81 protein-coding genes and 1 pseudogene (1 of these 82 running past the window's edge) are annotated in these 115,343 nt (G+C 72.0%); 34 read left to right on the forward strand and 48 right to left on the reverse strand.

Features of this window, described 5'->3' with window-relative positions; translation table 11 throughout:
* Positions 1-41: 41 nt before the first annotated feature.
* A complete protein-coding gene (locus tag ACFTWP_RS23605) occupies positions 42-1,247 on the reverse strand; it encodes a helix-turn-helix transcriptional regulator (protein ID WP_380266674.1) in 1,206 nt (401 codons plus the stop codon).
* Between the two features lie 284 nt (positions 1,248-1,531).
* Between ACFTWP_RS23605 and ACFTWP_RS23610 the strand changes: the two genes are divergently transcribed.
* Complete coding sequence (locus ACFTWP_RS23610) at positions 1,532-2,578, forward strand: NAD-dependent epimerase/dehydratase family protein (RefSeq protein ID WP_380266676.1); 1,047 nt, start codon at positions 1,532-1,534, stop codon at positions 2,576-2,578.
* On the opposite strand, the gene ACFTWP_RS23615 is transcribed toward ACFTWP_RS23610, so the two are convergent.
* On the reverse strand, positions 2,575-3,405 hold the full coding sequence (locus ACFTWP_RS23615) for a glycosyltransferase (protein WP_380266775.1): 831 nt from the start codon (positions 3,403-3,405) through the stop codon (positions 2,575-2,577). The genes ACFTWP_RS23610 and ACFTWP_RS23615 overlap by 4 nt on opposite strands.
* Positions 3,406-3,546: 141 nt before the next feature.
* Between ACFTWP_RS23615 and ACFTWP_RS23620 the strand changes: the two genes are divergently transcribed.
* The 5 genes from ACFTWP_RS23620 to ACFTWP_RS23640 all read left to right on the forward strand — a co-directional run bounded on the left by ACFTWP_RS23620 (position 3,547) and on the right by ACFTWP_RS23640 (position 8,199).
* Positions 3,547-4,221, forward strand: coding sequence for a hypothetical protein (locus tag ACFTWP_RS23620; protein ID WP_380266678.1), 675 nt, complete (start codon positions 3,547-3,549; stop codon positions 4,219-4,221).
* Positions 4,222-4,237: 16 nt separating this feature from the next.
* Complete coding sequence (locus ACFTWP_RS23625) at positions 4,238-5,518, forward strand: hypothetical protein (protein ID WP_380266679.1); 1,281 nt, start codon at positions 4,238-4,240, stop codon at positions 5,516-5,518.
* A gap of 446 nt (positions 5,519-5,964) precedes the next feature.
* A complete protein-coding gene (locus tag ACFTWP_RS23630; RefSeq protein WP_380266680.1) occupies positions 5,965-6,120 on the forward strand; it encodes a hypothetical protein in 156 nt (51 codons plus the stop codon).
* 67 nt (positions 6,121-6,187) lie between these two features.
* Positions 6,188-7,402, forward strand: coding sequence for a JmjC domain-containing protein (locus ACFTWP_RS23635; protein ID WP_380266776.1), 1,215 nt, complete (start codon positions 6,188-6,190; stop codon positions 7,400-7,402).
* Positions 7,336-8,199: an aldo/keto reductase gene (locus ACFTWP_RS23640; RefSeq protein WP_380266681.1), complete on the forward strand. Its 864-nt coding sequence runs from the start codon at positions 7,336-7,338 to the stop codon at positions 8,197-8,199. The genes ACFTWP_RS23635 and ACFTWP_RS23640 overlap by 67 nt, the downstream gene beginning before the upstream one ends.
* Here ACFTWP_RS23640 and ACFTWP_RS23645 read toward each other — a convergent pair.
* From ACFTWP_RS23645 to ACFTWP_RS23655, 3 genes are read right to left on the reverse strand one after another with little or no spacing between them, the layout of a single operon-like run.
* Positions 8,187-9,053, reverse strand: coding sequence for a hypothetical protein (locus ACFTWP_RS23645; RefSeq protein ID WP_380266682.1), 867 nt, complete (start codon positions 9,051-9,053; stop codon positions 8,187-8,189). The two genes, ACFTWP_RS23640 and ACFTWP_RS23645, sit on opposite strands and share 13 nt — an antisense overlap.
* A 40-nt stretch (positions 9,054-9,093) precedes the next feature.
* A complete protein-coding gene (locus ACFTWP_RS23650; RefSeq protein WP_380266683.1) occupies positions 9,094-9,840 on the reverse strand; it encodes an HAD family hydrolase in 747 nt (248 codons plus the stop codon).
* Complete coding sequence (locus tag ACFTWP_RS23655) at positions 9,837-11,357, reverse strand: helix-turn-helix domain-containing protein (protein WP_380266684.1); 1,521 nt, start codon at positions 11,355-11,357, stop codon at positions 9,837-9,839. Before ACFTWP_RS23655 ends, ACFTWP_RS23650 begins: the two co-directional genes overlap by 4 nt.
* A gap of 262 nt (positions 11,358-11,619) precedes the next feature.
* On the opposite strand from ACFTWP_RS23655, the gene ACFTWP_RS23660 reads away from it, so the two are divergent.
* The 7 genes from ACFTWP_RS23660 to ACFTWP_RS23690 all read left to right on the forward strand — a co-directional run bounded on the left by ACFTWP_RS23660 (position 11,620) and on the right by ACFTWP_RS23690 (position 19,972).
* Positions 11,620-12,582 carry a hypothetical protein gene (locus ACFTWP_RS23660; RefSeq protein ID WP_380266685.1) on the forward strand — a complete coding sequence of 321 codons (963 nt, stop codon included), beginning with the start codon at positions 11,620-11,622 and terminating at the stop codon, positions 12,580-12,582.
* Positions 12,583-12,646: 64 nt separating this feature from the next.
* Positions 12,647-14,143, forward strand: coding sequence for an amino acid permease (locus ACFTWP_RS23665; RefSeq protein ID WP_380266687.1), 1,497 nt, complete (start codon positions 12,647-12,649; stop codon positions 14,141-14,143).
* Positions 14,140-15,549: a glutamine synthetase family protein gene (locus tag ACFTWP_RS23670; protein ID WP_380266688.1), complete on the forward strand. Its 1,410-nt coding sequence runs from the start codon at positions 14,140-14,142 to the stop codon at positions 15,547-15,549. The genes ACFTWP_RS23665 and ACFTWP_RS23670 overlap by 4 nt, the downstream gene beginning before the upstream one ends.
* A gap of 85 nt (positions 15,550-15,634) precedes the next feature.
* Positions 15,635-17,143, forward strand: a complete 1,509-nt coding sequence (locus ACFTWP_RS23675) for a Mur ligase domain-containing protein (protein ID WP_380266689.1) — start codon at positions 15,635-15,637, stop codon at positions 17,141-17,143.
* 32 nt (positions 17,144-17,175) lie between these two features.
* Complete coding sequence (locus tag ACFTWP_RS23680; RefSeq protein WP_380266690.1) at positions 17,176-17,697, forward strand: hypothetical protein; 522 nt, start codon at positions 17,176-17,178, stop codon at positions 17,695-17,697.
* Between the two features lie 106 nt (positions 17,698-17,803).
* Positions 17,804-18,658: a hypothetical protein gene (locus ACFTWP_RS23685; protein WP_380266691.1), complete on the forward strand. Its 855-nt coding sequence runs from the start codon at positions 17,804-17,806 to the stop codon at positions 18,656-18,658.
* Between the two features lie 528 nt (positions 18,659-19,186).
* Positions 19,187-19,972 carry a DeoR/GlpR family DNA-binding transcription regulator gene (locus ACFTWP_RS23690; protein WP_380266692.1) on the forward strand — a complete coding sequence of 262 codons (786 nt, stop codon included), beginning with the start codon at positions 19,187-19,189 and terminating at the stop codon, positions 19,970-19,972.
* Between the two features lie 611 nt (positions 19,973-20,583).
* Here ACFTWP_RS23690 and ACFTWP_RS23695 read toward each other — a convergent pair.
* The 3 genes from ACFTWP_RS23695 to ACFTWP_RS23705 form a co-directional block, all read right to left on the reverse strand.
* Complete coding sequence (locus ACFTWP_RS23695; protein ID WP_380266777.1) at positions 20,584-20,679, reverse strand: hypothetical protein; 96 nt, start codon at positions 20,677-20,679, stop codon at positions 20,584-20,586.
* 603 nt (positions 20,680-21,282) lie between these two features.
* Positions 21,283-22,323 carry a discoidin domain-containing protein gene (locus ACFTWP_RS23700; RefSeq protein ID WP_380266693.1) on the reverse strand — a complete coding sequence of 347 codons (1,041 nt, stop codon included), beginning with the start codon at positions 22,321-22,323 and terminating at the stop codon, positions 21,283-21,285.
* A gap of 1,037 nt (positions 22,324-23,360) precedes the next feature.
* Complete coding sequence (locus ACFTWP_RS23705) at positions 23,361-23,933, reverse strand: RICIN domain-containing protein (RefSeq protein ID WP_380266694.1); 573 nt, start codon at positions 23,931-23,933, stop codon at positions 23,361-23,363.
* 985 nt (positions 23,934-24,918) lie between these two features.
* Between ACFTWP_RS23705 and ACFTWP_RS23710 the strand changes: the two genes are divergently transcribed.
* Complete coding sequence (locus ACFTWP_RS23710) at positions 24,919-26,049, forward strand: DUF3472 domain-containing protein (RefSeq protein WP_380266695.1); 1,131 nt, start codon at positions 24,919-24,921, stop codon at positions 26,047-26,049.
* A 542-nt stretch (positions 26,050-26,591) separates the two neighbouring features.
* On the opposite strand, the gene ACFTWP_RS23715 is transcribed toward ACFTWP_RS23710, so the two are convergent.
* The 3 genes from ACFTWP_RS23715 to ACFTWP_RS23725 all read right to left on the reverse strand — a co-directional run bounded on the left by ACFTWP_RS23715 (position 26,592) and on the right by ACFTWP_RS23725 (position 28,758).
* Positions 26,592-26,687 (reverse strand): iron-containing alcohol dehydrogenase, encoded by a 96-nt coding sequence (locus ACFTWP_RS23715; protein WP_380266696.1) that lies wholly within the window; start codon positions 26,685-26,687, stop codon positions 26,592-26,594.
* Between the two features lie 225 nt (positions 26,688-26,912).
* Complete coding sequence (locus ACFTWP_RS23720; RefSeq protein WP_380266697.1) at positions 26,913-27,047, reverse strand: hypothetical protein; 135 nt, start codon at positions 27,045-27,047, stop codon at positions 26,913-26,915.
* 691 nt (positions 27,048-27,738) lie between these two features.
* Entirely contained in the window at positions 27,739-28,758 is a 1,020-nt protein-coding gene (locus tag ACFTWP_RS23725; RefSeq protein ID WP_380266698.1) for an ROK family protein, read from the reverse strand.
* 349 nt (positions 28,759-29,107) lie between these two features.
* Here ACFTWP_RS23725 and ACFTWP_RS23730 point away from each other — a divergent pair, with 349 nt between their 5' ends.
* From ACFTWP_RS23730 to ACFTWP_RS23765, 8 genes and pseudogenes are all read left to right on the forward strand, one after another.
* Positions 29,108-30,406 carry an ABC transporter substrate-binding protein gene (locus tag ACFTWP_RS23730; RefSeq protein WP_380266699.1) on the forward strand — a complete coding sequence of 433 codons (1,299 nt, stop codon included), beginning with the start codon at positions 29,108-29,110 and terminating at the stop codon, positions 30,404-30,406.
* A gap of 99 nt (positions 30,407-30,505) precedes the next feature.
* Positions 30,506-31,459 carry a carbohydrate ABC transporter permease gene (locus ACFTWP_RS23735; RefSeq protein ID WP_380266700.1) on the forward strand — a complete coding sequence of 318 codons (954 nt, stop codon included), beginning with the start codon at positions 30,506-30,508 and terminating at the stop codon, positions 31,457-31,459.
* A 41-nt stretch (positions 31,460-31,500) separates the two neighbouring features.
* Positions 31,501-32,298: a carbohydrate ABC transporter permease gene (locus tag ACFTWP_RS23740; protein ID WP_380266778.1), complete on the forward strand. Its 798-nt coding sequence runs from the start codon at positions 31,501-31,503 to the stop codon at positions 32,296-32,298.
* A gap of 53 nt (positions 32,299-32,351) precedes the next feature.
* Complete coding sequence (locus ACFTWP_RS23745; protein WP_380266702.1) at positions 32,352-33,671, forward strand: Gfo/Idh/MocA family protein; 1,320 nt, start codon at positions 32,352-32,354, stop codon at positions 33,669-33,671.
* Positions 33,672-33,766: 95 nt separating this feature from the next.
* On the forward strand, positions 33,767-37,066 hold the full coding sequence (locus tag ACFTWP_RS23750) for a ricin-type beta-trefoil lectin domain protein (RefSeq protein WP_380266703.1): 3,300 nt from the start codon (positions 33,767-33,769) through the stop codon (positions 37,064-37,066).
* Positions 37,067-37,402: 336 nt separating this feature from the next.
* Positions 37,403-38,014 (forward strand): annotated as a pseudogene (locus ACFTWP_RS23755) (alkaline phosphatase family protein); the annotation flags it as partial.
* 14 nt (positions 38,015-38,028) lie between these two features.
* Entirely contained in the window at positions 38,029-38,208 is a 180-nt protein-coding gene (locus ACFTWP_RS23760) for a hypothetical protein (RefSeq protein WP_380266704.1), read from the forward strand.
* A 116-nt stretch (positions 38,209-38,324) separates the two neighbouring features.
* Entirely contained in the window at positions 38,325-38,930 is a 606-nt protein-coding gene (locus tag ACFTWP_RS23765; RefSeq protein ID WP_380266705.1) for a DUF4240 domain-containing protein, read from the forward strand.
* A gap of 251 nt (positions 38,931-39,181) precedes the next feature.
* On the opposite strand, the gene ACFTWP_RS23770 is transcribed toward ACFTWP_RS23765, so the two are convergent.
* The 8 genes from ACFTWP_RS23770 to ACFTWP_RS23805 all read right to left on the reverse strand — a co-directional run bounded on the left by ACFTWP_RS23770 (position 39,182) and on the right by ACFTWP_RS23805 (position 70,656).
* Positions 39,182-39,382, reverse strand: a complete 201-nt coding sequence (locus ACFTWP_RS23770; RefSeq protein WP_380266708.1) for a hypothetical protein — start codon at positions 39,380-39,382, stop codon at positions 39,182-39,184.
* Positions 39,383-39,402: 20 nt separating this feature from the next.
* Positions 39,403-40,152 carry an SRPBCC domain-containing protein gene (locus ACFTWP_RS23775; protein ID WP_380266709.1) on the reverse strand — a complete coding sequence of 250 codons (750 nt, stop codon included), beginning with the start codon at positions 40,150-40,152 and terminating at the stop codon, positions 39,403-39,405.
* Between the two features lie 29 nt (positions 40,153-40,181).
* Positions 40,182-41,429 carry a cytochrome P450 gene (locus ACFTWP_RS23780; protein ID WP_380266710.1) on the reverse strand — a complete coding sequence of 416 codons (1,248 nt, stop codon included), beginning with the start codon at positions 41,427-41,429 and terminating at the stop codon, positions 40,182-40,184.
* 10 nt (positions 41,430-41,439) lie between these two features.
* Complete coding sequence (locus tag ACFTWP_RS23785) at positions 41,440-41,655, reverse strand: MbtH family protein (RefSeq protein WP_380266711.1); 216 nt, start codon at positions 41,653-41,655, stop codon at positions 41,440-41,442.
* Between the two features lie 3 nt (positions 41,656-41,658).
* The gene (locus ACFTWP_RS23790; protein WP_380266712.1) at positions 41,659-65,700 is read right to left on the reverse strand and encodes a non-ribosomal peptide synthase/polyketide synthase; all 24,042 of its coding nucleotides are present in this window, start codon (positions 65,698-65,700) and stop codon (positions 41,659-41,661) included.
* A 104-nt stretch (positions 65,701-65,804) separates the two neighbouring features.
* Positions 65,805-68,090, reverse strand: coding sequence for an ABC transporter ATP-binding protein (locus ACFTWP_RS23795; RefSeq protein ID WP_380266713.1), 2,286 nt, complete (start codon positions 68,088-68,090; stop codon positions 65,805-65,807).
* Positions 68,091-68,275: 185 nt separating this feature from the next.
* Positions 68,276-68,662 carry a DUF5132 domain-containing protein gene (locus ACFTWP_RS23800; protein ID WP_380266714.1) on the reverse strand — a complete coding sequence of 129 codons (387 nt, stop codon included), beginning with the start codon at positions 68,660-68,662 and terminating at the stop codon, positions 68,276-68,278.
* 299 nt (positions 68,663-68,961) lie between these two features.
* Positions 68,962-70,656, reverse strand: a complete 1,695-nt coding sequence (locus tag ACFTWP_RS23805; protein ID WP_380266715.1) for a DUF885 domain-containing protein — start codon at positions 70,654-70,656, stop codon at positions 68,962-68,964.
* A gap of 208 nt (positions 70,657-70,864) precedes the next feature.
* On the opposite strand from ACFTWP_RS23805, the gene ACFTWP_RS23810 reads away from it, so the two are divergent.
* Genes ACFTWP_RS23810 through ACFTWP_RS23830 form a run of 5 tightly spaced genes read left to right on the forward strand, consistent with a single transcriptional unit; the run spans position 70,865 to position 77,400 of the window.
* Positions 70,865-72,445 carry an ABC transporter substrate-binding protein gene (locus tag ACFTWP_RS23810; protein ID WP_380266716.1) on the forward strand — a complete coding sequence of 527 codons (1,581 nt, stop codon included), beginning with the start codon at positions 70,865-70,867 and terminating at the stop codon, positions 72,443-72,445.
* Between the two features lie 14 nt (positions 72,446-72,459).
* Positions 72,460-73,428: an ABC transporter permease gene (locus ACFTWP_RS23815; RefSeq protein ID WP_380266717.1), complete on the forward strand. Its 969-nt coding sequence runs from the start codon at positions 72,460-72,462 to the stop codon at positions 73,426-73,428.
* Positions 73,429-73,430: 2 nt separating this feature from the next.
* Entirely contained in the window at positions 73,431-75,311 is a 1,881-nt protein-coding gene (locus ACFTWP_RS23820; RefSeq protein WP_380266719.1) for a dipeptide/oligopeptide/nickel ABC transporter permease/ATP-binding protein, read from the forward strand.
* Positions 75,308-76,099 (forward strand): ABC transporter ATP-binding protein, encoded by a 792-nt coding sequence (locus ACFTWP_RS23825; RefSeq protein WP_380266720.1) that lies wholly within the window; start codon positions 75,308-75,310, stop codon positions 76,097-76,099. Before ACFTWP_RS23820 ends, ACFTWP_RS23825 begins: the two co-directional genes overlap by 4 nt.
* Entirely contained in the window at positions 76,096-77,400 is a 1,305-nt protein-coding gene (locus ACFTWP_RS23830) for an NAD(P)/FAD-dependent oxidoreductase (protein ID WP_380266721.1), read from the forward strand. Before ACFTWP_RS23825 ends, ACFTWP_RS23830 begins: the two co-directional genes overlap by 4 nt.
* Here ACFTWP_RS23830 and ACFTWP_RS23835 read toward each other — a convergent pair.
* The gene (locus tag ACFTWP_RS23835) at positions 77,390-78,454 is read right to left on the reverse strand and encodes an alpha/beta fold hydrolase (protein ID WP_380266722.1); all 1,065 of its coding nucleotides are present in this window, start codon (positions 78,452-78,454) and stop codon (positions 77,390-77,392) included. The two genes, ACFTWP_RS23830 and ACFTWP_RS23835, sit on opposite strands and share 11 nt — an antisense overlap.
* A 331-nt stretch (positions 78,455-78,785) precedes the next feature.
* Positions 78,786-79,820 carry a 3-oxoacyl-ACP synthase III family protein gene (locus tag ACFTWP_RS23840; RefSeq protein WP_380266723.1) on the reverse strand — a complete coding sequence of 345 codons (1,035 nt, stop codon included), beginning with the start codon at positions 79,818-79,820 and terminating at the stop codon, positions 78,786-78,788.
* Positions 79,821-80,636: 816 nt separating this feature from the next.
* Between ACFTWP_RS23840 and ACFTWP_RS23845 the strand changes: the two genes are divergently transcribed.
* Entirely contained in the window at positions 80,637-81,086 is a 450-nt protein-coding gene (locus ACFTWP_RS23845) for a MarR family winged helix-turn-helix transcriptional regulator (protein ID WP_380266725.1), read from the forward strand.
* Positions 81,083-82,579, forward strand: coding sequence for an MFS transporter (locus ACFTWP_RS23850; RefSeq protein WP_380266726.1), 1,497 nt, complete (start codon positions 81,083-81,085; stop codon positions 82,577-82,579). Before ACFTWP_RS23845 ends, ACFTWP_RS23850 begins: the two co-directional genes overlap by 4 nt.
* A gap of 188 nt (positions 82,580-82,767) precedes the next feature.
* Here the strand turns inward: ACFTWP_RS23850 and ACFTWP_RS23855 are convergent, their stop codons facing one another.
* From ACFTWP_RS23855 to ACFTWP_RS23865, 3 genes are all read right to left on the reverse strand, one after another.
* Positions 82,768-83,508 carry a class I SAM-dependent methyltransferase gene (locus ACFTWP_RS23855; RefSeq protein WP_380266728.1) on the reverse strand — a complete coding sequence of 247 codons (741 nt, stop codon included), beginning with the start codon at positions 83,506-83,508 and terminating at the stop codon, positions 82,768-82,770.
* 325 nt (positions 83,509-83,833) lie between these two features.
* The gene (locus ACFTWP_RS23860; protein ID WP_380266729.1) at positions 83,834-84,568 is read right to left on the reverse strand and encodes a YqjF family protein; all 735 of its coding nucleotides are present in this window, start codon (positions 84,566-84,568) and stop codon (positions 83,834-83,836) included.
* A 276-nt stretch (positions 84,569-84,844) separates the two neighbouring features.
* A complete protein-coding gene (locus ACFTWP_RS23865) occupies positions 84,845-85,309 on the reverse strand; it encodes a hypothetical protein (protein ID WP_380266730.1) in 465 nt (154 codons plus the stop codon).
* A gap of 310 nt (positions 85,310-85,619) precedes the next feature.
* Between ACFTWP_RS23865 and ACFTWP_RS23870 the strand changes: the two genes are divergently transcribed.
* On the forward strand, positions 85,620-86,096 hold the full coding sequence (locus ACFTWP_RS23870; RefSeq protein WP_380266731.1) for a hemerythrin domain-containing protein: 477 nt from the start codon (positions 85,620-85,622) through the stop codon (positions 86,094-86,096).
* Positions 86,097-86,594: 498 nt separating this feature from the next.
* Here ACFTWP_RS23870 and ACFTWP_RS23875 read toward each other — a convergent pair whose 3' ends face one another.
* On the reverse strand, positions 86,595-86,765 hold the full coding sequence (locus ACFTWP_RS23875) for a hydrophobic protein (protein ID WP_073923957.1): 171 nt from the start codon (positions 86,763-86,765) through the stop codon (positions 86,595-86,597).
* Between the two features lie 143 nt (positions 86,766-86,908).
* On the opposite strand from ACFTWP_RS23875, the gene ACFTWP_RS23880 reads away from it, so the two are divergent.
* On the forward strand, positions 86,909-87,082 hold the full coding sequence (locus tag ACFTWP_RS23880) for a CsbD family protein (RefSeq protein WP_380266732.1): 174 nt from the start codon (positions 86,909-86,911) through the stop codon (positions 87,080-87,082).
* Between the two features lie 224 nt (positions 87,083-87,306).
* On the opposite strand, the gene ACFTWP_RS23885 is transcribed toward ACFTWP_RS23880, so the two are convergent.
* The 14 genes from ACFTWP_RS23885 to ACFTWP_RS23950 all read right to left on the reverse strand — a co-directional run bounded on the left by ACFTWP_RS23885 (position 87,307) and on the right by ACFTWP_RS23950 (position 103,917).
* Complete coding sequence (locus ACFTWP_RS23885; protein WP_380266733.1) at positions 87,307-89,574, reverse strand: catalase; 2,268 nt, start codon at positions 89,572-89,574, stop codon at positions 87,307-87,309.
* A gap of 429 nt (positions 89,575-90,003) precedes the next feature.
* Complete coding sequence (ddaH, locus tag ACFTWP_RS23890) at positions 90,004-90,825, reverse strand: dimethylargininase (RefSeq protein ID WP_380266734.1); 822 nt, start codon at positions 90,823-90,825, stop codon at positions 90,004-90,006.
* A gap of 181 nt (positions 90,826-91,006) precedes the next feature.
* Positions 91,007-91,501, reverse strand: coding sequence for a CinA family protein (locus ACFTWP_RS23895; RefSeq protein WP_380266779.1), 495 nt, complete (start codon positions 91,499-91,501; stop codon positions 91,007-91,009).
* 271 nt (positions 91,502-91,772) lie between these two features.
* Complete coding sequence (locus ACFTWP_RS23900; RefSeq protein WP_380266735.1) at positions 91,773-92,075, reverse strand: hypothetical protein; 303 nt, start codon at positions 92,073-92,075, stop codon at positions 91,773-91,775.
* A gap of 171 nt (positions 92,076-92,246) precedes the next feature.
* Positions 92,247-92,624: a MerR family transcriptional regulator gene (locus ACFTWP_RS23905; RefSeq protein WP_380266780.1), complete on the reverse strand. Its 378-nt coding sequence runs from the start codon at positions 92,622-92,624 to the stop codon at positions 92,247-92,249.
* A gap of 1,147 nt (positions 92,625-93,771) precedes the next feature.
* The gene (locus ACFTWP_RS23910; protein WP_380266736.1) at positions 93,772-94,110 is read right to left on the reverse strand and encodes a sigma-70 family RNA polymerase sigma factor; all 339 of its coding nucleotides are present in this window, start codon (positions 94,108-94,110) and stop codon (positions 93,772-93,774) included.
* 437 nt (positions 94,111-94,547) lie between these two features.
* Positions 94,548-95,384, reverse strand: a complete 837-nt coding sequence (locus ACFTWP_RS23915; protein WP_380266737.1) for a class II glutamine amidotransferase — start codon at positions 95,382-95,384, stop codon at positions 94,548-94,550.
* 351 nt (positions 95,385-95,735) lie between these two features.
* The gene (locus ACFTWP_RS23920) at positions 95,736-96,530 is read right to left on the reverse strand and encodes a phosphatase PAP2 family protein (RefSeq protein ID WP_380266738.1); all 795 of its coding nucleotides are present in this window, start codon (positions 96,528-96,530) and stop codon (positions 95,736-95,738) included.
* A 205-nt stretch (positions 96,531-96,735) separates the two neighbouring features.
* Positions 96,736-97,689 carry a YihY/virulence factor BrkB family protein gene (locus ACFTWP_RS23925; RefSeq protein WP_380266739.1) on the reverse strand — a complete coding sequence of 318 codons (954 nt, stop codon included), beginning with the start codon at positions 97,687-97,689 and terminating at the stop codon, positions 96,736-96,738.
* A 192-nt stretch (positions 97,690-97,881) separates the two neighbouring features.
* Positions 97,882-99,771: a diacylglycerol kinase family protein gene (locus ACFTWP_RS23930; RefSeq protein WP_380266740.1), complete on the reverse strand. Its 1,890-nt coding sequence runs from the start codon at positions 99,769-99,771 to the stop codon at positions 97,882-97,884.
* 194 nt (positions 99,772-99,965) lie between these two features.
* Entirely contained in the window at positions 99,966-100,331 is a 366-nt protein-coding gene (locus ACFTWP_RS23935) for an STAS domain-containing protein (protein WP_380266741.1), read from the reverse strand.
* The gene (locus ACFTWP_RS23940) at positions 100,328-101,683 is read right to left on the reverse strand and encodes a SpoIIE family protein phosphatase (RefSeq protein WP_380266781.1); all 1,356 of its coding nucleotides are present in this window, start codon (positions 101,681-101,683) and stop codon (positions 100,328-100,330) included. Before ACFTWP_RS23940 ends, ACFTWP_RS23935 begins: the two co-directional genes overlap by 4 nt.
* Positions 101,683-102,492 carry an alpha/beta fold hydrolase gene (locus ACFTWP_RS23945; RefSeq protein WP_380266742.1) on the reverse strand — a complete coding sequence of 270 codons (810 nt, stop codon included), beginning with the start codon at positions 102,490-102,492 and terminating at the stop codon, positions 101,683-101,685. Before ACFTWP_RS23945 ends, ACFTWP_RS23940 begins: the two co-directional genes overlap by 1 nt.
* A gap of 195 nt (positions 102,493-102,687) precedes the next feature.
* A complete protein-coding gene (locus ACFTWP_RS23950) occupies positions 102,688-103,917 on the reverse strand; it encodes a phosphatidylserine/phosphatidylglycerophosphate/cardiolipin synthase family protein (RefSeq protein WP_380266743.1) in 1,230 nt (409 codons plus the stop codon).
* 546 nt (positions 103,918-104,463) lie between these two features.
* Between ACFTWP_RS23950 and ACFTWP_RS23955 the strand changes: the two genes are divergently transcribed.
* Positions 104,464-105,537: a YihY/virulence factor BrkB family protein gene (locus ACFTWP_RS23955; RefSeq protein WP_380266744.1), complete on the forward strand. Its 1,074-nt coding sequence runs from the start codon at positions 104,464-104,466 to the stop codon at positions 105,535-105,537.
* A 77-nt stretch (positions 105,538-105,614) separates the two neighbouring features.
* Here ACFTWP_RS23955 and ACFTWP_RS23960 read toward each other — a convergent pair whose 3' ends face one another.
* The 4 genes from ACFTWP_RS23960 to ACFTWP_RS23975 form a co-directional block, all read right to left on the reverse strand.
* Positions 105,615-108,020 carry a SpoIIE family protein phosphatase gene (locus tag ACFTWP_RS23960; RefSeq protein WP_380266745.1) on the reverse strand — a complete coding sequence of 802 codons (2,406 nt, stop codon included), beginning with the start codon at positions 108,018-108,020 and terminating at the stop codon, positions 105,615-105,617.
* Positions 108,021-108,233: 213 nt separating this feature from the next.
* Positions 108,234-108,758, reverse strand: a complete 525-nt coding sequence (locus ACFTWP_RS23965) for a hypothetical protein (protein WP_380266747.1) — start codon at positions 108,756-108,758, stop codon at positions 108,234-108,236.
* A 123-nt stretch (positions 108,759-108,881) separates the two neighbouring features.
* Positions 108,882-109,262, reverse strand: a complete 381-nt coding sequence (locus ACFTWP_RS23970; protein ID WP_380266748.1) for a low affinity iron permease family protein — start codon at positions 109,260-109,262, stop codon at positions 108,882-108,884.
* A gap of 82 nt (positions 109,263-109,344) precedes the next feature.
* Positions 109,345-109,668, reverse strand: coding sequence for a plasmid stabilization protein (locus ACFTWP_RS23975; protein ID WP_380266749.1), 324 nt, complete (start codon positions 109,666-109,668; stop codon positions 109,345-109,347).
* A gap of 409 nt (positions 109,669-110,077) precedes the next feature.
* On the opposite strand from ACFTWP_RS23975, the gene ACFTWP_RS23980 reads away from it, so the two are divergent.
* Positions 110,078-110,563 carry a flavin reductase family protein gene (locus ACFTWP_RS23980; RefSeq protein ID WP_380266751.1) on the forward strand — a complete coding sequence of 162 codons (486 nt, stop codon included), beginning with the start codon at positions 110,078-110,080 and terminating at the stop codon, positions 110,561-110,563.
* Positions 110,564-110,744: 181 nt separating this feature from the next.
* Here the strand turns inward: ACFTWP_RS23980 and ACFTWP_RS23985 are convergent, their stop codons facing one another.
* The 5 genes from ACFTWP_RS23985 to map form a co-directional block, all read right to left on the reverse strand.
* Positions 110,745-111,707, reverse strand: coding sequence for a WGR domain-containing protein (locus ACFTWP_RS23985; protein ID WP_380266753.1), 963 nt, complete (start codon positions 111,705-111,707; stop codon positions 110,745-110,747).
* Positions 111,708-111,985: 278 nt separating this feature from the next.
* Complete coding sequence (locus ACFTWP_RS23990) at positions 111,986-112,438, reverse strand: ATP-binding protein (protein WP_380266754.1); 453 nt, start codon at positions 112,436-112,438, stop codon at positions 111,986-111,988.
* Positions 112,438-112,803 carry an STAS domain-containing protein gene (locus ACFTWP_RS23995; RefSeq protein ID WP_380266755.1) on the reverse strand — a complete coding sequence of 122 codons (366 nt, stop codon included), beginning with the start codon at positions 112,801-112,803 and terminating at the stop codon, positions 112,438-112,440. The genes ACFTWP_RS23990 and ACFTWP_RS23995 overlap by 1 nt, the downstream gene beginning before the upstream one ends.
* 53 nt (positions 112,804-112,856) lie before the next feature.
* The gene (locus ACFTWP_RS24000; RefSeq protein ID WP_380266756.1) at positions 112,857-113,642 is read right to left on the reverse strand and encodes a SigB/SigF/SigG family RNA polymerase sigma factor; all 786 of its coding nucleotides are present in this window, start codon (positions 113,640-113,642) and stop codon (positions 112,857-112,859) included.
* 698 nt (positions 113,643-114,340) lie between these two features.
* A complete protein-coding gene (gene map / locus ACFTWP_RS24005) occupies positions 114,341-115,108 on the reverse strand; it encodes a type I methionyl aminopeptidase (RefSeq protein ID WP_380266757.1) in 768 nt (255 codons plus the stop codon).
* Between the two features lie 62 nt (positions 115,109-115,170).
* Between map and ACFTWP_RS24010 the strand changes: the two genes are divergently transcribed.
* A protein-coding gene (locus ACFTWP_RS24010) for a helix-turn-helix domain-containing protein (protein WP_380266758.1) crosses the window boundary here: on the forward strand, positions 115,171-115,343 show its 5' portion. 103 nt of this gene lie beyond the right edge of the window; only the first 173 of its 276 coding nucleotides appear in the window; its start codon is at positions 115,171-115,173; the stop codon falls past the right edge of the window.

The raw sequence follows: 115,343 nt of genomic DNA on the forward strand, positions 1-115,343 counted from the left end.
CGACCACTTCCCACAATCCATCAGGAACGATCCATCCCCACTCAGCACTCCCCATGACCCATACAACGAGACCACCACCACGTAGGACACGGTCTAAGCAGGCTGCGGGCCTCGTAGGTGAGGAAGATGCCGCGCGTCTTGTCGCGAGTGGCCGGCAGGAGGGTGATGCCTTCGTCGATACGGGCGAGGGCGGCACGGGTGTGGCCGAGGTCGAGGAGGCACTGGCCGGAGTCGACGGCCAGGTCGGCGGTACTCATCCACTTGGCCCAGGTGGGTGACGGGTGGGGACTGTCGGTCATCAGGGCAGCCTCAGAGGCGGTCAGGTCCTGGTGGCAGTCGGAGGCGCGGCCGAGGGCGGCGTGGGCGCGTGCGCGGCGCAGGTGGAGCTGGGCGCGGGCGGTGGGGTGGCTGGTGTGGATGAGTGCCTGGCTGAGTGGCGCGAGGGCGGCGTCGGGGTGGGCGAGCCAGATGGACTGGTAGGCGAAGTCGGAGAGGATGCCAGCGCCGAGGTCGCGGTCACGGGCGGCGTGGGCATTGGTGAGGGCCGCGTTCCAAAGCTTGCCGGCGGCGTAGTGGTGTCCCTCGTCGAAGCGGTGCCAGCCACAGGTGCTCGCAAGGGTTGCGGCGAGCTGGTGAAGCCTTCGGCCGGTGGCTTCGCTGTAGGAGCCGTGTTCCAGCAGGTCTGTGACAGTACCGAGCTGGGCGTCCATCAGCTTGGCAGTGTGCTCGCGTTGCCGGGCTGGCAGGGCGGCGAGCTTGGTACTCGAGTCCTGTAGCCAGTCGATCAACTCGTTGTCAACCGGGCTACCGTTCAGGGCGGTTGCCAGGCGGCCGGGTTCAAGGGCGCTCCACTGGGCGGATAGGCCGGCCAGCGCGAGGGCACTGAACGTCATGAAGGTACGGCGTCGGGGGTCCATGGCGGCTCTCTGTGCGGTTCGCAGGGCGTGAATGGTGGAACCGGCTCCGAGCGGCACCGGTTGGTCCTGCCCGGGCAGCCAGTACGGCCAGTCGTACGTCGCCAGGTCCTCGGGCGATACGCCGAACGCCTCGGCAATGAGCAGCTGGGACTCGTCGTTCGGTTCCTTGCGCGAGCGTTCCCACTTGCTGACGGCGGCCTTGTCGGCTCCCGAGCGCAGGCTTTCAGGTTGGGCTTGGGCGGCCCGGTGCAGTCGGGCTGCGAGGTCGCTCTGGGACCAGCCTCGTAGAGCGCGGGCGTAGGCAAGGGGGTGCCGGATCGTGTCGTCCACGGGGTGAATCCCATCATCGACGGTTCCCGCGAGCCTACCGAACGACCGCTGGGACCACCCCGGGACTACAGACAAAGCCTTCTGATCACTTGGCAGTTGGGCTGTACTCGACATGCGCCGACCGTTTCCAGTCCGTTCGGAACAAGAGCGGCGCCCAGACAGCCCGTATCCGGTCACCACCACGGCCCCTCGAAGAGCACCGTCCGAGCGACGGCTGCCGGCGGGCCCGGGCAGCTGATCGCGCTCGGCGGGCTGTGCCGTCACCCACCGCTCAGGAGTTTCCCGTGTCCCTTGAACAGCTCTCCGGTAGGACGGTGCTGGTCACCGGTGCCGGTGGTCTCATCGGCAGCCGCATCACCGCACAGCTTCGCCTGCTCGGTGCTCGGCCGGTGTCGGTGTGCAAGCTCGACACGTACCCGCAGGAGGTCTACCGCCGGCGCTTCGGCATCGTACCCGGCGACCCGGACTTCATCGTCGGCGACATCGCAGAGCCCGGCCTGATGGAGAAGGCGGTCCGCGGGTGCGACTATGTCATCCATGCCGCCGCGCTGGCGGATGTCGCCGCCTGCACCCGGCGACCGCTGGACGCGATCAACACCAACATCACCGGCACCCAGTGCGTCATCGACGCGGTCGCCGCCTCGCCGGACGTACGCCGGATGGTGTTCGTCTCCTCCGCGAGCGTCTACGGCAACGGCCCCAAGGCCTCGCTACGGCCAGTGCGCGAACGGGCGCCCGCCGAGTTCGCGGAGAGCGCCGTGCTTCAGCCCGTCTCCGTCTACGGCAACACCAAGGCGTGGGGCGAGTACCAGAGCGCCACCGTCCTCGGCGCGGCCGGGACCTCGTACGCCGTGGTGCGGTACTTCTCGGTCTACGGCGCGCCACAGATCATCAAGGAAAACTCGCACTCCTGGGTGGTGGCCTGGTTCGCGATGCGGGCCGCCCTAGGCCTGCCGCTGCATCTCAACGGCGGGGGCCACCAGATCCGCGACATGGTCCACGTCGACGACATCGCCACTGGCACCCTGCGCACCCTGATCGCGCCCGGCGCGCACAACGAGACGGTCAACATCGGCACCGGATCGCCCACCAGCATCCGAACCATCGCCGAGCTGGTGCAGGCGCACCACCCCGGCGCCCAGCTCGTCGATTCACCCATGCCGCCCGGCGACCCGGAGGGTGGCTACGCCTCCGTCGAGCGGATGGAGCGGGTACTCGGCTGGCGCCCGGGCATCACCATCGAGGAGGGCGTCGCCCGGTACGTCGCCTGGCTGGAGAAGACACCGGACGCGATCCCGCAGTGGCTGCGCGAGGGGCTGGCCGCGGCCTAAATGATCGGGGGCCGGCCGAGCCGGGTCAACGTCCACACCGTGCGCCAGCGCATCGGCTTGCGCCGCCCGCACGGCGTCCGCCAGCCCTCGGCAAACCCGGCAAACCACGCCTTCAGCCCCGCTACGTCGCGGGTGCGGGCGAGAGTGAGCGCGATCCACACCCCGAGGTAAAGCGGTACCAGCAGCGCCGGAAGATTCCGGCGGGCCAGGTAGACACGGTTGCGGGCGTTGACCCGATAGAAGAACGAGTGCCGGGTCGGGGACGTGCGCGGGTGCTGGAGCAACAGCTCCGGGGCGTACAGGACGCGCCAGCCGGCGTCGATCGCGCGCCAGGTCATGTCACTCTCCTCGTGCGCGAAGAAGAAGGCGTCCGGCCACGGTCCGACCTGCTCCAGCATCCGGGTGGACAGGCCGTGGCCGCCGCCGAGGAAGCCGGTCGCCTCGCCACCGCGCATCGGGTCACCGGCACGCAACCGGGGCACGTGCCGGCGCTGGGTCACCCCGGTCTCGTCAGCGATCCGGAAACCCACGACGCCGAGCCGCGGGTCGGCCCCGAACAGGTCGGCGAGCCGGGCGAACACATCGGTTTCGACCAGCAGGCCGTCGTCGTCCAGGTCCACCACCACGTCCACGTCCCGCAGGTGCTCCAGCGCGACATTGCGCCCGCCGGTTACCCCGAGGTTCTCCGCCAGCACCACTGTCTGCACCCACGGCGGCAGCTGCGGTGGCTCGCAGCCCTGCACCACCACAACGGTCCTCACGGCCTTGACGGACTGCGCGTCCACCGAGGCCAACAGTGCCGCCAGCTCCTTGGGCCTGGTGCCCATCGTCAGGATCGCTACGCCCAGCTTCACGCCCACCGAACTCTTCCCTCCGAGGAACCCACCATGACCCGACGACCACCGGGGCCGCACTCGGCGCCACTGTGGGAGCTGGCCGCGCGAGGCCGCCTTCCGGCACATCAGTTCATGGACCAGGACACACTGGCCAGGATCGCCGGAAACCGACCCACTGCGGCTGCCGCGCCTACCCTGCCACACCCGCTGCCGATGCTGGTACCGGACGCCGCCTGGTTCGCCCGGCTCGAGGCACCCGATTCGATCCACGGCATCCGCCACGGCGCCCGGGTCTCCCTGCTGGTGCACCTGCTCGCCCGGGAACACCGGCTCGACGACCGCCGGACCACGGCACTGGCCGTCGGCGCGGCCGTCCACGACTGCCAGCGCCGAAACGACCGGGCCGACAACGGCCACGGCAAGCGTGCCGCCGACTGGCTCACGCGCCACCACTCCACCGTGACCGAACATCTCGAGTCCGACCTGCCCACCGACCTACTTGAGCCGGTGGCCACTGCCGTCGCCCTGCACGACGTCGCGCACAGCGCGTTCACCCCCGCGCAGACGGACGCCTACCAGCGCGCCCGCCCGCTGGTGGACCTGCTCAAGGCCGCGGACTGCCTCGACCGCTACCGCCTCCCCCTCACCCGCTGGTGGCCCGACGCCTCTCAGCTGCGCGTCGACGTGCCGCCCTGGCTGTACCCACTCGCCTTCGACCTGGCCGTCCACTCCGAGCAGGCCCGCCTCGACGGTGCCACCCAACTCGAAGCCCTCGACCACGCCCGCCAACGCCTGATCACCGGCTGACCAAGGAGACCACCCCGTGCACGCCGACTGGGACAACGCCCACACCGACTACTCCGACCACTCGGCCAGCAAAGATCGCCCCGTTCCGGCCGGGCTGGCCGAGAGCGAGAGCGCGTGGCAGCAGCGCCTCGACCGGGCCCCCAACGGGTGGCTACTGCGCGGCAACGCCATGGTCCAGGCCCTGGCCGCCGGCCACCCCGTCCACCTGATGCACACCACCGTCGCCCTGGACGCCATCCGCACCAGCGGACACCTCCTCGCCTCCTCCGGCTGCCTGGTCGCCGCCCTCTACTGCGCCCCGCTCACCCCGGAGCCCGGCGGCGGCCTGCGCCCCCACAACCTCGGCACCTACCTCCTGGACACCAAGAGGCACACCCGCACCCTGGTCCTGGAGGTCACCCCCGACCGCCCCGTCCCACCCAAGGGCATCGACTACCTCCGCCTCGGCGCCGTCCACCTGCGCACCTACCTCACCCACCGCAACTTCCTCACGCCCACCGAGGACGAACAGCTGCGCCACGCCGCGCTGGCCCGCATTCGGGCGACCGGCCCGTTCCTGGACCTGCTGCTCGCCAACGCCTGCGGCCTGCGCACCCCGGAGGCCGAGTTTGTGGACCGGCTCTCGGCCGCCGTGCCGCAGTTCCCGTTCCTGGGCTACCTGTACTTCGAGGTGCTCTCCGAGTACCTGATGCTCCACAGCTCCACCACCGAGACGAAGCGGTGCGCGGAGGCCGGCGAGCTGAACAACCGCCTCTACAAGCAGCTCGCCCACTCCGCGGTCGAGGGGATGGACCGACTCTTCGACCTCTCCCGCTTCAACCCCCGCCATGACCGGCTGGTTGAGCTCGTCGAACAGGTAGACCCGACCCTTGCACCCGGCGCGGCCCGCTACGCCCGAGCCCGCCTCGCCCACCTGTTTGCCGGCATCGCCCTCCATCCGTCCCAGGACGCGGCCACGTTCTCCTTCCAGCAGCGGAGCTTCGAAGAACTCGCCACCGCCGCACCAGGGCTGCTCGGGCAGTTGCTGTTCCGGGAGCTGCGGGTCATCGACCGGTACCCCAGCTCTACCTCTCGTTCGAACAGGCGAAAGCCCTCGAAGCCTGGACCTACTGGAACGACCAGGGCATCGCTGTCCCGTTCAACGGGACGATCCCGAAGGGCGAGATCGGCATCAACCCCGCCTACCCGCGGGCTGGTGTCTCCGTCTGGGTCGCCGAACGCTGCGAGCGCGGTCTCCTCCACCCCGTCGAAGAGCTCGACGTCACACCCCATCCCCGGCTTGCCGACCTCAACATGACCGCGATGCGACGCGACGACAACGGCAAGGCCGCCGGGCACCTCCTTTCGAGGTCCGCCTGACCGAGACCGGGGTTGGCTCTCGATGTCAGTCCGGGAACCTCCTCAGAATCGCGACAACAGCATGGCGCCGAGGATCGTAGTCCGGGCTGCTGCGACGAAGGCAGGCAGAAGGCAGCTGTGCTCCTGGTCATCAGCAAGCCAGTACCTCGACCACAACTCCGCGGGCAGCCGTATTCGTGGAGAAATATGACGTTCGGCAACTCCTTGGTGATGATGGGTTACCGGGCAATGCAGGGTGATGCTGGCCTCCTCGCGCCATTCGAATGTCATGACTGGATCAATAGCGGGTTGTGAGATGCGCCACCAGCTTCGGCACACCCCGCCGCCCGTCAGTGCTTCCCGCCGGCATCCCGGCGGGGAACGTGGAGTGAGAGGAGCACAGGAATGGCTGAACAGGAAACCAGCAGTGGCTTGTTTATCGCCGTCGAGGAACTGACCGCTGTTCAGGATCGCTATGACAGTCTTCGGTCCGACAACGCGGGCAGTTCCGGTGATGCGCCATGGCCGGGAGGCGACGGCAACCTGCACGACACGGAGTAGCACCCGTTCAGCGAGGGTCCGCCGAGATCGGGCGGGCCCTCGCCGCGCTCTGTACGCCCCAGTCGATCTGACTCAGGAGGATGCATTTCAACACCGATTGATCAGCAGCATCGAGACGGCCCTCGGATGGAACGGGGCGGAACGCCTCGGCGGTTCCTTCTCCCGCGGCCGTACCGCCGACCTGGAGGTTCTCTCGCGTCTGCTGACCCCCAATCGCCTGCTCGATCTCGTGATGCGGAGGAGCTTGAACCGCCCGCAGTTCCGGGTGTTCCAGAAGGGTGTCGAGGTGCACCCCGCGGTCTACTTCACGGACAGCGTCAGTCCTCGGGGCCAGAGCATCTCGATGGTCAACATGGACAGTCTCGGGGCGCTGCTCGCTGATGGCGCCACCGTCATCCTCGATCAGGCGAACGCCTTCGACCCGACGATGGAGGTAGCCTGCCGAGCGCTGCAGTGGTGGGCCCGGGAGCGGGTCCAGGTCAACGTCTACCTCACGACGAACGAGGCATCAGGGTTTCCTCTTCACTGGGACGATCACGAGGTTGTGATCCTTCAGCTGGCGGGTGAGAAGGAGTGGGAGGTACGCGGCACGTCCCGGACCGCGCCGATGTACCGCGATGCAGACCCCAATGCCACGCCCAGCGACGACGTGCTCTGGTCGGGTGTGATGCGGCCCGGCGACGTGATGCACATACCACGCGGCCACTGGCACCAGGCGACTCGCAACGGCAGCGGCTCCGGCAGCAGCCTGCACGTGACGTTCGGCATCACCAAACGTACCGGGGCCAGTTGGCTCGCCTGGCTGGGCGACTGGTGCCGCACCGAGGAGGTCTTCCGCCTCGACCTGGACCGTGCGGGCGGACCCGGCACCGAGCAGCTCGTAGCGGCGGCCCGGCGACTGGTCGAGGAACAGTCTCCGGCCGACTTCCTGGCCTCCTATGAACAGGCGGTCGCCCCCGCGCGGCAGGTTCCGTTCCTGGAGATCTTCGGGCCGCTCGACGCCGTCGTGTGCACAACCCACTTCCGGCCCAGGGTCCGGCAGATCGGCGCGACGGTCGAGGTGCTCGCGTCGGGCAGGAGACTCACCTTCGCGGGGAAGGCGCTGCCCTCCCTCACTCTGCTGCTGAGCGGCCGGCCGGTCGTACTGTCCTCTGCTGCGGCCGTGGTGGGCGCCGAGGTGTCCGAACTCGCCGAGATCCTCGTGAAGGAGGGCCTGTGCGCCCCGCTGACCGCCGAATTGTCCTCGGGCTACACCGGTCTCGTCACCAGCGCCGCACCCTGACTTCGGCCCTGGACCTGGGGATCACATCCCTGGACACCAGCTTCAACTACCGGGGCTTCACCTCCCACACCACGCTGACCACCGTGGGCGGCGACCTGCTGCCGCGCTTCGCGGTGTCCACCAAGGTCGGGTACTTCCCCGTGCCCGGAGGGGCCGAACACTCCCTTGACCCTGACCGTCTCCGGGCGGCCTTGGAGCAGACCAACCGGGATCTCGGCCGGCCTCCCGATTTCGCCTTTCTACACAATCCGGAAGCCTCCGCTCAGGCGGAGGGGCCCGGTCGCCCGGAGAAACGACTCGCTGCTGCCTGCACGGCCCTCGCTGAAGCCGCGGCTTCCGGCCTCTGCGGAGCCTGGGGCGTCTCGTCCTGGAACCCGCAGCCTTTGGTGGGCCTCATCGACCGCGCGGCGCCGACCCCGGACGTGCTGATGCTGCGCGCCGGGCTTCTCGTCCACCCACGCGCCCTGGACGCAGCGGAGGCGGTCGCCTCCCAGTGGGGTCTGCTGCCGCCAGCCCTGTGGGGAATGAGCCCCTTCGGCGGCAGCGCCACCGACCGGATCTGGTCGGCATTCGACCCGCGCCTCTTCCTCCGCGATGCCGGCAGCGGCCTGTCCCGGGCCCAGGCGGCGTTCCGGGTGTCCTACCTGCTGCCAGGGGTCTCCGCAGTGGCGGTGGGAGCAGACGATCCCGAGCACCAGAGCCAACTGGCCGACTGCCTGGGGCACGAGGTCGACGAAGAGAAGCTGGTGCAGTACCGGCAGCTCCTACGGTCGCGCAGCAGGCGTCACGCGGCCTGAAGTTCCTGGATGAGCTGTGCGGCTTCCTGCCGTGCGACGCTGACCCGGGGATCGCCCGGGTGGGCGTTGGGCCCGGCAAACTTCGCGAAGACGAACAGCGTCATCACCTTGCCGTCCCGGCTCTCCAGATCCCGGTGCCGCTCCCGCCGCACTCGGTCGGCGAGCGCCGGGACGGCAAGGGAAGCGCCCAGCAGGGAGGCGGAGTCCAAGCCCTGCGGCGCGTTCCCCCAGTCCTCCCAGTCGAACAGGCAGAACTGGGGGCCCGTGGTGTTCGCCCAGTTCAGATCGGCGTGCGCGGGCACCCACGTCCGGATCGCCGTATCGGCCCGCGCGGGGAACGCCGCCTGGATCGTACGGTTGACGAGAGCCTGCGTGATCAGTTCCGTGTCCGGTGTCGCGATCCGTGCCGTCCGCTGTCCGGCGAGGGCGTCCAGCGAGGCGTTCAGGTCACGCCACCATTCCTCCGGAAGCTGCGGACCTGTGGCAAGGACGGCGGTCCCCACCGGATGCCCCGGTAGCAGGGTCGTCTCATCGGCCCGCCACATCGCTCCGTCGGTGAGATCCTTCCAGGCCACCGACTTCAGCCACTGCGGCTTGGCGATATCGGTCAGAGCCTCCGCGCACTCGGTCCCGTCCCATCCGTGCTCCCGCAGCCTCGACAGTTGGCGACGCTCGATGCGTACCCAGGTTCCCCGGTCCGTTCGCGCTCCCACCGAACGACGCTTCCTTACCACCGTCGCCCTGTCGAACTCGACCTCCAGGCCCTGCTCGACGCGGCTGAGCCCCCCCCCCCCCCCCTCGACCGACTCGACACGAAGGTCAACATCCCGTTCCCTGGTTACTGAGAGCGCCATGCCGGTGACCGTAGCAGCGTTGCCGCCGGGCCGGGTGGGCTCAGGCAGGAAACCTGGGGTCGATGGGACGGCCACCGCCGGTCAGTTCCGTGACGGCCTCAAGGAGTGCGCCGAGGTCCTGCAGATCGTCGAGTACCCGGTCAGCGCCGGCTGCGGCCAACTGCTGCCCGGACGTGGTACCTGAGGCGATGGCGATCACCATGGCGCCGCCCTCGGCCCCGGTTCGCACGTCCTCCAGCGAGTCTCCGATGATCACCGTGTTCGCGGGGTCGAAGGCAGCGTCGTAGCGATCGGCGGCGCGGCGTTGGGCGATGCCGACCAGGGCCGGCCGATAGGGGTCGTCGGAGGCGTAGCCTCCGACGCTGAGATCCACATACCGCTCAAGGCCGAAGGCGCCGAGCTTGATGGCCGCGCTCTGCTGGAGGTTGCCGGTCACCACGGTCGGGATGAGGGCCGGATGGGCGTGGACCGCTCCGAGAGCTGCCACAGCCCCCGGCATGAGCTGTCCGGTGGTGTGCAGTTGCTCGGACCGTTCAGCGAGGAGCGTCGGCAGGAGCCCGACGATCCGCTCCGCCAGCGGCTCGATGTCGTGCTGGTCCACGTCGTTGGCCGTGAGCAGTTCCCGGACCGCCAGCGGCATGGTGCGGCCGGTTCCGCGTTCGGGGAGCTTCGTTGCCTCGCGGCCTACGACGTCGCGGAACGCCTCGCGGTAGACGGCGCGGTCCGTGTCACCCACGTACAGCAGGGTTCGGTCGACGTCCCACAGGACGAGCGCGGTGCTGGTCACGGTCGGAGCTCCTTGGCCGCCATCACTTGTCGTGATCGTTCTATCAGCTCGCTCGACCGCGGGCCCGGGATCGCCCGTACGTGCGCCACCACATCTTCGAGGTGGTCGGTGAGGCGGGCCGATCGGACGTTCGCTGCCAGAGTGAGTGCGGAGTCGGCTGCGGCGAGCCCACCGTCGCGGTCCCCGGCAAGCAGGTGGGCGGAGGCGGCCCGGGAGGCGAACAGGGCCCTGGTCCGCAGATCAGTGGGGTTCAGGGTGGAGGCGGCCTGTTCGAAATACTGGGCTGCGAGGTGGTGTTCGCCGAGTTCGAGGTGGCAGCTCGCGGTCTGGCCGAGGATCTCTCCTCGGTTCATCCAGTAGAGCCAGCCGGGGTCCTGTTCGGACGGGTCGTGCGAGGCGAGGTCCGCCGCTCGGCCGAGCGCGCGCAGGCATGCCTGGTTCTCACCGAGCTTGGCATGCCCGCGGGCCTGACGGGTCAGCAACATGGCTTCCAGGACAGGGGAGCCCACCGTGCGAGTCTTCTCGCGCGCGGCCTGCATAGCGGTCACGGCATCGCGGGGGCTGCCGACCGAGTAGCTCTGGATCGCCAGGTAAGACAGAGCGCCTGCACCGTAGCGGGGGTCGCCCGAGGCGTGGGCGGCACGGAGGGCCGCCAGCAGGGCACGCTGTGCCTGTGCGTGGCGGCCGGCGTCGAAGTGGAACCATCCGAGCTGGGTCGCGGTGTCGGCGGCGATCCCGGCCAGACGTCGTCCGGTCTTCTCGTCGTAGCTGGCCGACTTCAGTGTCTCGTAGAGGAGAACGAGATGGGCCCTCGCCAGGCCGGCGACCAGTCCGCTGCCCGAACTCGCGTCCATGGTGCGGAGGCTGTCGATGGTCCCCTGCAAGCTCCCGACCAGGCCCGGGGTCACCCGAGCTCCTTCGAGTGCACGTTCAAGGGGCTCCGCGTCGGCAATGCCCCACTGGTGGACGTACGCGGACAGCGCGGCCCCGGTGAGGACGAGGACTTGGCGGCGGTTCGGACGCATGGCGGGCTCCCCTCGCATCGCGTCGTGCAGTCCCGCCACCATACGACGGGCCGTCCACGGCGCAGCGACGTCCTCGTGGGCCTGGAGTGAACTGCCGTCTGCTTCCGGGGAAGTTGATTCTGTATTTGCGCGAAGCGGAAGCCTCACCAAGTCGGGGGGAGCGCCGACCGCGTTGAGGAACTCGACGATCCTGTCGATGTGGGTCAGCTGTACGCGCCCGGCCTCCATTCGAGACAGGTAGCCCTGGGTCAGCCCGGTGATCCCAGCCAGGTCGTCTTGGCGCAGGGGGACGATCTCCCGCAGTCGCCTGCTCAGATTGCCGAAGTCCAGCTCAGCGAGGGTCTCGCGCACTTTGGCGTCGCGCCATACCCAGGCGGGCACTGCACGGGAGACCGGCTCGGCAACCGCCCGCGCGCACGGGCCGCACACGGCACCGTCGTCGTTGTAGCGGCTGAGCGTGCAGCCGCACCGCTCGCACCGTCGCCCGCTCATCCTGCCCCCTCCGCAGGCGGGAGGGACCGGCCCCCCGCAGGCGACCCCGAGAACATATTTCGCTGTGAATATGACTACTCGAATGGTCGCCACTGAACACTCTCAGGCACCTTACTGCGGCGGGCAGTTGTCCGTGGCCGAAGCGATCACTTCGCTTGTCACGGTCGCGACAGTCCCCGAGCAGCCATCGACCCGGTGGCCTACGGCCGCCGCTCCTGTGTAACGGCTGCCCTCACCAACATCTCCTTGGGAAGGACCGGCGATGGACACCTCGTACAGCACCGGCGGTCAGCTCGTCCAGCATCCCGCCGGCCACGACGGCGAGCTGCGCTGGGCCGTGGAGGAGTTGCGCGCCGGCCGTTGGCTCGCGGCCCGCACGCTGCTGGCGGGTTCGTGGGGCGACCGGTCGCTGTGGACCTCGCGCACCCAGACGCTCGGCGCTGTCGCGGCCCGCACAGATGTCCTGCAGTACTGGGCGGCAGAGGAGCCGAAAGGCTTCGGCCTGGTCACACTTCAGGCGCGGGCCGCGGTCGAGGTGGCCCTCATGGCCGGCCAACGAGATGCGTCCGCCCGCGAAGGCGCGGCCCGGGCGTGGTGCTGGCGGGCGGCCTCCACGGTCGCCGACGACCCCGTTCCGTGGATGGGCCTGCTCGCGCTCGCCCAATTGGACGTTGCCCAGGCGCGTCCCGAGCACCGGGTGGAGGCGCCCGACCGGATGCTCCTTCCCGGTCCGTGGGGTCTTCTCGACCAGGCCCGGCGGGCGGATCCCTGGAACCGTGAGGCATTCCACCGCATGCTCCGTGTCCTGCTGGTCCGGGGCGAGGGCGGCTCGGCAACCGAGTTCCTGGCAGCCTACCTGCCGGCCGCCCCAACTGGCTCTCCGCTCCATGCCCTTCCGCTCTACCTGCACGTCGAGCGCTACCGCCGTGCCGGACGTACGGAGCGGGCCGCGCTCCAGTGGACGAACGACGAAGGCGTCCGCTCCACGGTGCTACGGGCCTACGAGCACTGGCAGGCGAGACACAGTGGTGTCGGCCGGTGGCCGGTGGTGGACGAGAGCCACCTCGCCCACGGGCTCTGGGCGACCCGCCAGCCGCGCCAAGCCGCCGAGGTGTTCGCGGCGCTGGACCCCTTCGTCTCGTCTCAGCCCTGGATGAGGCTGTCGGACCGGCCGGACGATCTGATCCGCCAGGCCCTCGCCCAGTCCTTCGCCGCCACCCGCTGACCACCTTCCGCCCGGCCACCGGCCCGGGCGCCCCAACGCCGTCTCTCCATACGGAGGTTCCTGCATGTCTCGGTCCCACCGCTCCGCCCCGGTCCACGGGGACGACGACCATCTGCGATCACTCGGGTACGAGCCCGAACTGACCCGCCGGATGGGCGGATTCGGTAACTTCGCCGTCTCCTTCTCGGTGATCAGCGTCTTGTCCGGCTGCATGACGCTGTTCGGCTTCGGGCTGGTGACCGGCGGCCCGGCCGTGATGATGTGGGGCTGGGTCGGCGTCGGCCTGGCCGTGCTGCTCGTCGGCCTCTCCCTGGCCGAGGTCACCAGCGCCTACCCCACCTCCGGCGGCCTCTACTTCATGTCCCAGCGCCTCGGCGGACCCCGCTGGGGCTGGGTGACCGGCTGGCTCAACCTGCTGGGCCTGCTGGGCGGGATCGCCGGCATCGACTACGGCGCGGCCTCGTTCATCGCGGCGTTCGCCGCGCTTCAGTGGGGGGTCGTGCCCACCCCTGGCCTGGTTCTGGGCATCTTCGCCGCGGTCCTGCTGCTGCACGCCCTGTTGAACGTCGTCGGTGTCCGGGTGGTGAGCCTGCTCAACAGCATCTCGGTGTGGTGGCATCTGGCGGGTGTCGCGGTGATCGTCGGTGTGCTCGCGGTCGTCCCCTCCCACCACCAGGACGCGTCCTTCGTGTTCGGGCACTTCGTGAACGAGACCGGCTGGTCGAACCCGGTCTATGTGTCGGCGGTCGGGCTGCTGCTGGCCGGGTACACCTTCTGCGGCTACGACGCGAGCGCGCACCTGTCGGAGGAGACGACGGACGCGCGGATGGCTGCGCCGCGCGGCATCGTCCGGTCGATCTGGGTCTCGCTGCTGGCAGGGTTCGTACTACTGGCCGGCCTGTTGTTCGCGGTGCAGGACTACGCCGGAACCGCCGGAGCGGCGGTGCCACCGGCGCAGATCTTCCTCGACGCGCTCGGGACGACCGGCGCGAAGGCGCTGCTGCTGATCGTGATCGGCGCCCAGCTGTTCTGCGGCTCGGCCGAGACCACTGCGGCCTCCCGCATGATCTACGCCTTCTCGCGGGACAACGCACTGCCCGGCTCCACGACGTGGCGACGGGTCTCCCCCAACGGCGTTCCGGTACCGGCGGTGTGGCTGGCCGTGTCGATGGCGTTCCTCCTGGCGGTGCCCTCCCTGTGGTCGCCAGTCGCGTACGGGGCTGTGACGGCGGTGAACGTGATCGGTATGACCCCGTCCTACATCGTCCCGGTGTTCCTGCGGCTGCGGCAGGGCGACCGCTTCGTCCCCGGCCCGTGGACCCTGGGCCGGTGGAGCCGCCCGGTCGGGACCGCCGCCGTGGTGTGGGTGGTCGTGGTGACGGTGCTGGTGTGCCTGCCGCAGCGCTACCCGGTGACCGCCCAGACGTTCAACTACGCGCCCGTCACCCTGATCGTCATCCTGGCCCTATCGGCTCTGTGGTGGCGGATGGCCGGATCGCGCTTCAGCGTCCCGATCGTCCAGGACGCGCACCTGGCCCGGATCGAGGAGCTGATCGTATGAGGGCAACCGTGCGCGCCGCCCGTACCCGCGTGGGCCGGACGACGGCAGGGGCCGCGGAGCCCGTCGGCCCGCTGGACCAATTGGTGTACGCCCACCGCGTCAACGCCGTCCTGCTCGCGGCCGTCGACGTGCAGGGAAGACTCAAGGGCAAGGCGTACGACGCCGAAGTACTGATCAAGCGGCTCCGGTCGGGCCGGATCAGCCCAGAGATGTGCGGGTACGTGATCGGGACCGATCTGGGCATGGCCGCCCCGCAGACCGGGTCGTTCTCGTGGGAGAGCAGCTTCGGTGACATTGCGCTGCTGCCCGACACGCAGCGGGCCCGGGTGCTGCCGTGGCTGCCAGGCACGACGCTGGTGCTGGCGGATCCGATTCTCGGCGGGTGGCCGCACCCTCTGGCGCCGGTGACGGTGCTGAACGAGCAGCTCACCCTGCTGGCCGGCCACGGCCTGTCCGCCGCCCTCGGCGTCGAGACGGAGTTCGTGCTCTACGAGGGCACCGCCCGGGACGCGGCGGCGGCAGGCTGGCGAAGGCTGCGGCCGGCGACGTGGGACAACCGCGACTACGCCCTCGACCAGCCGGGGCCGGTCGCCGAGTTCGGCACACGTCTGCGGCAGGTACTCGCCGGAGCCGGGCTGCCGGTCGAGGCAGTGAAGCTGGAAGGTGCCCCGGGTCAGGTCGAGGTCACCTTCCCCTACGGGGACGCCTCGGAAGCCTGTCTGCAGCACGTGTTGTTCAAGCACGCGACCAGGGTGGTGGCGGACGAACTGGGGATGGCGGCGTCGTTCATGGCGGCCCCTGCCACCGGGGTGGGCAGCGGCATGCACCTGCACGTCTCGCTGCACTCCGATGAGGGGCCGGTGCTGGCCTCCGCCCAGGGCGGCGGAACGGTCCTGTCGGAGGTGGGCGAGCAGGTGGTGGCCGGCCTGCTGGAAGTGCTGCCGGTGACGGCGCCGCTGTGGGCGCCGTACGTGAACAGCTATCACCGGTTCGTGGAGCACTCGTTCGCGCCGACCCGCTTCACCTGGGGCCGGGACAACCGGTCCTGCGCGGTGCGGGTGGTGGGCCACGACCGGAGCCTGCGGCTGGAGGTGCGCCTGCCCGGCGCGGATGCCAACCCAATGCTCGCCGTGGCGGCCGTCCTCGCCGGCATCCGGCACGGCATCACCGCCGGTCTCAAACCCCGCCCTGCGAGCGCCGGCGACACCTACCAGGACACCACTGCCGCCCCCGTGCCGCGCTCGCTCGCCGAGGCCCTCACCGCGTTCGAGACCAGCGCGCTGGCAGCCGAGCTGCTGGGCGCGCGGGTCGTCGCGCACCTGGCCGCCGTCGCCCGCCTGGACCTGGACCACCACGCCGCCCGCGTCACCGACGCCGAGTTGAAGCGCGGTTTCGCCCAGGCATGAACCCCGGGCCGGCAGCGGGTGGTCCCTCTCCACGCTGCCGGCCCGGACCAACCCCTCACGTCCCGCTTCCCCGTTGGAGACCTTCATGGACACCACTACCCTTCCCGCGACCGCGGCGGCCCCGGCCGTGCCCGAGCTGCTGGCCGCCCCGCACCTGGTCGACGTCGCCGTGCCCGGCATGGAGGGCCTGGCCCTGTGGCTTGCCGGACGCGGCGCCGACGTCACCGGCAGCGTGCCGCCCGCCGAGCACGACAGCCCGGTGGTGGCCGGCCTGCGGGCCGCCGGGGTGAGAGTCGAGGTCGGCTTCGCGGCCGAACACGTGCACGCCGACCGGACGGTAGTGGTGTGGTCAGGCGCAGTCGTCGGTGCCCACCCCGAACTCGACCGCGCCCGGGTACTGCGGCTGCCGATGCTCGGACGCGCACCCGCGCTCGCGGCCGTGACCGCGCACCCCGGGCAGCAGGTGGTCACGGTCGGTGGCAGCCACAGCACCGCGACGGCCGCAGCCGCTCTGGCTGCGGCGCTGAATGACGGCACAACGGGCTGGATCCTCATTACCCCCGCGCACGGAGGCTCCGCGGGACACGGCCGGAAGGCCCGGCTCGTCGTGGACTTCTGTCCCGACACCACCACCCACGAGGCCCAGCCACCCAGCGCCTGGCAACGCCACCCTGCCCCGCACCTGGACAACCGGATCAGCCCCGCCGTCGTACTGATCACCAGCACCGGCGCGAACGCCCCCCACCACCTGGACAACGTCGAGAGCCTCAACGCCGCCGAGCGCCTCGCCCGCACCGCAGACACCGTCGTCCTGCCGACCTGGGACAAAGGCGTGCCAGTCCTGCGCGAGCGCCTGACCGACCGACGCGGCCCCGCCCTGGTCACCGTCGGCCTCGACCAGAGCGCCGACGTGCGGATCCTCGTCCCCCGCTGGACAGGCGACGCCTACCACCTCACCCTCCGATACCGCGGCGAGCAGCAGGCGTTCGTCCTGCCGATCACCGGCCGCCACCATGCCCTGGCCGCCTGCGCCGCCATCGCCACCGCGCTCGTCCTGGGCGAGGACCCGCAGATCGTCGCCGAGCGCCTGGCCGTCTTCCGCGGCGTCGAGCGCTCGCTCACCACCGTCGGCGCCCAGAAAGGGATCACCGTGGTGACCTCGCGGGCCCGGCACCCCCACGAGGTCACCGAGGACGTCGCCGCCGCGCGCCTGCTCACCGAAGGCTCGGTGATCGCCGCCCTGGAGCCGGACGGCTTCGCCCGCACCAGCGCACACGCCGCCGAGCTGGGAGCCGCCCTCCGGGGCGCCGACCACGCGGTCCTGCTCCCTGTCAGCACGCCGCTGACCTCCGTGCGCGCCGCCGACCCCCTCGACACCGTCGAGCACCACGCAGGAGTGGCCCTCGGAGCCGATGCAGTCCACCGGGTGCGTTCCGGCCCGTGCGAGCCCGGCGTCGAGCAGCAGATCGCCGCCCTCACCGCCCCCGGCGACCTCGTCCTTCTCATCGGCACCGGCCAGGCGGCCACCCGCCTCGGGCCCCGGCTACTGTTCCATCTCGGCGCCGCCCACTCCCCGATCCCCCGCCAGCAGTGACCCGCCCGCCCGCGTCCACGAAAGAACGAACGATGACCACCACCAGGCCCCTGCCCTACCTCAGCGACCAGGACCGCCGGCTGATCGTCCTCGTCGCCTCCGGCGCCCGCCACCCCCAGATCGCCGCCGACCCCAGCACCGCTATGGCGGCGGACGATGTCCGCGCCGCCATCGAGACGCTCCTCGCCAAGACCCGCACCAGCACCGTGCTGCACCTCACCGCCTGGGCCACCGCCCAGCGGATCGTCACCGCCCCTGTCCACTCGACCGGGGCTCTCACCGTCAAGCCCCAACTCATGCCTCGTCTGTCCCAGACTCTGCGCGGCTGGTCCGCCGGCCGCAGCACATCAGAGCTGACCGCCGAATGGGGCATCGCCCCAGGCACGATGCGCACCTACACCAAGACGCTGCTCACCCAACTGGGTGTCGACAGCCAGCCCCAGGCCGCCGTCGTCCGGGTCCTCTGCGGCCTCACTCTCCTGAGCACCATCGACCCCGCCTGGGCCACCGAGCCGCTCGCTCGCGACAACAGGCAGAACAGGCTCAGTCGTTGAGCACCGGCCGAATGCCCCGCAGAGACCGATCCCGAGCACTGTGCCTCGAGACCCCGGTGAAGCCCCGCGGCGGCGCGCGCTGCCGCGCTCAGGTCAGATGGCCGACTTGCGTTCCAGCCTGGCGGTGCACCCAGCGCCGCGCTGGGAAGACACCCCGGCGACGGGTGGTTGCCGGTCAGGCCGCTATGTCCGCCCGGAGCCGGGCGAGGGTGCTCTGGGCCTGCTCGCGGACATCCGGCAGCCTGTCGCTGGCGCGCATCACCCGCTGGACCTGGTGCGGCAGGCGATGCAGTTCGGCGCCCTGCAGGGCCACGCGCATCTGCCGGCCGCGTCCCGGTCGCCTCGGCGGAGCAGGATCTGGCTCGCGGTGATCGCGGAGATGATGCGCCACTGGGGGCTGGTCCGCAGGTCCGCTGTGTGGGGCGCGTTCGAGGAGTTCGACGGCAGCCGGGACGCGGCCGGTGGCGGCGAGGCCGCGCAGCCGTACTTCGTGGAGGGTGAACTCGGAGAAGAGCGCCGCAGTTTGGGCGGTCTCCAGCAGGCGTCAGCTCTCCTCGACGGCGTCGTCGAATACCGTTGTGGCGCTGGCTGTTCCGGCGGCGCGGGCGAGCACGATCACGGCCGCCGCGCGGTCATCCGGGGTGCGGGAGAGGTCGCGGGCGCGAGCGAGGCGTTCCAAGGCGGCGTGGTGCAGGCCGGCCTTGCGCAGTTCGTCGCCGTGGTGGCGGAGGGCATGGGCGTGCAGGGTTTGGTCGTCGAGGCGGCGGGCGACGGCGACGCCCTTGCCGGTCCAGCGTGCGGCGGTGGCGAGGCGTTCCTCGGGGAGGATGTGGCCGAGGCCAACGCGGGCTCGGGCGAGCAGGCGCAGGACGTCGGTGTCGGTGATGGTGCGCCTTCCGGTCTCAACGCGGCTGCGAGCGCTTCGCATACCTCGGCGCTGGTGGAGACGCTCTGCTCGTGACGAGCGCGCGGCCCCTCCCCGCGCGGCTGCTGACCACACATCCGCGGTCACGACCCTGATCGACTCCCGCACCACGAGGAGGCCCCGCTACGCGTGCCAGCTTACCTACCGACTGCCACCCGCCCGGCCGGCCGGCCAGCGAGAGTGACCCGACCGTGGTCCCGCACGCGGCGATCACACGCCAGCGGCCAGGGCGGATCGTGGTCGATGGCGACGAGGAATACGTCCGCCAAATAGCCGCGTCCGTGCGCGAATCGCGCACGCTCATCGGAGGCGTAGCACCCGTCGCCGTGATTGCCGCCCCACTTCGCTCACGCGCCGCCTGCCTGGGCGCCGCACTCGTGGCCAGAAGCGCGCAGTCCGGCATCGGGTCCACCGGGCACGCACGGACGGTTCCTGGATGACACAGGGCCCTGGTCTAGGCCAGATCTTCCCAAACCAATAGGGTAGGAAGCGGGCAGGATCAAGCACCACGCCGGGCGGCGGATCCGAGGTCCGCACCCGGTTCGCATACAGGATGGAGGGATCATGGGCGCGCACGAGCGGTGGACTCAGCTGCTGGAGGTACTCGGCGAAGACGGCCACCTCTCCGTGGCGGAGGCGTCCGAGAGACTGGGCGTCTCCACGGCGACGGTCCGGCGTGACATGGACGAACTGGCGCGCCAGCAGATGCTGACCCGGACTCGCGGTGGGGCCGTCCTGAGCTCGGTCTCCTACGACCTCCCCCTGCGCTACAAGACCGCGCGCCGGGCCAGCGAAAAGCACCGCATCGCCGAGGCGGCCGCCGCCCTGGTACCCGTGGGAGGGATCGTCGGCCTCAACGGTGGCACCACCACCTCCGAAGTCGCCCGCGTACTGGCGACCCGGGCCGACCTCACCGACACCGGCCCCGGTAAGTCGCTCACCGTCGTCACCAACGCCATCAACATCGCCAACGAACTCGCCGTACGCCCGCAGATCAAGGTGGTCGTCACCGGCGGTGTCGCGCGCCCCAACTCCTATGAGCTCACCGGCCCGTTGGCGACCTATGTCCTTCAGTCCCTCGCCCTGGACCTGGCGATCCTCGGCGTCAACGCCGTGGACGCGCACTTCGGCGCCGCCACCCACGACGAGGGCGAGGCGAGCGTCAATCGCGCCATCGCCGAGCGTGCCGAACGAATCGTCATCGTCGCGGACTCCAGCAAGCTCGGACGACGGGCCTTCGCCCAGGTCTGCCAGATGAACAGCGGATCCGTGCTGGTGACCGACAAGGACGCCGACCCCGACGTGATCCAACAGTTCACCAGCCAGGGCATCGAGGTCATCCAGGTCTGATCAGGGCAACGCCCGGCTACCGGGCGCGGGCAGTACGGACGGACCGCCCGCAAGCGCTCGGCCCAGACCCACCGCAGAGAGCACCTCAGCACCGCTGCCCCGCCAGCGCCTGCGCCCGGCCGGACAAGTGGCTCACCACCGGTCGGCCCCCGCTCGCGGGAATTTCTCTCGATTCCACCGGCGCCGGGACCTGCGGATTCAGTCGGCCCCCGATTGACCGGGGCCGGCGGGCGCGGGGCGGCCGGCTCCTGGGTCGTGGTGCGGCGGCCGCGGATGACGCCCCCAATCTGAGCTCGCGCATTAGCCGCTCAACCGTGCATCGCGCGACCGCGTGGCCGGAGCAGATGATGCGGCAGGCACCGTAGGTCCGGCCGGAGTCCTCCCAGGCCGCTGTGAGCAGCGGAATCATCTCCTCGTCGCGCAGGCGGCGGGCCGACTTCGGCCGCGTCTTGCGCGCGACATACGTCGAGGCAGCCGGAGCAGCTCATGGTCGGACACTGAGTACGGGGCGGATCGAACTCCGCAGGGACAGGCGCCAGATGTACCTCACAGCCCCACTGCCGGCGCCCTGGGATGAACCCGCGAAAGGACGGGTCCGCTGAAAACCCGCGCTAACGACCGGTGCGGATCCTGATCGCCGCCCCGGCCGCGTCGGCTCGGGCTGACGCGGCCGAAGGGGTCCCGGCTACCGCGATCACCCATCCGATGCGGTCTCAGCAATTGCTGAAGATTCCCAGCTGGCTTCCGGCACCGACAGTGATCTCGACCTCGTGGACTCCCGCCATGGTGCGGGTGACGGCGACATGGTCCACCGAGGCCACCACGCCCGGCCGGACCAGTGGGTGGCCAGGCACACGGCATGGGCGAAGCCGGCCTGCTGCCGCCCGGTCGGGTACCTCCTGGACCAGGCGGCTCACGGCAGCGTCGACGTCGTGCTGGGTCCCGGGCTCTTCGTCTTCTCCCTCCACGACGACCAGGCCCGAGCCGTTTCCCAGCGCTTCAGGACGGCGGGCTGCGGAGTCCTGGAACTTCCCTCACCGCAGCGCGGCTGCTCACCGGGAACTCGCTGAAGCAATCGCGGTTGCCTACCATCGTCCCGCAGCCGGGCCGGGGCGATCTCGTGGCCGTGGACCAGACGACAACCGAACGAGGCTCTTCACGGTGCGACGCGAAGACCTCCGGCATGGAATCCCCACACGGGTTCGCCTCACTGGAGGTCCTCGCCTTCGAACGGGCACCACGACATGCGCGGTCGACCCGGCCGACACCAAGCCAGAACCGGACCGGTTCCAGGCGTCTGCAGGTTCCTGTTACGTCCCCGCGATGTTCAGTTCGGCGATGGCGGTCCAGGGATTGCCGTTGACCTCACTGGTGGCGACCAGACGGACGTAGCGGGCGGTGACGGCGCTGAAGCGAACGTCCTGTTCGGTGGCGCTGTTGGGGAAGGCACCGGTTGCCACCGCAGTGCCCCAGGTGGTGCCGTCCGTGGAGGTGTACACCTTGTAGTCCTTGATCCGGCCGTTGGCAGTGCCGGATCGGGGCAGGTAGTACAGGTCGGTGACGGAGTAGTTCTTGCCGAGGTCGAGCTGGATCTCGTGGGGCATCGGCGCAGCGGTGCCCGACCACTTCGTCACCCACGCGGTAGCCGCCTTCCCGTCCAGGACGTTGGTGCCGGGGGCGGTCTCCGCCGCCGTCTCCGCACTGTCCACGGACTTCACGGACATCGACGACTGGGCGATCCGGTCCGGCCCGTTGGTGATCCAGCCGCGTGTGATGTGTGTGCCGTTGCCCTCGGTGATCGCCGTGTAGTCGGCCGTGCCGATGCAGTCGTTGTACTCGTAGTTGGCCTTGGCGGTACCGGCGTGGGTACCGGCGTCGGTCGTGGTCGGGGCGCCGAAGACCACGTCGATCTTCGGCAGCTGGTCGCAGCTGGGCGATCCGCGGTAGTACTCGACAAAGCCGCCGTGACTGCCGTTCAGGTTTCCGCTTCCGGAGGGCAGCTTGAAGGTACCGATGTGGTTCGCCACACCGGTCACCGTGTCGGTCGCGGTACCGGTCCACGCGTCGGTGCCGGTGAGGGCGACCTTGATGGCGTACTCGTGACCGTAGACGCCGTCGAAGTCGGACGCACAGCTCACCCCGGCCCCGCCGTCAGCACCGTTGCTGCAGTTGGAATCCGTGGACGTGGTGTTGGCGATGAAGCTGGAGAAGGCGGCGTGCAGCCTCTGGTGCCCGTTGAGGTCGGCCCTCGGCTGCAGGCCGGCGTAGGCGCCGGACGAGGAATTGGTGAAGCTGAACTGCTGAGCGAAGTACGTGCCGGCCTGGCGCAGTGTGGCGGTCTTCACCGTCATGGGGAAGGTGATGTTCGTCAGTCCGGACGCAGGGACGTTCGAAATGGACCAGGATTCCAACACGTTTCCGCCGGCGGAACCGGCCGCCGACGCCGACCCTCCGACTTCCCCGAGGATGAGCGTCCCCACTGCGAGGGACGCTAGCCCCGCGACGTACCAGCGCCTTGATCGACGCCATCCGATTCTCGTTCTCGTCACTTGTTCCTCCTCTGTCCTGGCATGAGGACATGCCGTTGTTGTCGCGTCCGACCGAGGTCCTGGCTTTCAACACGCGCCGTTTCCCTCCGCATGCGCCGTACCCCGGCGACGCCGCCATGGGCCTGCCAGGACATCTGGCCGTATGGAGTCCGCACGGCCCGCCGCAGGCTCGTCCTGGAACGCCCCAGGACCCAACTCCTGACGCCGCGGCACGCGCGCAGGTCCGGCCGGAGCCGTCCGGGCCGGTGCGCGAAGTTGCCGCGGTGCCGACCCGTCGCATACCGCCACACGCTCATGTCCGAGCGGCGGTGCTGTGGTGCGCCTACGATGCCGCCCGATGTGCGCAGGCCCGCACCCGGAGGCCGTCACCATGCGAAGCACGCACCGCACAGGAGTGGGATCGGCTCCCTCACCGTTCCCGACGTGGTCGGCCGGTAACGGTTCAGCCGTGCGGAAATCCGCTGCACCGGCCGGGAGGAACACCGGAGGGTGACGTTCGGCCACCGACTCGGGTAACGCAGTGGTCCGACGACCTGGAGCCTTGGTGGGCTCAGAGCCGAACGAGCTCAAGAACCTCGGCGCAGAGGCGGCGGTCAGTGGGTTTTTGACCGACCGGGCCAGTGCGCGTCGGGGATGGGCGGTTCACTTGATGGTCGTGTAACCCGACATCCCTCGCAAAGGACTTCTTGTGGCGGGTTCTTGGACTATCGGTCCGTTCCGCCTCCACCCCCGCGTCCGCACCGAACGGCGGTGCGGCCCGGTCGACGGGTGACGTGTGGGGGCCGCCCGGGGAAGGACGGCCCCCACACGTCACGGGGAAGAGGATCAGGTCACCGCGCTCACTGGATCGTCCACTGCTGGGTGGCGGACCCGTTGCTCATCTGCTGGGTCACCGGCGCGTTGTCGGACGTGAGGATCCAGTGCTGGCTGGTGCCGCCGGTGCAGGTCCACTGGACGACGGGGGCGCCCGCGGTGGTGGAGCCGCCGCTGACGTCGGCGCACAGACCGGACAGACCGTTGACGACCTGGTAGGAGCCGTCCGGCTGGCGGGTGAACTGCCAGTTCTGGTTCGTTCCGCCGTTGGCGGTCCAGGTGATGAGCTGGGTGCCGGCGGCCGTGCTGTGGTTCGGGTCGTCCAGTGCCTTGCCGCCCGTCACGACGGTGTGTGTCCCGGTGAGGTCGGTGCCGGCCGGGTTGACGGGTCGGGTCGGCAGGCCGGTCGCGCTGTAGGTCAGGGCGGCGCCGACGTTGTCGCACTCCGCCTGGATCTGCAGGCTGGTGGCGGTGTTCACCGGCGTCGTCCTGCTACCAGGACCGGTGACCGTGAAGCCGCTGACGCCGACCGCCGCCCAGGTGGCGGCGACCGTCTTGTAGGTGGGCGACGCGGTGCGGTCCGACGTGGCCGGCACCATCCGCCAACTCGCCCAGGGCCACTGCACGGGCCGCTGCCGCTACAGCGAACGGGGCAAGGCGCATACTCACGTCGTCACCGTCAACATCGAACTCCTAAGCGGTAGTTCCCGGGCGAGGCTACGTACCCACGACCACCAACCGCCTTCCAGGGCCACCTCGACCAGCGAAGCACTCAGAAGTGTGCTTCTGGCGATCCGTCAGCTGGTGCCGCAGCGACCAAGACCCCCCGACAGCGTCAAGACCAGGGCGGGTGAGGTTGTCGACAGGGGTAGGGCCGTGGCTGGTCACGGCGCTCCGGCGGCAGCGGTCGATTGACAACCGCTCGTAGGGCGGACAAGATGCTCTGACATCGAGCTGCTCAAACATGCTCGAAACTCAGATATTCAGAGCATGTATCAACATCCTGTCGCATGGGTGATCGATCACAAAGGATATCTGGCTGAATAGGCCCAGCTACTCGAGGCGGCGCGGAAGGCGCTCTCATGACTAGGCCGGAGGCGATGAACATGGACGAGTACCTTGCAGCGCCCCCAGATCCTGAGGGGGGTACCGATAAGTCTGGCGTCCCACAGTCCGGCCATCGCCGAAGACCCTTGAGCACCGGCTCACTGCTCCGGTCGGCAAGGCACACCAGCGGTGCCGGGTCGACGGTCCGACGGGTTCCATCGCTGCCTCGAACACCTGGGCGTCGGTGAGACCGACGGCATTCCGAATCGACCACAAGCCCGATTGCCAGTGCGTAGTCCCACGCTACGCCTATGGGAATGAACAAAGGCTACGACAGGAGCGCTGCCATAGGGATGACAATTGTTCCATTGGCACGGCCCGCCGCGTCGATGGAAGTGCGGCGCGATCTGAAGCGCGCCAACGTACACAGCGGCGAACCCAACGCCCATTCGGCGTGGAACACCATCTAACGATTCAGCGGTGGACTACCTCTGTGGCTAAAGCGGGGGACTAATCGTCCGAGAAATGGAACACAATATGTCGATACTCACAGGCAGGTGCACGGCAGCCGCGAGCCTGTCGGGAGTAGGTCTGCTGTCCTTGATCGTGGGAGTGGTGCCCTTCGCCACGGCGACGTCCGCGTCGGCAGCCGGTTCCGCCGGCGGGAACGTAGCGATCGGTTGGTCGATCCCCAAGACCCCGGCCGCAGGACTGACGAACATCACCTTCCCCATGACGGTCAACCCGGCCACCCTTCGAGCCAACGGCACCTACTTTGCGCAGCAGTACGACTTCGCTCACGCCTTCGGCTACACCGGCCTACAGCCACGGGCCGATCTCAACGGGCACCAGAGACTGCGCGCTGTGTTCTCCACCTTCACCGGCGGTTCCACGAGCACCGACCCCAACTGCCACAACGGAGCCGACGGCGGCGCCGGCGTGAGCTGTGGCGCCGAGTTCGACACCGTCTACGGCCACACCTACAACGTAACCGTCGCCAAGACCGGTACCGACACCTGGACCGGAACCGCGACCGACACCGTCACCGGTACGGCCAACCACATCGGCAGTTGGACCCTCCCGGCCGGCAGTGGAAACCTCCAAAGCGGACAGGCCGGGTTCGTCGAGTACTACGAAGGTTCGCCAACCTGCGCTGAACTGCCAAGCACCGACGTGCTCTTCGGCGCCCCCACCTCCACCGACTCAGGCGGCCTGACCGGCAGCTCCACGATCAGCCACGAATACAGCGGCTGCATCGGCCAGGCCAATTACCACGCCACCGCGGTCGGCGGCGGCGCCCACATCACCCGCGGCTGGATCACCCAACCCGGAACCCCCACCACACCGGCACCTTCCAATTCCAACACCTCAACCAAGCCCACCACCCCGGACCCGACCCCCGTCGTCGCGGGGAGCGCCCAGGCGCAGCCGTCCCACACCGCTACACAGCCGGCCTCGCCCTCCCCCGAACAGCCGGCCGGCAACGCCGCCATCGGCTCCACCGCGACACCCGGCAACACTCCGTCCTCCACGACAACCGATGGCGGATCGCTCGCCTCCACCGGAGGCGGCAGCACCAGGGCCGGCGTCATCGGCGCCGCTCTCATCGCCGCCGGCGGCAGCGCCGTGTTCCTCCTGCGCAGGCGCCGCACGCAGCGCAAGCACTGACACCGCACCACCCGGTTCCGGGCAGCACACACGTGTGGGAGAGCGTACGCTCACGTCGGCTGCCCGGAACCCGGGCGAGTACCACCGTGCATGCCAATCGGCGCGCACGCGGCGTCTGTACAGCCAGTGGCCATGTTCCCTAGGCAGTGGTGACGCTGTGCACCTGGCTGCAATCATGAGGCATGGATCAATCCCACTCTACGGCGCTGACGAACCAAGAGGTGGCCGACAGAACCCTCATGCGGGCCGATTCGGGCGACCCTGCGTCGGGTTGAGCCGCCAACCTCATCCAAGAGCTCCCCAGTGGCGCAAAGGACAACCCGACGGCGTCACCCCTCAAGGCGCTCGCGAAGGCCCTCGGCGTGCGCGCCAGCTACTTGATCGACGACGAACCGAACCCGGAACCGTCCACGCTGGCCGCCCCCGAGGACCTCGAACGACTCGTCGAGGACGCGGCCGTCCGAAATCTCGCCCTGCGCGCCGGTAGGCTGTCGCAGGCGACTGTAGACCGGGTTGCGGCGCGGCGCCCAGAAGGCCTCGACTCAGTGGGCCATCGCGTTGAGTCCGCTGGCCACCGACAGCTCGGGCGGCAGCGTGAGGGTCAGGTCCGGGTCGTAGGCGACGGTCCGCGGGAGCACGCGCGGCGACCTCGACCGGCACGTGCGGGCGGACGTCGGTGAACTCCGCCGCGATCCGGTCGGCGAACGGGGCGCACAGCTCGCGGGCCAGATCGGCCTCCGAGGACCCCGCGATCAGCAGGATCCGCCGCGCACCGAACGCGTCGACCTCGGCCAGCAGTTGCGTACTCGCGGCGCCGGAGCCGAACACGACACGTCCGGGCAGGGCGTCGTAGGTGAACGCGTTCATCGGACCGCCTCCGGCAGGACGGTGGGCTGGTAGCCCAGCAGCAGCCAACGATCGCCCTCGCGCACCCACACGGCCATCGCCTGGTTCGCCAGCGACTTGCGGACCCCACCGGCGGTGATGTCGGCGAACATCCGGCCGATCACTCTCGGCGTCGATGATCACGGTCGCGTAGCGGCTCGGGAGCTTGAGGGCGAAGTCGTCGATGCCGAGCACGCGCGCCGGCGGCACCGCTCTACGCATGAGCAGGAGCCGAGCGGTCGAGAGGGAGATCGCGCAAGCCAGCACACGGGAGGGACGGGACCCCGCCCGGCCCGGTAACTCCTAAACCACGAAGCTGAGTTGCTCGTCCTGATGGTTGGTGCGCCGCTGATGGCGCTCCACGACGCCGGGAACCTGCTCGCGGAACGTCTGCCGCGGACAGCCGAACACCGGGTGGACCAAGCGTCGCACCCGCACCAAGACCTGCCTCGGTCCACCGGAACGTCCGCAACGGCCCACCCATGGAAGCCGTGCACCCGCCCCGTCGCCTGCTCACACGCCGGCACGGCATCGGATCCTCCCGGATCCTCCCGGATCCTCCCGGATCCTCCCGGATCCTCCCGGATCCTCCCGGATCCTCCCGGATCCGCGCGGGACACCCGGATGCCCTCGCCCGTCACGCCCTCCACGACGAAGTCCGACAGTCCCGAAAGCACCATGCCCAAAAGCCCGTTGACATCAACCATGCCATGCCGGCGACGGCGTTCACACTTCGCTACCACCGATACGGGACGGAGCTACCGACCTGTACAGACCCCAGGAGAGCACGTGACGATGCTCGGGTCAGGTGGCAAGCGCCGCAGCGAGGCGGGCGGAGTCGGTGTCGAAGAGGTCCTGCTCGACATGGTCGAGGGCGAGTCGGACGGCGCCGAGGGCGACCGCGTTGTGGTTGAGGGCGGACAACCGGATGGGGATCGGGAAGAGGGTCTTCCTGTCGAGGTGGTTCTGGAGCGGGTCGAGGAGGGTGTCTCCGGCTCGGCTGAGGCCGCCGGAGAGGATGACGCACTCGGGGTCGACGGTGAGCACGATGGCGGCGATGCCGGTGGCCAGGTGTTCGGCGAGCTCCTCGATCCGGGCCCGGGCAGCGGCGTCGCCGGCCGCGGCCGCACGGACGGTACTCTCGCGGTCGTCCGGCCAGTCAGCCATGGCCTGGAGGGCGGCCTGCCAGCGTGATTCGGCGAGCACGCCGATCTCACCAGCGGCGCCGTGGACGCCCTGCAGCACCTGGCCACCCAGGACGACGCCGGCGGTGATGTGGCGGCCGGCGACGATGTTGACGAAGTTGTCGATGTCACAGCCTGTGCCCAGCCAACGTTCGGCGAGGGTGGCCAGCCGGGCGTCGTTACCGACGAGCACTGGCACCCCCGGAAGCATGGCGAACCCCTGGGCGAGGTTGTATCCCTGCGTCTGGGGCAGTCTTGCACTTCGGGCCACACGCCCGTCACGGCCGACGATGCCTGTGGCGGCCACGCCGACGGCCAGCACCTCTGCCGTGTCGATCCCGACGCTGCGGATCGCGGCCTCGACCGCCTCCTGCGCCGCCAGCAACCGCTTGTCGGCGGGCGCGGTCGGGTCGAGCGGGCAGGTGTGCCGGGACCGCTCGGTGCCGGCCAGGTTCGCGACCAGCACGTTGACTTCGTGGACCGCCAGGTCGACGCCGACGACATAGCCATAGTCGGCGCGGAACCGGTACCACTTGGCGGGCCGGCCAACCGGGCGCTCGTCCGTCTCCGGGATGAACTCCTCGGCCAGGCCGGCGCCGACCAGGGTCAGCGCCGCGTCCTCGGCAGTGTTTCGAGACACCCCCGTCGCCTTGGTGAGATCGCGTAGCGTCAGTTGTTGCGCGCCGTGCAGTGCTCGAAGCACCGCCACGGTGTTAATGCGCTGCAGCAGCGATCCGTCGCCACCTGTTCGTCTCATCCGACCCTCTCTTGACAGTGCTGCCAACTCCGGAACAGACTCTAACAAGTTTTTTTTAGTCAATGCATCAAAAAATACACCAGCGCGACCGCCCCACACGCACAGTGACGCGCCCCCCGATCAGGGAAAGACCGCGACCTCGGCACCCCGACCGCAGTCGCCGACCACCCCTGCACTCCTCGCTCCTCGATGCGCCCAGAGCTCGTCACTCCGAGCCGGAAATGGATCCACCATGCGCAGAAGATTCCTGTTCACGACAGTCGCCGTCGTCACCGCCCTCACTCTGTCCAGCTGCGCAGCCGGCGCCTCCGGCGGCGGATCCGCCCAAGGCAGCGGCAGCGCCGTCACCCTGACCTTCCTGACCTTCGAGACGCCGAACCTGACGGCCAAGTACTGGGACGACGCGATTGCCCGTGCCTCGGCCAAGGTGCCCGGGGTCACCATCCAGAAGCTGGTCGCTCCGTCGGCAGACCGGGCGGGTTACGCCAAGCAGCTGGCCGCCTCGGGCCAACTGCCGCACATCATGATCGCGGTGTCGCCGAACGGCTTCGCCCAGGCCGGGCAGCTGGCGCCGTGGACGGACACGGAGCTGGTGGACTTCGTCTCACCGCACTCCAACCCGATCGGCGGCAAGATCTACCAGCTGCCGTACAACACCCAGCCCACTCCGCTCGTGTACTACAACAAGGCCGACTTCGCCGCGGCCGGGATCACCGCCCCGCCGAAGACCTACGCCGAACTGCTCGACGACAGTGCCAAGCTCAAGGCCAAGGGCATCAACCCGTTCGTCGTCGGCGGTGGCGGCAAAGACACCTGGGCCGACATGTACCCGCTGATCGGCGCGGTGGCCACCGACACCTACAAGCCCACCCCGGACTGGCTGGCGCAGAAGGCCGCCGGCAAGGCCAAGTTCAGCGACCCGGCGTTCACCAAGGCCGCCGGCAAGATCGCAGACCTTGCCAAGAACAACTACATCGACACCGCTGGACTGTCGCGCTCCTACGCCGACGACGAGCAGGCCTTCCGCGACAACAAGGGCGCGATGTACCCGATGGGCTCGTGGTTCGCCGCCTCAGCCGACGCCAAGAAGCCCAGCTTCGACGTCGGTGTCTTCGCCTGGCCCACCGACGACGGCTCGCTGGTGGTCCCGGCCTACACCGGCGGCGGCACCTCGGTGAGCTCCAAGGCTCCGAACGTGGATCTGGCCAAGAAGTGGGCGCTGGCGTTCATGCTCGACAAGACCTCGCTGGACACCTCGGTACGGACCGACGGCTCGATCATCGCGATCAAGGATTACACCCCGCCCGCCGATATGGGCCCGGTCTACACCGCGACCGCCGACCTGTATCAGGAAGCGGTCAAGCAGAACGCGATCGTCAACGCCTTCTCCATCGAGACCGGTGACGGCTCGATGCCCGCAGGCCTGGCCGACAGGGCCGCCGCCGGCGTCGCCGACCTGATCAACGGCAAGAAGACCTCCCAGCAGTTCGGCTCCTTCCTCGACGACGAATGGGCCAAGGCGAGCCAGTAGCCACACACCCCACCGCCCGGCGCCGGCCCCGCAGGAGGGGAGGGCCGGCGCCGACCGCACCATCGGGCCACCCGAAGAGCAGGAGCGCAGAAGATCATCATGTCCGCGACACAGACCCGCCCGGCGGGCACCGGCTCCCACGTCACGAGACGTACCACAGGCCCACCGCGCGGCCGGCGGCGGTTGGCGAAGGCCGTCCACTTCCTGACCTTCGGCGCACCCGGCCTGCTGGTCTACCTCGCCTTCGTGCTGATCCCGATCGCCATGACGGTCCGCAACAGCTTCACCAACCGCAACCCTGCCAACCCACCCACCCAGTGGGTGGGCCTGCGCAACTACACCCGGCTCCTCCAGGACTCGGACGTCACCGGCGCCCTGTCGAACACGGTGATCGTCACCGCCATCGTGACCGCGACGGCCAACGTCCTGGGACTTGCCATCGCACTCCTGCTGGACCGGCGGGGCTGGCTCTACAACATGCTGCGCTCGGTGTTCTTCACCCCCGTCGTGCTCAGCTCAGTGGTGGTCTCGGTCATCTGGCAGGCGATCCTCGCCGACGACGGGCTGCTGGACTCGGCCCTGCGCAGCCTGGGTGTGGCCCATCCGCCCGGCTGGCTGTCGGATCCGGACCTGGCCCTGTACTCGGTGGCGTTCATCATCACCTGGCAGGTGCTGGGGTTCTGCGTAGTGGTCTACCTGGCGGGTCTGGCCGGTGTCCCGGCCGAACTGCTGGAGGCCGCCGAGATCGACGGCGCCGGCCGGCAGGCCCGGTTCCGGCACGTGACCTGGCCGATGCTGGCGCCGGCGCTGACCATCAACACCGTGATGCTGCTGATCACCGGGTTCAAGGCCTACGACCAGGTCCAGGTGATCACCAACGGCGGGCCGGGCAACGGCACCACCTCGACGATCGCCTTCCAGGTCGTGCAGACCACCTTCACCGGCAACCACATCGGCTACGGCTCGGCGATGGCGACCCTGATGCTCGTGATCATCGCGGCGATCTCGGTCCTGGCCCTGCGCGTGCTGCAGCGACGGGAGGTCACAATGTGAGTGCCACCGGCGCACCGCGCACCACCTCGTGGATACGGTCCATCGCCGCGACCTTCGTGACCGCCGTGTTCTTCCTGCCGCTGTACGAAGTCCTGGTGAACGTCTTCAAGCACGGCCAGGACATCACCGCCCACCCGGTGAGCCTGCCGATCCCGCCGACCCTGTCCTCGATCCAGCAGGTCATGTCCCGCCCGGACCACATGTTCTGGTACGGCCTGATCAACAGCGTGGAGGTCACCGCGATCTCCGTCACGGTGCTGACCGTGGTCTCGGCCATGCTCGGCCACTACCTGGCCCGCGCCGGCGGGCGGTGGGCCAAGGCCGCGCTCGCGCTGCTGCTGTGCGGGCTGATGATCCCGCCCTCAGTGATCCTGGAGCCGATCACCGAAGTGCTGCGCTCGCTCGGCTTGATGACCACGATCCCCGGTCTGGTGCTGGTCAACGTCGGCTACTACGTGCCGTTCGGCGTGTTCGTCTTCATGGGCTTCGTGAAGACCATCCCGATCGAGCTGGAGGAAGCCGCGGCCCTGGACGGCGCCGGACGCTTCCGGATCTTCTGGCAGGTCGTCTTCCCGCTGTTGCGGCCCGCCTCAGCCAGCGTGCTGATCTTCCTCGGGGTGTGGATCTGGAACGACTTCCTCAACCCGCTGATCCTGCTTGGCCCCGCGAACGGCACCACTGTCACTGTTGGCATCTACCGCGCCATCGGCGAGCACCAGAGCGACTTCGGCCAGGTCTTCGCGCTGATGTTCCTGGCGACCCTGCCCATCCTCGTCTGCTACCTGGCCTTCCAGAAACACTTCGTCAAGGGCCTGACCGGCGGGGCGACCAAGGGCTGACCGTGCGCCAGTCGCCCTCGCCCGCAACTCGATCCTCTTCACAGGAGCACCTCGTGAACCCCACCACCGCCACCGCGACCGCGACCGACGCATTCATCACCGGCGACCTGAGTCGCCCCCTGGGCCGTCCGCTGACCCTGGCGATCCTCGGTGCCGGAGCCCGGGGGGCCGCCTACGCCGACCTCGCCGCCAAGCGGCCCGAGGTGGCGCGCGTGATCGCCGTGGCCGATCCGCGCGAGCGGGTGCGCAGCGCCTTCGCCACCAAGCACCACATCGCCCCCGAGTTCCAGTTCGCCCACTGGCGCGACCTGCTCGCGCAGCCGCGGCTGGCCGACGTCGCGGTGATTGCCGTGCAGGACGCCGAGCACGTCGCCGCGGCCATCGCCCTGGCGGAGCTCGGCTACCAGCTCCTGCTGGAGAAGCCCATGGCCACCACCGAGGCCGACTGCGAGGCGATCGCCGAGGCGGCCCGGCGCAACCGCACCGCCCTGGCGGTATGTCACGTCATGCGCTACACCCCCTACACAGTCAAGCTCAAGCAACTGCTGCTCGAAGGTGCGATCGGCGACATCGTCTCCATCCAGCACCTGGAACCAATCGGCCACTACCACTTCGCGCACTCCTTCGTGCGCGGGAACTGGCGCCGCGAGGACGAGTCCTCCTCCCTACTGCTCGCCAAGTCCTGCCACGACATCGACTGGATCGCCGACGTCGCCGGGCAGCGTGTGGCCAAGGTCAGCTCCTTCGGATCGCTCACCCATTTCCGTCCCGAAGCCGCCCCCGAAGGCGCCACCGACCGGTGCGTGACCTGCCCGCTCCAGGGCGTCTGCGCCTACTCGGCCACCACGCTCTACCGCGACGGCCTGCACAACGGCGGCACCAAGCAGTACTTCACCCGGATCATCACCGCCGGCGAGCTGACCGAGGAGGCGGTGACCGCCGCGCTGACCGACGGTCCGTACGGGCGGTGCGTCTACCACAGCGACAACGACGTCGCCGACCACCAGGTGGTCAACCTGGAGTTCGACGGCGGCATCACCGCCTCCTTCACCCTGACCGCCTTCACACCGCTGGAGAACCGCCATACCAAGATCTTCGGTACTCGCGGCCAACTCACCGGCGATGGCCGCCACATCGAGGTCTACGACTTCCGTGCCGAGACCCGCACCGTCCTCGACACCTCACTCGACGGATCATCAGCCGCAGAGGGCCATGCCGGAGGCGACGAGGCGATGTTCAACACCTACCTCGACGCCCTGCACCGGGGCCGTCCCGAGCTCATCGTCTCGGGCATCGATGCCAGCCTGGCCAGCCACCGCGTGGTCTTCGCCGCCGAACGTGCCCGTCACAGCGGAGCGGTGGTCGAGCTCTAACCCCCCCAGACTCCGCTGCCCCGCCCACAACGGGGCAGCGGATGCACCACCGCTCAACCTGCGCAGGTTCCCCCACCTGGAAGGACAGCACTGCCATGGCACCACGCACCAGACCCGGACGAGCAAGGCCCGCGACCCTCGCAGCAACCGTGCTGGCCGTCGCGGCCACCCTGGTTCTGCCGGGCACCGGTCGAGCGGACGCCGTCCCGATGACCGTCCCCTCCAGCAGCTCGGACTGGGCCGCACTCCAGGCTCTGCTGCCCACCCTCGCCGCGACCTGGAGCGCGCCCCCGACGAACCAGGTCACCAGCACGTTCCCCGGCGGTCCGCTACTGGGCAACGGCGACCTCGGCGTCGAGGTCGGCGGTGACAGCCACAGCCTGAAGCTCTACATGTCCAAGAACGACTTCTGGAACAACTCCACCGGCCACGGGGTGCACGCCATCGCACTCGGAGGCCTGACCCTGCGGGCCCCAGCCGGCGGTGCTACGTCCGGCACCACATACAGCCAGACCCAGGACCTGCTGAACGCCCAGGTGACCTCGGACCTGGTGATCAACGGCGCACCGATCCACGCGGTCACCTTCACCTCCGACACGGGTGACATCCTGGTCACCAAGCTCACCACCAGCGGCTCCGGCTCGGTGACGCTGAACGTGGACACCTGGACGGACGGCTCCAACGGCGCCTACCCGGCGGCCTCCGGGGTGAACGGATCCACCCTGTGGGCCTCGCGCTCCTCCCAGAGCGACGCGGGAAGCCAGTGGGTGTCCAGGGCCGCGGTCGCCACCCGCGTCCTCAACGCGACGGCGACGACGAGCACGAACTCCACCGGTACCTCCACCGCGGCGTTCGCCGTCAGCCCGGGCCAGACCGTCACCCTCGTCTCCTCCGTCAACGGCGGCATGAACTCCACCACCGCGGTCGCCGACGCGCAGAACGGGGTGGCCGGCCTCACCGACTCCGCCGTCGCCTCCCTCCTGACCGGGCACCAGTCCTGGTGGAAGGACTACTGGCTCAAGTCCAACGTCCGCGTCTACGACACGACGATGGAGAAGTACTACTACGGCGCCCAGTACCTGCTCGGCAGCGCCGCCCGCAGCGGCAGCACCGCCCCGGGCCTCTGGGGCGCCTGGACCACCACCGACTCGCCGGCCTGGGCGGGCGACTACCACCTCAACTACAACGACCAGGCCCCCTACTACGGGGCCTTCTCCAGCAACCGCGGCAGCCTGGTAGACCCGTACGTCAAGTCGATCACGGACTTCCGGAACACCGCCGTGGCCCTGCTCGCCGGATCCCAGTCGATACCCGTGAGCGGCGCGGCCTACAGCACGCAGTTCAAGGCGGCCCTCGCCAACACCACGCACGGCTACCTCTTCCCGGTGGGGATCGGCCCGGCCGGCTCGATCACCGACAAGACGTGGTGGAACCAGCCCGTCGACGCCAGCTACGCGGCCGTCCCGATGATCTCCAAGTACGAGTACAGCCCCGACAACACCTACCTGAGCCAGACCCTCTACCCCTTCATCAAGCAGAACGTCCTGTTCTGGCAGGACTACCTCGGAGCCAAGCAGGCCGACGGCAAGTACCACCTGATGGGCGCCGCCTACGAGGGCGACTGGACCCATGACGACTCGGTCGACCTCGCAGCCGTCAACCTGATGCTCAAGTCGGCGATCACCTACAGCCAGACCCTCGGCATCGACAGCTCCCTGCGCCCGGCCTGGCAGGACATCCTGAACAACCTCCCCGCGTATGCCACCACAACGTTCGACGGGCAGAGTGTGTACCCGAGCGACTACGACACGCCCTTCTCCGCAGTGCTCGGGCGCACCGTGTGCAACCTCGAGTGGATCCACCCGTTCGACGAGCTCAACCTGGACTCCCCGGCTGCCGCTCGTCAGACCGCGATCCACACGCTCTCGGTCATGAACTCCTGGACCCAGGGCAACAACTTCGCCAAGAGCTTCGGCATCGCCGCGCAGATGGGCTACCCCGCCGACGCCCTGTTCGCGCAGATGAAGAGTGTCATCTCCACCTATTCCCAGCCCAACCTGAGTATCTACCAGTCTGGCGGAGCCCTGGAGACCGTCGGGGCCACCGACGCGATCAACGCGATGCTCCTGCAGTCCGTCAACGGCACCATCCGGCTGTTCCCCGACTACCCGGCCAACCGGCCCGCGCACTTCAGCAACCTGCGTGCCAAGGGCGGATTCCTGGTCAGCGCCGACTACAACGGCACCTCCGCCTCCAACGTCTCCCTCACCGCCGACAACGCCGGTGGCCCGGTGACCGTGCTGAACCCCTGGCCCGGATCCACCGTCACCGTCAAGGACTCCAACGGCGCCACCGTGTCAACCACCGTGTCCGGCGACCGCTACACCTTCACCACCACCAGCGGCGGCACCTACACCCTGACCTCGTCCAACGGCTCCACGGGCGGCGCCCTGACCGCCTCGGTCAGCCCGCAGCCGGCCGGGAACGTCAACCTCACCGCAGAGGGCACCACCGACTTCGCGCACTGGGGCCTCAACGACACCAGCAGCTTCGACCACAAGGCGGGTGCCACCCAGGCGATCAGCAACCTGAGCGTGATCGGCAGCAACCCGCTCGTCCGGCTCGCCGACAGCCAGGTGACCTACAGCTGGACCGGCGGGACTCCCACCGCATCGACCACCGCAAGCCCCACGGCGGTCTACGTGCGGTCCATCGGCAACGGCTTCCAGATCACCGTGCCGGCCTCCACCGTCCGCCAGCGACTGCGGGTCTACCTTGGCGCATGGTCGGCCAAGGGTAAGCTGACGGCCTCCCTCAGCGACGGGAGCGCGTCCCCTTACACCGGATACCTCGACTCCCCGTCCGGTAACGCCTACGGCGTGGCGGACCTGACGTTCGCGGCCTTGTCCGCCGGCCAGGCCCTCACCGTCCAGTACGTGGTGGACACTTCCTACTCCGGAACCAACGGCAACATCACCTGGCACTCCGCCACCCTCGCACCGGCCACGCCGCCGTCCGGACCGACCGTCGGGACCGCCAGCGGCAAGTGCGTCGACATCACCGGCGGCAGCACCGCCGACAGCACCCCGCTGCAGCTCTACACCTGCAACGGCAGCGCAGCCCAGAGCTGGTCGTACCCCAGTGGCGGAACCATCCAGGCCGTCGGTAAGTGCATGGAGGTGCGAGGGGCGTCCAGCGCCGACGGCACGACCGTCCAGCTCTACAGCTGCAACGGCACCAACGCCCAGCAGTGGACCTATGTCCCCGCCACTGGCCAGCTCAAGGCCCTCGGCAAGTGCCTGGACACCACGGGAGGGGGCACCGCCAACGGCACCCTGCTGATCCTCAACACCTGCAGCAGCGCCACCAGTCAGCGGTGGCGGTTTCTGACCTGATGACACCCGGAAGGCAGGAGGTGTAGGGCTGGACCGTTCCTCGGGAGAACCACAGCGGTTCTCCCGAGGAACGTGCTGTGTCCGGGACCGGCCCTTGTCGGTCCCGGACACAGCACGTTGTGGAGACGGCAGCGACTTCGGCAGCGAGGAACAGTCAATAGTCAGGGGCGCCCCCGTGCGGCCTGAGAACAGGAAGGACGAGACGACCCGCCGGCAACGACATGCAGGTCATCAGCAGGACAGTGGCCGCACAGCACGGGGGAACCCAACGGGTGCGCCGTGTGCTTGAGGCGCACTCCGGCAACGGCGGCCTCACCCCGGCGGGCGATCGAGGACCCGGTGCTCGGCAACGAGGAGAACGGCTACGGCTGGACGACGTTACCCGAGATCCTTGAGAAGGTCGGCATCTCCTGGAAGGCCTACCAGGACATCGGCACGGGTCTGGACGCGGCGGGCGGTCGGGGCCGGACCACTGACCCGTATATCGGCAACTACGGCGACACCTCACTGCTCTACTTCAACCAGTCCCGCAAGGCGACCGCCGGACAGCCGCTCTACGACAATGCCCGCGCCGGCGGCGACGACTACCTCGACCGCCTCAAGGCCGACGTGACCAACGGCACCCTCCCGCAGGTCTCCTGGATCGCCGCCCCCGAGGCCTTCTGCGAACACCCCAACCGGCTTGCCATCTAAGGTGCCTGGTACATCTCCCAGGTCCTCGACGCGTTGACCGCCGGCCCCGCCGTGTGGGCCAGGACCGTCCTGCCGATCACCTACGACGAGAACGACGGCTTCTTCGACCACGTCGTACCGCCCTTCTCGCCCGCCTCCGCCACCCAGGGCCTGTCCACCGTCGCCGTCACCGGCGAGATCTCCGCCGGGAACAGCAGCTACGCCTCGGGCCAGTACGGACTCGGCCCCCGGGGGCCGATGCTCGCCCTCTCCCTCTGAAGCACCGGCGGATGGGTCTGCTCCCAGATCTTCTCACCGTCCAGGACCAGTGCCTGCTGGACGCCACCGACCACCTGGAGCTGGCCGACGACCCGATCGCACTGACGGACGTGCTGAACACACTCGACCCGGCCCACCCCCGGGACGTCACCTGCAAGGTGGTCCTGCCGCTGACCGGCCCGCTGCTCTAGCCGTCCCCTGTGCCGGCGGGTCCCGGAGAACCGATGAAGCTGCCATCGCCATCTGCCAAGTCGCCGCCGCGCGCTCGTTGGTGGCCTGTCAGCGCGGTCTGGCATAGTCCCCGGCCATGGAGACCGACGAGTTCTGGGCCGTCATCGAGACGGCGCGCGCGGCGACGGACAAGCCCTTCGACGAGGCGTTGACCGACGTCCTGGCCGAACTGCCGTTGGAGCGCATCCTCGACTACGACGAGCGCTTCCACGCGGTCCACGGATCCGTCTACCGCTGGGACGTGTGGGCAGCCTTCCACCTGATCGGCGGCTGGTTCTCCGACGACGGCTTCATCGACTTCCGTACGGGCCTCATCAGCCTCGGCCGGGAGTGGTTCGAGCGGGTGGCGGCCTCGCCGGACTCCCTCGCCGACCACCCGCTGGTCGGCAGTTCCGGCTCCGTCGACGACCTGGAGGAGGCCCTCCTCCAGGAGGATGCCAACTACGCGGCGCTGGGAGCCTACGACCGGGTCACCGGAGTCAAGGACAGCTACTACGACGCGCAGGAGGCCCGGGCGGCCTCCCGGCCGAAGTGCGAGGACGTCGAGCCCGACATGGGCGAGACGTGGGATTTCTCAGACGCCGGTGAGATGCGACGGCGGCTGCCCCGGCTCGCGGCGCTCTGCCTCGAAAAGGATGACGATGACGAGGAGGGCTATGACGGGGAGGGCCACGAGGACTGACGGCAGCCGCCTCGGCTTGTGGCGAGAGGTTCCCGAGGTCAGCAGGCCCCAGCCGACAGCACGAACCGCCCTGTGGCCTCGCTCTTCCCGAGCGGAGGCTGTACAGGACGTTCATCGCGCAGTGCTTCGCACCGTCCAGCCGCCGCTTCGGAGCCCTTCGTCCCGGGTGACAAGCCCGCAGGGGCGCCGATGCCGATGCCGTCCGGGCTCGCGGAAGCCCCCGGACGGCATCGGCCTCCGGCCGCAGTGGTCTACCAGCGGCTGCGCGCCGGTGCGGAGGCGAGCTTGGCGCTGAGCGCCGAGAGGAAGACTGGGAGCTTGTCCACCATGGTCCTGGGGACCGGGGTGCTCTGGACGGTGTCCCGCCTCACGTCCTGGACGAGGAGGGTGTAGTTGCCGTTCTCCTCGACGAGTTCGGCGGCGTAGAGCAGTGTTTCCACAGAGGTTTCCACAGAGGTTTCCATCGAAGGTCCTAGGCTTGGGTGTCGTTGAGCCAGGCGTTCCACGCCTTGGTGGCCCGCTCCTCGTCGGCGTCCTCGGCGAACAGGTGGTGACCCAGCCAGATCGGCACGTTCCAGGTGCTGCCGTTGAAGAACCGGTAGAGCGCGTCGGGGCCGCGCAGCCCGAGGAAGTCGGTGCTCAGCCAGTCGACGACCACCTCCTCCGGGCCGCTGTCCCGGCCCGGGACGCGGAGCGACAGCCGGTCGCCGACGGCCGCGCCCTCCGGAAGGCCGAGGCGGCGGCGCAGGGTGGCGAAGTCGGCCGGGTCGGCGGTGGGTTCGGGGCGCTGGGCCCTGACGTAGACGGCGGGGCGGCCGGCGAAGTGGCGCAGGTACTCGGCGAGGCCGTGCTGGTAGAGGTCGACGTGCTTCTCGGCCGCGTCCGACTTGGCGTCCCACCTCCAGGCGTCGTCGACGACGCCGGTGTGCACCCAGTGGATCCCCATCCGCAGACGGCTCGTGCCGCCGTCGGCCGGCTCGATCCGGTAGGTGAGCGTGTTGGAGAAGCCGCCGTCCTGCGTCGCGCGGACCGCGAAGTGCCGCGGCGGCTCCCAGGCCACGACGGTGGAGTCGCCCCGGGTGGCCTTTCCGCCGACGCGCGGCTCGACCTCCATGGGGTACAGCCAGCCGAGGTTGCCGGCGCCGGTGGCGACCGCGTCCCAGACCTGTTCGGGTGTGGCGGGCAGGTCCTGCTCCCGGCGGACCTCGAACTCTCGGGCCATGGGCGGTACTCCTTCGTCGTCGTTCGTGGTCAGTAGGTGATCGGGAGGGTGCTCAGCCGCCGCTGCAGGGGGTTGGGCCGCCAGTCCAGCACCGCCCCGTCGGCCAACCGCAGCTGTGGCAGCCGGCGGACCAGCGTGCCGACGGCCACCTCCGCCTGGAGCTTGGCCAGCGGTCCGCCCAGGCAGAAGTGCGGGCCGTTGCCGAAGCTCAGGTGCCGGTTGCCGGGGCGGGACAGGTCGAGCCGGTCGGGGTCCTCGAAGCGCTCGGGATCGCGGTTGGTCGCGCCGAGGAACAGGTACACCAGCTCGCCCTCGCGCAGCGTCCGCCCGCCGATCTCCAGATCCTCCGCGACGACCCGGACGATCGCCTGGGTCACCGTGTCGTAGCGGGCCAGCTCCTCGACGGCGCCGCGGATCAGCGCCGGGTCCGCACGCAGCCGGGCCAGTTGGTCGGGGTGCCGCAGCAGGGCCAGCACGCCGTTGCCGATCAGGTGGGTGGTGGTCTCGTCGCCGGCGGTGATCAGGACGAAGCAGGTGGACAGCAGTTCGGAGTCGGTGAGCCGGTCGTCCTGCGCCTGCGTCGCGACCAGGGCGCTGATCAGGTCGTCGCCGGGTTCGCGTCGGCGCTGCCGGATGAGCCCGGACAGGTACTCCTCGTACTGCCCGATCGCCTCCTCGGACTTGTCGATGTCCTCGCTGAGCCGGCCGAAGCGGTGGAACCAGGAGTTGACCTGCGGGAGGTCCTCGGCCGGGATGCCGAAGAGCTCGCAGACGACGGACATCGGCAGCGGGGAGGCGACCGCCTCGATCAGGTCCATGGTCGGCCCGGCCGCGACCGCCTCGTCGACGAGCCGGTCGACGATCCGCTGGATGCCGTCGCGCAACGCTTCGACCCGCCGGGCGGTGAAGGCCCGGTTGGCCAGTTTGCGCAGCCGGGCGTGGTCCGGCGGGTCGGTGTTGGACATCACCCGGCCGAGCCGGTCGGAGAGCCGGCTGAAGGCCTTCAGGTCACCGCCGAGCGCGACGTAGGCGCGGGTCATCCGGTCCCGGTCGTTGGACAGCCGCAGGTCGCCCAGGGCTGCCTCGACGTCGGCGTACCGGGTGAGGTACCAGATGCCCTGGTCACTGCGGTGGACGGGCTGCTCGCGCCTCATGCGGGCGTAGAAGGGGTACGGGTCCCGCCGCGCCTCGGGCGTCTGCAGTGCCGCGGCGAGGTCGTCGGGCCGGGCGGGGCCCGCGGCGTCGCGGGCCCCGTCCAGGGTGTCGGTGGAGGTCACGTCGGCCGTGCTACCGCTGGGCGTTCATGGCGTCGGCGAGGCTCTTGGGCCGCATGTCGGTCCAGGACTGCTCGACGTACTCCAGGCAGGCGGCCTGGGTGTCGGGGCCGTGGACGGCGGTCCAGCCGTCGGGGACGTCGGCGAACTGCGGCCACAGCGAGTGCTGGTTCTCGTCGTTGACGAGCACGAGGAAGGTGCCGTCCTGGTCGTCGAAGGGGTTGGTCATGGGTCAGTCCTCCTGGTGGGAATGGGTGGTGTCACCGGTGGCCCCGGCGATCCTGGCGGCCAGGATCGGTCCGATCTGGGCCAGTGAGCCGGCCTGGGTCATCCGGTCGTGCCGGGTGGTGATCTCGTGCGATTCGATCCGGCCGCCGATGTACGGGCGCCAGGTCTGCGGCCCGGCGTTGTCCTCGGCCCGGTCGATCGTGGAGTTGAAGAGCAAGAGGTCTCCGTCGAAGCCGCCGGGGACGAAGTCGACCGCCAGCCGCGCGTTGTTGATCATGATCTCGACGATCACCTCGACCTGTCGCTCGTTCAGGCCGGCCAGCGCGCTGCCCCGCCGGTTCAGCACCTCGGCGACGTCGGCGTAGGTGATCTCCCGGTCGCCCAGCTCGTCCGGGTCGACGTCGAGCACCCCGACCAGAACGTCCCGCACGGTGGGCACCGGAGCCACCTCGAACTGCACGTCCTTCACCGGGTAGGCGTCGAGGATCGCCAACAGCGCGGTCCGCTCGCCGCGCGACTGCAGCTCGCAGGCCAGCGCGTGGGCGATCAGGCCGCCGGCGGACCAGCCGAGCAGCAGGTACGGGCCCTCCGACTGGATCTTCTGGATCTGGTCGGCGTAGTCGGCCGCCATCTCCTCGTAGGACGTCGGCAGGGGTTCGGGCCGGCCGAGGCCCCGCGCCTGGATCGCGTAGACCGGGTGATCGGGACCGACGTGGTTCAGCAGCCCGCTGTACGACCAGCTGATGCCGCCGCCGGGGTGGACGCAGAACAGCGGTGTGCCGGTCCCGGTCGCACGCAGCGGCAGCACCACGTCCAACGCGTCGTCGGGATTGTCCATGATCAGGCGCTCGGCGAGACCGGCCACGGTCGGCGCCTCGAACAGCATGCGCAGACCCAACTCCAGGCCGAGGGTCTCGCGGACGCGGGAGGCCAGGCGGGCCGCCAGCAGCGAGTGCCCGCCGAGGTCGAAGAAGTTGTCGTCGATGCTCACCTGCTCCCGGCCGAGGACCTCGCCGAACAGGCCGCACAGCAGCTGCTCCTGCGGCGTCCGCGGGCCGCGCCCGGCGTCCGACGCCCCGTACTCGGGGGCCGGCAGGGCGGCCCGGTCGAGCTTGCCGTTGGCGGTCAGCGGCAGCGCGTCCACGGTGACGAACGCCGCCGGCACCATGTAGTCGGGCAGGTCGCGGCGCAGCCGGCCGGACAACTCGCCCGCCTCGGGCAGCACGCCCCCGGGGGCGGGCACCAGGTAGGCGACCAGCCTCTTGTCCCCCGGCCGGTCCTCGCGGGCGACCACGGCCGCCTGGGCGACGCCCGGGCAGCCCGCCAGGACGGCCTCGATCTCCCCGGGCTCGATCCGCAGGCCGCGCAGCTTGACCTGGTGGTCGGCGCGTCCGGCGAACTCCAGCGTGCCGCCATCGGCCTCCGACCGGGAGTGGTCCCCCGGCTGCCACCAGGCCAGGTCGCCGGTGCGGTACATCCGGCTCCCGGGCGGCCCGTAGGGGTCGGCGGTGAAGCGCTCCGCCGTCAGGCCGGGCCTGCCGAGGTAGCCCCGGGCCACGCCCACCCCGGCGAGGTACAGCTCGCCGACCAGGCCCGTCGGTACCGGCCGCAGGTGGTCGTCGAGCACGTAGGTGCGCATGTTCGCCATCGGGCCGCCGATCGGCACGGTCGCGGCGTGCTCGGGGAGGGCGCGCACCGGGTGGCAGGTGGCCAGGGTGGTGGCCTCGGTGGGCCCGTAGCCGTTGACCACCTGGATGCCGGGGCAGGCCGCCAGCACCCGGGCGGCGGCGGCCGGGGAGACCACGTCGCCACCGGTCCACACCTCGCGCACCCCGGCGAGCAGGCCCGGGCGTTCCTCGGCGACCAGGCGGAACAGGCCGGCCGTCAGCCACAGTCCGGTCACCCCGTGTGCGGCGATGGTGTGCTGGAGCAGGTCGAGGTCGAGCTGCTCGGGCGGTGCGACCACGATCCGGCCGCCGCTCAGCAGCGGCACCCACAGCTCGTAGGTCGAGAGGTCGAAGGCCGTCGGGGAGTGCATCAGCACCCGCTCGTGTCCGCCGCCGCGGAATTCGGGGGTCAGTGCGTGGCCCACCACGTCACGGTGGGTGACGGCCACGCCCTTGGGTCGACCGGTCGAGCCGGAGGTGTACATGATGTACGCCAACTGGTCCGGTTCGCAGGGGACTTCGAGGCCGGACGGATCGGGCTCCGTCTGCTCCAGGGCGGTCATCACCTCCCGGGTGAGCACCAGAGCGGCCCCGCTCTCCCCGAGGATCAGGTCGATCCGGGAGGAGGGGAAGCGCGAGTCCAACGGCACGTAGGCGCCGCCGGCCTTGATGATCGCCAGGATCGCCACGACCAGCTCCGCCGAGCGCTCCAGCAGCACCGCGACCGGGGTCTCCGGCCGTACGCCCTCGCGGACCAGCGCCCGCGCGAGCCGGTTGGACCGCAGGTCGAGCTCCCGGTAGGTCAGCTCGGTCGCGCCCGCCACGACGGCCACCGCGTCCGGGGTGGCCCGCACCTGGCGGGCGAACAACTCCGGTACGGCGGCGCGGGGAAGCTCGGCCGTCGTGTCGTTGAACCCGTACAGCAGCCGGTGGCGTTCCGCGTCGGACATGATGTCGATCCGGCTGATCGGCCGGTCCGGGTCGGCGACCGCCGCCCGCAGCAGCCGAGCCCAGCGGTCGAAGAGCAGTTCCACGGTGGCCGGGTCGAACAGGTCGGTGGCGAACTCCACCGCGCCGACCAGGCCGTCGGGGCTGGGGGCACCCCCCTGGCCGCCGGCCCCGGCGGGACCGTCCGGGCGGAACTGTTCGGCCAGGCTGAAGGTCAGGTCGACCCGTGAGGTTCCGGTCGGGGCCTCCAGGTGGCCGGTCGCCAGCCCCGGCAGCCCGAACTCGCCCAGGGGCGCGTTCTGCAGGGCCAGCATGATCTGGAACAGCGGGTGGTGGGCCAGCGACCGCGCCGGGTTGACCACCTCGACCAGATACTCGAACGGCACGTCCTGGTGGTCGTACGCGGTGAGCGCCTTCTGCCGGACCCGGCTGAGGAGTTCGGCGAAGCCCGGGTCGCCGCTGGTGTCGGTGCGCAGCACCAGGGTGTTCACGAAGAAGCCGACGAGCTCGTCCAACGCCTGGTCGGTGCGCCCGGCGATCGGGCTGCCGATCGGGATGTCCGTACCGGCGCCGAGCCGGGTGAGCAGGGCGGCGAGGCCGGCCTGGAGCACCATGAACATGCTGGCGCCGCGCGCGGCGGCCAAGTCCCTCAGGGCCTGGTGCAGTTCGGCGTCCAGCCGGACCACCACCCGGCCGCCCCGCTGGGAGGCCAGCGGCGGCCGAGGCCGGTCGGCGGGCAGCTGCAGCTGCTGCGGCACGCCCGTCAACTCGTCCTTCCAGTAGGCCAGTTGCCGGGCGAACAGGCTGTCCGGGTCGGCGGCGTCGCCGAGCAGGTCGCGCTGCCACCGGGAGTAGTCGGCGTACTGCACCGGCAGCGGGGACCACTGCGGCTCCTCGCCCCGGCAGCGGGCCCCGTAGGCCGCGGCCAGGTCGCCGGCGAGCGGGCCCATCGACCAGCCGTCGGCGGCGATGTGGTGCACCACGACCAGCAGCGCGTGCCGGTCGGGGGCGAGCGCGTAGAGCTCCGCCCGGACCGGTGGCTCGGCCGCCAGGTCGAAGCCGCGCTGCGCCGTCTGCGCCAGCCGCTCGGCCAGTGAGCCCTCGTCGAGCTCGAACACCGGCAGTGCGGGGTACGCCTGCGCGGCGCCCAGCACGACCTGGTACGGCACGCCGTCCGTCTCGCGGAAGACGGTCCGCAGGCTCTCGTGCCGGGCGACCACGTCCGCGAGCGCGGCGTGCAGGGCCGGGCGGTCCAGCTCGCCGGTCAGGCTCAGCGCGAGCGGCATGTTGTAGGTGGCGCTCGGCCCGTCCATCCGGTGCAGGAACCACAGGCGGCGCTGGGCGAAGGACAGCGGCACCTGGTCCGGGCGGGGCTGGGCGGTGAGCGCCGGCCGCGCCGTGCCCGAGCCGTCCAGGCGGGCCGCCAGCGCGGCCACGGTCGGGGTCTCGAACAGCGTCCGGACCTCCAGCTCCGCGCCGAGGGTCGCCCGGACCCGGGAGGCCAGCCGGGTCGCCAGCAGGGAGTGACCGCCCAGGTCGAAGAAGCTGTCCTCGACCCCGACCTGTGCCAACCCGAGCACCTCGGCGAACAGTTCGGCCAGGAGCTGCTCCTGCGGGGTGCGCGGCGCCCGCCCGACACCGGCCGAGCCGAGGTCGGGAGCGGGCAGCGCGCGGCGGTCGAGCTTGCCGCTGGCTGTCAGCGGCAGCGCCTCCAGCGCCACGAACGCCGACGGGATCAGGTAGTCGGGGAGCCGTCCGCGCAGCCAGTCGCGGAGTTCACCGATGAGGGCGCCGGTGCCCCGGCTGCCGGTCGGGCGGTTGGTCAGCGCGGACAGCGCGGGCAGCACCCGGTCGGCGGCGCCGGCGGGCCGGTACGGCTCGACCGGGGAGCCCTGCCGGGTCCGCGGGTCCGCGAGGACGACGTCCAGGGTGTCGGCCGCGGTGGCCGACCAGGTGACGCCCACCCGGCGGTCCAACTCCAGCCCGAGGGCGTGGAAGTCCTCCGGGTCGGGAAGGCCGGCCTCCTCCGGAGCGTGCAACCGCTCCAGCAGCTCGGTGAGCGAGGCGTCCCCCGCCTGCACCGCCCGGGCCAGGGCGGCCTCCCGCACCACCCGGCGGTTCGGCACCCCGGTGATCCGCAGCACCTCGACGGGCGACTGGGCGAGCAGCTCGCGCAGTTCCGCCGTCCCGCCGACCTGTCGCCCCCACACCAGCTCGACGGACCGGCCCGGGGCCGCCGGGGCCACCGGCGGCTTGTGCAGCGTCACGTCGTAGCGGTAGCGGCTCAGTTCGTTGTGGTGACGGCCGCGCTTGACCTCCACCACCACCGCGCCGACCTCCGTGCACCGCTCCCGCACGGCGGTGAAGAAGTCCGGGTCGACCAGGAGCTCCTTCTCCACCCGCACGGCCTGCTCGACCGCCCGGCGCACGGCCGCGAGGTCGCCGCCCTCACCGGTCCGGTGCAGCTGGACGGCGGTGGCCAGCGGACGCAGCAGGCGCAGGTTGCGGACGTCGCCGACGAAGAGCGCGCCGCCGGGGGCGAGCAGCCCCATCAGCTTCTCGACCACGTCCGCGAGGTAGTCGGCGGACGGGAAGTACTGCACCACCGAGTTGATCACGATGGTGTCGAACCGCCCGGCCGGCAGCCCGTCGGTGTCGTGCGCCGGGCGGGTCTGCAGCACGATCCGTCCGGCCAGGTCCTCCCGCCGGTCCACTTGGGCGGCCAGGGCGTCGATGGCGGTGGCGGAGAAGTCGGTCGCCCAATACGACTCGCAGTGCGGTGCGACCTGCGAGAGCAGCAGTCCGGTGCCGACGCCCACCTCCAGCACCCGGCGCGGGCGCAGGGCCAGGATTCGGGCCACGGTGGTGTCGCGCCACTCCCGCATCTGCTCGACGGGGATCGGGCTGGCGTCGTAACTGCTGTTCCAGCCGACGAAGTTCTGGCCGAAGGCGGCCTCCTCGGGGGTGATGGGCAGGGCGTCGTAGATGTCCTGCCACTCACCCACGTGGTCCGCCTCCAGGCCGTCGTCCCGGGCGGTGTCCTGGCGCGGGACGACGTAGCCGATCAGCCGGTCGTCCTGGGCGAGGACGGCGGCCCGGGCGACGGCGGGGTGCTCGGCCAGGGCGGCCTCGACCTCGCCGGGCTCCACCCGGAAGCCGCGCACCTTCACCTGGTCGTCGGCGCGGCCGACGTACTCCAGCTGGCTGTCGGCACGGAAGCGGACCACGTCACCGGTGCGGTACATCCTGGAGCCCGACGGGCCGAACGGGCAGGCGACGAAGCGTCCGGCGGTCAGGCCCGGCCGGTTCAGGTAGCCGCGGGCCAGACCGGCGCCGGCGACGTACAGCTCCCCCGGCACGCCCGACGGCACCGGCCGCAGGCGCTCGTCCAGCACGTACACCTGCGCGTTGGCGATCGGGCGGCCGATCGGCGGCACGCCCGATCCCGCCGACAGCGGGTCGCTCATGGTCGCGCACACCGTGGTCTCGGTCGGGCCGTACGCGTTGATCATGCGACGCCCGGGGGCCCACCGTGCCACCAGCTCCGGCGGGCAGGCCTCGCCGGCCACCACCAGCGTCGACACCGCCACCGCGTCCTCCGGCACGGCGGCCAGGACGGACGGGGGCACGGTCACGTGGGTGACCGCGAGGCGCGGGTCGGTCAGCGCGGCGACCGGGTCCGCCGCCGGGGGCAGCACCAGGGTCGCGCCGCTCAGCAGGGCGGTGCAGATCTCGGACACCGAGGCGTCGAAGCTGGGCGAGGCGAACTGGAGCACCCGGCTGTCGGCGTCGATCGCGAACCGCTCGATCTGCGCGGCGACCAGGCTGGCCACACCACTGTGGGCGACCACGACGCCCTTGGGACGGCCCGTCGAGCCCGAGGTGTAGATCACGTAGGCCGGGTTCCGGGCGTCGAGCGCGACCTGCGGATCGGTATCCGGCCAGTCCCCCTCGGCCACCGTCGCCGGGTCGTCGACCAGCAGCGCCGGGCGGGCGTCCGCCAGCATGAAGTCGATCCGTGACCGCGGGTACGACGGATCCACCGGCAGATACGCGGCCCCGGCCTTCAGCACGCCGAGGACGGCCACCACCGACTCCACCGACCGTGGCAGGGCCACCGCCACCAGCTGCTCGGGGCCCACCCCCCGGGCGATCAGCGCGTGCGCGAACCGGTTCGCCCGAGCATCGAGTTGACGGTACGTCACGTCGGCGTCGCCGCACACCAGCGCCACCGCGTCCGGCGTCGCCGCCACCTGGGTGGCGAAGGCCTGCGGCACCGGGACCGCGCCGACCTCGCGGGCGGTCGCGTTGCCCAGGTCCAGCAGGCGGTGCCGCTCGTCGGCGTCGAGCAGGTCGATCCCGCCGATCGGCTGCTCCGGGTCGGCGGTGACGGCCTCCAGCAGCAGCGTCCAGCGCCGGACGAGGGCCTCGACCGTGGAACGGTCGAACAGGTCGGAGGCGTACTCGACCGCGCCGACGATCCCGGCCGGGCTCCCGTCCGCACCGAACTGCTCGACCAGGCTCGCACCGAGGTCGAACTTGGCGGATCCGGTGGCCACCGCGTAGGTGACCACGTCCAGGCCGGGCAGCGAGAAGCGGCCCATCGGCGCGTTCTGCACGGCCAGGACGGTCTGGAACAGCGGGTGGTGCGACAGCGACCGGGACGGGTTCAGCACCTCCACCAGGTGCTCGAACGGCACGTCCTGGTGCGCGTACGCCGACAGCGCCGTCTCCCGCACCCGACCCAGCAGCTCCGCGAAACCCGGATCCCCACTCGTGTCCGTCCGCAGCACCAGCGTGTTCACGAAGAACCCGACCAGGTCGTCCAACGCCTCGTCGGTACGCCCCGCGATCGGACTCCCGATCGGGATGTCCGTCCCCGCGCCCAACCGCGTGTACAACGCCGCCAGCGCCGCCTGCAGCACCATGAACAGACTGGTACCGGTGCTCCGCGCCAACTCGGTCAGAGCGTTGTGCAGTTCGGGGCTCAGCTGCAGGCCGACGTGCCCCCCGCGCCAGCCGGTGACGGCCGGCCGGGGCCGGTCGACGGGCAGCTGGAGCAGCTCCGGCAGGTCGGACAGCTGCCGCTTCCAGTAGGCGAGCTGCTCGGCGAACCGGCTCCGCGGGTCGGCGACGTCGCCGAGCAGGTCGCGCTGCCAGAGTGTGTAGTCGACGTACTGGACCGGCAGGTTCGGCCAGGCCGGCGGGTGGCCTTGGCTCCGGGCGGCGTACGCCTCGGCGAGGTCCCGCGCCAGCGGGCCGGTGGACCAGCCGTCGCCGGCGATGTGGTGCACGACCAGCAGGAGCACGTGCTCGCCCGGTGCGACGGCGAACAGCCGGGCCCGCAGCGGGGGTTCCACCGCCAGGTCGAACGGCTGCCGGGCGAACTCGGCGAGCCGGTCGTGCAGTTCGGCCTGCGAAACCTCGGTCAGCCGGGCCCGGGGTCGGGCCTCGGCCGGGGCCAGGACGCGCTGGCACGGGACGCCGTCGACCTCCGGGAAGACCGTCCGCAGGCTCTCGTGCCGGGCCACCACGTCGGCCAGCGCCTCCTCCAGCGAGGCCCGGTCGAGCGTCCCGGTCAGTTGCAGCGCCAGCGGGATGTGGTACGTGGCGGCGCTGCCGTCCATCCGGTGCAGGAACCAGAGCCGGCGCTGGGCGAAGGAGAGCGGTACCGTCGTCGGCCGCTGGTGCGTGGTCAGCGCCGGGCGGGCGTGGCCGGCCCCGGCCAACGCCCCGGCCAACCCCGCGACGGTGGGCGCCTGGAAGAGCGCGCGCAGCCCGAGCTCCACACCGAGCACCGAGCGCACCCGCGCGGTCAGCCGGGTGGCGAGCAGGGAGTGGCCGCCCAGGTCGAAGAAGTCGTCGTCGACCCCGACCCGCGGCCGGCCCAGCACCTCGGCGAACAGCCCGCACAGGATCTGCTCCTGCGGCGTGCGCGGCGCCCGGCCGGCCTCGGCCGAGCCGAGGTCGGGAGCGGGCAGCGCCAGGCGGTCCAGCTTGCCGTTGGGGGTCAGCGGCAGTACGTCCAGCACCACGAAGAGCGCCGGCACCAGGTAGTCGGGCAGCCGGTCGCGCAGGTGCGCCGCCAGCTCCGCCGGCCGGAGCGCCGTACCGGAACGGGCCGCCAGGTAGCCGACGAGCCGGTCGTCCTGAGCCACGACGGCGGCCTGGGCCACGGCGGGATGCTCGGCCAGGGCGGCCTCGACCTCACCGAGTTCGACCCGGAAGCCGCGCACCTTCACCTGCTGGTCGGCCCGGCCGACGTACTCCAGCTCTCCGTCCGCACGCAGGCGCACCACGTCACCGGTGCGGTACATGACGGCGCCCGACGGGCCGAACGGGCAGGCGACGAACCGTCCGGCGGTCAGGCCCGGCCGGTTCAGGTAGCCGCGGGCCAGACCGGGGCCGGCGACGTACAACTCCCCCGCCACACCCGGCGGCACGATGCGCAGCCGCTCGTCGAGCACGTACACCCGGAAGCCCGCGACGGGTCGCCCGATCGGCGGCACACCGGCCCCCGGGGACAGCGGTTCGCTCATGGTCGCGCAGACCGTGGTCTCGGTCGGGCCGTACGCGTTGATCATCCGGCGCCCGGGCGCCCAGCGCTCCACCAGCTCCGGCGGGCACGCCTCCCCCGCCACCACCAGGGTGGTGGCCGTGACGTCGGCGGTGTCCAGGGCCGCCAGGGCCGAGGGCGGCAGCGTCACATGGGTGACGTCGAGCCGGCCGTCCGTCAGGGCCTCCAGCGGGGCCTCGGCGGGGGCCAGGACGAGGGCGGCACCGGTCAGCAGGGCGCTGCACAGGTCCCAGAAGGACGCGTCGAAGCTGGGCGAGGCGAACTGGAGCACCCGGCTGCCGGGCACCACGCCGAGCCGCTCGACCTGCGCCGCCACCAGACCGGACACGCCGGTGTGGCTCACCACGACGCCCTTGGGCCGGCCCGTCGAGCCCGAGGTGTAGATCACGTAGGCCGGGTTCCGGGCGTCCAGGGCGGTCTGCGGATCGGTGTCCGGCCACTCCCCCTCGCCCACCAGCGCCGGATCGTCGACCGTCAGCACCGGACGGGCGTCCGCCAGCATGAAGTCGATCCGCGACCGCGGGTACGACGGATCCACCGGCAGGTACGCCGCCCCGGCCTTCAGCACGCCCAGGACGGCCACCACCGACTCCACCGACCGCGGCAGCGCCACCGCCACCAACTGCTCCGGGCCGACACCCCGGGCGATCAGCGCATGCGCGAACCGGTTCGCCCGTTCGCTGAGCTGACGATAGGTCAGCTCCTCGTCACCGTCGACCAGTGCCACCGCGTCCGGCGTCGCCGCCACCCGCGCCGCGAACAGCTCCGGCAGGCTCACCTCGGCCGCACCGCCCTCGACGACGGGCAGCAGCTCGCGGCGCTCCTCGGCCGACAGCAGGTCGATCCCGCCGATCGGCCGGTCGGGCTCGGCGGCGACGGCGGCCAGCAGCCTGGTCCACCGGGCGGCCAGGGCCTCGACCGTCGAGCGGTCGAACAGGTCGGTGCTGTACTCGACCGCACCGCTGAGCCCGGCCGGCGCGCCGTCGGGCCCGTGCTCCTCCGCGAACCCGAAGGTCAGGTCGAGCCTCGCCGTCCCGGTGAGCACGCTCACCCCGGAGACCCGGAGACCCGGCAGCTCGAAGTCACCGCCCGGCGCGTTCTGCACGACCAACCCGGTCTGGTAGAGCGGGTGGTGGGACAGCGAACGGGACGGGTTCAGCGACTCCACCAGGTGCTCGAACGGCACGTCCTGATGCGCGTACGCCGACAGCGCCGTCTCCCGCACCCGACCCAACAACTCGGTGAAGCTCGGATCACCACTCGTGTCCGTCCGCAGCACCAGCGTGTTGATGAAGAACCCGACCAGGTCGTCCAACGCCTCGTCGGTACGCCCCGCGATCGGACTCCCGATCGCGATGTCCGTCCCCGCGCCCAACCGCGTGTACAACGCCGCCAGCGCGGCCTGCAGCACCATGAACAGGGTCGCACCCGAGCGGCGCGCCAACTCCACCAGAGCGGCGTGCAGTTCGGCGTCGATCCGGAGGTCCAGCAGGTTGCCGCCATACGACATGGTGGCCGGGCGCGGCCGGTCGGCGGGCAGCTGCAGCTGCTCGGGCAGCCCGGCCAGCGCCTGCGTCCAGTAGGCGACCTGGCGGGCGAACACGCTGTCGGCGTCGTGCTCGTCGCCCAGGAGCTCGTGCTGCCACACGGTGTAGTCGCCGTACGTCACCGGCAGCGGCGGCCAGGCCGGCGCCGCCCCTCCGCCCTGCCGGGCGGTGTAGGCGGTGGCCAGGTCACGGGCCAGCGGACCCATGGACCAGCCGTCCCCGACGATGTGGTGCATGACCAGCAGCAGCACGTGCTCGTCCGGCGCGAGCGCGAACAGCTCCGCCCGCAGCGGTACTTCCGACGTCAGGTCGAAGCCACGCACGGCCACCTCGCGCAGCAGGGCGGGCACCTCCGCCTCGCCGGCCGCGCGTACGGTCAGCGGGACGGCCACCTCGGCGGTGTCCCGGACCCGCTGGTACGGGACGCCGCCGATGTGCGGGAAGACCGTGCGCAGGGTCTCGTGCCGGGCCACCACGTCCGCGAGCGCGGCGCTCAGCGCGGCCCGGTCGAGGTCGCCGGACAGCCGCAGGGCCAACGGCATGTGGTAGGTGGCGCTCGGCGCCCCGAACTGCTGGAGGAACCAGAGCCGGCGCTGGGCGAACGACAGCGGCATCGGTTCGCGGCGGGGCCGGGGTACCAGGGCCTGCCGCGCGGCGCCGGCGTCGTGCAGGCCGGCCGCCACTCCTGCGGGTGTCGGGGTCCGGAACAGGCCGCGCAGCTCCAGTTCGACCCCCAGGGTCGCCCGGACCCGCGAGACCAGCCGGGTGGCGAGCAGGGAGTGCCCGCCCAGTGCGAAGAAGTCCTCGTCGACCCCGACCCGGGCGAGGCCCAGCACCTCGGCGAACAGCTCGCACAGGATCTGCTCCTGCGGGGTGCGCGGCGCCCGGCCACCGGCGGTCGTGCCCGGCTCCGGCGCGGGCAGCGCCGCCCGGTCCAGCTTCCCGTTCGGCGTCAGCGGCAGCGCGTCCAGCAGCACGAACGCGGACGGCACCAGGTAGTCCGGCACCCGGTCGTGCAGGTACGCCGCCAGCGCCGCCGCGGTCACGCCGTTCCCGACCAGGGGGACGACGTACGCGACGATCCGGTCCTCGCGGGCGAGCACGGCCACCCGGGCGACGCCCGGGTGCGCGGTCAGCTCGGCCTCGATCTCGCCCGGCTCGACCCGGAACCCGCGGACCTTCACCTGGTGGTCGACCCGGCCGGCGAACTCCAGCTCTCGGTCGGCGCGCCAGCGGACCAGGTCGCCGGTGCGGTACATCCTGGCGCCCGCCGGACCGAACGGGTCGGCCACGAAGCGCCCGGCGCTGAGCCCGGGCCGGTTCAGGTAGCCGCGGGCCAGGCCCGTCCCGGCCAGGTACAGCTCGCCCAGCACGCCGGGGGCGACCGGTCGCAGCGCCGAATCCAGCACGTACACCTGGCAGTTGTCGATCGGACGGCCGATCGGTACCGGCAGCGGGCAGTCGGCCGGGTCGGCCGGCAGCGGGTAGGCGGTGATCACATGGGTCTCGGCGGGCCCGTAGTGGTTGTGCAGCACCCGGCCCGGCCAACGCGCCTGGAAGCGGCGCACGGCACCGCCGAGGCGCATCGCCTCACCGGCCTGGGCGACCAGCCGCAGGCTCGGCAGCTCCAACCCGGCCTCCTCGGCGGCCTCGGCCAGCGCCTCGACCACCAGGTTGGGCGCGAACAGCTCCTCCACCCGGTGCCGGTCCAGCCAGTGCGCGAACAGCTCGGCACTGCGGCGCTGCTCCTCGGTCGGCACGACCAGGGTCTTGCCGTACAGCAGCGCGGAGAGCGTCTCCTGCACCGAGACGTCGAAGCTGATCGCGGTGAACTGCGCGGTGCGCGTGCCCACTTCGCCGCCCACGGCCTCGTGGTGCCACGCCAGCAGGTTCAGCAGCCCCGCGGCGGGCATCACCACGGCCTTGGGCCGGCCGGTGGAGCCGGAGGTGTAGATCACGTAGGCCGGGTGCCGCGCGTCCACGGCGACGGCCGGATCGGTCTCCGGCAGGTCCCCGTCCGGTGCGACGGCCGCGAGGTCGTCGAGCACCACGGCCGGGCGCGCGTCCTCCAGCATGTACGCGATGCGGGCGGCCGGGTAGTCCGGGTCGACCGGCAGGTACGCCGCGCCCGTCTTGAGCACCGCGAGGACGGCGACCACCAGCTCGGCGGAGCGCGGCAGCCGCAGCGCGACGACCTGCTCCGGCCCGACCCCGCGCGCGATCAGCGCGTGCGCCAGCCGGTTGGCCCGGCGGTTCAGCTCGCGGTAGGTCAGGGTCGTGCCCTCGAACAGCACCGCCGGCGCCTGCGGGCTCGCCCGGACCTGCGCCTCGAACAGCGCCGGCAGGCTCGTGGCCGCGGCCGGGCGGGCGGTGTCGTTGCGGGCGACCAGCAGCTCGTGCCGCTCCTCGGCGGTGAGGACGTCGATCCGGCTCAGCGGGCGGTCCGGCTCGGCGACCACCGCCGCCAGCAGCCGCAGCCACCGGGCCACCAGCGACTCCACCGTGGCGGGGTCGAACAGGTCGGTGCTGTACTCGACGCGTCCGACGATGCCCTCGGCCGGCCCGCCGGTACCGCCGCGCTCCAGCAGGTGGAAGCCGAGGTCGAACATCGCCGTCGGCGTCCGCACCAGGACGATCCCGCTGGCCAGACCGCTCAGTGCGAACTCGGTGCGCGGCACGTTCTGCAGCGCGAGCAGCACCTGGAACAGCGGCTGCCGGGTGAGCGACCGGGACGGGTTGAGGGCCTCGACGACGTGCTCGAACGGCAGGTCCTGGTGGGCGTACGCGCCGAGCGCGCCCTCCCGGACCCGGACCAGGAGCTCGGCGAAGGAGGGGTCGCCGCCGGTGTCCGTCCGGAGCACCAGGGTGTTGACGAAGAACCCGACGAGGTCGTCCAGCGCCTGGTCGGTCCGGCCGGCGATCAGGCTGCCGACCGGGATGTCGGTGCCCGCACCGAGCTTGTCCAGCAGGGACGCCAGGGCGGCCTGCAGCACCATGTACACGCTGGCGCCGTGCTCCCGGCCCAACCGGACCAGCCCGGCGTGCAGTTCGGGGTCCACGTCGATCGCGAGGTGGCCGCCGGCGTGGGAGGGGGTAGCGGGGCGGTGGCGGTCGGCGGGGAGCGGGATCTGCTCCGGCAGGTCCGCCAGCGTCCGCTGCCAGTAAGCAAGCTGACGGGTGAACAGGCTTTTCTCGTCGGCCGCGTCGCCGAGCAGCCGGTCCTGCCACAGGGTGTAGTCGGCGTACTGCACGGGCAGCGGTGCCCACTGCGGCTCCTCGCCCCGGCGGCGTGCCGCGTACGCGGTGGCCAGGTCGGCGGCCAGCGGGCCCAGCGACCAGCCGTCGCCGGCGATGTGGTGCATCACCAGGAGCAGCACGTGCTCGTCCGCCGCGAGCTCGAACAGCTCGGCGCGCAGCGGCGGTTCGGCCGCGAGGTCGAACCCGCGGGTGGCGGCCCCCGTCAGGAGTTCCGGCAGGGCCGGCTCGTCGGCCGGGACGACCGACAGCCCCGGGCGCGCCTCTCCGACGGCCAGCACCTGCTGGTGGGGAACGCCGTCCGCGGTCGGGAAGACGGTACGCAGGGTCTCGTGCCGGTCCACGAGGTCGCCCAGCGCCGCCTCCAGGGCCGCCAGGTCCAGCGGGCCCGAGAGCCGCCACGCGAGCGGCATGTTGTAGACGGAGTCGGCGCCCTCCAGCTGCCGCAGGAACCACAGCCTCCGCTGGGCGGACGACAGCGGCACCGTCGCCCCCACGGGCCGCTCCGCCCGCCCCAGCGCGAGCCGGGCCCGGTCCGCCCCACCCAGCCCGGCGGCCAGCCCGGCCACGGTGGGGCTGCGGAACAGGGTGTGCAGCGGCAGCTCCACGCCCAGCGTCGCGCGGATCCGGGCCACCAGCCGGGTGGCCAGCAGGGAGTGCCCGCCGAGGTCGAAGAAGTCGTCGTCGACGCCGACCCCGGACCGGCCCAGCACCTCGGCGAACAGCCCCGCCAGCACGTGTTCCTCAGGAGTGCGCGGTGCCCGGCCGGCCGGCGTCACGGTGGACTCGGGCTCGGGCAGTGCGCGCCGGTCCAGCTTGCAGCTGGCGTTCAGCGGCAGGGCGTCGAGGGTGACGAACGCGGCCGGCACCATGTGGTCCGGCAGCCGCTCGCGCAGGTGCGCCCGCAGGTCCTCCGGCCGGAGCTCCGCCCCGGTGACGGGCACCAGGTAGGCGACCAGGCGGGAGTCCTGCGCCCGGTCCTGCCGGACGATCACGGCGGCTCGGGTGACCTGCGGGTGTTCCGCCAGCACCGCCTCGATCTCACCGGGTTCGATCCGGAAGCCCCGGACCTTGACCTGGTCGTCGGTCCGGCCGAGGAACTCCAGGTTCCCTGTGCCGGCGTCCCACCGCACCAGGTCGCCGGTGCGGTACATCCTGGAACCGGCCGGCCCGAACGGGTCCGCCACGAACCGCCCGGCGGTCAGGCCCGGCCGGTTCAGATAGCCGCGTCCCAGCCCCGCACCGGCGATGTACAGCTCACCCGGCACACCGGCCGGCAGCGGCCGCAACGCGGCGTCGAGCACGTGCAGCCGGGCGCCCGCGACCGGCCGGCCGATCACCGCACGCCGGCTTGACCCCAGCGGCGCGACGACCGAGTTGACCGTGCACTCGGCCGGCCCGTAGAGGTTCACGCAGGACACCCCGTCGGCCGCCCGCAGCCGCTCCCAGAGCTGGTCCGGGACGGCTTCGCCGCCCGCCGCGACCACTGCGGGACGCCACTGCGGATCGTCCAGCAGGCCTCGCTCGACCAGGACTTGCAGATAGGACGGGGTGGCGCCGACATAGTCCAGCCCGTGACCCGCGGCGTATGCGACGAAGGCGTCCGGGTCGGTCCAGGACGCGTGGTCCAGGACGTGCAGCTCGTGGCCGGCGAACACGGCGAACAGTTGGTCCCAGGACGCGTCGAACGACACGGACGTGGTCAGCCCCACCCGCATCCGCTCCCCCGTGCGGAACATCAGCGGGCACTGGTTGGCGAACAGGTTGGACAGGCCGCCGTGCGTCGCCACCACGCCCTTGGGCTTGCCGGTGGAGCCGGAGGTGTAGATGACGTAGGCCGGGTGGCGCGGATCGACGGCCGCGGCGGGGTCCGTCGCGGGGCATCCCGCCACCAGGGCGGTCGTCTCCGGGTCGTCGGCCACCAGCCACCCGGCCGGGCCGTCGGGCAGTCGGCCCCTGGTGCGGGCGTCGGTCACCGCCAGGACCGGCCGGGCGTCGTCCAGCATGTACCCGATCCGGGCGGCCGGGTACTCCGGGTCGACCGGGAGGTACGCCGCGCCGGTCTTCAGCACCGCGAGGATCGCGACCACCAGCCCGGCCGAGCGCGGCAGCGCCACCGCCACCAGCCGCTCCGGGCCCGCACCCCGCGCGATCATGGCGTGCGCCAACCGGTTGGCCCGCGCGTCCAGCTCCGCGTACGTCAACGATGCCTCCGGCCCCACCAGGGCGACGGCATCCGGAGTCGCAGCCACCTGGGCCCGGAACAGCTCCGGCAGAGCAGCGGTGAAGGCCTCGGCCGCCGGGCCGGTGCCCAGCGCCGTCAGCTCGGCGCGCTCCTCGGCGGTGAGCAGGCCGATCCGGCTGAGCCGCCGCCGCGGGTCGGCGACCGCGGCGCGGAGCAGCCGCTCCCACCGGCCGACCATCGTCTCGACGGTGGCCGGGTCGTAGAGGTCGCTGGTGTACTCGACGAAGACGTCGATCCCCTCCGGGGTGGGGGCACCTCCCGGGCCGCCAGGCCCGGGGGAAACGTCCTGCGCGTGCCGTTCCGCCACGGTGAAGATCAGGTCGAGCTTGGCGGTGGTCGACGTCGACGGCACGTCCTCGACGCGCAGCCCGGGCGGCGCGAAGTCGGCCCGGGGTGCGTTCTGCAGCACCAGCATGACCTGGAACAGCGGGTGGTGAGACAGCGACCGGGACGGGTTCAGCACCTCGACCAGGTATTCGAACGGAAGGTCCTGGTTGGCGTACCCGGCCAGCGCGGTGTCCCTGACCCGGCCCACCAGCTCGGCGAACGTCGGATCGCCCGAGGTGTCGGTGCGGAACACCAGGGTGTTGACGAAGTAGCCGACCAGTTCGTCCTGCGCCTGGTCGGTCCGGCCGGCGACCGGGCTGCCGACCGGGATGTCGTCGCCCGCGCCGAGCTTGCTCAACAGCGCCGCCAGCCCTGCCTGGAGCACCATGAACAGACTGGTCCCGTGCGCACGGGCGAGCTCGCACAGGCCCCGGTGCAGTTCGGCGTCCAGCCCGGCACGCACGGAACCGCCCCGGTGCGAGGCGACCGCCGGGCGGGGCCGGTCGGTGGGCAGCTGGATCCGCTCCGGCAGACCGGCCAGCGCCTGCGTCCAGTAGTCCGCCTGGCCGGCGAACAGGCTGTCCCGGTCGGTGGAGTCGCCGAGCAGTTCGTGCTGCCACAGGGTGTAGTCGGCGTACTGGACCGGCAGTGGCACCCACTGCGGCTCCCCGCCGCGGCGGCGCGCCGCGTAGGCGGCGGTCAGGTCCAGCGTGAGCGGGCCCAGCGACCAGCCGTCACCCGCGATGTGGTGGAGCACCAGCTGGAAGACGTGCTCGTCCGGTGCCAGCTCGAACAGCTCGACCCGCAGCGGCAGGTCGACCGCCAGGTCGAACGGACGGGCCTTCGCGGTCGCCAGCGCGCCCGGCAGCCCGTCCTCGGTGGTCCGGCTCACGAGTAGCCGCGGGCGGCCCGCCACGACGTCCAGCACCTGCTGGTGCGGCACTCCGTCCACCGCCGGGAGGACGGTGCGCAGGCTCTCGTGCCGGGCCACCACGTCCGCCACGGCGGCCTCCAGGGCCCACCGGTCCAGATCCCCGGACAGCCGCCAGGCCAGCGAGATGTGGTAGTTCGCGCCGGGGCCCTCCAGCTGGTGCAGGAACCACAGCCGTCGTTGCGCGAACGACAGCGGGACGACCGCGGGGCGCTCGCGCCGTGCCAGGGCGGTCCGCGCCGGTCCGGCCGCCACCAGGGCGGCGGCCAGGCCGGCCGGGGTCGGTGCCTCGAACAGCGTGCGCAGCGGCATCTCCACGCCGAGCGTCGCGCGGATCCGGGCGGCCAGCCGGGTGGCGAGCAGCGAGTGCCCGCCCAGGTCGAAGAAGCCGTCCTCGACGCCGGCCGACGCGACCCCCAGGACCTCGGCGAACAGCTCGCAGAGCACCTGCTCCTGCGGGGTGCGCGGCCCTCGGGAGGCCGTCGCCGGGGCGAGGTCGGGGGCGGGCAGGGCCCGGTGGTCCAGCTTGCCGTTGGCGGTCAGCGGCAGCGCGCCCAGCACGACGAACGCCGACGGCACCATGTGCTCCGGCAGCCGCTCGCGCAGGTGCCCGCGCAGCTCGGCCGGGCTCGGTGCGGTGCCCGCGGCGGGCACCAGGTACGCCACCAGCCGGGTGTCGTCGGCCCGGTCCTGCCGGGCCAGGACGGCGACCTGGGCGACGCCGGGGTGCGCGGCGAGCGTCGCCTCGATCTCGCCGAGCTCGATCCGGAAGCCGCGCACCTTCACCTGCTGGTCGGCCCGGCCGACGTAGCGCAGGTCGCCTCCGGCGTCCCGGCGCACGACGTCGCCGCTGCGGTACATCCGCGATCCGGCCGGTCCGAACGGGTCGGCCAGGAACCGCCCGGCGGTCAGGCCGGGTTGGTTCAGGTAGCCGCGCGCCAGGCCGGGGCCGGCGACGTACAGCTCGCCGGGCACGCCCGGGGCCACCGGCCGCAGGCCGGCGTCGAGCACGTACGTCCGCAGGTCCGGGAGGGCCGCGCCGACCTGGCCGGCGGCGGTGGTGGAGCGGTCGAGCGCCGCGTACGTGACGTGCACGGTGGTCTCGGTGATGCCGTACATGTTGACCAGCCGCGGCGCGTCCTGCGGGTGCCGCTCGTACCAGCTCGCCAGCCGGGCGTGCTCCAGCGCCTCGCCGCCGAACACCACCGTGCGCAGGGCGAGTTCGCGCGGGTGCTCGGCGTCCTCCTGCATCAGCTGGTAGAAGGCGGACGGCGTCTGGTTGAGCACCGTCACCCGCTCGCGGGCGAGGAGTTCCAGGAACCGGCCGGGCGAGCGGCTGGTCTCGTGGTCGACGACCACCAGCCGGCCGCCGTGCAGCAGCGGGCCCCACAGCTCCCACACCGAGAAGTCGAAGGCGTAGGAGTGGAAGAGGGTCCAGACGTCGTCGGCGCAGAAGCCGAACAGATCCCGGGTGGTGTCGAACAGCCGCACCACGTTGCGGTGCGGGACCACCACGCCCTTGGGGTTGCCGGTCGAGCCGGAGGTGTGGATGACGTAGGCGGCGTGGCCGGGGTCGACCGCGACCTCCGGGTCGGTGTCCGGCTGTCCGTCCAGGTCGGCGGCGTCCAGCAGCAGCCGGTCCAGCTGGTCCGCCCCCGGCAGCTCGCCGGTCCGGCCCGTCGTCACGAGCAGCGACGGCCGGGTGTCCTGGAGCAGGTAGGCGATCCGGGCGGCCGGGTATTGCGGGTCCACCGGCACGTACGCGGCGCCGGCCTTCAGCACCGCGAGCACCGCGACGACCAGCTCCGCCGAGCGCGGCAGGGCCAGCGCCACCAGCTGCTCCGGCCCCACTCCCCGGGCGATCAGGGCGTGCGCGAGCCGATTGGCGCGGGCGTTCAACTCGCCGTACGTCAGGGTGACTTCGCCGGCCGTGAGGGCGACCGCGGCCGGGTCGGCCCGCACCTGCCGCTCGAACAGCGCGGTCAGGCCGCTCTCCGGCAGTTCACCGCTCCGGTCGGTGTCGGCCGGGAGCAGCGCGCGGATCTCGTCGGCGGACAGCACGTCCACCCGGCCGATCCGCCGGCCGGGGTCGGCGACGACGGCCCGCAGCAGCCGCAGCCACCGGTCGACGATCCCCGCCACGGTGGCCTCGTCGAACAGGTCGGTGCTGTACTCCACCAGGCCCGACAACCCGTCGGCGTCGGGCTGTTCGGCCAGGATGAAGGTCAGGTCGCACTTGGCCGTCCCGGTGGGGACCAGGTCGGTCGCCACCCGCAGCCGCGGCAGGTCGAAACTGCCGAGCGGCGCGTTCTGCAGGGCCAGCATGGTCTGGAACAGGGGGTGGTGCGCCAGCGTGCGGGTCGGGTTCAGTGCCTCCACCAGGTGCTCGAACGGCACGTCCTGGTGCCCGTACGCGGAGAGCGCGTCGCCGCGCACCCGGCCGAGCAGCTCGGTGAACGACGGGTCGCCCGACAGGTCGGTGCGCAGTACCAGGGTGTTGACGAAGAAGCCGACCAGGTCGTCCAGGGCCTCGTCGGTGCGGCCGGCGATCGGCGTGCCGATCGGGACGTCGCTGCCCGCACCGAGCTTGCCCAGCAGGGCGGCCAGTCCGGCCTGCAGCACCATGAAGAGGCTGGCGCCGCCGTCCCGGGCGAGCGCGCGCAGGCCCTGGTGCAGGTCGGCGTCGATCCGCATCGGCAGGTGGGCGCCCCGGTAGGACATCGCCGCCGGCCGGGGCCGGTCGAACGGCAGCTCGATCTGCTCGGGCAGGTCCGCCAGCTGCTCCCGCCAGTAGGCGAGTTGGCCGCTCACGAGGCTGTCCGGATCCGCGCCGTCGCCCAGCAGCTCCTGCTGCCAGAGGGCGTAGTCGGCGTACTGGACGGGCAGCGGCTCCCACTCCGGCTTGCCGCCCTCGGCACGGGCCGCGTAGGCGGTCGTCAGGTCCCGCAGGAGCGGCCCCGCCGACCAGCCGTCACCGGCGATGTGGTGCAGCACCAGCAGCAGCACGTGCTCCTCGGTACCGAGTTGGAACAGTTCGGCGCGCAGCGGCGGCTCCTCGGCGAGCTCGAACCCGTACCGCGCCGCCTCCTTCAGTCGGTCCGGCAGGTCGCGCTCGCCGACCTCGGTCATCCGCAGCCGCGGCCGTGCCGCGTCGAGGTCGAGCACTCGCTGGCACGGCACGCCGTCGACCACCGGGAAGACGGTGCGCAGGCTCTCGTGCCGCTCGACCAGGTCCGCCAGGGCGGCTTCCAGGGCCCGCTGGTCGAGGCCTCCGGACAGTCGCAGGGTCAGCGGGATGTTGTAGGTGGCGCTCGGGCCCTCCATGCGGTGCAGGAACCACAACCGGCGCTGGGCGAAGGACAGCGGGACGGCCTCGGGCCGCTCGCGCCGCTCCAGCGCGGGGCGCGCCCGGCCCGCGACGTCCACCGCCGCCGCCAGTTCGGCGACCGTCGGCCCGTCGAACAGGTCGCGCAGCCTCAGCTCCACACCCAGCACCGACCGGGCCCGGGCGACCAGCCGGGTGGCCAGCAGGGAGTGCCCGCCGAGGTCGAAGAAGCTGTCGTCGAGTCCGGCCCCGGCGACGCCCAGCACCTCGGCGAACAGGCCGGCGAGCAGGTGCTCGGTCGCGGTGCGCGGGGCGCGTCCCGGTGCGGCGTGCTGCCGCTCGGGGGCCGGCAGGGCCCGCCGGTCGAGCTTGCCGTTCGGGGTCAGCGGCATGGCGTCCAGCACCACGAACGCCGACGGCACCAGGTGCTCGGGCAGCCGGTCCCGCAGGTGTTCGCGCAGGGCGGCGCCGGTCAGCGCGGCACCGGGCTCGGGAACGGCGTAGGCGACCAGCCGGGGCTCCTCCTCGGTGCGCACCACGACGGCGGCCCGGGCGACCTGCGGGTGCTCGGCGAGGACGGCCTCGATCTCGCCGGGCTCCACCCGGAAGCCTCGGATCTTGACCTGGTGGTCGGTACGGCCGAGGAACTCCAGGTTCCCTTCCGGGTTCCACCGTGCCCGGTCGCCGGTGCGGTACATCCTGGAACCGGCGGGCCCGAACGGGTCCGCCACGAACCGCCCGGCGGTCAGGCCCGGCCGGTTCAGGTAGCCGCGCGCCAGGCCCGCACCGGCGATGTACAACTCACCCGGCACGCCTGCGGGCAGCGGCCGCAACGCGGCGTCGAGCACGTACAGCCGGGTGTTGGTGACGGGCCGGCCGATCACCGGGCGCGGGCTCGACCCCAGCGGCGCGACCACGGAGTTGACGGTGCACTCGGACGGTCCGTAGAAGTTGCGGCAGGACACCCCGTCGGCCGCCCGCAGGTCCGCCCACAGCTGCTCGGGGACGGCCTCGCCGCCCGCTGCGACCAGCGCCGGGCGTCGCTGCGAATCGTCCAGCAGCCCGTGGGCGACGAGGACGTGGAGGTAGGAGGGGGTGGCCTCGACGAAGTCCAGCCCGCACCGCGCGGCGTACGCGACGAAGGCGTCCGGGTCGGTCCAGGTCGCGTGGTCCGGGACGTGCAGCTCGTGGCCCGCGAACAGGGCGAGCAGCTGGTTCCAGGAGGCGTCGAAGGACACCGACGTGGTCAGGGCCACCCGCAGCCGCCGCTCGCCCCCCGCCACCGGCGGGAGGTGCACCTGCCGGAGGTCGGTGAGCAGGTTGAGCAGGCCGCCGTGGGTCGGCGCCACGCCCTTGGGCCGTCCGGTGGAGCCGGAGGTGTAGATGACGTAGGCCGGGTGGCCCGGATCGACGGCCACCGCCGGGTCGTCCGCCGGGAGGTCCGCCACCAGGGCGGCCGTCTCCGGGGCGTCGAGCACCAGCCGGTCGAGGGGGCCGCCGTCGGGCAGGCGGTCCCCGCTGCGGGAGTCGGTGACCACCAGGGCCGGACGCGCGTCGTCGAGCAGGTAGGCGATCCGGGCGGCGGGGTACTCGGGGTCGACCGGGACGTACGCCGCGCCGGTCTTCAGTACCGCCAGGATCGCCGTCACGAGCTCGGCGGAACGTGGCAGGGCCACCGCCACCAGTCGCTCGGGCCCCGCACCGCGGGCGATCAGGGCGTGTGCCAGCCGGTTCGCCCGCGCGTCCAGTTCCGCGTACGTCAGCGAGACGTCCCCGCAGACCAGCGCGACGAGGTCCGGAGTCGCCCGCACGTGCTCCCGGAACAGCTCCGGCAGGCTCGCGGCCGGTGCGGCCGCCACCGGCCCGCCGCCGAGGGCCGCCAGCTCGCGGTGCTCCTCGGTCGTGAGCAGGTCGATCCGGCCCACCGCCTCGTCCGGGTCGCAGTCCGCCACGGCGTCGAGCAGGGCCAGCAGTCGCTGCTGGTGGGCGGCGAGGTCGTCGTCGCCGTACGCCTCCGGCGCGCCGTGGAGCCTGAGCAGCGGGGGGTTGCCGTCGCGGTAGTCGAACACCCACACGGCGAGGTCGGTGGTCGACCCCGACACGAAGTGGTGCACGGAGGCGGGGTGCCCGGCGAAGTTCGGCCTGGAGTTGAAGGCCATGATGTTGACGATCAGCGGGAACGCCGTCCCGATGCCGCCGGGCGCGCCGAGGTCCCGCAGCAGGTCCTCGCTGCGGTAGCGCTCGTGCGCGACGGCCGCGTCGACCTCCCGCGCCACCTGGGTCACGAGTTCGCGCCAGCTCATGTCCGGCCGCACGGTCAGCCGCAGCGGCACCACGTTGGACATCGTGCCGGGCACCGACATCAGGTCGCGGTCGGCGCCCCGACGGGCGGTGACGGGCATGGCGAGCACCACGTCCCGGGTGCCGCTCAGCCGGTGGGCGTAGAGCGCCGTGGCCGCGATCACCACCCGGGACCACCGGACTCCGGCCCGGCCCGCCGCCGCCCGCAACGCCTCGGGGCTCCGCAGTTCCAGCTCCGCGGCCAGGCGCAGGGCGCGGTGCGGGTCGGTCGCGGAGCCGTCGCTGAGCCGCGTCGGGGCGGGCAGGTCGGCCAGGTGCTCGGTCCAGTAGGCGCGATCGGCGGTGAAGGCCGCCGACTCGCGATAGGCGGTGTCGCTGTCGACCAGGTCCTTCAGGGAACCGAACGGGGACGGCGGAACCGTCCCGCCCTCGGTCAGTGCCGAGTACACGTCACCGACCCGCTGCCTGACCAGGGAGCTGCTGATCGCGTCCAGCACCACGTGGTGGTAGTTCAGGTACCAGAGGAACTCGGTCGGCGACAGCCTGATCAGCGCGTGACCGAACAACGGATCACGGGCGAGGTCCAGCGGGCGCGTCAGGTCCCGCTCCATCCACTCCGTGGCCGCGGCACGGGGTGCGGACTCCCCGCTGAGGTCCAGGTGCGCCGGCGCCCAGTCCCAGGCTCTGCGGAGGATCTGGCGCGGACCCTCGCCGTCGTCGACGAACGTCACGTGCAGGGCGTCGACCTCGTCGACCACCCGGCGCAGCGCGGTCTCGAACAGCTCCGGGTCCACCGGCCCGTGGATCTCCAGGCACTCCCCGACGCGATAGCCCGGGATCGCCGTGCGGGACTGCTGCTCGGCGAACCAGATCTCGCGCTGGGCCGCCGTCAGGGGAAGGACGTCGCCGTCGCGACGGGACATGGGGGTACCTCCAGGAGTGTGGGCGGGCGGGGTTCGCCGGGCGCGCCAAACCACGCCGACCGCGGTGGCGTCACGCGGTCGGCGGGGTGGCGCGGGTACTGCGGTCAGGCGGCGAGTTCGCCGGCCTGGAGCTGCCAGAGGGACGCGTAGAGTCCGCGGCGGGCGACGAGTTCGTCGTGGGTGCCCTGTTCGGCGACGATGCCGCCCTTGTCCATGACGTAGATCCGGTCGGCGTGGCGGACGGTGGAGAGCCGGTGGGCGATGATGAGCATCGTCCGGTCGGCCGCGAAGCCGCGGAGCGTGCGTTGGATGGCGGCTTCGGTCTCGTTGTCCACGGCGGAGGTGGCCTCGTCCAGGATCACGACCGGCGCGTCCTTGAGGATGGCCCGTGCCAGGGCGATCCGCTGCCGCTGACCGCCGGAGAGCGCGGCTCCGCGTTCACCGATCAGGGTGTCGTAGCCGCTCGGCAGCGTCGAGATGAAGGTGTGCGCCTCGGCCATCGCGGCGGCCTCGGCCACGGCCGCGTCCGTGGCGCCGAAGCTGCCGTAGCGGATGTTGTCGGCGATGCTGCCGTCGAAGAGGAACGGGTCCTGGGCGACGAACCCGATCGCGTGCCGCAGGTCGTGCCGGGGCAGGTCGCGCACGTCCCGGCCGTCGAGCAGCACGCTGCCGCAGTCCGCGTCCTGGAACCGCATGAGCAGCTTGGCGACCGTGGTCTTGCCGGAGCCGGTGGCGCCGACGAGGGCGGTGGTCCGCCCGGCGGGGATGGTCAGCGAGAGGTCGTCGAGCGCCGACGGCCGACCGGGGTAGGCGAAGGTCACCCCGTCGAGGACGATCTCGCCCCGGACCTTCTCCACGTCGAGCGGTCCGCCGGTGCCGTCGGTCTCGACGGGCAGGGCCCGCAGCCGCTGGACCCGGTCGTAGGCGGCGAGGGTCCGCTGGTACTGGTCGACGATGCCGCCGAGGCGGTTCATCCGGAACAGCACCATCTGGGGCAGCCCGATCAGCGGGCTGAACACCTCGAAGCGCAGGGTGCCGCCCAGCACCGAGCGGCCGCCGATCAGCAGGGTGCCGGCCATCGAGGCGGTGGTGCAGGCCCGGACGGTCTCGGCGTGGCGGAGCGTGCTCCGGTCGGTCTGTCGGTTGCTCTCCTGGACCGCTTCGCTCAACTCGTCGATGCGCGTCGCCTCGTAGTCCTCGGTGCAGAAGCCCTTGACGGTGGCACCGGCTTCCAGCGTGTTGACCAGCTGGCTGTGCAGCCTGGCCCGGTTCTCGCCGGAGACGGCGTAGTCGGCCGCGACCTTGTCCTGGTGGTGGAGGGACAGCCAGGCGATGACCGGAATGGGCAGGAACGCGATCCAGGCGATCTGCGGGGCCAGCAGCAGGAACGCCGGCACCAGGATGGCGAGGCTGGTCCCCAGGTGCAGCACGTCGTTGGCCGAGCTCGCGAAGAAGGCGGCCAGCTGGCCGACGTCCTCGGTGAGCGCCCCGGCCACCCGGCTGGTGCGCTCGCCCTCCAGGTGCCGCAGTTCGAGGTGCTGCACGTGGGCGTACGTCCGGCTCCGCCAGTCGTGCTCGATGTCCTGGCCGAGCCCGCGCCACTGGAGGTTCGACGCGTACGACAGGCCCGCCACGGCGGCGCAGGCGGCTGCCACCAGCCCGGCCAGGCCCCACAGTTGGGCGGAGGCGGTGGTCAGTCCGAGGCTGACGAGCGGTGCGGCCCGGCCCTTGATGAGGACCAGTCCCGTCCAACCGAGGAAGGTGCCGAGCGCCATCTCCGAGACCTGGCAGGCGACCGAGAGCGCGGTGGCGCGGTGGAGCCGCTTCCGGTGCGGTCCGACGATCTCCAGCAGGGGATGGCGTGCGGCTCCGGTCCCGGTGAGGTCCCGGGTCGTGTCGACCGCTCTGCACCAGGCCTGCCGGACGACGGCCGCGGTCGCGGTCGCGACCGCGCCGAGTGCCACCAGCTGCTTGCTCAGCACCGACCCGCGGGTCAGTGCGACGCCGGCCGCCACCGCGCCGCCCACCGCGAGGACGGGACGCACGACGAGACCGCGGTCCGCACGTGCGGCCGGGCGGCTCGACGCCGCACGTCCGGTCCTCGCCGGGTCCTCCACGACCAGGGCGACCGCCCTGCGGATGATCCGGCCGATGTCCGCGGCAGCCACCCGCGCGTCGTGTCGGACGAGGACGCCACCGGTGACCGGGTTGGCCCGGACGTCGGTGATCCCGGGGACGCGGAGCAGGGCCGCGGCGAGGACTTCGGCCGCCCGGGGCCGCCCGAGAACCAGCTTGACGTCCCAGCGCTGGCGGCCCGGAATGACCGAGCGCGGGCTCGCGTCCAGATCCACGGAGCGGAATCCGGATGCAGCACCCAGCAGAGATGGCATGTGTACGATCACCTGTTTTGCGGAGGTCATGGAAACCGTCGGACATTTGACGGAAAACTGCGGCGGAACGGGAATGACGGAGAGCGGGAAATGCGACGGGCCCACGGCAGGCCGCCGCTCGGGAACATTCCTCCAGAACGGACCGGAATGCGCCCGAACGGCGTCCGAAGCCGGCGGACGGACCGTCAGTGCGCCCTGCCGGCGGGGGCGCCGGCGGTCGCCCTGATCTTGGAGGCCCTCGCCTCGCCCTCGGCGCGACCGGCGGCCTCACCCTTCTCGCCGTTCGGGGCGCCCTTCTCGCCGTTCGACGCGTCACGCCCGGCGGCGACCCGATGGCCGTCGCCCGAATGGGCCCCGGCTTCACCGGCGACGATCTGCGCCGCCATCACGTCGGCGGCCACCTCGGTCGCGAGATCGTGGATGTTCTCTCCGGCCTCATGGGCCGCCTTCTTCACCTCAAGGACGAGGCCGACGGACGTCTTGACGACGCCACGCACCAACGGCTTGATGAGGCGCTTAGCCAGTGGCGCAAGGACGAGGCCGATCAGGAAGGGCGGTACGACGGGCGGCATGATGCTCCATCCTCTCTACGCATACGTATGACAGGGAACCCGGCCACTGAGAAAACCGGGAGCAGCTCACAGCCGGGCAGTCGGAAGCATTCCACCTGGACATCCGAGATTCACCTAACGAACCGGATTTCCGGCCTACGGCGTCCACCGCCCGATCCTCGGCAAACCGTACTCGAACCAAGGCCTTCGAAGCCAAACGGCCCCCGCCACTTCACTCACACGAGTGCCCTTTGACTTCCCGCTGGACGCGAATATTCGGCCCGCATGCCAACAATGGAATTACCGTCCTACTGTCAGACTTACAGATGGCTTCCGAGTTCCCGCGCCACCCTCCGGCGCAAGGCGGGAAACGGCAGCGCGCCGCCTCCCAGCACCGCCTCGTGGAAGGCCCTCACGGTGAACCCGGCTCCCAGGTCCGCCTCGGCCCGCGCCCGCAACCGGACGAACTCCAGGTAGCCCGCACGGTAGGAGAGCGCCTGCCCGGGCAGGTCCGTCGAGTACCGCAACAGGTCGGAGTCGATCTGGGCGTCCGCCTCGGTGGAGTTGGCGCGCATGAAGTCCCGGGCCTGCGCGAGGCCCATCGTCCCGAGGTTGAGCCCGGTGTCCACGACGAGCCGCTGCGCGGTGAACCGCTCCTGCGCGAGGCGCCCGTACGCGTCCCACGGGTCGTCGTAGAGCCCCATCTCCCAGCCGAGCCCGGCCGCGTACTCGGCCCAGCCCTCGCTGAACGCACCGAACTCGGCCGCCTCGCGCCGCAGGTGCGGAAGTGCGCGGTCCTCCGCCTGACGGGCGAGGTGGAAGTGGTGCCCCGGCGCCAGCTCGTGGTAGATCAGGGAGGCCGAGCCGATCAGCGATCTCCCCTCCAGGCCCGATCCGTTGTAGCGGTAGCGCCCGACCGGACCGGCCGCGGTCGGCAGCTCGTAGTACCCGAAGGTCATCCCGGACTCCAGCGCCGGATCCAGCCGGGCCAGCCCGTACGGCGCCGCCGGAACGGTGGCGAACCAGCGCGGCAGCAGCGGGGCCAGCCGGTCGAGGTGGCCGCGGAACCGGGCCTCCACCTCCTCCGGCGTCCGGGCGTACAGGCGCGGCTCGGTCCTGAGCCGGTCGTGGAACTCGGCCTCGGAGCCCTCGAAGCCCAGCGTCGCGCGCACCTCCCGCATCCGCCCGGCCAGTTCGCGGCACTGGTCGCGGCCGAGCTCGTGGAGCCGCTCGGGCGCCGCCTCGCCCCCGGTGCTGGTCCGGACGAAGTCCCGGTACGCCTCCTCGCCGCCCTCGTAGCGCGCCCAGCCGACCTCCTGCGGCGCCTCCCCCCGGTAGGCCGGGTCCTCGACGACGGCGAGCAGCCGGTCGAAGGCCGGCGCCAACTCGCGCTCCACCAGCCGCCGCACGCCGTCCCGGAGGCGTCCGCGCTCGGCCTGCCCCAACCCACCGATCCGGTCGTCCGCCACCGTCACCCGGCGATCCGTGGAGGACCGCAGCCCCTCCACGGTGGCCCGTACTCCGGCCAGGGCCGGGGCGGGCACCCGGAAGCCGCGCGCGGCCTGTCCGACCACCTTGTCGCCGATGGAGGCGACCACCCGCGCCAGTTCGCGCACCAGCCCCAGGTACCGCTCGGTGTCCGTCCGTTCGGCGAAACCGAAGGGGCACAGGACGGCGTCGACGTACAGCGACAGCGGGAACAACCGGTACGGCGTGACGGCGGGCGTCAGCCAGTACCACCGGCGGGCCCGGAGCTCCTGCTCGGCCAGCGCCGCGAGGACGGCCGCGGTGTCGCTGTCGGCGCCGGACATCTCCGCGCCGTCGAGCACCCGCACCCGGTCCAGCACGCCGGCCGCGAACCGTGCCCGCTCCTCGGCCTCAGCGAGCGACGCCCCGGGCAACGTCTCGACCGGGAGCCCCCGGCGGACTCGCAGCAGAGGGTCCCGCTCCAGCAGGAACTCCCAGTAGCGGTCCGCCAGGCGACCGACCTCGCGGCCCGTTTCGTTCGTCCTCATACCGACATCCTGGCCGTGACGGACCACCGGGCCGGCCGGTCGGCGACACACAGGCCGCGACACCGCTCGAAAGAGTGAACCAGCATCACCGCCCCCTCGCCCTCCCACCGCACAGGGCAAGGCGACGGGCATCTGCGTTCACTCGAACGATCCTTCACCGCGGTCGAGTTGACGCGCCACCGCCAAGGCCCGATGGCACCATGACGGCATGCTCCGCCGCCCCCTGCCGGTCGCCCTGACGGCCACCACGACCGCTGCGGCCCTCGCGCTGAGCGGCTGCGCCGGCGCAGCCCGGTCCTCGACCACCACTCCCCTGGTGGACCGCGGGACCGTCCGGATCGCGGCGGCCAGCGAGACTCCGAGCTTCCACCCGTACTCCGCGTTCGGCGCCGCCCAGGCCCGCTACGCCTACGACTCACTGGTCAACCTCGCCCCCGACGGCGCCGTGGTCACCGGCCTGGCCTCGTCCTGGCAGGCCACGACCACCACGGCGGTCTTCACCCTCCGCCCGGGCGTCACCTGCTCGGACGGCACACCCCTCACCGCCTCGGCGGTGGCCCGGGCGCTCGGCTACGCGGGCGACCCGGCCAACCAGCTCGCCGGCGCCCGGACCGTCCTCCCGAACGTCCCGTTCACCGCGCGAGCCGACGACGCGGCCGGCACGGTGTCGGCGACCACCACCGCCCCCTACCCCTTCCTCACCCGCACCCTCGGCCTGCTGCCGATCGTCTGCCCCGCCGGACTCGACCGGCCACAGTCCCTGGACCGCTCGTCCCAGGGCACCGGCCCCTACGTCCTGACCAGCTACGCCCCCGGCGGACCGTACGAGTTCACCGTCCGCGACGGGTACACCTGGGGCCCGGACGGTGCGACCACCGCGGAGCCCGGCCTGCCCGCCCGCATCGTCCTCTCGGTGGTGCCCCAGGCCTCCACCGCGGCGAACCTGCTGCTCACCGGCGGCGTCGAGATCGCGAACGTGAACGGGCCGGACCGCGCCCGGCTCACCGGCCACGGCCTGGCCACCACCGACGTGGCGACCGTCGTCGGGCTGACCTTCTTCAACCAGCGGCCCGGGCGGCCGCTGGCCGACCCGGAGGTGCGCCGGGCCCTTGTGGCCGCCCTCGACCGCCAGGGCCTCGCCAACGTCGCCGTCGGCGGCACCGGCCGACCCGCCACCGACTTCGGCGCCGAGGGCTCCGTCTGCCACGCCGACCTCTCCGCCGACCTGCCCTCGCGGGACGCCGCCGAGGCGCTGCGCGCCGCCGGCTGGACCCGTACCGGCAACGGCCCGCTGACCAGGGAGGGCCGGGTGCTGCGCCTGCGCCTGATCACCAGCCCCGACCTCGGCCCGACCCTGCCGTCCGTCGCCGAGCTGATGGCCCGGCAATGGACGGCGCTCGGCGCACAGGTCGACCTGGTCGCCGAGGGCCTGCCCGCGCTCGTCAACGCCATGTACCGCAGCGGCGAGTTCGACGTGGTGGTCGGCACCTCGCCGGGCTTCGCCCTGCCGGTCGGCTTCGTCCCGTTCTTCTCCGGCCCCGCCCCCGCGCAGGGCCTCAACTTCGCGGGCGTGACCAACCCCGAGTACGACGCGCTGGTCTCCCAGGCGCTCCAGGAGAGCGACACGGCCGGATGCGTCACCTGGAACCGGGCCGCGGCCGCGCTCCTCCGCTCGGCCGACGGCCTGCCGATCGCCGTCGGACGGAGCAGCGTGTACGGCCACCGCACCACCTTCGCCACGACCTTCGGTGGCCAGATCGTCCCCACCAGCATCCGTCTCCACCAGTGACCGGGGGATCCACCGTGTCCGTACCCCAGCTGCTGCGGCACCCTTGGACGAGGTTCCTCGGCCGCCGCACAGCCCGGCTGCTCCTCTCCCTCGGGGTGGTGCTCACGGCGTCGTTCGCGATGATCCGCCTCGTCCCCGGCGACCCCGTCCGCGCCGCGCTCGGTGTCGACGCCGACCCGGCCCTGGTGGCCGCCCGCAGACACGGTCTCGGGCTGGACACGCCCTTCCTGACCCAGTACCGGCACTACCTCGACGGCCTCGTGCACGGCGACCTCGGCACCTCGCTGGTCACCGGCACACCGGTCGCGGAGTTGGTCCGCACCCGGCTGCCGGCCACCCTGGAGATCGCCGGCCTCGCCTTCCTCGTCACCCTGGCCGTCGCCCTGCCCGGCGGTCTGCTGGCCGCCCTCCGCACCCGCGACGGGCGGCGCCCCCGTACCGAGCTGGCGTTCACGGCGGTCACCGCCGGCCTCGTCGGGGTGCCGGACTTCGTCCTCGCCGCAGGGCTCACCGCGCTGCTGGCCGTCGGCCTCCGGCTGCTCCCGGTGGCCGGTGCGGCGGGCGCCGAGTCCTTCGTCCTGCCGGTCCTCGCGCTCTCCCTCGCGCCCACCGCCGTCCTGCTGCGCATCGTCCGGGTGGAGGCGCTGAAGGTCCTGGGCGAGGACTACCTGCGCACCGCCCGCGCGAAGCGGCTGTCCCCCGCCCGCCGCTACCTGCGGCACGCGGCGCCGAACACGGTGACCGCCGCGCTCACCGTCGCCGGGAGCCTGCTGCCCGCCCTGATCGCCGGCACGGTGCTGGTCGAGAAGGTCTTCGCCTGGCCCGGCATCGGTTCGGCCATGGCGCAGTCCGTGGTCGCGCAGGACTACCCGGTGGTCCAGGCGATGGTGCTGGTGCTGGGGGCGACCGTGCTGCTCGCGAGCCTGCTGGTCGACGTGCTGCTGGCCGTGCTCGACCCCCGTTCGACGATCCGGGAGATGTGACCGTGCCCCGTCCGCTGGACCGCCGGCGCTCGCCCATGGCCCGGGTCACCGCCGCCATGCTGGCGTCGCTGGTCGTGCTCGCCCTGGTCGGCCCGCTCCTGCGGGGCGCGGCGGCCGATCTCCCGGACCTCTCCGCAGTGCTCCAGGGCCCCTCCGCGGCACACCCGTTCGGCACCGACGACCTCGGCCGGGACGTACTCTCCCGGATCCTGACGGCCACCCGGACCTCGCTGCTGCTCGCGCTGACGGCGACCGTGCTCGGCGCGGGCGCGGGCGTGCTCCTCGGAGCGTCCACCGCCGTGCTCGGCCCGCGCGCCGGTCGGCTGCTCGCCGGGCTGATCAACCTCCTGCTCGCCTTCCCCGCCCTCCTGGTCGCGATGTTCCTCGCAGTCGTGTTCGGCGCGGGCGCCGGCGGGGCGGTGCTCGCGCTCGCCGTCGCGGGCGTCCCCGGATTCGCCCGGCTCGCCCAGACCCTCGCCGCCGGGGTGGCGGGCACCGACCACCTGGCCGCGGCCCGGGTGCTCGGCCTGCGCCGGCACCGGCTGCTGTGGCGGCACGTCCTGCCCAACATCGCCGAACCGCTGCTGCTGAGCGCCAGCACGGCGGCGGGTGGCGCCCTGGTCGCGCTCTCCGGGCTGAGCTTCCTCGGTCTGGGGGTCCAGCCGCCCGCCTACGACTGGGGTCAGCTGCTCAACCAGGGGCTCGACCGCATCTACGCCGAGCCCCTTCCCGCCCTCGCCCCGGGCCTGGCCATCCTGTACGCGGCCCTGACCTTCCAGCTGCTCGGGGAAGTCCTGGCCGGCGGCGTCGCCCGGCGCAGCCCGGCGACGCGCACACCCGCGCCGCCGCTCGCCCCATGGCCGAAGGCCGGGGGAGGGCCCGCCGAGGACGGCCTGGTGCTCCAGGTCGACGACCTCCACGTCGAACTCCCCACGGCGGACGGCGTGGTCAGGCCGGTGCGCGGAGTGAGCCTCGCACTGCGGCCGGGCGAGATCGTCGCTCTCGTCGGCGAGTCGGGCTCGGGCAAGTCGCTCACCGCGCTCGCCGTCGCCGACCTGCTCCCCGAGGACGCCCGGGTGTCCCGACGGACCCTGCGACTGCTCGGCGCCGACCTCGCCGCCATGACGCCGAAGGAGCGGGACCAGCACCTCGCCACCGGCCTCGCGGTGATCTTCCAGAACCCGGCCTCGGCACTCAACCCGTCCCTACGGGTCGTCACCCAGCTCACCGAGGCCGTCCGGGCGCATCGCGGCGCGAGCCGCGCGCAGGCCGCGTGGGAGGCCTGCGACGCCCTGCGCCGGGTCGCGCTCCCTGCGGCACTGCTGAGCTCACGCCCCCACCAGCTCTCCGGCGGCCAGCGCCAGCGTGTGATGATCGCGTCCGGGCTCATGGTGCGGCCCGGCCTGATCATCGCCGACGAGCCGACCACGGCGCTCGACGTCACCGTGCAGCGGCAGATCACCCGACTGCTGTCGCAGATCCGGCGGGACACCGCCGCCGCGATCCTGTTCATCAGCCACGACGTCGCGCTCGTCGGCGAGTTCTGCGACCGCGTGCTGGTGATGTACGCGGGCACCGTCGTCGAGACCCTGCCGGCCGACCGCCTCGCCGACGGCACCCGGCACCCCTACACCCGGGCCCTGGTCGCATCGGTCCCGGACCTCGCCGCCGACCGCGACCGGCCGCTGCCGACGGTGGAGGGCGCACCACCCGACCTGCTCGCGCCCCCACCGGGGTGCGCGTTCGCGCCCCGCTGCCCGCACCGCCGGGACCACTGCACCGAGCAGGCCCCGCCGATGGAGGACCTCGATGCCGACCACCGGGTCGCGTGCTGGTACCCGGTACCGGTCGCGGCCGACCCGGCGACGGTGGTGGCGTCATGACCACCCTCCAGGTCGTCGACCTCACCGTCCGCCACCCCGGCCGGCGCGGCCCCGTCACCACCGTCGACGGCGTCTGCCTGGAGATCCCGCCCGGCAGCACGCTCGGACTCGTCGGCGAGTCCGGCTCAGGGAAGTCGACCCTGGCCCGCGCGATCGTCGGTCTCACCCCCGTACACGGTGGCCGGGTCCTGCTCGACGGCCAGCAGGTACGCGTCCGCACCGTCCGCGACCGACGCCGGCTCGGCCGCCGGGTCCAGGTCGTCCTCCAGGATCCGGACACCGCGCTGGACCCCCGGATGACGGTCCGCCGGACGCTGCTCGAAGCCGCCACCGTCTTCCACCGGCTCGACCGGTCCGCCCGGGCCGCGCGCGTCACCGCCCTGCTCGGCCTCGTCGGCCTGGACCCGCTGCTCGCCGACCGCCTGCCGAGCCGACTGTCCGGCGGCCAGCGCCAACGGGTCGCCATCGCCCGCGCCCTGGCCGTCGAACCCGACCTGCTGATCGCCGACGAGATCACCTCGGCGCTCGACGTCTCGGTGCAGGCCGCCGTCCTCAACACGATCCGCGAACTCCAGCGGCGGCTCGGCCTGTCCATGCTGTTCATCGGCCACAACCTGCCGGCGGTCTGCCACGTCTCCGACACGGTGGCGGTCATGCGGCACGGCCGGATCGTCGAGAGCGCCCCCACCGAAGCCCTCCTGCGCACCCCGCGGCACCCCTACACCCGGACCTTGCTGGCCGCCGTGCCGAGCCTGCGCACGTCCCCGCCCGACGAGGAGAGCTTATGACCGCCGTCCGACCGGACGCGGTGGTGGTCGGCGCCGGGGTGATCGGCTCCGCCGTCGCCCTCGAACTCGCGCGCACCGGGCGGCAGGTGGTCGTCGTGGACAAGGCGGGCGCCGCGGGCCACGGCTCCACCAGCGCCTCCAGCGCGATCGTCCGGTTCAACTACTCCACCTTCGACGGCGTCGCCACGGCCTGGGAGGCGCAGCACCTCTGGACGTCCTGGTGCGACCACCTGCGGCTCCCCGCCCCGCGCCCGCTCGCCGCCTTCCACCGCACCGGCGCCGTGCTGCTGGACAGCCCCGCCGTCGCACCGTCCGAGGTCGCCGCCCTGTTCGACCGCGCCGGCGTCCCGTACGAGCGGTGGGACCCTCCGACCCTGCGCGGGCGCGTCCCGGGGATCGACCCCGGACGGTACTGGCCGCCGAAACCGGTGGACGACGACGCCTTCTTCGACGGCCCGGCCGGTGAGCTCGGCGCCCTGTTCACCCCGGACGCCGGGTTCGTCGACGACCCGCAGCTCGCCGCCCAGAACCTCGCGGACGCGGCGGGCGAGCTGGGCGCGCACTTCCTGTTCCACCGCGGCGTGGTCGCCGTCGACCGGCACGCGGACCGGGTGACGGGCATCCGCCTCGCGGACGGCGCACGGATCGACGCACCGGTCGTGGTCAACGCCGCCGGCCCGTGGTCGGGCGGCCTCAACCGGCTGGCGGGGGTCGGCGGCGACTTCTCGATCGGCGTGCGCCCACTGCGCGAGGAGGTCCACCAGGTCGCCGCGCCGAGCGACCACGCCGGCGGCCCCGGCCCGGTGGTCGCCGACCTCGACCTCGGCACCTACCTGCGGGCGGCCCCCGGTGGCCGTCTCCTCGTCGGTGGCACCCAGCCGTCCTGCGACCCCGCGGAGTGGATCGACGACCCGGACGCAGCCGACCCCCGCCCCACCGCCCGCCGCTTCCGCACCCAGGTGACCCGGGCCGCGCGCCGCTTCCCGGCGATCGGCGTCCCCAACCGGCCGCTCGGGGTCGCGGGCGTCTACGACGTGGCCGACGACTGGACCCCGATCTACGACCGCACCGCCCTCGACGGCTACTACGTCGCCATGGGCACCAGCGGCAACCAGTTCAAGAACGCGCCGCTGGTGGGCCGCTTCCTCGCCACCCTGATCGACCTGGTCGAGGCCGGCCACGACCACGACGGCGACCCGGTCCGCCACCGCTGCGAACACACCGGCAACGTGGTGGACCTGGGCTCCTTCTCCCGCCGGCGCCCGGTCCGGGCCGGCTCCGCACGGACGGTCATGGGCTGACCGCGCGCAGTTCCCGCACCAGGTCCCCGACCACGCCGGCCACGAACCCGGGTGCCTCGTGCGGGAAGTCGTGACCCGTCCCCTCCGGCGTGTGCACCAGCCGTGACGCCGTCGACGCCGCCAGGTACCGGAGCCTGCTCCGGAGGTAGAAGCGGCTGATCCGTTCGGCCTCGACGGGATCCCGGGCGCCGGCCAGCACGGCCTCACCGCCGATGAGATCCCGCGGTATCACCAGCACCAACGGCAGGTCCCCGAGGTCCCCGTCGTACACCACGGTCTCCCAGCCCACCGCCGCCAGCCCGGACGGCGACAGCTCGGCGAAGGCCGACGCGGCGGCGCAGCCCTGCCCGGCCCGCCCGCCGGGGCCGCGGTGGGCGCCGAACAGCTGCCGCACCGACATCAGGACGAAGCCGCGACGCATCCCCGCGAGCTGCCGGCCGATCGGTGCGAAGGCGATCACCTCCAGGGGCGTCGGATCCAGCAGCACGAGGCCGGCCACCAGATCCGGCCGACGCCTGGCCACGTTCGCGACCAGCAACCCGCCGAAGGAATGCCCGACGAACACGAAGGGACCCCGCTCCCCCGCGCCCTCCAACGCCGCCAGGAGTTCCTCCGCCTCGCCCGCCGTCGTCCGCGGGAAGGGCCCGACATCGCTCCACCCCGAACCGAACCTGTCGACCAGCACCGATCGGGTCCAGGCCGCCAGCATCGCGTGCAGCTCCCGTAAGTCCTGACCGGGGGCATGTCCGCCGGGCATCCAGACCACCGTCGGCCCGCCCACCGCCTCCCCCTCGGCGAGGACGTGCATCCGGTGACCACCGACATCGACCAGCCGGCCGGGCGGCGGATTCTCCCGCCCCTCGCGGGCCACCTGCACCAGGTGCCGGACGGCTCCCGCCCCCAGCAGCACACCGACAGCCATCAGCAGGCCGCCGAGCGCCACCGCCCAGGCCGCCCCGACCCCGACCAGCCCGCCACCCACCACCGTCACCAGCACCGCGACCGGCACCCCGAGCCAGTCCCGGCTCAGCACCGCGAGCAGGGAGTTCGCCATCCGTCCGTCCCGTCGCATCGGCCCTCCGCAACGGCACTCGACAACCGATCCCTGCCAGTGTCATCCCCCCGTCCCCCCGGCACAACGCCGGGCCGTCCCCGGCCATGGCCGGCGCGGTCGGAGCGCTGTGGCCGGTGCTGCCCCAGCCGACCGTCGAGTCACTCCAAGGGTCGGTGGTGACTCCTGCCCCGGGCTCCCCACGGTGAGGGCGCCGCCTCCGCGGAGGGTGATGTCGCACAGCCGGCCGGCGCCAGGGCTTTCCGGGCGACCGACCCGAACCGGCCTCGGCCGGCCCGCGGGTCGGTCGGTCCGTCTGCGCCCTGAGGGTGGGTCAGGCGTGTCGGAGGCAGAGGGTTCCCCACTGGAATCCCGCACCGATCCCGGACAGTACGTAGGTGTCCCCCGGGAGCAGGGCGCCTTCGGCCACGGTGGCGTGGAGCGCGGTGAACAGGCCCGCCGATCCGGTGTTGCCCAGTCGGTCGACGGTGACGGGGACCCGCTCGCGGGGAACGCCCAGGGCGGTCATGGTCGCGGTCAGGATGTTCAGGTTGGCCTGGTGCAGGAAGAAGTACCGGATTCCGTCGATCGGCACGCCGGCACGGTGCGCGGCGTTGGCGATGCTCTCGGGCAGCCGGGTGGTGGCGGTGTTCCAGACGGCCCGGCCGTCCATCCGGAGGTAGTGCTCCCCGGCGGCGACGGTGGCCGTGCTGGCCGGCAGTCGGGAGCCTCCGGCGGGGATCTGGACGTCGTAGGACAGCTCGGAGCCCAGGTCGTAGGAGAGCAGGCCCGCTCCGGCGTCGTCGGAACGGGTGATGACCACGGCTGCCGCCGCGTCTCCGAAGAACACACCGGTGGTGCGGTCGGTGGGATCGGTGACCCTGGAGGCGCAGTCGGCCGCGAGGAGCAGGACGGTGGTGATGGACGGGTTCTGCAGGAGGTGGGCGGCGATCAGCATGGCCTGGACACCGGAGGCACAGGCCGCCTGGGTGATGTCCAGCGACAGGGCTCGGTGGGCGCCGAGGGCGTCCTTGACGATCAACGCGGTCGAGGGGAGCGGCTGGTCCCAGGTGTAGGTGGCGACGATGACGGCGTCCAGCTGGGCGGGCGCGACACCGGCGGCGTCCAGAGCCGGACGGGCTGCGGCAACGCACATGTCGGAGGTCGCCAGGTGCGGGGCCAACCGCCGGCGCTCACGGATACCGGTGCGACTGGTGATCCATTCGTCGCTGGTGTCCAGGGTGCGGGTGAGGTCCTGGTTGGTGACGACGGTCGGCGGCAGGTACACCCCGGTCCCGGCGACGGCGAAGGGCACAGGCAGCCCGGCACCGGTCTGGTGGTGCAGCGTCTGGTCCACGGTGACGGTCACAGCGGGGTGCTCCGCCCGGACTCGATCAGTTCGCCGCGAGAGGCTCCCATCATTCCTTTCCTTTCCTTCCCTTGCCGGTCCGTACACGGCTCAGCACGCCCCGGTCCGCCCGTGTTCTTTTCTGTACATCGCATCGTTTCGCGCACATCAGGGGCAGGAATCGCCCCCCAATCCGTGCTTACGGCGATTTCTCGTATCATTTGACGTCACGTCGCCGCTATTCACCACCACGTTCGCCAACGAAGCGTGACGCATTGCCCGTCGCCACTGAGGCGACGGGAACCCAACCTTCACCGCTCCGACACCTGACCCGGGCAAGCAAACAGAGCCCGGCAGGCCATGACGCACCTCCCACCCGCGGGCACGCCGACAGGCCGCCCCACTACTCGCCGAACCCGACCCGAGGCCGCGGCACGGCATGCACGGATTCCACGGAAATCGAATTTACAGAATTGGTCCGTACGCGAAAAAGGATACACGGATCCTGTTCTGGATTGTCCTCTGAAAAAGTCGTACGAAAGGGGCACGGGTGACCGATCCGAAGATATTCCGGCGAGGTGCAGATAGTGGTGGCCGGCGGGCAGTGAGGAAGGTGGCCCGTCGGTGGCCGGGGGTGCGAACCGGCGGGGGCCGTGGGGTCGGAGCCGGGCGCTCCGCGCGGCTCCCGCGTCTCCAGCGAGCGGGTCGCGTCGGCGCCCCGGACTCGCGGACAGGTGTGACGGGCGGCCCGGCGAGGCTCGCAGCACTCCGGAACGGACGGGTTCAAATAGACAGTCCAGACTGGACAGTTTTACCTGACGGTTCTACCGTGGGGCCATGGACGAGACCACCGAGGGCATCTCCGACTCCGCGGTGCGCGCAGCCAGTGAGGTACGGGCCGTCTTCGGCCGCCTGCGCCGACGACTGCGCGAGCTGGCCGGACCTGAGGGCCTCACCCCCTCCCAGGTCTCGGTGCTCAGCCGGCTGGACAAGGAGGGCGCCTCCTCCGCCAGCGCCCTGGCCGGAGCCGAGCGGGTACGGCCCCAGTCGATGGCCGCCACACTGGCGGCACTCGACCAGCAGGGGCTGATCCGGCGCCGGTCGGACCCCGGGGACGGCCGCCGCCAGCTGGTCACACTCTCCGCGGCCGGCCGCGAGCGGATCGACGGGGACCGCCAGGCCCGTACGGAGTGGCTGGCCCACACCCTGCAGGAGCGCTTCACCGAGGCCGAGCGGCGCACCGTCATCGAGGCACTGGGCCTGCTGGACCGGCTGAACCAGTCGTGATCGTCGACACCGCCCGCCGGCACGGCGGCCCACGCCCCGCCGGGGCCCGCCCCGCGACCGGCTTCGACCGCCGGCTGCTGACCCCGATGATCCTCGGCTCGATACTGAACCCGATCAACTCCTCGATGCTCGCGGTGGCCCTGGTACCGATCGGAGCCGCCTTCGGGGCGCCCCTGTCGCAGACCGTCTGGCTGGTCTCCGCGCTGTACCTCGCCACCGCCGTCGGCCAGCCGGTGGTCGGACGGCTCGTCGACATGTACGGGCCCCGCCGGCTCTACCTGGCCGGCACCGCGCTGGTCGGTGCGGCCGGCCTGCTGGGCGCCCTCGCGCCGTCGCTCGGCGTCCTCATCACCGCGCGGGTGCTGCTCGGCCTCGGCACCTGCGCCGCGTACCCGGCCGCCATGCACCTCATCCGCAGCGGGTCCGCCCGGACGGGCGGCGACAGCCCCAACGGCGTCCTGTCCGCGCTCTCGATCGCCAACCAGACCGTCGCGGTGATCGGCCCCACCCTCGGCGGCCTGTTGGTCGGCCTGGGTGGCTGGCGCGCGGTCTTCGTCGTCAACATCCCCCTGTCCCTGGCCTGCCTGGCGCTCGGCACGCTGCGGCTGCCGCGCCACTCCGCCGAGGAACGCGAGCGGGAAGCCCGGAAAGCCGCACCCGCGCCCCTGGACGTGGCCGGCATGGCGCTGTTCGCCGCGATGCTCACCGCGCTGATGCTGTTCCTGATGGACCCGCGGCCCGCGCACTGGTACCTGCCCGTTCTCACCGCCGTGGCCGCGGCCGGCTTCGCCCTGCGGGAGCTGCGGGTCGCGCAGCCGTTCGTCGACCTGCGGGTGCTCGGCGGCAACCTGCCGATACTGGCCACCTTCCTGCGCCAGCTCCTCACCTGCACCACCGGCTACGCGTTCATGTACGGCTTCACCCAGTGGCTGGAGCAGGGCCGGGGGCTGCACCCCTCGGCGGCCGGACTCGTGCTGCTCCCGATGTCCCTCGCCGCGGTCGCCGCCACCGGGGTCACCGGACGGCACGCGGGGGTGCACGGCAAGCTGCTGGTCGGCAGCCTTGCCCAGATCGCCGCCTGCGCGCTGCTGCTGACCGTGCACACCGGCAGCCCGCTCTGGCTGCTCGCGGCCGCGGCCGTCCTGGTCGGCGTCCCGCAGGGCCTCAACGGTCTCGCCAACCAGAACGCGCTGTACCACCAGGCGGATCCGGCCCGAATGGGCTCCTCCGCCGGCCTGCTGCGCACCTTCACCTACCTCGGCGCGATGGGCGCCTCGGCCGCCGACGCCGCGTTCTTCCCCCACCGCGCCGACACCCCCGGCCTGCACCGGCTCGCCCTGTTCATGCTGGGCACCTCCGTCGTACTGCTGACGGCAGTCCTGCTGGACCGCTCCCTGCGCCGGACCGGCACCGAACGGAACCCCGCTCCGGGTACCGGCTCCGGGCCGGCGGCGCCACAGGACGGTTCGCCGCCGGTACCTGCCCACAGATGAGGGCGGCGGCGCGGACGCCCCTCCGGAGGCGGGTCACCGTGGGAGCACAGAACCGGCGGCCACGCCGGGGCCCCGGCTGTTCAGTCGTCGGCAACGCCCGGAGGAGGGCGTCACCCAGGTCGTCCTCCGGGATCCGCCCGCTCGGGTGCGCCGGCGGCTCCCGGCGGCGACCACGCTCCGGCGGGCGCTCAGCCGCGCGGCCGGTCGTCCCCTGCCGCGGCGACCACGAACCACTGGGCCGGCAGGGCCACCCGGGTCCCGTCTGGGTGGCGCTCGCTCATCGCGAGGTCGGTCCCGCCCTCGTCGAGAATCTCCAGGTTGGCGCCGCGCAGCAGCTCGGACAGTTCCCCCGGGGCGACCTCGGCCGGGCGCAGTTGGTGCTTGCGGACCTGGCGGAGCTTGTCCGACGGGCCGCCGGGCCGTTCGGCGGCCCGCTGGATCACGACCTTGGCGGCGGCGGTCGGCTCGACCACGAAGCCGCGGCCGCGCCGGCCGAGCAGCAGGGCGACCGAGGCCGCGACCGACGCCCGGTCGGCCGGGTCGCTCTGGTGGAGCACCGCCCGCACGTAGACGTTGGCCTCGCCGAGCCGGTCGCCGAGCCGCCGCACCTCCACCAGGTCGGTGAGGTCGAGCCGTTCGAACTCGGCCACCGCCCCGCGGTCCGCCCGACGAGCGTGCGCCACGGCCGAGGGCGAGAGGTCCACGCCGACCGCTCGCGGGAAGTGCCCGGCGAGGTAGCGGGTCTGGGTGCCGTTGCCGCAGCCGAGGTCGACGACCGGCAGCGTACGGTCGGCGTGGGCGGCGAGCAGCGCGGTGTGCGGGGCCGCCGTCAGTGACGGGTCCGCGTCCCAGAACGGTTCGCCCGGCTCTCCCGTGTTCTCGGCCCAGAAGCCCTCCCACGCGCGTACGTAGCGCTCCGAAGTACTCATCCCCAGGTCTCCCGTGTGTCGTGCCGGCACGTACCAGGCCCCGTACCGGTGCCCGGGCGGGCGGAAACCGCGCGGCCGGATCCTTCACACCACGTTCGACCCCGCGCCGGAAAACCACCCGGACGGTGGACCCCGGCCGGGCCGGTCGTCATCCCGGTGGACCGCGCCAGTGCCGCGTGGGCGGAACGGACCCAGCGAGTGGGGCGCAGCCGGTCGGCGTTCAGCAGGCCGTGCGGGCCAGTGAGGCGCGAACGCGCCGACCGTCGACCGTCTACCCGCTGATCGACGCGGTCTCCTCGTTCGGCGCCCGCGCGGGGCTGGTGGTTCAGGCCGGACGCGGGCAGCGGAGTGCGGCGCCGAAGCGGACCGGTACGCCCGGGGAGTACAGGACGCTGACCGGCGGCCCCGTGACCTCGATCCCGGCAGCCCGGACCAGACCGTCGGCCAGGGAGGTGAGTTCGGCTTCGTGCAGCGGCCACGGCGGGTGATCGGTGGGCAGGTAGACGGTGCGGCCGAACCAGTCGACGTGCAGCCCCCAGCGGGCGGTGAGGAAGGCCGCCAGCGGGCCCGGGCGGGCGAGCGGGTGCCCGATGCGCGCGGTGAGCACGCTGCTGGGCCCGCCACAGCGGGCCCGGGTCGCGAGCGCGACGGTGTCGTCGTCGACGGCGAGGCGGGCCGACGCCCAACGGTAGGGCAGCCGGCAGGCCGCTCGGGCGGCCAGCACGGGCAGCAGCCGCTCGCACTCCAGCGACCGGAACACGACACCGCGCCGGCCGAGGCCGTCCACCGAGTAGAGCCTGACGTTGACCTCGTTGAAGGAGCCGAAGTAGGGGACGGCCCCGAGGCGGCCGAAGCCGAGACCCTCCATCGTGAAGGGGACCAGCCCCACCCAGCTGGTGCCGTTGCAGACGTCCGGCACGACGCCCGGTGGCAGCAGGGGTGCGACGGCCGCCGGGCTGACCGGCCAGTGCACGAAGAGCACGTGCCGCCAGTGTTGGGAGAGCAGCGGGCGGCCGGTGCCGCGCGGCGGCACCGCGCTGATGGGCTCGACGGCGACCACGGGCTGCTCCCGGACTCGAAGGACGCGGGCGGCGGGCCCGCACGCCCCATCCTCCTCAGGTCGGCGCGCGGCTGCTGCTTGCATCACTTGTGCACGGGATCCGGGGGGAACCGGGGCGCAGCGTCGGGTGTGCGGGCGCGCGGGAGCCTCCGACGGCCCTGATCCGTCGCCGGAGGCTGTGGCGGAGCGACGGAGGGGCGGCGTCGGCCTGCGCACAGGTCTCCGACGGCGGGCACGTCCGGTCGAAGGCGCGGCCGTCAGTCGCGGTGAAGGCGATCAGCGGGGGTCGAGCTCATCGATCAGCTTGGCGAGGTTGCGTACCGCGCGCTCCGAGGTTCCCCGGGCTGCCAGCGCGCCCAGGATGACGTCACGGTCCAGCGGCCCCGCACTGCGCAGGGTCTGCAGGATGCGTTGGGCCTGCTGCTTGCCGAACTCGTCGCCGAATCCGTTGCTCGTGTGGAGGTCGAGGCGGTCGACGGCTTCGGCCAGCTCGGGGCGGAGTTCCTCCGGTCGCTCAGCGGGCCTGGTCAGGTCGACGGCGCCAAACTGGTGGGCCCATCCTCCGAGCGGGAAACCGTGGATGCTCTCCACGAATGCCAGCGAAGACCCGCGGGCGAGGCCGGCGGCGAAGCCGAGGGTCGTCCCGTCCGGCGCGTACGCCAGGACGGGCCCGCTACGCCGGCCGCGACTGCGCGGAGCGTGTGGCGTGGTGACGGTGTGCTCGGTCGCGAAGGACCGCAACGACGGGATGCTGCTGGGACTGCTGCGGCAGCGGCGGACCGGGCTGGCGGTGCGGAGGTGCGGGACGGGACTGATCGCTCATCACAGTGTTCGGCCTTTCCGGGAACGAAAGCAGGGAGGTCCAGGGCGTCTGCCCGGCTCCGCCCGCCTCACCGCCCGCTGATGATCCTGTGCCTGGTCGTTGGAGGGCCGCGCGGTGCACTGCTGCACCCGGGTGACGCGACGGCCCGGCCAAAGATGGACGGCCTGATGCGGGGTAGGCGTGCCCCGCAGACGACTCAACTTCCCATCGCCACGACGGAGGACCCGAATGGACGCGATTGTGCTGCTCAAGGACGACCACAAGACGGTGGAGACACTGTTCAAGGCATTCGAGAAGGCCGGGGATCAGGCCTACGCCGAGAAGCGGAAGATCGCCGACCAGGTGATCGAGGAACTCACCGTCCACGCCGTCATCGAGGAGGAGGTCTTCTACCCGGCCGCCCGCGAGGCCGCCCCCGACACCAAGGACCACGTCCTGGAGAGCGTCGAGGAGCACCACGTCGTGGTGTGGATGCTCTCCGAGTTGGCCGGCATGGATCCGAAGGACGAGCGGTTCGACGCGAAGATGACCGTCCTGATCGAGAACGTGCGCCACCACGTCGAGGAGGAGGAAAAAGACTGGTTCCCCCAGGTCCGCAAGGCCATGGGCCGCAACCGCCTGGTCGAACTCGGTGAACAGCTCGTGGAGGCGAAGAAGACCGCCACCCGCGACCCCCTGAAGGTCCCCAGCGCCACCAACGCCTGACAGCAGCAGCACCCCGCCCGGACGCGGCCCGATGGTGCCCGAACAGCGGGGACGGAGGCTTGCTCCATGAGTAGGAAGCAGAGCAACCACGCCATCGTGCACTCTGCGCGGTGGGGCCGGCCCGGCCCGCCGCTGTACCCAGGCAGTAGAAGGGTCGAGGCCCTGTGAAAATCAGCGGGTGGGGCGCGCCGCCTCACCTTTGCCCGCGGCGCGCCCCACCTTCACCTCAGTAAGCGGTCGGGATGCGCGGGAGCGCCGCGCTGCGCCACACCGTGGGGCTGGGCACGTTCACCTTCCGCGACAGTTGCACCGTGCGGATCCGCACCCCCGAGCCTTCACCCTCATCCCCTGGGGTGATAACAGTCTGCTCCCGCTCCCCCGCACCCACCTCCCGAGATTCCGTCGCCGCCCCCGGCCCCTGGAGTGACCCGGGCATGCGGCGGCGGGGTGCGCGGCCTGCGCACCCCGCCTCGGCCCGGACTTGTTCCCGCGCTCCTCCTACCAGCGGTACCAGCGGTGGCGCCGACCCGAGGAGTGCGTGCCACGTGCCACGAAGCCCAGCAACCACACCACCAGCACGATGATCGCCACCCACCACAGGGCCTTCAGCGCGAATCCGGCGCCGAACAGGAGCAGGGCCAGCAGCAGAACGAGAAGAAGGGGAACCATCGTGTCCTCCGGGGATCAGCCAGTGTCGTGTCGAACCGTCGGCTGCCCGGGTGCAGCGCGCATATTCGTAGGAATCTTCCCCGGTGGAGGGGGCAGGCGCCCTGGTGTCAGCACGACGACACGGCGACTGCGAGGAGAACACGATGAGCACCGGCGACAAGATCGAGAACACCGGCGAGAAGCTCAAGGGCGCCGCCAAGGAGACGGCCGGCAAGGCGGTCGGCAACGAGCGTCTGAAGGCCGAGGGCAAGGCCGACCAGGCCAAGGCCGACCTCAAGCAGGCCGGCGAGCACGCCAAGGACGCCCTCAAGCACTGACCGTCCCCGAGCACCCCCGCGGGCCCCGACCGAATCCGACGGTCGGGGCCCGCGCGTTCTGCTGCCGGCGCCTTCCGCGCCTGGGCCGCAGGGTCTCCCCCGTATCGCGGCCCCGACCTGCCGGCCGGGCCGGACTACTGCTGTGCCGTGGCAGTACCGTCCTCGCCGCTCCGCCGAGGGGCGCGGTGCGCCTACCGGCCGGTAGGCGCACGCGGTGAGACCGGTCAGCTCACGGCTGGGGGGAAGCGCTCCCAGCTGCGGTGCGTGGCGAGGAGGTCGGTGAGGGCGGTGACGATCTCGGCGGGGACGTCGCCGGCGAGCACGCCGGGAGCGGCGGGGTCGGCGCCGGCGGCGGTGAGGACGGCCTCGGCGCCGGGCAGCACGGCGATGGGCTTGGCGTGCCGGTAGGCCTCGCCGGTCAGGAGGGCGACGCGGGAGTCCACCTGGGGTCCGGGGCGGCCGACAGCGGACTTGGCGTCACGGGCGCCGTGGTCGTCGGCGGCCGGCAGGAGCGGCCCGGCGACGACGAGTGCGTCGTACTCCACGGAGCGGGTGGCGGCGAAGGTGCGCTGCACGGGCAGGTCCTCGGCGAGCGGCGCGCCGGTGGGGGCGATCAGGAGCGGGAGGAGGCCGGCCTGGCGTGCGCTGTCGCGCACCCGGCGGACCGCGTCGAGGTCGCTGGTGGCGTCGGCGACGATGCCCACGACCCGGCCGGTGGTGGGCCAGGTCCCCGCGACCTGGGACAGAGCCGGGCTGGGGACGACGTCGGGCAGCGGGCCGGTGGGCTGCGGGGCGGGCAGGCCGAGGCCGGTGGCGACCTCGGCGCACAGGACGGGGTCGATCTCGGCGAGGACGGTCAGGACGCGTTCCCGGATGACCTGCTCGTACACCTTGGAGAGTTCGAAGGTGTAGGCGGCGATGACGTGCTCGCGCTCCACCGGGCTCAGGCTCAGCCAGAACAGCCGTGCCTGGCCGAAGTGGTCGTCGAACGACGCCGGGGCTTCGCGCACCTTGGCCGCCGGGGCGAGTGGTGTGGGGAACTCGATGTAGGCCTGGTCGCCGGCGCCGGCGAGGAAGGGGCAGCCGCCGTCCAGCGAGTTCGGCCGGTACGGGGCGACACCGGTGTGGACCGCGTCCTGGTGGAAGCCGTCGCGGAGCATGTCGTTGACCGGGGCGTGGGTGCGGTTGATCGGGATCTGCGCGAAGTTCGGGCCGCCGAGGCGGGTGATCTGCGTGTCGAGGTAGGAGAACAGCCGCCCGGCGAGCAGCGGGTCATCGGTGACGTCGATACCGGGCACGAGGTGGCCGGGGTGGAAGGCGACCTGCTCGGTCTCGGCGAAGTAGTTCGTCGGGTTGGCGTCGAGGGTGAGCAGGCCGATCGGCCGGACGGGGGCGAGCTCCTCGGGGACGATCTTGGTGGGGTCGAGCAGGTCGATGCCCTGGAAGGTCTGCTCGGGGGTATCGGGGAAGACCTGGACGCCGAGTTCCCACTGCGGGAAGTTCCCCGCCTCGATGGCGTCGGCGAGGTCGCGGCGGTGGAAGTCCGGGTCCATGCCGTTGATCAGCTGGGCCTCCTCCCAGACGAGGGAGTGCACCCCGGCCTTCGGCTTCCAGTGGAACTTGACGAGACTGGAGGCGCCCTCGGCGTTGACCAGGCGGAAGGTGTGGACGCCGAAGCCCTCCATCATCCGCAGGGAGCGTGGGATGCCGCGGTCCGACATGTTCCAGATGGTGTGGTGGGTGGCCTCGGTGTGCAGGGAGACGAAGTCCCAGAAGGTGTCGTGGGCGCTCTGCGCCTGCGGGATCTCGCGGTCGGGGTGGGGCTTGCCGGCGTGGATGACGTCGGGGAACTTGATGGCGTCCTGGATGAAGAACACCGGGATGTTGTTGCCGACCAGGTCGAACACGCCTTCGGTGGTGTAGAACTTCGTCGCGAAGCCGCGGGTGTCACGCACGGTGTCCGCCGACCCGCGGGACCCGAGGACGGTGGAGAACCGCACGAAGACCGGGGTCTCGACACCGTCGGCGAGGAATGCCGCCTTGCTGACCTCGCCGGCGGTGCCGTATCCCTGGAAGACGCCGTGGGCGGCGGCCCCGCGGGCGTGGACCACCCGCTCGGGGATCCGCTCGTGGTCGAAGTGGGTGATCTTCTCCCGCAGGTGGTGGTCCTGCAGCAGCACCGGCCCTCGCGGGCCGGCCTTCAACGAATGGTCACTGTCGGCGACCCGCGTGCCCTGGGCGGTGGTGAGGTAGCTGCCGCCCTGCGCCCGGACGTCTCGTCCGGCGCCGCTGTCGCGCCCGGTAGCGGAGACGGCAGCCGGCTCGTCCTGGTCGGGCTTAGGGTCGAGCGGCCCGGTGGGCTCGGTCGGCTCCGCAAGCTGCGGTGTCCGCCCACCAGGTTTCCCTGGGATCTCCACCTTGGGGCGAGCGTCATCGGTCACCGTCTCGACGACCGCATCGACGATCTTCTGCACAGCACCGGGCTTGTCCATGGTCCTCAACTCTCCTACGACACCGCCGACAGTCAGCGACGGGCAGACGGCTCTTCAGGTCCGTGACCTGCGTCGGAACACGGCACCGCGCGAGCGGCGGGCGAACGGGCCGGCCTCGGTTGCACCTGGCCCTACTTGGTCGCCTGCCCTGCCGCCCGCCCCAACACCTGCGCCGGGCGCGGGGCATGCGCACCGTGCAGCGACGTGCTGCGGCGCGGTGGCAAACGCAAGGGGTGCGGCGCGCGATCCTCACCAGGGCACCGCAGGCCCGGGTTCTTTCCCAGCGTCAGCCCGGATCAGGCACTGTGCGAGCGGGCACGTCCGTCCGGCGCGCACCCGGCCCTGGCGGGCGCTGTGCGCCTGAACAGGCCCGCAAACCACGGCGGCTGTCAGGGGCCGAATCCCGCCTCCTGAGGAAGACGGGGTGGTTCATAGCTCCAGGGTGCAGCATTTGGGGCCGCCGCCGGCTTTGGTGAGTTCGGAGAGGTCCAGGGCGATGGGTTCGTAGCCTTCGGCGGCGAGGCGGGCGGCGAGGGAGCGGGCCGGTGTGGGCAGCAGGACGTGGTGGCCGTCGCTGATGGCGTTGAGGCCGAAGTGGACCGCGTCGTCTTCCTCGACGCGCAGGGCGTCGGGGAAGAGGTTGTGGAGCCGGCGCCGGCTGGCCGGGGAGAAGGCGCCGGGCCAGTACATGATCTGCTCGTCGTTCAGGACGGCGAGGGCGGTGTCGAGGTGGTAGAAGCGCGGGTCGATCAGCGTCAGGCCGACCACCGGTCGGCCCAGGTGGTCGGCCGTCTCGGCGTGCGAGGACGCGGCCGTGCGGAACCCGTGCCCGGCCAGGACCATGCCCGCGACCGCCAGGTGGTCTCCCTCCCCCTCGTTCCAGCGCTCCGCGCACCGCACCTCGTAGCCCCGGTCACGGAACCACTTCTCGTAGGCTCCGGACTCGGGAGCCCTCTGTGGATGGCGGAAGGCCGCAACCAGGGCCCTGTCGTCCAGGACGGTGGCCCCGTTGGCGGCGAACACCATGTCCGGCAGGCCCGGCACCGGATCGATCAGATCGACGACGTGCCCGAGCCCCAGCAACACCCCGCGCAGAGCCTCCCACTGCCGGACCGCGAGCAGCGGGTCCACCGGCCGGGCCGGATCCATCCATGGATTGATCGCGTACTCCACCGCGAAGTACGTCGGACGGCACATCAGAAAGCGGCGCCTGGACGCCGTCCGAACCGTGGACAAGGTCGTGCTGCCCATCCGAATTCTGCTCCCTCCACAAGGCACACCTGGGACTGTGTCCACGCTGCCTGACTTCGCCAGGTCCTGCCCGGAACCGGACCTCGTACAGCGGGCGCCGGGGTGTCCGCACAGGACGGCGGGCGCTCAGGGCGCCTCCCCGGGCAGGTTCTCCGGCGCTCGCAGACAGGCCGGCGAACGGTCAGCGCGTCTCCCCTATGGGACTGTCGGTGGGACGGAGGTGGCCGTGCAGCAGTTGGTGGGCGCCGATGACGGCGGCGTGCTGGACGACTTCGCGGTCTCCGTGGACGCCGAGTTCGACCGAGGCGGTGCCGTGGGGTCCGGCGACGGCGATATGCACAGTGCCGGGCGGATGACCGTCCTGGGGGCGGGGCCCGCGACGCCGGTGGTGGCGAGCGCGTAGGTGGCGCACATGAGGGTCCGCACGCCTGGGCCATCTGTTCCGCGACCTCGCTGTCGACAGGCCCTTGCGGTCCAGCAGGTCGGGCGGCACGTGCAGGACCTGCGCCTTGACGTCGGTGGCGTAGGCGGTGACCAAGCCCTTGAAGACGCTGGAGGCACCGGGCGCCTCGGCCAGCGTCACGGCGAGCCGACCGCCTGTGAGTGACTCGGCGACGGCCAGGGTGCTGCCCGCCGCGTCAAGGGCCGCGTGCAGCTGCCGTGCCAGCAGTCCAATGGTTGTACGCGGTGCCGATCGGCACGTTCACGTCGATCGATTCCTGCACCTTGCTCATCGTTCCACTCACCTTCGAATCGCTTCATCGGCCAGGCAAGCGCCTGCCCCGGCCTTCGGCCGGTATGCCCGGCCTCTACCGATTTCGCCCCATCCGGCGGCACCCGGCAACCAGCGGCGCCCATCCGGGCGCCGGTCCGTCGTGTCCCGCGTGCGGGAGGCACGACGGACCGGTCGTTGGACGTCGGCGCTTCTGACGTCCGTGTGGGCCGGTTCATGTTCGGCTTTGCTGGATCTCGCGTGCGATGTCCTGCCCGGTGGCCTTCAGGTCGCGGGCGGTGCACTGTCCGGCGTCCTTGGTCGTGTCGGTGGCGTGCTGGACGGAGTCCTTCACGGCCTGGGCGGCGTCGGCGGCCGGCTCGCGAAGTTCGTCGCGGACGTCTTGGGCGGCCTCGACGGCGGCCTGCTTGGCGGGCTCCAGCAGGTCCGCGTGCTCGCGCAGCTTCGCACCGCGCTGTTGTTCGGCCTCGCTGGTGGGCAGCAGTGCGGCTGCCAGCAGCCCCGCGCCGAAGGCCATGATGCCGACGGCTGTCGGGCTGCCCTTCGTCTGCTTGCGCAGCTGGGCCGGGGCCCGCCGGACGCGTCGCCGATCTGGGCAGCGGTGTCCTGGTGGTGTCGGCGAGGCGCTCGATCGACCGCAGGGCCCGGCGAGACCACGGACTGGTATCGCCGGGCGACTGGGATGCTGTCAGGTGTCGGCGGTCGGCGTGGGGTCGCCGGCGTCGTGGCGTAGTTGTTGGTTGAGGCGTAGGGCTTCTTCGAGTTGGTCTTCGAGGATGACGATGCGGCAGGCGGCGTCGATGGGGGTGCCCTGGTCGACGAGGTCGCGGGCGCGCATCGCGATCCGCAGTTGGTAGCGGGAGAAGCGGCGGTGGCCGCCCTCCGAGCGGAGCGGGGTGATGAGGCCCTGGTCGCCGAGGGCGCGCAGGAAGCCGGCGGTGGTGCCGGTCATCTCGGCGGCGCGGCCCATGGTGTAGGCGGGGTAGTCGTCGTCGTCGAAGGAGTCCGAGCCGGAGCTGGGGCTGGGGCTGGATCCGGGGTTGGAGCTGGGGGTGTGGGGTCGGATGGTTGCCGTGGTCACTGCACCTCTTCTGTGTAGGGGTCGGGGACGCGTGGAGGGGCCCCGGCGCCATGGGCGGCTCCGGGGCCCCGAAGGGATACATCACCATCTGCCGGCCTCGGGCCGGCTTTTTTCAGTTCCGCACTGCCCCGGGGGAGGGGGTGTGCGGGGATCGCGTATGCGTGACCGGAAACCACCGTCCTTCGTAGCTGGGGGGTCTGCGGTGTCCGCCCGGACGAACCTGCCTCACGGGCCGGGCGATCCTGATGGCGCTCTGTCCCCTCCGTTCATCCTCTGTGGGTACTTGCCTGCGAACTGCTCGGTCCTGCTGGTTCTTCTCAACACGGGTACTGCTGAACTGCGAACTGCCTGGTACTGCTGTGGCGGCCTCGAAGGGTCACCGTGTCCGGCAGCCAGCCCCGTCGCCCGTCCTGCACCTTCCCTGGCTTGGAACCCCACTGCCCGGACCTCCCGGCACGCGCGCCGCAGCCTGGGCGCCTTCACCGGGATACCGCGTACTGCGACTGCAGGTAATGCACCTGCCGAACTGCGGTACCGCTGGGTGGCGGCCCCTGATACCTGCGGGCCACCCGGCCCGGCCGCCGGTCCCGTCGCCGCCTTGCACCTGCCTGGCTTCAGAACCCCACAACCGCGCCGACCTGCTAACTTCTGTGCTTCCGCCCGCCAGTTCGTGTCTGGCAGGTACCGCTCGACTGCTTGCTACGAGAGAAACACTAACCACGGCACTCGGCAATGTCTACTCCCGCCGGCACAGATTTTTCGGAGTTCGAGGGGAAGGTATTCTTCGGCCCGCGACCGGACGGGCCACACCTCGCTGACCAGGGCCCCGAGCGGCATCACCACCGGACGGGAGGACCGGCGATGCAAGGGCGACAGCCCGCACAGGAGTACGCGGCGCCGCCCACCATCCCCCGGCCGGGCGGGCTTCGCTGCTGGCCGCCCTTGCCGAAGCCGTCCGCGACCGTGACGAGCGCGTCCTGCGCCGGCTGCTCGCCCGCTTCGCCGAACAGGCTGTCCTCGCCGGTTGCCCGCCCTGCGCGACGCCCTCGATCCCGGTCCGCTGGGTGAGGACAGGCAGCAACACGCCGCCGATGGCACCTCGGCCACAGGCGTCAGCCGGTCGCACCTCTCTTTACTGCTGGGCGAGCAGTGATCCTCGAAGCCGGCTCAGGGTGCGGTTGAGGATGCGGGAGATGTGCATCTGGGACACCCCGAGGCGCTCTCCGATCTGGGACTGGGTCATCTCGGCACCGAAACGCATGGCGAGAATCGAGCGCTCGCGCTCGGGAAGTGCCGCCACGAGCGGCTTGAGGCTCTCCAGGTCCAGGACCGCCTCGAAGCCCTTCTCCTCCACGGCGAACCTGGCCGCGATACCGCCCTCGGCGTCCTTCTCGTCGCCCGACATGTCCAGCGAGTGCGTGCTGTACGCCTCGGCGGCCTTCACTCCCTCGACGACTTCCTGTTCGTCCATCGACACCGTGATCGGTGGCGGGGTCCAACTGCTCAACGGCGGCGCCATGTACGCGTCCCACCTGCCCGTGGTCTGGCGACCGTAGTCCCTCGCGGTTCCGCCCCTGCGACCGGTTCCCCCGTCGCAGGGGCGACGACGGCAGCCCCTGCCGAGTCCGCCGGTGCACCGCCGACGCTGCGGGCCGCCTGCATGGACTTCGGTCGCCGGCGACCATCCTCGACCGGTTTCCAGGTGGTGCTGCCACCGTCCCATTCGCGGCTGTCCCAGGTCATCAGCAAGGCCATGGGCGTGGTGCGGACCGCGCGGGTCAAGTCCCGCAGTCCGCACAGCCTCAAGCCGTCTCATGTGACGTGGCGGCTTCGGGCGCGAGGTCGGCCTACTCCGTGGCCCGGCGGCCTCGCGGCGTTGCCCGATCAGGCCTCGGTCGGGTCACCTCATCACGCCGGCTCCGGGGCGAAGGGACGCAGATCGTCGTCCCCGGCCCGTACGACGCCGTAGCAGCTCTCGGGTACCTCGTTCCAGGCACCGGGCAGGTCACCGAGGGGTTCGGACACCACCAGGCGGGTCTCGTCGGACACTTCCTGAAGGAAGGACACCTCGGGGTGCAGCCTACGCAACGAATCCACGCGGGTGCTGTAGAAGAGCGACCGTGAGGAACCCTGGCTGGAGTAGCGGAAGGCCCACACGGTCGTCCCGTCGCTGACGGCGACCGTCATCTGTACCGGGTACTCCACGCCGTGCTCGTGGCCGACGCGCTCCACCACCCCCACCATCCTGGCGACGGCGCCCGGAGGGTCCTCCTCCAGGCCGCGGGTGAGCGCCAGGTGGAACATCGTCTCCGAGTCCGTCGTCCCCTCGATCTCGGGGTAGAGCACGGGGTCCACGAGCAGGGTGAGGTCCCGTCGCATCGAGCGGAAGCCTGCGATGGAGCCGTTGTGCATCCACAACCAGCGGCCGTGCCGGAACGGATGACAGTTCGTCTGCTGGACCGCCGTACCCGTCGACGCCCGGATGTGGGCGAAGAACAACGGGGAGGTGACGTGGTCCGCGAGCTCGCGCAGGTTGCGGTTGTTCCAGGCGGGGCCGACATCCCGCATGAGCGCGGGGGTGCCGTTGCCGCCCTCCGGGTACCACCCGACACCGAAACCGTCGCCGTTCGTCGTCTCAACGCCCAGTTTGGAGTGCAGGCTCTGATCGATCAGCGAGTGGGCCGGCTTGTAGAGGATGGTGTCCAGCAGCAAGGGTGTCCCCGAGTAGGCGAGCCATCGACACATGAGCGATCACCTGTGATTCCACCTGCACCTGCGGGAATACCGCTGTGTCCCGCTCGTCCCCGGCTTCCCGAGTCGTCAACGCGTCCGAGGGCTACCGCACTGCCGCGCTCCGCTGATCCGTGGCCCTCCTCCGGTCAATCTCATTTTCGCCTCCCCTGCCATGCATCGCCATGCGGGTAGCGGCGGCGCCACAGCGGCAGCGGCTCCGGGTCGCCGTCGCGCCCGGTGCTGTCACCGGGACGCGGGCGCGTGGCAGGTGCCGATGGCGTCGGTGCCGTCGGGGCTACCGGGGCTACCGGGGCTACCGGGGCTACCGGGGCTACCGGTCGAGCCTTGACCTGCATGGACTCCTCAGCCGCCGCCCCCGGCCGCCAGCACCGGCTCGGGAGCCTCCTGCCCGGCGAGTTCGGGTTCGAGGCCCTCGGTGAGGCGGGGCACGACGAGGCCGCTCTCCGCCCGCCACACGTCGAAGGCCCATGCGGTGGCGCCCACCAGGGCCAGGCCCAGCAGCCAGCCGCCCAGCACGTCGCTCACCCAGTGCACGCCCAGCGCGACCCGGGAGAAGCCCACGCCGACCACCGAGCACCCGGCCAGCAACCAGGCCACCGGACGTAGGGCCAGGGGTACGACGGGTAGCAGCACCAGCAGCAGGACCGCGCACGAGACCGCCGCGGTCATCGCGTGCCCGGACGGGAAGGAGTACCCGCCCGCGTGCGCGACCGGGTCGGCCAGATGCGGCCGGGCCCGGGCGACCGCGAGCTTCGCGAGGAGGCCCACGACGCCCGCGGCGGTCACGGTGAGCGCGGCCCACAGGGCGAGCCGCCAGGCGCGGCGTGCAAGGAGCCAGCCGACGGTGATCGCGACCAGGAACCGCATGGTCCAGGGATCCCAGAGGTAGTCGCTCGCCATCCGGGCGGCCCGCAGCCGGCCCGGGTGCGCCAGCACGACACGGTGGAGGGTCAGCGCCGCGTCCTGGTCCAGGCGGGCCAGCGGTGCCCAGCGGGCTTCCACGAGGACCAGCAGGACGGCGCACGGTACGGCGGCCAGGGCGAAGGCGAGGACCGCGGCCAGCAGCCGGGCGGCCAGCCGACGGTCGGCGTCGGGTCGTGGCAGGCCCGGGCGGCGCCGGGCTGTGGTGGTTCCCATGACAGTGGCGGCTACCCCGCCCATGCCGTTCGACGCCCGCCTTGGCACATCGCCGTCCGCGGTCGACGTTCGACTGGCCGGCCGCGTTGCTGATCGACTCGCCGGGCGCAGTCCTGGACGCGATGGCAGGGGAACGCCGGTGCAGGCGCGTTCTCCGTGCCTGCACCGTTCGCCTGCCCGCACCCGTCCACGGAGCCGCGCCCGCTCACGTCCCCGGATCGGGGGCGACCGGTGCCGGGCTGCCCGCCCGGGCGGCCTCCAGCTGGGCGGCGAAGGCCAGACCGAGGAAGAGCGCGACGGCCGTCAGGTAGGCCCAGAGCAGCAGGGACACGAAGAAGCTCAGGGGACCGTACACCGCGTCGAAGGAGCCGCTCACCCCGAGGTACACCGTCAGCGCCCAGGTCAGCGCCGTCCACAGCACCAGGTAGACGGCGGCGCCGAAGGCCAGCCAGGTGTAGCCCGGCTGTGCCCTGCGCGGTGCCCGCCGGAAGATCACACTGGCCGCGAGCAGGGCCAGCAGGACCCCCACGGGCCAGCGGAGCACGGCCCAGGCGACCACCGTGGTGTGAGTGAACCCGTACACCTCGGCGGCGGCGTCGGCGACCACGCCCCCGGTGGTCAGCAGCACGAACCCGAGGCCCAGCGGTAGTCCGGCGGTGAGCGCCATCAGCAGCCCCCGGAGGTACTTGCGATGGAACGGCCGGTCCCGCTCCAGTCCGTAGATCCGGTTGGCGCCCCGCTCGATCTGGCACATCGCCGTGGCGAGATTGACCAGGGAGAACAGTGCGCCGAGCCAGAGCGCGGCCTCGCCGCCGTCGTCGGCCCGGTCCCGGCTCCGTTCCAGAACCTCCCGGACGACGCCGGTGCTCGGCCCGGAGGTGAGCCGCTCGACGCTCAGCTCGATCACCCGTCCGATCTGCTCGGTGTGCAGGGTGGCGGAGAGCCCGACCACGGCGATCAGGAAGGGCACCAGCGACAGGGTGGTCTGGAAGGCCAGCGCCCGGGCGTGGCTGAATCCGTCGGCGTAGCGGAAGCGGACGAAGGCGTCGCGGGCCAGCTGCCAGCGGCCGTACCGGTGCAGGGCGGACACCGCCTCGTCGCCGGATAGCCCGTCCCCCTCGCGGGTCCTGGTCTGTCTCACCTTGTTGGCTGTCCCCATCGGGCGTCTCCTCCTGGCGGTCGGCGGGTCGGGGTAGGTGGTCGCCCGGACCGGGGGCCGCTCCCGGACCGGGGCAGGGCCGCCGGCGCACGCCGATGCGGGCGGGGGCGAGGGTGGGCGGGGACTCGGACGAGGGCGACGGCACGGCCGCGACGGGGATCCGGGGCGGGGCCCGGGCGGATCAGGGCCGCGTCACGGGCGGTTCGCGCCTCCGCTCGGGCGGTGGCGCGGCCGTGGCGTGGCGGCGTCCGGTGGCGCCCCCGCGGTGAGGTCCCCGGCGGGCCGGGGGGCGTGGATCAGCAGTACCCCGGGGCGCACGGCCACCCGCAGGTTGCGGCCGGGTGGGAGCGGCTCACCGTCCAGTTCGCGCCTGCTGGCCCGGTCGAAGGAGAGATCGATCCGCCCCGCCCGGAAGGTCTCCAGGGGCGCGCCGGCGCCGCCGCGCCCGGTCGCCATCCGTACCAGTGCCCGCAACCAGTCCCCGGCCCCGTGCGGGTCGAAGACCACCACGTCCAGGACGCCGTCGTCCGGCCGGGCGGCCGGAAGCAGGCGCAGGCCGCCCTGAAGGGTGCCGATGTTGCCGACCACCACCATCCGGGCGTCCCGCTCGAAGGGGACTGCGCCGTCGAGCGACAGGCTCACCCGGATCGGCCGACTGCGCAGCCGGCGCAGACCGGCAAGGCCGTACGCGGGCCACCCCAGCAGGTTCTTCAGGCGGCGGTTCGCGCCGGCCATGATCTCCGCGTCCAGTCCGACCCCGGCCATGGCGCTGACGTGGGTCGGGGCCATGCCGTCGCCGTCGGCCAGGGCGAGGTCGGCGTACCAGGGCGGGCAGGCGAGCGCCGCCCGCAGCGCCGACGCCGGGTCGCCGGGGAGCCGGAGGTTGCGGGCCAGCAGGTTGCCGGTGCCGCAGGGCACCACGGCCAGGGCCACGCCGGTGCCGGCCAGCGCGCCCGCGCAGGCCGTCACCGTGCCGTCACCGCCGCAGGCCACCACGAGCGAGGCGCCCGACCGGACCGCCTCCGCCGCGAGTTCCGCGCCCGGGTCTTCCGCCGTGGTCTCGCCGAACACCGGATCGCGGTAGTCGAAGGATTCGAGCGTCCGCCGGACGGACTCCCGGGTCGCGGCATCGACCAGTAGCGGATTGACCACCACCACCGCACGGCGCGCCGCACCCCGTGCACCGGAGCGCGGCACCGGCACCGGCACCGGCACCGGCACCGGCGGAGCCCACCCTTCCGGGCGACGGGTGTCCCGGCCCGCGACGGCCACCCCGACGGCTCCCGATACCCCCACGTCTCCCGGCACACCCGCGACTCCCGGCACGCCCGCGACGACCGGCTCGCTGCGCAGCATCGATACCCTCCGCGGGACGCGCTGGCGCCGCCCGGCCCCCGCCGTGCGTTCCCCCGGCACGTTCTCGGCGGCCCACCGGGGCCGGTCGGTGAGCAGCACCAGGCCCATGGCCACCAGCGACGCACTGCCGTTCACCAGGCCGGCGGCCACGTCGGTGGGATGGTGCATGCCCCGGTAGAGGCGGCTCAGGCCGACCAGGAGCGGGACGAGCAGCAGCACCGAGCAGACCAGGCCGCTCCACGGGCGGCGGATGCGTGCGTGAGCGAGGACGGCGAGCCCGCCGTACAGCGCCAGGGCGGCTCCCGTGTGCCCGGAGGGGAAGCTCGACGTGGGCGGCGCCGCGTCCAGCCGCACGACATCCGGGCGGGTCCGGTCCACGCAGGCGGTGACGGTGAGGAAGACCAGTGCCTGCAACGCCACCGCACCGCCCAGGAAGGCGGCCTGACGCCGGCCCGCCCCAGGCCTCAGCAGCAGCGCCAGCACGCACAGCGCCGTCACCACCGTGATCGTCGGGGTCGCGGCCAGTCCGGAGAGCCAGGAGCTGACGGCATCGGCCGTGCCGCCCCGGTGTCCGGCCAGATAGCGGTCGACGGCGTCCTCCGACGACGTCGCGCCCGTGCCCGCCGGAAGGCGCGTGAGCAGTACGCCCAGCACCACCAGGACGGCGGTCTGGGCCGGTACGAAGCGCGCGAGCACTCGCCCGGCGTGTTTCACCCCTGCAGTCATGCGGCCCGTCTTCCCCCGTTCCGCCCGGTCATCCGGGAGGCCGGGGTTGTCCGGGAGGCCGGGCCGGCCGCCTCACACGTGGGGTTCCGCCGGCCTTCCCACGGAGGGGGCCGCGCCGAGCGGCGTCGGCCCGGCGGCGGCCGACGCCCCGGCCCCCACTCGGCACGGCAGGACCGGACCACCGGTGCCGCGCGTCACGCTCCGCCTTCGGTCCCTCCCACCCACCGGGCAACGGCGTCCCCGACCGTGGGATGGGTGGCGAAGACCCGGGTGAGGCCGGTGACGTCGAAGATGCGGGCCACGCCTGCGGGGACGCCGGCCAGCGCGATGTCGGCCCGGCGGCTGAGGGCGTGGTTGCGGGCGGCCACGAGCAGGGTGATGCCGGTGGAGTCGCAGAAGGTGAGGGCGGTCAGGTCGACGACGAGGAGCTGGCCGGGGTCCAGGTCCTGGCCGAGGAGGACCGAACGGGCCCGGGAGGCGCTGTGGAAGTCGAGATCTCCGGCGATCTCGACGACGGGCCCGGTCGGCGTGCGGCGGGTGGTGGTGCTCAGGTCGGTCATCGCTCGGACTCCGGGACGGGGAGGGGGAGGGGGACGCTGAGAGCGAGCAGGGCGGTGTCGTCGTCCACCCCGGTGCCGAGGGTGTCGAGGAGCTCCCGGAGGGCGGCGATCGCGGCGGGCGCGGTGGTGGGCGCCAATGACGTGCTGAAGTCCAGCAGTGCGTCGTCGCCGTAGCGGCCGCCGTCGTCACCCCTGGGCCTGCCGAGGGAGGCGGTTTGCGCCTCGGTGAGGCCGTCGGTGTACAGCAGCACGGTGTCGCCCGGAGCCAGGCGCACGGTGGTGGAGGCGATCTGGGGGTCGGGGATGACGCCGAGGAGCTGGCCACCGGGGGTGGGCAGGTGGCGGGCAGTGCCGTCGGAGCCCAGAACTATCGCCGGGGGGTGTCCGCCCGAGGCGAGGGTGAGGTGGAAGCCGCCGTCCCGCCGGCCGCTGTCGGGGGTGAGAACGCCGAACAGGACGGTACAGAAGCGCGGGTCGGTGCCGAGGTACTCGTGGGTGAGGACCTGGTTGAGGTTGGCGAGGACGGCGGCGGGGTCGGGATCGTAGACGGCGGCCGCGCGCAGGGTGTAACGGGCCAGTGAGGTGACGGCGGCCGCGGCGGCGCCCTTGCCGCAGACATCGCCGAGGAACAGGCCCCACGTCCCGTGGGCGAGCGGGAAGAGGTCGTAGAAGTCGCCGCCGACCTCGTCGATGGAGGCGATGTGGTAGTACGCGGCGACTTCCAGGCCGGGCGGCGCGGAAAGGGAGGGCGGGAGGAGGGTGCGCTGCAGGGTGGTGGCCAGTTTCTGCAGCCGGGCCCGTTCGGCCTCCACGACCCGGTGGGCCTCGACGGCGGCCCGGCGGGCCTGCTCCGCCTCACGGTGCGCGTCCTCGGCCTCCTTGCGGGCGCGCAGGAGTTCGGCTTCGTAGGCGCGGCGGTCGCGGGCGTCGAAGACGGTGGTGCGGATCAGCAGGGGCTGCCCCTCGTCGCTGGTCCTGACGACCGAGGTGACGAGAACGGGCAGGCGGGTGCCGTCGGACGTCCTGAGTTCGAGGGCGATGCCGCCGATCTCGCCCTGCATGCGCAGCAGCGGTGCGAAGTGCGTCTCGTGGTAGAGCCGCCCGCCGACGGTGAGGAGGTCGGTGAAGCGTTTGCGGCCCACCAGGTCCTCACGACGGTAACCGAGCCAGGTCAGCAGGGTGGTGTTGACCTTGGCGATCCGGCCGTCCATGAGGGTGGACAGGTAGCCGCAGGGGGCGTTCTCGTACAGGTCCACGGCGCTGTCCTCCATCATGGCGGAGAATTGCGTCGCGTCGTCGTCCTCGGGGGCGTGGCCGCAGCCGTTCGACTCCTCACCGCCGGCCGTGACCATCACCTGCGCTCCCGCACGAACGCGATGATCGCTTCGGCGGTGGCCTCGGGGGCGCTGAGTTGCGGGCAGTGCCCGGTCGCGCTCAGCGTGACCAGCGTGCTGCCGGGGATCCGCGCGTGGACGAAGGCCCCGACCTCGGGCGGGGCGATGACGTCCTCGGAGCACTGCGCGATCAGGGTCGGCACACCGACCCCGGCCAGGTCGGCGCGGTTGTCGGAGCGGAAGGTGGTGCGGGCGAAGACGCGGGCGACGGCGGGGTCCATGCGGCAGAAACTGTTCGTCAGCTCCTCCCCCAGCTCCGGACGCTCCGGGTTGCCCATGATGACGGGGGCCATCGCACCGGACCAGCCGAGGTAGTTGGCGTCCAACGACTCCAGCAGTTCGTCGATGTCCTCCGCGCTGAACCCGCCGCGGTACCCGGTCGCGTCGTCGTCGACGTAGCACGGGGAGGGGGTGAGCAACACCAGGCCCGAGAACAGGTCCGGCTCCCGTACCGCCGCCAGCACACCGATCATGGAGCTGACCGAGTGGCCGACGAACGTGACCGGCCCCAGGTCCAGGGCGCACAGGAGCTGCAGTACGTCGTCCGCGTAGCCGTCCAGGCTCTCGTACCGCTGCTCGCTCCACGCCGCGGGGTCGGAGCGCCCGGCCCCGACGTGGTCCATGAGCACCACCGTGAAGTCCTCGGCCAGGGCGGGCACCACCAGGCGCCACATGTTCTGGTCGCACCCGAAGCCGTGTGCCAGCACCACCACCGGGCCGCCGTCCCGACCCGTCACCACGACGTGGTTCCTGCTCATGACGTCCATCCCCCGATCTTCGCAGGGATTCCCGCCCTTCGGACCGGCGTTCGTGCGATCCCCGACACCCGCCCGACGCCCGACGCCCGCCAGGTCGGCCCGCTCGGCGAAGGAGAGCCACCAATCAACCGTTGACGTGCGCGTTCGGTGCATCGCCGGTGCCCACCCGGAGCGCCAACCGCCCGCCCAGCAGGGTGCCGGAGGTCACAGAAAGTGCCGGATGGGCATGGTGGCCGCTTCCAGGGCGCGCAGGCCGACACCACGCGTCCGCCAGCGGGCGGGATCGATCCGCTCACTGCGCGCCACGTCCTCGTCGAAGTGCTGGTCCAGCCGGCCGGTGAAGTCCTCGTCGATCACGGCGAGCATCACCTCCTCGTCATGGTCCAGGGAGCGGCGGTTGAAGTTGCTCGATCCGATGAGTGTGGCAATGCCGTCCACGGTCAGCACCTTGGCGTGCATCATGGTCGGCTGGAACTGCCAGACCGTCGCCCCGGCGGCGGTGAGCTCCTCGAAGAAGCGGGCCCCGGCGAGCTGGCAGACCCGCTTGTCGGTGTGCGGGCCCGGCAGTAGCAGTTCCACCTCCACGCCCCGGCGGGATGCGGCGCACAGCAGGTCCACGAAGTAGCGGTCGGGCGCGAAGTAGGCGGTGGCCAGGCGCAGCCGCCGCTCGGCGGAGGCTATGACGACCCGCATCAGTGTCTGGAGGTCCTGCCATCCGACGGTGGCGGACCCGCGGACCACCTGCACGACGCTGGAGCCGGGCTGGGGGTGGTCCTCGAAGCGGTCCGCCGTGTCGTAGAGGGCGTCCTCGCGGCACTCGGCCCAGTTCTGGGCGAAGGCTGCAGCGATGCCGTCCACAGCCGGGCCTCGTACCTGGACGTGGGTGTCGCGCCACTCGTCCGGGGTGCGGGCGTCGCCGCACCACTCCTGCGCGATCCCCACACCGCCGGTGAACGCCGTCCGGGCGTCGACGACCAGCACCTTGCGGTGGCACCGGTGGTTCTGCTTCAGCGGCGAGAGCCTGACCGGACGGCGGAACCAGGCGACCTGGACGCCGGCGCACTCCATCAGATCCAGCAGCTCCCGCTCGATCAGCCTGCTGCCGAATCCGTCGAGAAGCAGGCGCACCCGGACGCCTCCGCGGGCCTTGTCCGCCAGTGCGTGGGCGAACCGATGGGCGATGTCCCCGCGCCAGTAGACGAAGGTGGTCATGTCCACCGTGTGCCGGGCTTGCGCGACGGCTCGCAGCATCGCCGGAAATATCTCGTCGCCGTTGCGCAACGGCAGGAGTTCGTTGCCCTCGGTCGCGGCAATGCCGATCAGCCGTTCCAGGCGCCGGCGCAGCGCTTGCTTGCGGGCCGCGACGTCGTGGCCGGGATCGCCGGTGCGGCCGGGCTCGGACCCTGGTGCGAGGGTGCGGTCGGCGTCCTTCACGGGAGTCGGGTCGGTTCGAGTGACGGGCTCGGACAGCACGGGGTCCCTCCGGGTGCTCGGGTCTGGCCGTGTCCTGCGGGCCAGACGATGACGGTGACCGGGGGCTGCTACCCGCTCTCGGAGCGTTCATTGCCGGAACGGTCACCACGAAGACGGTCACCGTCGACGGACCCGAGGAGAGGGGCCCGGAGGTGGGCGGGTGCGACCAGCATGCAGATCGGCAGGTCGGTGGCCTCAGGCGCCCGGCCCGAGATCGTCATGGACGATCGCAGCGGCCGCGGTGAGGCCGCCCGTTCCAGGGTGGCGCGACTCGGTACGGCCTGCTGGCAGTTCGGGCACCGGGCGGTACCGGGATCCGGTGTGCCGCCGGCGTCCGAGACCGGACCCGACACGCTTGCCGCCAGGTGGAACGACGTTTCAGCCGTTGCCGACATAGCCACGAAGCGCCACCCTCAGGTCGCACCACCGCCAGGTCCAACCGGGTGTTTTCCTGCTGTTCTGAGGAATTTTGCGGTTCGTCCGGCCCGTTCGGGACAAGTGCTCCCCATGGCACCTGCGTCCGGCAATCACCGACCGACCGGCGAACACCAGCCGATCGATCCGCGCCCGCGGCCCGGCGAGCATCGGGCGCAATCCCCCGGCCCGAGTCGCCGGGTCGAGCACGCGGCCCCCGACGAGTTGGCGGACCTGCCGCGAAGGGCGTGGTGGGCGGTCCTGCGCCGAACGGGCGGGGAGTTCCTCTCCGACGAACTCCCGGACCGCGCCGCCGCCCTCACCTACTACGGCGTGCTGGCCGTCTTCCCCGCCCTGCTGGTCCTGGTCTCGACCCTCGGAGTGATCGGACGGTCGGCGACCCAGGGGATCCTGGACAACCTGCAGGACCTCGCCCCCGGACCGGCGACGGAACTGCTGCGTGACACCGTCAGCCAGTTGGAGAACAACGGCGGCCCCAGCTCGGTGCTGGCCGTGGTGAGCCTGCTGGCGGCCGTGTGGGCCGCGTCCGGCTACGTCGGGGCCTTCATCCGCTCCGCCAACGCCGTGTACGACATCGCCGAGGGGCGCCCGATCTGGAAGGTCACGCCGCTGCGGCTCGGCCTCACGGTGCTCCTGATGGTGATGCTCGCCGCGAGCGCGGTCATCGTCGTCTTCACCGGCCCGCTCGCGGACCGGGCCGGCCGGGCGCTCGGCCTGGGCAGTGCCGCGCTCACCGTGTGGTCCGTCGCCAAGTGGCCCGTCCTGCTGCTGCTCGTCGTCTGCATGATCGCGGTGCTCTACTGGGCCGCGCCGAACGTGCGAGGACGCGGCATCCGGTGGATCACCCCGGGCAGTGCCCTGTCGGTGCTCCTCTGGCTGGCGGCATCGGCCGGGTTCGCCGCCTACGTCGCGAACTTCGCCTCCTACAACAAGACCTACGGCACGCTCGCCGGCGTCATCGTGTTCCTGGTCTGGCTCTGGCTCTCCAACCTCGCGATCCTGCTCGGCCTGGAGTTCGACGCCGAACTCTCCCGGGCCCGCGCCATCGCAGGCGGCCACCCCGCCGACGAGGAGCCGTACGTGGAGCCGCGCGACACCAGCACCTGGCCCTCCGCACCGACGCCGCGCCCGGCGGGGAGCGGCTGAGACGACTCGTCGAGCAGCACGCCGGCCGGCCCGCGGAGCAGCAGCACAGCCACCTTGTCGAGGCCGCCGAGGCCCGGTCAGCTCAACCGCATCCCGATCACGCAGGTGTCGTCGACCGGGTTCGGTGCCTTGAGGCGCCGCAGCACGTGGTCCAGGCAGCCGGCGATGCCGGGCACCCGGTACTCCTCGACCGCCCTGGCCAGTTGGTCGAGGACGTCGTCCAGTGGCTCGCCACGCCGTTCGACCAGGCCGTCGGTGAACATCAGCACCAGGTCCTGCGGCTCCAGCCGCAGGACCGAGCTGCGGTACACGCCGCCGGACACGGCGCCCAGCAGCGGCCCGGGCAGCAGCTCCAGGTACCGCGCGGCGCCGTCGTGGACCACCAGCGGCGGCAGGTGTCCGGCCCGCGCCCAGGTCAGGGTCCGGTCCGCCGGGTCGAGCAGGCCGCAGACGGCGGTGGCGATGAAGCCGCCGCGGATGTGGCAGAGCATCTCGTTGAGCCGCTCCAGCAGGTGGGCGGGCTCAGCGCCGGTGAACGCCATGCCGCGCAGGGCGTCCCGTAGTTGGGCCATGCCGGCGGCGGCGCGCAATCCGTGCCCGGAGACGTCGCCGACGACGATCAGCACCGTGCCGTCGGGGAGGGTCAGGGCGTCGTACCAGTCGCCGCCGACCTTGCCCTCGGCCTCGGCGGGCACGTAGCGGGCGACGACTTCGAGGCCGGGTGTGTCGGGGCCGCCCGGCACGTCCATCAGCGCGTGCTGGAGGGCGAGGACGCTGCGGTGCTCGTCGGCGGTGCGGCGGACCTGGTCGGCGAGCCGGGTGCGGGTGGTGGCCAGTGCCTCCTCGGTGCGGCGCCAGGCGGTCACGTCCTGGACCACCCCGCGCACCGCCAGTGACGGCCCCTCCGCGACGGCGCCGGGCACGCTCTCGGCCATCGCCCGCACGCTGCGGGCGGCCCCGTCCGGACGGACGATCCGGAACTCCAGCGCGGCGGTCGTCTCCCCGTCGAGCAGCCTCCGGGCCGCGTGGCGCACCGCCTCCCGGTCCTCGGGCGCGACCGCCGCCTCGGCCTGCGCCGCCGTGAGGAGGAGGCGCCCGGCGGGCCGTTCCAGCCCGAGCAGCCGGCACACCTCGGGCGAGCAGTCGAACCGGTCGTCGGCGGCCCGCCACTGCCAGGTGCTGAGGCCGGCCAGCCGCTGGGCCTGGACGAGCTGCGTCTCCCGGCGCTCCAGCTCGTCGTGGGTGCGCCAGCTCACCAGCACACCGTCCAGGAAGGGGGTGGCGCGCAGGGTCATGGTGGAGCCGTGCTCCGCGCCGCCGACCGTCTCGACGAACTGCTCGGCCGCGCCGCGGTACGGCTCGCCGGTGGCGGCGACGTCGAGCAGCTGCCGGAAGGTGCCGGAGGCGACCATGCCGGGGTACAGCTCGCTGAGCAGCCGGCCGGTGAGGGCCGCGCCGGTGCGGCCCGCCAGGTCGACGGTGGCGGTGTTGGCGTGCTCCACTCGCAGGTCGGTCACCTCGCCGTCCGCCGCCCGGACGGCGTGCAGGATGAGAACCGGGTCGAGCAACGCCTCCAGCACGGCCCGGAACCACGGCTCACCGGCCGGGAACTGCACTCCCCCGGACTCCGGGCTCAGGGCGAGCACCCGCAGCAGCTCGGCGGCGCAGAGCCGGGCGATCGCGAAGAGGTACTGCTCGATCTCCAGGGTCGGGGTGAACTCGCCCACCCAGCCGAGTTTGATCGCGCCGATCAGCTGCTCGCCGGTGCGCAGCGGCAGCGCGCAGACCGTTTCGCCGGGGACGAGGTCCTGGCCGGTCAGGTCGGGGTAGCGGGCGGCGAACTCCTCCCGGCCGTGCAGCCAGACGGTGTCCCCGCCCCGGGCGGCGTCGGTCAGCGGCAGGGACATCCTCGGCGGGATCCGCTGCCACTGACTGAGCTGCTGGGCCGGCACGCCGTGGCTGGCGACGAGGCGCAGTGCGCCGTCGGGCTCCAGGCAGCAGACGGCGAGCGCGCCGACGCCGATCGGGGCGAGGGCCGTCTCGCCGAGCAGGGCGGCGAGTTCGTCGGGCGACGCGGCGGTGGCCAGGGCCGAGGCGGCGACGTGGTACCGGGCCGCGAAGTCACCCGCCACCGGGTGCCAGGAGGGGGTGGCCGCGACGGCCACGCGGTCCTCCACCCGTTGGAGCCGGGCCATCGGGGCCGTCGAAGGCCTGGGCGTGGGCGGATCCGCCAGGTCCGGTGGGGCTGTCGAGCCGACCAGGTCGGCGGCGAGGTCGACCAGCTTGCGGTTGGCGTCCTGGGAGAGCCGGGTCAGGTGCTGGAACGCCTCGTCCGGTGAGCAGGCCAGCCGCTCGACCAGGATGCCCTTGGCCTGCTCGATCACCGCGCGGGTGCGCATCGCCCGGCGCTGGCCCTCGACCTCGGCGCGCAGCCGGTCGATGGTGGCCCTGTGCCGGGCGCTCTCCTCGTGTTCCTCCGGCATGCTCGCCCCTTTTGGCAGCTCGTCCGCCGAGGTCTGCGTCAAGGGTAGGGCGCGGACGGGCTGTGGCGCACCCCTCGGTCCGGCGGGGCGGGCGGACGGGTGACAGGGCCCGCCGGCACCCGGGGACGTACGACGGGTGCCCGTCGGGTGTGGTCCGCGGCGGAGCTCGCAGCAGAGGTCCGCAGGGTGGCTCACCCACAGGGCCGGCGGGGCTCAGCGGAGCGACAGCCGGTCGGGCCCGGCGCCCCGGGTGAGGACCTCGGCGCTGACCTGGCGGTGCCAGCCGTTGAGCACGCGGGCCTGGTCGTCGGCGCGCCGGGCGAGACGGTCCAGGTCGGCCTGGTCGAGCGCCGGGTTCTCGTCGGCGACCGCGCGAAGGGCCCGCCACAACGCGGCCTTGCCCTCGACCCCGGTCCGCATCGCCTCCAGTTCGACGAGGTCGGACAGCGGCGCACGGTGGACCATGGTGCCGTTGGGCTTGAGCCGCCCGATCCGCTCGGCCGCGAGACCGAGCCAGGTGCGGTAGTGGCGCACCGGCACCCCGAGCCGGTTCATGATCCGTACGAGTTCGTCCCGGTCCTCCTCCACCTCCCGGGCCAGGGCACGCAGTTCGCCGGCGCGTCGGCTGTCGGCGTGGGCGCCGGCCATCCGGCGGGCGAGCGCGGCGCCGCCGAACGCTCCGGTGAGGTGGTCGTTCAGGTAGATGCCCAGGGGCCGCGCGGGTGCTTGGGGCGACATCGGGTTCTCCTTTTCAGGGTCGGGCCGTCGCGGGCGGTCCTCCGGAGCCGCCGGACGCACGGTGCTTCCGGATGCTCCGCTCCGCGGCCGGAACCCGCAGGCGCCGGCCCCCGCCTGCGCGGGTCAGAGCCGCTCCTCCAGCCGGATCGCCTTCCGGAGATCGTCGTGGGCGTCGCCGTCCCGGCCCTCGTGCCGCTCCACCCGGCCCTCGTGCTGCTCCAGGAGCGCCGCGGCGATGGCGTCGAGCTTGCGCTGGACGGCGTGCTCGGCGCGGCGCTCGGAGTTCTTGAGCAGGGCCAGCAGGAGCAGCGTGATCGCCGTCATGGTGTCACCGACGAGGATCTGCCACTCCGTCGACAGGCCGGCCGCGTGGACCGCGAAGAAGAGCAGCACCAGGAGCACGCAGAAGACCGAGAACGTAGGCGAGCTGGTGAGGTTGGAGGCGGCTTCCGCCAGCCGCTCGAAGCGCCCGCGTTTGCCGTCGGCGGGGTGTGAGAAGGTCATGCCCTGCTCCCTAGCACCCGCCACCGCGGGGGTCGTGCGCCGTGGGGCCGTACGCCGCCGCCAGGCGGGGCCGGCGGCGCGGTCAGTGCCCGAGGGCGTCGGCGAGCTGCTTCTTGTTCATCTTGGAACGGCCCTTGACGTTGCGTTGCCTGGCCTCGTTGTAGAGCTGGTCGAAGGTCGGCCCCTGGGAGCCGGAGTGGGAGCGCAGCCCACCGCGGCGGCCGGAGGAGATGTCGTGCGTGGAGGAGCGGCTGGCGGTCTTGGACTCGCCGTGCCGGGCCCGCTCCTTGTTGACGGTCCGGGCGGCGATCTCCTTCGCGCGAGCGGGGCTCTCCCCCCGGTCCTCGGCGCTCTCCTTGATGTGCTCGTACTGCCGTTCCCGCTTGGGACTCGATCCACGTGGCATCGCGGAACTCCTTCGTGTAAGAGGGTTCGACCGGCGTCTGCCCGGTCGACGGATTCTCATTCCCCGGCCGTCCCGCCCATTGCCCGGGCGGCCCCGTGATCCTCGCCTGCCCGGCCCTCCCTCGCCTGTCAGCAGATCTCCCGGACGTACGCGCCGAGGGCGGGGATGGCGGCCGCCACCCCGAGAACGGCAGCCGGACCCCGGGCGTTCAGCCGCGGCACCGTCGGACGGCCCCGCGGCCGCTCCGTTTCGCATCCGCCGGCCTGGGCAGACGCCATGCGTGTCAGGAGGCACAGCCCACCCGGGTGCCGGCCGGGCGACGGTCGGGCCCGGTGAGCTGCCGCCCACCGACGTGCTCGGCCGCATCGGCCGCACGCGCCCGCTCGCTCGATCGTCCTGTGGAGGACCAGTGGGAAGCCCGTTCGACCGCTTCACCGCCCTGCTGGACAATCCGGTCTACGTGGTCACGGCGGCGGACGGCGCGGAGGTCGGCGGGTGCCTGGTCGGCTTCGCGGGACAGTGCTCGATCGATCCGCCCCGGTTCGTCGTGTGGATCTCCAAGGCGAACCACACCTACGGCGTCGCCGCGCGGAGCGGGGCCCTCGCCGTTCACCTGATCCCCCGGACCCGCCCCGATCTTGCCGAACTCTTCGGCGGTCTGACCGGCGACAGCGTCGACAAGTTCGCGGGCGTCGACTGGTCGCCGGGGCCCTCCGGGGTACCCCTGCTGACGGATGTGGAAGCCTGGTTCGTCGGCAGCGTGATCGACCGTGCGGACTGGGGCGACCACGTCGGCTTCCTCCTCGAACCGGTCGCCGGCCACGCGCCAGCCGCCGAGGCCACCCCCCTGGCCCTGCACGACGTCACCGACATCCAGGCCGGGCACCCGGCATGACATCCGACGGAAGCGACCGGGACAGCGGCCGGCAGGTGACACGCTACGACTCCGACATCACCGGGACGACCGACGGCCGCGACGAGACGCCCCAGGAGCGCGGCGGCCGGGATTCACCGGCTGTGGTCCATTTGGAGTTCGGAGGCCCGGGGATGCGTCAGGCGGCAGCCAGGCGGTTCCGTCAGTTGATCAGAGAGGACAACGCATCGGCGAAGGACATCGCTGTGTCGGGTCGGAGGCGGGTGGTTTCGCCTCGGAAGGACCGTACCTCCAGCCAGCTCTGCGGCGATGCCGTCGGCAGTACGTCCATGAGCTTCTGGAGGTCGGCCGGCCGGTAGACCTTGAACGTCGGTGACGGTCGGTAGTGCGACGGCTGGATGTCGAAGCGCATGTCAATGACGGGATACGGCGATCGTCCCCAGTCGCTGTGGGGCAGCGCGGCGTGACCGTGGATGCGGGCGTCGACCAGGACTTCCGGGTCCTCGTCTCCGATCTCGCAGTTGAACACGGGGAAGGCTGTCGCGACCCTCGATGCCGCTCCCGGATGAGCAGCACACGCGCGGCCCAGTGCCGGCGAGCAGAACAACACGTGATCGAAGGACCCGACCGGCCTCGGCAACGGCACCTTGTGGTGGGACCCGCCGTCGAAGGCGAGGTCACGCCTGGAACAGAGGAAGTCCAGGAATCCGGCGACCACCGTGTCCTGGTGGCTGCCGGCTCGCACTGTGAAGCGGACCGCGCTGCGTCCCTGCTCACGCAGCACGTAGTACTCGTAGAAGCCCATCGGGTGATCGGGCGTGTGCGCGCGGCGGTAGACCTGGTCGAAGCCGTCGACCGGCAGGTACCGGGGTGCCGGTGCGTGGGGTCCGGCAGCCCTGGTGATGACGTCCAGCACCGGTGCCCCGGCCTCGGCCTCGGCCGGATCGCAGGGCGGGTTCACCTCGGTGAAGCCCTTGCGGAGACGATCGTTGATCTTGCGTACTGCGTGGCGCCGGGCCTGTTCCTCGTTGTCGAGGATTGTTGTGCTCCCCTTGCCCGGGGTTCGGTCGGAACCCCAGCGGAGGAAGCAGCGGATCCCTTCCTGGCGGATCTGCCAGAACTCAAGCGTGGCCGCTTGCCGCTCGAACCGCCGCCATGTGGTCATCGGGCCTCCCCTGCCGCCTGCGGTAGGCCTGCGCCGGGACCGCACGCGGGCGACCCTATCGCTCGCCTGCGACACGGCCTTCACCGTCGGTCAGGACACCGGGACGCGCATCCGTCCGCCCCAGCGGACGCCCTCTTCACTGCGGGCACGGGTGCGGGTGCGGGCAGGCTCGCACCGTTGGGCGGCGAGGACGTCGGGGTGGCGGGTGTTGGCGCTGCCGTCAAGGCACGTCGACCCTGTGAACCCGCCCATGCCGGTGCGGAGCCCCCACCTCGTGCTCAGCCAGGACCGGCCGGCCTGGGTGGTGAGGCCAGGTCCGCGGGCGGCGCCGCGATCTCGGACCAGACGGTCTTGCCGTGCACGTCGGCGCGACTGCCCCAGGACCAGGAGAGCAGGTCGACCACCCGCAGACCGTGGCCGCCCGGCAGTGCCCTGTCACCCCCGCGCCGCATCACCGGCGGTTCCGGGTTGCAGTCGGCCACCTCCACCCTCAGACCGACGGCTGAGCGGACGAGCCGCAGTTCGATGGGGCCTTCGGCGTACACGGCCGCGTTGGTGACCAGTTCGCTCACGATCAGCAGAACGTCCCGGACGACTTCGCCACGTTCACCCTCGGCGGCCGGCGTCCAGCCCCAGCCGGTCAGCACGTCACGGGCGAACTCGCGACACCGCCCCACCGATCCCCCGCCGGTGGCGAGGACCAGCCGTCGCGTTTCCGTGTCCGTGGGCATCAGCCGTCCTGTACCGCCAGCGCCTCGGCGACGGACGGGTAGATGTGGAAGATCGCCCGGGTGCCGGTGATCTCCAGCATCCGGGAGACCATCGGCCCCGGGTCGGCGAGCATCAGTTTCCGGCCGACGTCCCGGGCGGTGAGCCTGGAGTGGAGCAACAGGTTCAGCCCGGTGGAGTCGCAGAAGTCGAGCCCGCCGCAGTCGATCACGAGCCGGCCGGATCCCCCGTCGAAGGCGTTCTCCAAGGCCTCGCCCAGCAACCCCGCGGTGTCCTGGTCGAGTTCACCCTCGGGCCGGACGACCACACCCTGTTCGGAGGTGCGGACGGCCACCGTCAGCGCGGCCGGAGTGCTCCGGGGGTCCACGGACTCCGCTCCTTCCGTCTCGGTGATGTTCCCGACTTCCACGGTAGGCCTGGTCAGGGTGCCTCCGCCGCCGGATCCTCCAAGCGGGCGCGGAGCGAGCCGAGGGTGGCCGCGAGCAGCCGGGACACCTGCATCTGGGAGCAGCCCATCCGCTCGGCGATCTCGCACTGGGTGCAGCCTCCCCAGAACCGCAGCCGCAGGACGGTGCGCTCGCGCGGCGTGAGGTCCCCCAGCAGGGGCCGGACGGACTCACGGAACTCGACGACGGCGAGGTTGTGGTCCTCGGCGCCGAGCCGGTCGAGCAGGGCGCTGCCCGCCTCGTCGTCGTGGTCCTCACCCAGGGCGTCGAGCGAGCCGGCCCGGTAGGCGCGGCCGACCCGCAGGGCGTCGGTGACGTCCTCGACGTCCAGGAGGAGGTCGGCGGCGATCTCCCCCTGCGTGGGCAGCCGGCCGAGCTGCTGCTCCAGCCGGTCCGAGCAGCGGGCCACCCGCAGGTACAGCTCCTGCAGGCTACGCGGCACCCGCAGCGGCCAGGAGGTGTCCCGGAAGAAGCGCTTGATCTCACCGGCGATGGTGGGGATCGCGTAGGTCACGAACTCCACCCCGCGCTGGTGGTCGTAGCCGTCCACAGCCTTGATCAGACCGACGGTGCCCACCTGGATGATGTCTTCCAGCTCGGCGGCGCGGTGGCGGAAACCCGCGGCGACGAAGCGGACCAGCGGCATGTTGAGTTCGATGACGGTGCCGCGGACGTAGCTGTAGGCCGCGGACCCGCGTTCCAGACCGGCCAGCCGTTCGAAGAGCGCGTCGCTCAGCTCACGCGCCTCGGTCTTTCCCATGGCCCGCATCTCCTGGCGGCTGGGCCGGCCGGATTCCGCGGGCTCCGGGGCGGTCATGGGCCGCCCGGAGGTGTGAGGCATGGCAGGGGGGTAAGGCGTCACGGGCGTGTAAGGCGTGGGAAGGGCGGACACGGTGGTCTCCCTGGCTCGTCCCCGCAGGGCGTCCGCGCCGGTTTCGCGCACCGGACGGGCAGGCGAGGATCGGAGGTGGGAGCCGTCGTGCCCGGCTTCTTCAGGCAGCGGCGTCCCGGCGTGATCGTTTCTTGTGCCCGGCGGTGAGCCGGACCGGGGGCGGAGCGGGACAGAGGCCCGAACACTCCCTTGTTGCCCTGTACCCCGATCCCACCCGCAGCAATCCTCGGCCCGGTGCGACACAGTCGGGCAGCCTGCACGGACGACAGACCGCCGAGGCGGTTCGGACGTATGAGGCGATGCGGTCCGGCAGCCGCAGGAGTGCCCCGCGGGATGTGGTGATTCCGCACCGGGCGCCCCGAGCGCTTGCAGTCGGCCGGGGCCGGCAGGCCGCCGTCGGCGAACCGGCCCCGCCGGGTCGGCACGGTGTCCACGTGCGGGCGGGTGTCCGAGGACGCGTGACCGCCCACCAGGAGCTCGGCACCGGCAGGAGGCCGTGATCCCTGGTCTGCGCTTACCGAGAGTGGCCGACTTCGTCCAGCTGCCGCGTGCGAGCGGGTTCGAGGTCAGGGCAGGGTGAGGATGCGGGGGCCGTCCTCGGTGATGGCGATGGTGTGTTCGATGTGGGCGGCTCGGCTGCCGTCGATCGTGCGCAGGGTCCATCCGTCGGGGTCGGTGTGGTAGTCGTTGCGCCCTCCGGCCATGAGCATGGGTTCGAGGGCGAGGGTGAGGCCGTGGCGCAGGGGGTAGCCGCGGCCGGGTCGTCCGTGGTTGGGGACGTGGGGGTCTTCGTGCATCTGGCGGCCGATGCCGTGGCCGCCGAAGTCGGCCGGCATGCCGCAGTCGGCCTTGCGGGCGACCCTGCTGATGGCATGGGAGATGTCGCCGATGCGATGGCCGGTGGTGGCGGCGGCGATGCCGGCGTCCAGGGCCTGCTGGGTGGCGGCGATGAGTTCGAGGTCGGCGGGGCGGGCGGTGCCGACGGTGAAGCTGATCGCGGCGTCGCCGGTCCAGCCGTCGAGTTCGGCTCCGCAGTCGATGCTGACCAGGTCGCCGTCGCGCAGGCGGTAGTCGTCGGGGATGCCGTGGGCGACGGCGTCGTTGACGGAGGCGCAGATCACGGCGGGGAAGGGGACGGGGGCGAAGGAGGGCTGGTAGCCCAGGAACGGGGAGCGTGCCCCGGCCTTGGCGAGAACGCCGCGGGCGGCTTCGTCGAGCTCGCGCAGGCGAACTCCCACGGCTGCCGCCGCGCGTGCGGCTGCGAGTGCGTGGGCCACGACGCGTCCGGCTTCTCGCATCGTCTCCAGTGCCGTGTCGGTCTTGATCTCCACCATGTGTCGTGACTCCCTGCGATGCGATGCTGCCCAATACTTATACCGGTATTAGTATCACGGGTATGGTGAGAGTCCCTTTGAGTCCGCAAGAGCGGCAACGCGGAGAGCGTTTCGGTGCCCTGCTCCGCCAGGCCCGCGGTGACCGCAGCATGGTGGACGTGGCAGCGGCGGCCGGGGTGTCGGCGGAGACACTCCGCAAGATCGAGACCGGCCGGGCCCCGACCCCGGCCTTCTT

This window comes from Kitasatospora sp. NPDC057015, assembly GCF_042673745.1.
GTDB lineage: Bacteria > Actinomycetota > Actinomycetes > Streptomycetales > Streptomycetaceae > Kitasatospora.

Bases quoted from the DNA above. Each gene is read 5' to 3' on its own strand.
- ACFTWP_RS23900 (WP_380266735.1), bottom strand. From the start codon at position 92,075: ATGGCCTTCGGCGCGGGGCTGCTGGCAGCCGCACTGCTGCCCACCAGC.
- ACFTWP_RS23955 (WP_380266744.1), top strand. From the start codon at position 104,464: ATGGCACCTGCGTCCGGCAATCACCGACCGACCGGCGAACACCAGCCG.
- ACFTWP_RS23790 (WP_380266712.1), bottom strand. From the start codon at position 65,700: ATGTCCCGTCGCGACGGCGACGTCCTTCCCCTGACGGCGGCCCAGCGC.
- ACFTWP_RS23915 (WP_380266737.1), bottom strand. From the start codon at position 95,384: ATGTGTCGATGGCTCGCCTACTCGGGGACACCCTTGCTGCTGGACACC.
- ACFTWP_RS23940 (WP_380266781.1), bottom strand. From the start codon at position 101,683: ATGGTCACGGCCGGCGGTGAGGAGTCGAACGGCTGCGGCCACGCCCCC.
- ACFTWP_RS23800 (WP_380266714.1), bottom strand. From the start codon at position 68,662: ATGCCGCCCGTCGTACCGCCCTTCCTGATCGGCCTCGTCCTTGCGCCA.
- ACFTWP_RS23765 (WP_380266705.1), top strand. From the start codon at position 38,325: ATGGAGACCGACGAGTTCTGGGCCGTCATCGAGACGGCGCGCGCGGCG.
- ACFTWP_RS23990 (WP_380266754.1), bottom strand. From the start codon at position 112,438: ATGCCCACGGACACGGAAACGCGACGGCTGGTCCTCGCCACCGGCGGG.
- ddaH (WP_380266734.1), bottom strand. From the start codon at position 90,825: ATGGGCAGCACGACCTTGTCCACGGTTCGGACGGCGTCCAGGCGCCGC.
- ACFTWP_RS23710 (WP_380266695.1), top strand. From the start codon at position 24,919: ATGTCGATACTCACAGGCAGGTGCACGGCAGCCGCGAGCCTGTCGGGA.
- ACFTWP_RS23945 (WP_380266742.1), bottom strand. From the start codon at position 102,492: ATGGACGTCATGAGCAGGAACCACGTCGTGGTGACGGGTCGGGACGGC.
- ACFTWP_RS23785 (WP_380266711.1), bottom strand. From the start codon at position 41,655: ATGACCAACCCCTTCGACGACCAGGACGGCACCTTCCTCGTGCTCGTC.
- ACFTWP_RS23750 (WP_380266703.1), top strand. From the start codon at position 33,767: ATGGCACCACGCACCAGACCCGGACGAGCAAGGCCCGCGACCCTCGCA.
- ACFTWP_RS23760 (WP_380266704.1), top strand. From the start codon at position 38,029: ATGGGTCTGCTCCCAGATCTTCTCACCGTCCAGGACCAGTGCCTGCTG.
- ACFTWP_RS23660 (WP_380266685.1), top strand. From the start codon at position 11,620: ATGGACACCTCGTACAGCACCGGCGGTCAGCTCGTCCAGCATCCCGCC.
- ACFTWP_RS23700 (WP_380266693.1), bottom strand. From the start codon at position 22,323: ATGACGGTGAAGACCGCCACACTGCGCCAGGCCGGCACGTACTTCGCT.
- ACFTWP_RS23735 (WP_380266700.1), top strand. From the start codon at position 30,506: ATGTCCGCGACACAGACCCGCCCGGCGGGCACCGGCTCCCACGTCACG.
- ACFTWP_RS23835 (WP_380266722.1), bottom strand. From the start codon at position 78,454: ATGGCGAACTCCCTGCTCGCGGTGCTGAGCCGGGACTGGCTCGGGGTG.
- ACFTWP_RS23720 (WP_380266697.1), bottom strand. From the start codon at position 27,047: ATGTTCGCCGACATCACCGCCGGTGGGGTCCGCAAGTCGCTGGCGAAC.
- ACFTWP_RS23885 (WP_380266733.1), bottom strand. From the start codon at position 89,574: ATGGACAAGCCCGGTGCTGTGCAGAAGATCGTCGATGCGGTCGTCGAG.
- ACFTWP_RS23875 (WP_073923957.1), bottom strand. From the start codon at position 86,765: ATGGTTCCCCTTCTTCTCGTTCTGCTGCTGGCCCTGCTCCTGTTCGGC.
- ACFTWP_RS23795 (WP_380266713.1), bottom strand. From the start codon at position 68,090: ATGCCATCTCTGCTGGGTGCTGCATCCGGATTCCGCTCCGTGGATCTG.
- ACFTWP_RS23910 (WP_380266736.1), bottom strand. From the start codon at position 94,110: ATGGACGAACAGGAAGTCGTCGAGGGAGTGAAGGCCGCCGAGGCGTAC.
- ACFTWP_RS23845 (WP_380266725.1), top strand. From the start codon at position 80,637: ATGGACGAGACCACCGAGGGCATCTCCGACTCCGCGGTGCGCGCAGCC.
- ACFTWP_RS23655 (WP_380266684.1), bottom strand. From the start codon at position 11,357: ATGAGCGGGCGACGGTGCGAGCGGTGCGGCTGCACGCTCAGCCGCTAC.
- map (WP_380266757.1), bottom strand. From the start codon at position 115,108: ATGGTGGAGATCAAGACCGACACGGCACTGGAGACGATGCGAGAAGCC.
- ACFTWP_RS23665 (WP_380266687.1), top strand. From the start codon at position 12,647: ATGTCTCGGTCCCACCGCTCCGCCCCGGTCCACGGGGACGACGACCAT.
- ACFTWP_RS23855 (WP_380266728.1), bottom strand. From the start codon at position 83,508: ATGAGTACTTCGGAGCGCTACGTACGCGCGTGGGAGGGCTTCTGGGCC.
- ACFTWP_RS23920 (WP_380266738.1), bottom strand. From the start codon at position 96,530: ATGGGAACCACCACAGCCCGGCGCCGCCCGGGCCTGCCACGACCCGAC.
- ACFTWP_RS23630 (WP_380266680.1), top strand. From the start codon at position 5,965: ATGGCTGAACAGGAAACCAGCAGTGGCTTGTTTATCGCCGTCGAGGAA.
- ACFTWP_RS23810 (WP_380266716.1), top strand. From the start codon at position 70,865: ATGCTCCGCCGCCCCCTGCCGGTCGCCCTGACGGCCACCACGACCGCT.
- ACFTWP_RS24000 (WP_380266756.1), bottom strand. From the start codon at position 113,642: ATGGGAAAGACCGAGGCGCGTGAGCTGAGCGACGCGCTCTTCGAACGG.
- ACFTWP_RS23975 (WP_380266749.1), bottom strand. From the start codon at position 109,668: ATGCCACGTGGATCGAGTCCCAAGCGGGAACGGCAGTACGAGCACATC.
- ACFTWP_RS23670 (WP_380266688.1), top strand. From the start codon at position 14,140: ATGAGGGCAACCGTGCGCGCCGCCCGTACCCGCGTGGGCCGGACGACG.
- ACFTWP_RS23930 (WP_380266740.1), bottom strand. From the start codon at position 99,771: ATGACTGCAGGGGTGAAACACGCCGGGCGAGTGCTCGCGCGCTTCGTA.
- ACFTWP_RS23935 (WP_380266741.1), bottom strand. From the start codon at position 100,331: ATGACCGACCTGAGCACCACCACCCGCCGCACGCCGACCGGGCCCGTC.
- ACFTWP_RS23620 (WP_380266678.1), top strand. From the start codon at position 3,547: ATGGACCAGGACACACTGGCCAGGATCGCCGGAAACCGACCCACTGCG.
- ACFTWP_RS23730 (WP_380266699.1), top strand. From the start codon at position 29,108: ATGCGCAGAAGATTCCTGTTCACGACAGTCGCCGTCGTCACCGCCCTC.
- ACFTWP_RS23680 (WP_380266690.1), top strand. From the start codon at position 17,176: ATGACCACCACCAGGCCCCTGCCCTACCTCAGCGACCAGGACCGCCGG.
- ACFTWP_RS23985 (WP_380266753.1), bottom strand. From the start codon at position 111,707: ATGACCACATGGCGGCGGTTCGAGCGGCAAGCGGCCACGCTTGAGTTC.
- ACFTWP_RS23675 (WP_380266689.1), top strand. From the start codon at position 15,635: ATGGACACCACTACCCTTCCCGCGACCGCGGCGGCCCCGGCCGTGCCC.
- ACFTWP_RS23830 (WP_380266721.1), top strand. From the start codon at position 76,096: ATGACCGCCGTCCGACCGGACGCGGTGGTGGTCGGCGCCGGGGTGATC.
- ACFTWP_RS23960 (WP_380266745.1), bottom strand. From the start codon at position 108,020: ATGCCGGAGGAACACGAGGAGAGCGCCCGGCACAGGGCCACCATCGAC.
- ACFTWP_RS23880 (WP_380266732.1), top strand. From the start codon at position 86,909: ATGAGCACCGGCGACAAGATCGAGAACACCGGCGAGAAGCTCAAGGGC.
- ACFTWP_RS23825 (WP_380266720.1), top strand. From the start codon at position 75,308: ATGACCACCCTCCAGGTCGTCGACCTCACCGTCCGCCACCCCGGCCGG.
- ACFTWP_RS23690 (WP_380266692.1), top strand. From the start codon at position 19,187: ATGGGCGCGCACGAGCGGTGGACTCAGCTGCTGGAGGTACTCGGCGAA.
- ACFTWP_RS23805 (WP_380266715.1), bottom strand. From the start codon at position 70,656: ATGAGGACGAACGAAACGGGCCGCGAGGTCGGTCGCCTGGCGGACCGC.
- ACFTWP_RS23775 (WP_380266709.1), bottom strand. From the start codon at position 40,152: ATGGCCCGAGAGTTCGAGGTCCGCCGGGAGCAGGACCTGCCCGCCACA.
- ACFTWP_RS23645 (WP_380266682.1), bottom strand. From the start codon at position 9,053: ATGGCGCTCTCAGTAACCAGGGAACGGGATGTTGACCTTCGTGTCGAG.
- ACFTWP_RS23705 (WP_380266694.1), bottom strand. From the start codon at position 23,933: ATGGTGCCGGCCACGTCGGACCGCACCGCGTCGCCCACCTACAAGACG.
- ACFTWP_RS23870 (WP_380266731.1), top strand. From the start codon at position 85,620: ATGGACGCGATTGTGCTGCTCAAGGACGACCACAAGACGGTGGAGACA.
- ACFTWP_RS23925 (WP_380266739.1), bottom strand. From the start codon at position 97,689: ATGGGGACAGCCAACAAGGTGAGACAGACCAGGACCCGCGAGGGGGAC.
- ACFTWP_RS23970 (WP_380266748.1), bottom strand. From the start codon at position 109,262: ATGACCTTCTCACACCCCGCCGACGGCAAACGCGGGCGCTTCGAGCGG.
- ACFTWP_RS23615 (WP_380266775.1), bottom strand. From the start codon at position 3,405: ATGGGCACCAGGCCCAAGGAGCTGGCGGCACTGTTGGCCTCGGTGGAC.
- ACFTWP_RS23965 (WP_380266747.1), bottom strand. From the start codon at position 108,758: ATGTCGCCCCAAGCACCCGCGCGGCCCCTGGGCATCTACCTGAACGAC.